Below are 115,343 nucleotides of genomic sequence, written 5' to 3' on the forward strand. Positions count from 1 at the left end.
TGGTGACCGCGGCCGCCTGGCGGCGATGAAGCTCGCCGTCGCCATTGGCGCTGAGATTCTGGATATTGTTCCCGGCGTGGTTTCCACGGAGGTGGACGCGCGCCTCTCCTTCGATACCCGCGCGACAGTGGAATACGCCCGGCAACTCATCCGCCTGTACCAGCAGGCCGGCATCGAGCGCGAGCGGGTATTGATCAAGGTGGCCTCCACCTGGGAAGGCATCGCCGCCGCCAGTGTGCTGGAACGGGAGGGTATTCACTGCAACCTCACCCTGCTGTTCAGCTTCTGCCAGGCGGTGGCCTGCGCCGAGGCCGGCGTCACCCTGATTTCCCCGTTTGTCGGGCGCATTCTTGACTGGCACAAGGCCAACAGCGGCAAAGATTTTACGGCGGCGGACGACCCCGGTGTGGCCTCGGTGCGCAGCATCTACCAGTACTACAAGTCCCGTGGATACAACACAGTGGTCATGGGTGCCAGCTTCCGCAATACCGGTGAGATCGAGGCCTTGGCGGGCTGTGACCGTCTCACTATCAGCCCCCAGCTGTTACAGAGCCTGGAGGAGGACAACGGCACCCTGGCCAGTGGCCTGCCCGACCAGGTCGCTTCAGAGGAGCGTCCCCGGCAGGCCCTCACAGAGGCGGAATTCCGCTACCAGCTGAACGCGGATGCCATGGCCACCGAGAAACTGGCCGAAGGTATCCGCAACTTTGTCCACGATCAGGAAAAACTGGAACAGCTGCTCCTGCAACAGGCGAAGGAGCCGGAGACGACTGATGCTGCGACAAATTCGTAAATTGTTCGAGCAAATTGGCGATAGCGAGGACATTGAAAAGCGCGACGCCAGTGACCTGCGCATGATCAGCGCTGCCTTGCTGGCAGAAGTCGCGACCGTGGACCACAAGCTGGACGAGCGGGAGCGGGAAACCCTGGTCTCGGTGCTGCAGCAGCACTACCGGCTCGAAGCCAGTGAAGCCAGGGAGCTGGTGGAGGAGGCACTAGGCCACCGGGAGGATGCCACATCGCTCTACGAGTTCACCCAGACAGTGAACAGCGAGTTCGACGAGCAGAACAAGTACTTGCTGGTGCGGCAGATGTGGCAGGTGGCGCTGGCGGACGGCACCATCGAGCCCTTCGAAGAGCACCTGATCCGGCGGGTAGCGGACCTCATCTACCTGCCCCACGGGCTCTTCACCCGCGCCCGGGCAGAAGCACGGGAGCTGGGTAAGCTCAAATAGACAGGGCTAGGGCTAATGGTGAGGAGTGAGGCCGTAAGCCGGGGCGACAGGTCCGCCGCCCGTGGCTTCAGTGCATTCGGGTAGAGGGGCTGTCCAGGGGATCACACTCCCGCTCCAGCGTGTGCACCAGGTCGCGGAAGGTCTCGGCATTGTGCTCGTTCATGCTCATCAGTACCCGGTGCGCCTCCAGCACCTTCTCCCGGGCTGCGCACTCATCCGGCGTCTTGCACTTGAGAGGTTGCGGCTCTGCGGCGTAATCCCGGTGCTCGTCACTGACCTCGATCAGGGCGTCAAAGCCCATGGCATCGAGAAGGTGGCTGATACCCTCATCAGTGGTCAGAACCAGCGGCTTTTCACAGCCCCGCTCCAGGGCGCGAATAGCGATCTTGGCCATAAGCCCCAGGGTGGTGCTGTCGACACCTTTCGCCCCGTGCAGGTCGAAAACGACATCGTTGAAGTCATCGTGCTTAAACATACTGTCGATAAAGTTATCGAAAGATGTGCACAGGTTGAGCCGCACATCACCAACCAGCTTGATGACGTAGATACCCTCGTGGGCGCCAACCATTATTTGCCCGGACTGCATAACAACCTCTGGCACCTCCGCCGTGCCGCACCTGGCGATCACTACAGAAGTGGCGAAAGTTCACGTTGGGTCAGTGCGGCATCGCCGGAAGGACTGGCCGATTCCACACTTTTGATTACAAATCGGGCGGAGCTTACTCCTGCCGCCTGAGCGTGACAAGCTTTTGCCGGACCAGTTATAGACCAATCAGTCAGCAATGCTCAACTCTGCCGCAGGGTGAGAATGGTGACATCGTCTGGCAGGGGGTCGGAGGTGTCCACATGCAGCGCCGAACACAGGCTGTCCAGGTCCCCGCGACTCGTATCGATGGCGTTCAGCAGCTGCTGCTCCCGCTCCAGCAGATCACCGCTGAAAAGCTCCAGCACCCCGTCAGAGCAGGCCACCAGGCTCCAGTTACTGGGCAGCGCGGCCTCCAGAACCTGCCAGTTACCCTGTTCAAACAGGCCCAGCGGACGGCCCTTGCCCGGCAACCACTCGGCCCCCTGGCTGGTCACCAGTGCCGGCGTGGGAATCTGCCCTGCCACCGCGTAGTGCAACTTGCGGGCGCGACTGTCGATCGCCCCCACGAACATGGTGGCGTGCTTGTCGAGACGGGTGGCCAACAGCTCACGGTTGATGGTCTGCAGGATTTCCAGCAAGTCGTCATGCAGTGCATCCAGGTGGGTGAAGAGCGGCTTTTCCCGCAGCAGGTGCATGATGCTGTGCTTGATCAGCGCCGTGACCAGTGCCGAGGAGACACCATGCCCGGATACGTCGACAAGATAGAAAGCGATAAAGCGCTCGCCGAAGAGGCCGTAGTCGATGAAGTCGCCGCTGAGAAAGAGTGACGGTACCAGCCGGTAGGCGGCTTCGATGCCGGCGGGATACTGATAAGGCGTCCTCGGCAGCAGGTGCTGCTGCAGAAGCCGGCCCGCCTCCTGATCGCGCTGCAACACCTCGACATTGTCGCGCAGTTCGCGATTGCGCCGCTCCAGTTTTTCGCGGTACTCGCGATTCTCCTGCGCCAGCGTCTCCGCTTCCGTGATGCGGGAAATGGCGTGCTCGATCACCGTCTCGTCTTCGATCGGTTTGAGCAGGTAATCACTGGCTCCCAGGCGAAGTGCCTGCACCACATCGCTGACTTCGCTGTTGGATGCCAATACGACGACGGGAGTCTCCGGGGAGGACTTCTTGATTTTGCGCAGCACTTCCAGCCCACCCATATCGGGCAGGTGTAAATCGGTGACCACCAGCTGAAATAACCCGGGGGCAAACTGGCCAATCCCCTCCACACCGCTTTGCGCCAGCGTGACGGTAAACCCGAGTCGTGCCAGGGCCCGCCGCACGAAATCGCGGGAGGGCTGGTCTGCCTCGATCAGTAGCAGTGACTGGCGCTCGCCCATGGGGTCAGCCCAATTTGGTCATTTTTGTATTTTCAGAAGGCAAACGGGTCAGCTTCGCTGTCTACCTCTGCCTCGTCACCTGCGTCCTCGCTCTCCGCCTCTTCCTCCGCGGCGAAATCATCATCGCTATCGGTAGAAGAAGCACCATCGTTAATGAGGAACTCGCGACGCTGCAGATAGGCATCTCGCAACAGGACGTAGCGGTCCCCCTGCAGCAGGGACTCTGTTTTGAGATAGCTAGCGCGGGTCTGCACCAAGTCTCCGAACCGGAAAGCAAACTGGGTGGGATCGTGATCGATAAGGACCATGGGATTGGTGTAGAAATCCACCCAACCCCCGGGCACGTCCCTGACGGTATATGGCCCCAGGAAAGGAAGGACTACATAAGGGCCCGCGGGCACACCCCAGACCGCCAGTGTCTGGCCGAAATCTTCACCGTCATTGGGATCGAGCCCCCAGTGCTGGGCAACATCGAAAAGACCCACCACTCCCACTGTACTGTTGATCAGGAAGCGACCGGCGTCGTTACCGGCCTGCCCCCATTTCCACTGCAGGGCACTATTGAGGGAGTTGGTGATTTCCAGCAGGTTGCCGTAGAAATTGCTCACTCCGTGCTGCATGAACACAGGAGTCACTTCGCGATAGGTCACCGCCAGCGGTTTCAGGAACCAGCGGTCGGCGGTATCGTTGAAGCGGAATATGGCGCGATTTACATCCTCCCAGGGATCCTGGCTGGCAGTGTCCTGCTCGCCACCAAATTCTGCCGCGGGGTCGAAGCCGTACTCCTCCTCAAGGGAGCCACCGGCGTCACCGGATGCCGCGCTCGCCGTCTCGCCCTCTTCGCCGGACGCTGCTTCTGTCTCCCCGGCGCCAGCTTCTGCGGCGCCGCCCTCTCCGTCTGACGTCGTCGATTGCTCATCTACCGGAAGGTTCTCGGGCGGAACTTCCGCAAAGGGGTCGTCCTGCCCCAGAGCGGCCAAAGGCAGCACCAGCAGTATCGATAGCGTCAGCGAGGGCAAACTCAATGTGCGTCCCAGCAAAACCCTGCTCCTGTGACAAATCGTGAAAGTGGAAAGATTTTACCGCCCGAGCGAAGCGGGAGCCACCCTTGGCAGCATAGCAGTCGGCCTGTTTTTCCGGTTATAACGGCCGATTTTTTCGATATTGGCCGCGCCCGGTTCAGCGCAGTCCAGCAACGATACCGGCGCTGAGGAGTTTTTCCAGGAGGTCGCGCCCAAATTGCACCAATACCTCCGGATTCGGGTGCTTCATCTCCCGGGCGAGGCTTTGCAGCAGCTCCAGCCCGGACGACTCCTCGGCCTGCGCCAACTGCAGCAACCTGGCGGTGACCGCATTGGCTTCCATAAAGCCGACCTCCTGTTGCCGGTCACGGTACACAAGGAGGAAAGTGGGCGTCTCGGGCGGTGCTTCGGGCCGATAGCCGGGACCTACCAGATGCACCGGATAGCGGTAACTGAGACTCCAGACCAGCGGCGACACCACCGGAACGCGCGCCAGCACATCCCCGTCCTGATCCAACCCTGCCGGTATTTCCGCATCACTCACATCGAGAGCCAGCTCCACCCATTCATAGTGCGCCAATTCAAGCAGGAACGGGGGATCGCAGGGCTGAGGCTGATGCTCGTTCTGCAGGTAGCCGAGGAATTCCTCACTGATCTGCAGGAAATACGGACTTTGCGAGGCATGATGGTGCACAAAATCCCGCACCATTTTGTGCCAGTCGTCATCACCGTACAGTTTTCTCAGTACCGGGAAGCCGCTGGCAATAAAGGATTCGATATTGTTGTAAATCAGGTCGCGATAGATGCCGAGACGCCGGTCTTCAATGTCCGGGGGAGGTGAGTGCTCCCTCGGTGCACGCAGGTGGGCCGCAAAATCCCGCTGCACGCGCTGAAAGTCAGCACCCTTTTTACCCGGGGACCTTTTGTCACCCGTGCCCTGATCAGCGGCCCCGCGCATAGGCAACCTCCGGCTCGGCGAGGGTCTGCATTGCACGGATGTACTCTACCTCCTCCAGCAGTTTTGGCAGCGGCGGGATATTGAAGTCACGCTCGAGCAGGGTGGGCAGGGAGCCATGCAGCTTGTAGGCCTCCTCGAGCAGCTCCCACACGGGATCGATCACAGGCGCACCGTGGGTATCGACCTTGAGATCGTCCGCCTCATCGTAATGACCGGCGACGTGCACATAGGCAATGCGCTCTCCCGGAAGCCCGCGGAGAAACTCCACCGGGTCATAGAGATGGTTAATGCTGTTGACGTAAATATTGTTGACATCCAACAGCAGGTCGCAATCTGCTTCCGTAAGTACCGCATTGATAAATTCGATTTCCGTCATCTCGCGGCCAGGCGCAGCGTAATAGGAAACGTTTTCCATGGCGATACGCTGACCCAGCGCATCCTGAACGCGGCGGATACGCTCTGCAACGTAATCCACTGCCTCCTCGGTAAAAGGAATTGGCAGAAGGTCATACAGATGCCCGTGGTCCGAGCAGTAACTCAGGTGCTCGCTGTAACAACGTATTCCGTGCTCGCGCATGAAGCTCTTTACCGACTGAACCAGATCCATGTCCAGCGGTGATGGAGAGCCAATGGAAAGGGAGAGACCATGAATCACAAAGGGGAAGCGCTCAGTCTGCGCTCGTAGCCAGCGTCCAAAACGACCACCCACCCCGATCCAGTTCTCCGGCGCCACCTCCAGAAAATCGATGCCTTCCGGTGATATTTCCTCGCCCATCATTGACCGGCGTAGACCAAGGCCTGCGCCGCTCACGGGGAAAGTTTTCTGCTCGTGGCTTTTCATGGTGGAATACTCGGAGCTATCTGTGCACTATTTGTTGTGCGCTATTTGCTCGATATGCGTCAGGACATCTTACGACAGAGGCCTCAAACAGCACTCCTTGCCGAAAATTGTCTTTAATCAGATGTCCCAGTTTGAACAAGTGAGAGTTAAACCGGGGGCGAGTCGCGCCCCCGGTCAGGTCAATGCGACGCTCTTATCCGCCACATTTACCCTCACCACACTTACCTTCTTTTTTCTTACCTTCTTCGCCGCACTTACCTTCGCCGCATTTACCTTCTTTTTTCTTGCCTTCTTCGCCGCATTTACCTTCGCCGCACTTACCCTCTTTCTTCTTGTCATCGGACTCATGGTCACTCAGCATGGCAAGGTTGTAGCCAGAGGACAGATCTTCCGCTGCAAAGGGGTTAGCATCGCTGGCAATACCGGCAGATACGTTCAAGGATGCAGATGCCAGGAAGGCGGCACCGACAGCCGCTGCAAGCGGTAAATTCTTCTTAGTCATAACAATTCTCCTTTTGGATACCTTAAATTCTAAACGACACCGTGGCGGAATTTTCAACCACCTTCCCGGCAGTATAATGCGCCTGGTTCTCCACCAGTTACGCACTGAGACCCGCAACGTATCAGTAAAGTTGCCTGAAACCCGGCACTACGTGAAGCGTTTCTCAGTTGAATAGTCGTATTTGCGCGGTGGTTGTTACAGTCACTGTGTATTTTCCCGATATTCCCCGCTCCTGGGGCAACCCCAAAGAGAACGGCTTTCCCCACCCTCGGCACCCGCGCATGAAAACAGGCCAACAATGGGTACAGAGAAGCACATTCGGGTTTCCCAGAGGGCCCTCCCTGGCCCGGCACGCTCCGCGGGACCAGGGGCAGGACAGACTGGATCAGGAGGAAAAGCGCAGGCCAGACTGCTCGATCTCCTGCCACTGCTTGCGCAGTCGCTTCAGGGATACGGGCATCAGTGTCTTCAGGGATTGGGCAAACAGGGATATCCGGAACTCTTCCAGCAACCAGCGATACTCGACCAGGGCTGGCTCGGCCATCAATGTGCGATAGTCATGCTGTGCGAGTAGATCGAGCAAAGGCTCCGCGGCCTGGTGGTATTCAGCCTGCAGGCGTCGATCCCGATTGGGGTCCAGCGCCGCTTTTTCCAGCCGCATGGAAACGCCCTTGAGGTAGCGGCCATACTGGCGCAGCCACTCACGAGGAGTATCAAACAGAAAGCCACGGTAGAAGAGACCTGCCAACTGTTGCTGGATATCCCCCACAGCCATGGCGACGGCAAGGTTTTTCTGCTGCTTGATGTTCTTCCGCAGCGGGACCAGATCCCCCAGCGATTTGATCAGCAGCCCGGCAATTTCCTGCGCGACATCCACCAGCTCGGCCTCTCGTGCCAGCGCAGCATGAAATTCCTCCGCGGATCGGGGCCACTGCCCGTCCGGCCAGAAAAGCTCCCGAGCCGCCGCCAGCAGTATATCGTCGGCAACTTCCTCGCGCCGCCCCAGGTCCGCAGCCGAAAGCCCCAGCTCCTTGCCCCGCAATAATTCCTTGCGCAGGTACTTCACTTTATCGGGCAGATGCAACAGTGCCAGCCGGCAGATGCCAGCACGGCTGATGCGTCGGGCATCGGCGGGGTTGTCCAACAGGCGCAGGGCCACGCTTTCACCACAGTCTTCGAGGGCCGGGTAGGCGCGCATCTTGAGCCCGCCCTGGTCCATGGTATGGGTCTCCGGCAACTCGCCGAAGTCCCACTGGGTGATACCCTCCCGCTCAAAGTCGTCACCGGCCGTGGCGATTTCCTGTTGCACCCGATCCCGGTAGCGCTCCTGTAACTGCGACAGGTCCCGCCCCTGATCAAGCAGCTTCCCGGCCTCATCGAGTACCTGGATATTGAAACGATAAAAGTCTTCCAGACCGGCCTCTGCCCCCTCCCAGGCCTCCTCAGGGAGCTCCTGGGCGGTCTGGCGGCGCAGTTCCACTGCCAGCGCCTGCCAGAGAGGCACATTCTCCGGCTTCATCCTTGGCAGGGCGCGATCCACCGCCGCCGGTACCGGAACGAAGTATTTGCGCCACTGCTTGGGCAGCGCCTTCACCAGGGCAATGCACTTGTCCCGCAGAAGCCCCGGCACCAGCCAGGAGAGCCGCGACTCCGGCACCTGGTGCAGCGCGGCGACGGGGACGCGAATGCTCACGCCGTCCTCTACGCTGCCGGGCTCGAAATGATAGGTAAGCGGAAACTCGATGCCGCCGGTCTGCAGGGTATCGGGAAACTGTGCCTCGCCAATATGATCCGCACTCTGCTGCATCAACAGATCCCGCGGGATCATCAGAAACTGGGGGTCGGAGGATTCTGCCTGCTTGCGCCAGTGCTCAAAACCGGCGAGGTTGACGATGTCCTCGGGCAAGCGTTCATCGAAGAAACGGAAAATCACCTCGTCATCGACGACGATATCCCGCCGCCGGGACTTGGCTTCCAGGTCTTCCAGCTCCTCCAGCAGGTCACGATAGTGGCTAAAGAAGCGCCCCTTGCCCCGATAGCGCTGCTCCACCAGCGCCTGGCGGATAAAGACCTCCCGCGCCACTTCTGGATTCAGCTTGCCATAGGGAATGCGCCGTTTCTCAACCAGCACGAGTCCGTACAGCGTCACCTTCTCAAATGCCATCACTCGCCCACCGCGGGCATCATAATGGGGCTCTGAATAGCTGCGCTTGACCAGGTGCTCGGAAACACCCAGCACCCAGTCTGGCTCGATACGGGCGACTGTGTGGGCGAACAGGCGGCTGGTTTCCAGCAGTTGTGAGGCGACCACCCAACGGGGTGGCTTCTTGAACTGACCACTACCGGGAAAGATATGGAAGCGACGATTGCGACAGCCAAGGAATTCCTTGTTCTCGTCACGCACTCCAATATTGCCGAGGAGCCCCGGCAGAATAGCCCGGTGCACAGCCTCGTAAGACGCAGGCTCGCGATTCTCTTTCAGTTTCAGTTCACGGGTCGCCACCCGCAACTGGTGGTGAATATCTCGCCACTCGCGCATACGCAGCCATGACAAATAGTTTTTCTGGCACCACTTGCGCAGCTGGTTCTGACTGAGTTCCTGACGCTGTTCCTCGAAGGCATCCCACAGTTGTACGAAAGAGAGGAAGTCCGATTTCTCATGCTGCCACTGCCGGTGCTTTTCATCTGCGGCCTGGCGCTTTTCTGCCGGGCGCTCGCGCGGATCCTGCACCGCCAGGGCACTGACAACAATCAGCACCTCGCGCAAACTGTCGTTCTCGCCCGCCGCCATCAGCATGCGACCAAGTCGCGGATCCACCGGCAGGCGCGAGAGGGCCCGTCCGAAAGGTGTCACCTTGCCGCCGGCATCAACTGCCTGCAGCTCCTGCAACAATGTGTAGCCGTCATTGATCAGTCTTGGATCGGGCGGATCGACAAAGGGAAAATCGCGGATATCGCCGATGCGCAACTGCAGCATCTGCAGGATCACCGCCGCCAGGTTGGTACGCAGAATCTCCGCATCGGTAAATTCCGGCCGCTGCTCGAAGTCCCGTTCCTCGTACAGGCGCACACAGATACCCGCACTGACCCGCCCACAGCGACCGGCGCGCTGGTTGGCGCTGGCCTGGGAAATGGCCTCCACCGGCAGGCGCTGGATCTTGCTGCGGTAGCTGTAACGGCTGACCCGGGCGGTGCCGGGATCGATCACATAGCGGATACCCGGAACGGTAATCGAAGTTTCCGCCACGTTGGTGGCGAGCACGATGCGCCGGCCTTTATGGCCGTGAAAAACTTTGTTCTGCTCCGCCAGGCTCAGGCGGGCGTACAGCGGCAACACTTCCAGTTGCGGTATCTGCGCGTCCCGCAGTGCCTTGGCACACTCGCGGATTTCCCGCTCACCGCTCATGAAGACCAGGATATCGCCACCGCGCTTGCCGCTGCTTTTTTCCTCGTGGAGTAATTCCTCGACCGTGGCGATTACCTGCTCATTCAGGTCAGCGTCTCTATCCGCGGGGGGACGGTAGTGAATCTCCACCGGATAGGTACGCCCGGACACCTCGATAATCGGCGCATTGTCGAAGTGCCGGGAAAACTTCTCCAGGTCGATGGTGGCGGAAGTGATGATCAGCTTGAGATCGGGGCGTTTCGGCAGAACCGTCTTCAGGTAACCGAGCAGGAAGTCGATATTCAGACTGCGCTCGTGGGCTTCGTCGATGATGAGCGTGTCGTATTTGTTCAGCAGCGGATCCCGCTGGATTTCCGCCAGCAGAATACCGTCGGTCATCAGCTTGACGTGGGTATGCTCGTCGCTGTGATCGGTGAAGCGCACCTGGTACCCCACCGAGTGGCCCAGCGGCTGGTCGAGTTCCTCAGCAATACGATTGGCCACGGTGCGCGCGGCGATCCGCCGCGGCTGCGTATGCCCGATCTGCCCATAAACGCCACGGCCCAGTTCCAGGCAGATCTTGGGCAGCTGCGTGGTCTTACCGGAGCCGGTTTCACCGGCCACCACGACCACCTGGTTGTCGGCGATCAGCTCCGCAATCTCGTCACGGCGCGCTACCACTGGCAGCTCTTCCGGCCAGCTCACCTGCGGCAGCTTTTCCCGCCGGGCACTGGCCAGGGCCTCGGAGGCCTGCAAGTCGCTCTCCAGCTGGGCCAGCATCCGGTCCGCCGGTTTGCCGGACTTCAGGCGCCGTCGCGCATTGCCCAGCCCCTTGCGCAGGCGGTGCCGGTCGCGCCCCATGCAGCGGTCGAGCCGCTGCTCCATTGCGGCGCTGAGGGCGTCCAGTGCGCGGAGGGCTTCTTTCGTGTCGGTGTGACTCATAATCCGGAAACTGACTGCAAACCGGCGATTATACCCGCTGCCAGGCCGGCGACTAAACCGGCGCCGGCACCTGGCGCGCCCCTCATTGGCGCTGTTCTATACTCAAGGCAATCGCGTCCCCCGCCACCGGGCAAGGGGAAACTTTTATTCCCGCCCCGACGCTTGTCAGAGGTACCGACATGCAAGATCTCAAGCCAAGACCGCCAGCCGATGCCGGCGAGATGCTCGGACATCCCAAGGGGCTGTTCCTGCTGTTCGGCACGGAAATGTGGGAGCGGCTCAGCTACTACGGCATGCGTGGGATCTTCGTGTTCTACCTCACCTCCGCCGCCGCGGCGGTGGCATTCGGGTGGGAACAGTTGTCAGACGTGGAGCGCCAGTCAAAGGCGCTGAGTTACCTGGGCTGGTACGCCATGCTCGTGTACCTCACCCCCATCATCGGCGGCTGGGTCGCCGACAATATGTGGGGGCAGCGACGCTGCATCATGTTTGGCGGCGCCCTGATGATGCTGGGCCAGTTCGCCCTGGGCTTCCCCCACAGCTGGCTGCCCGACGGCACCGAGATCTACATGCTGTGGCTGGGCCTGGCGCTGCTGATTCTCGGCAATGGTTTCTTCAAGCCCAACATCTCCACCATGGTGGGCGATCTTTACGACGAAGGGGACAAACGGCGGGATACCGCCTTCACCATCTTCTACATGGGGATCAACCTGGGCTCCATCCTGGGCTATCTGGTGATCGGCTGGATCGGAGAGAAGGTGGACTACCAGCTAGCCTTTTTCGTCGCCGGTCTGGGCATGGCGCTGGGCCTGCTATTGCAGCTTACCCAGGCCAACCGTTACCTGGGTGTTGTCGGCACCCAGCCCTCAGCGAAGCTGGGGCTCAACAAACAGGACGTGGCCGACAAGCACAAACCGCTCACGCCGGAAGAGCGCGATCGCATTAAAGTGATCCTGATCCTCGGCCTGTTCACCGTGATTTTCTGGGCCGGCTTCGAGCAGGCAGCGGGCTCCATGAACCTGTTCGCCAAGTACAACACGGACCTGAACGTCGGCGGCTTCGAGATTCCGGCCAGCTGGCTACAGATGGTCAACCCGCTCTTTATCATCATTCTGGCTCCGGTAATGGCCAGTATCTGGGTGGGGCTCGGCGATCGGGAGCCCAACTCGCCGGGGAAATTCAGTATGGGGCTGATCTTCCTCGGGCTCGGTTTCGTGTCCATGGTAGGTGCCGCCCTGCAGATTGGTGATTCGGAGACCGCCAAGGCCAGCCTCTGGTGGCTGGTGCTGGCTTATATTTTCCACACCATCGGTGAATTGTGCCTTTCCCCCATCGGCCTCTCCATGGTGACCAAGCTGTCGCCGCTGCGCTACCTGTCACTGATGATGGGACTGTGGTTCGCGTTTATCGGCATCGCCAATAAAGGCGCGGCGGAAATCGGTAAACTGGTCGGCGAATCCGGCCCGCTGGCCACTTTCGGCGGCGTGGCCATCGCAGCCATCGGAGCGGGCATTATCCTGTTCTTCATCCGCGAAAAGCTGGTGGATTGGATGCACGGCGCCGAGGAATGGCACACCGAAGTCGGCCCCACCACTCAGGAAGAGATCGGCATCACTGCCGATCACGAGGGCGCACCGCGGAAACATTTCAGCGGCAACAACTGATCATCGCCAAATGAAAAAAAGGCCGGCTGCCCGAAAGCAGCCGGCCTTTTTTATTTATGGGAGGGATACTCAGCGGCCTTTCACCAATCGGGCAATGGCCCGATCAAGCCCCTCGAGGGTCATGGGATACATCTGCCCTTCCACCAGCTGGCGAGTAATACCGATACTGGCCGTGTACTGCCAGTACTCCTCGGCCACCGGGTTCAACCACACCAGATCCGGATAGGTATCCTTGACCCGCTCCATCCAGGCCGCACCGGGCTCCTCATTCATGTGCTCCACACTGCCGTAGCGATGGGTAATTTCGTAGGGCGCCATGGAAGCGTCACCAACAAAAATGACCTTGTAGTCCTTGCCGTAGGTACGCAGGACCTCCAGCAAGGGCGTGGTCTCACTGTAACGGCGCTGGTTATCCCGCCACAGGTGCTCGTAAACAAAGTTGTGGAAGTAGTAATACTCCAGGTGCTTGAACTCGGAGCGGCAGGCAGAGAACAACTCTTCACACACTTTCACGTAGGGGTCCATGGAGCCTCCCACGTCGAAAAAGATCAGCACCTTGATGGCATTGTGGCGCTCGGGGACCATTTTGATATCCAGCAGCCCCGCATTGCGGGCTGTCGAGGAAATGGTGTCATCCAGGTCCAGCTCTTCGGCGGCACCAGTGCGGGCAAATTTCCGCAGTTTGCGCAAAGCCACCTGAATATTGCGGGTGCCCAGCGTAATACTGTCATCCAGGTTCTTGAACTGGCGCTTTTCCCATACCTTGACCGCGGAGCGATTGCGGCTGCTGCCACCGACACGAATACCCTCAGGGTTGTAACCGCTATTGCCGAACGGACTCGTGCCGCCCGTGCCAACCCAGCGATTGCCGCCGCTGTGCTTTTTCTTCTGTTCTTCAAGCCGTTTCTGGAATTCCTCCAGCAGCTTTTCCAGGCCGCCCAGGCTCTCGATCTTGGCTTTTTCCTCCTCACTCAGCTGCTTGAGAAATTCCGCACGCAGCCAGTCTTCCGGAATCATCTGCTCGAGCAGGTCGTCGAGGGTTTCCAGATTCTTGAAATAGGCGCTGAAGGCGCGGTCGAACTTGTCGAAATGCTTCTCGTCCTTGACCAGGCAGGTGCGGGCCAGGAAGTAGAATTCCTCCAGATCTGCAAACACCAGCCGCTGCTGCAGCGCCTCCAGCAGTGACAGCAACTCGGTCGTGGACACCGGCAATTTGTAGCGACGAAGGTTGAGGAAAAAACCAATCAGCATATTTACCTTTCAGTATCGGGCGAAGGCGTTGATAGCGAGTGGGCATCCGTGCGGCCTTTCGCGGGAGGGACCCCGCGAAAGAGCCTACAGGGATGTATTCACGGCGTGCCGCGGGGATGCCCACTCGCTAGCGGCGCCGCCAGGGCACTCGACTGACTAGCGGTTCTCCCGCCGCGCCATAAATGCCAGGCGCTCAAGCATGTGCACATCCTGCTCGTTCTTGAGCAGTGCGCCATACAATGGCGGGATCGCACTGGTCCTGTCGCGGTTTTTCAGCACCTCTTCCGGAATATCGTCCGCCAGTAACAGTTTGAGCCAGTCGATCAGTTCAGAAGTGGAAGGCTTCTTTTTCAGGCCCTGGACTTCGCGTAACTGGAAGAAGATATCCATCGCCTCCGCCACCAGCTGCCCTTTGATGCCCGGGTAGTGCACGTCGACAATTTTGTGCATCGTTTCCCGGTCGGGGAAGCTGATGTAATGGAAGAAACAGCGACGCAGGAACGCATCGGGCAGTTCTTTTTCGTTGTTGGAGGTAATGATCACGATCGGGCGATGTTTCGCCTTCACCGTCTCGCCGGTCTCGTATACGAAGAACTCCATACGGTCCAGCTCCACCAACAGGTCGTTGGGGAACTCGATGTCCGCCTTGTCGATCTCGTCGATCAGCAGCACGACCCGCTCATCAGCATCGAAGGCTTCCCAGAGCTTGCCCTTCTTGATGTAGTTGCGGATATCGTGGACCCGATCCACCCCCAGCTGGGAGTCCCGCAGGCGGGAAACTGCATCATACTCGTAGAGGCCCTGCTGGGCCTTGGTGGAGGATTTGATATGCCATTGAATCAGCCTGGCTCCGAGGCTCTTCGCCACCTCTTCGGCCAACAGGGTCTTGCCGGTGCCGGGCTCCCCCTTGATCAGCAGTGGGCGCTGCAGGGTCACGGCCGCGTTGACCGCCATTTGCAGGTCCTCGGTGGCCACATAGCTTTCGGTGCCGGTAAATTTCATCGTCACTCCAGTCTTTAATACAGGCAGATGCGCCGATGGTAAAAGATTGCGCATCGGCTGCCAAAGACGGAATCGGTCAAAGGGAGTGACAGGTCTGGGCCAGGGTGGCCACCTCAGAGGGGAACGCCTGTGAACTCAGGCAACTTCGGCGCTGCGGCGGTGGACCACCTGGCGCCCCTTGTCAGTGATGTACCAGCGGATACCCAGGTGACTATGGATCTTGCCCACCATCTCCAGCACCAGCAGGCTGTTGAGCGCCCGCGCCACCGAATTGGTCTCCATTCCACCCTCGTGGACCATCCCGTGCAGGGAGCGGAACACACAGTCACCACTGTTCAATAGCTGCAGCACGTGCAGCGCATTCTCATCGAGCTTGCGGATCTGGTTGAAGTCCAGAGTCGGTCCCTGCTCCGGATCCCCCTCGATCTCATGCTCCAGCAGCGGCATCATCTCCAGCTGCATGGCCCGTAACTCCTGCTCAAGGCTCTCAACCCTGGCCCGAGCAATACTGGCATCCCGCAACTGCCGGCGTGCCGCGTTGAACACAAACATACGGGAAGCAATGGCTGCGAGCAGGCAATAACCAGTGAAAATCAGCAGTTGGGAGGGATTACCCTGAATCTCGATCAGCAGATCGCTCTGGGTGAACTTCAGGAAGATGGGCACCATCAGCGCGCCGCACAGACCCATGATCAGGCAACGCGCCAGGCCGGCGGGGTCCTCTTCGGTGAACAACATCTGATAGTAGTTCACGAGGCCGCCGAGAATCCCGGTAACCAGCATCACAGCGGCAAGTATAAGCAGATGGTCGAGCATCCGTAGTCCTCTGTCAGACACAATCCGTGCGCCTGCCGACTCTAATTATCTAATCGGATTGAAGCCGCGCCAGGGCGCAGGCCAGCCCTATAGATATAGCAGCTGCCAACACGCACCGTGGCGGCGAAAGTGGGATCGGGCGCCTAGTTCTGCGACCGGAACCGAAGACGCACAGAACGTGAACAGAGGAGAGTTAACCGGTCAGGTTACGGCTCATTGAAATAGGGGTCCTGCTCCAGCTCGCGCTGTTTTTGGCGCCGGCGACCAATCAACAGGGAGACCAATCCCCAAACCGAGACCAGAGCCAGAGCCCCCACAGAGGCAAATACCAGATTGGCTGTCACCTCCGGAGCGGCCCCCTCCTCGAACAGCGTCTGGTAGACGAACAGTGGCAAGACCGGCATCGCGGGCGCGTCGGGCACCCCCCCCGTGCGGACCGGCACCAGTAACGCAGCAGCGACCATCAGGAGAATTGCTCGCCGCAGCCAGCTCCAGCCCCAGTTGCGCATAAACCACCAGCCTGCTGCCAGCAGCACCAGGGTGCCACCGCCGTAAATCATCCAGGCCAAACGATATTCTTCTGCCATAGGTTTATGCTCTGATTCCTTTTTTCTACTTCTCACCTGCGGCGGTTGCCGCAGCAATTTTACGGCTCCGGCTCAATCACCGACCCAGGTCACGATGTGTTCTTCAAAATCGTCCGGGTGCACGTACTCCTCACTGACCACAGCACCGCGCACCGAAATACCGGCTTCGTGCACCGACTCACGACGCCCGGAAACCAGGGGATGCCAGTCCGCCAGGGGCCGCCCCTCGGCAAGGGTCCGGTAGGCACAGGTTGCCGGCAGCCAGCCAAATGCGGGCACATCCTGAGCACGAAGCTGAATGCAGTCGGGCACCAGCTTTTTGCGCTCGGGGTAGTGGCTGCACTGACACGAGTGGGTATCCAGCAGGCGGCAGGCCACGTTGGTGGTGTACACCTCCCCGCTCTCCTCTTCTTCGAGGCGATGGAGACAACAACGGCCACAACCATCGCAGAGAGATTCCCATTCGGACTCACTCATTTCGTCGAGGGACTTGGCCTGCCAGAAAGGCACTTCGTTCAAAGTGATAACCCTAGCGCTGCAGCTTGCTGTTCTGAGCGGCAATTGCGCTCATCTCGCTATCAACCACGGGCGGCATCTGCAGGTAAAAGCCCCGCTCGCCGATCTCATCCAGCACTTTTGCCGCATCAGCACGGCCCAGTTTCTTCTCCGGGGTCAGGAGCATGGTCATGACATGCTTTGGCTCTCCAAACAATTCGAGGAGCTTCTCCGGCACCCTTTCCAGGCCCTCGCGCTTGTTGACGTAAAGATACATCTCATCCTCGCGGGGGCTGCGATAGATATCACAAACCGTTTTCAAACTACTTACTCTCCGGTTCTTCCTGGGGCACGCCCAGGCTTTGCATCAGGACACCGCCGATCAATTCACCCCGCCAGCCACGTAAACGCCCCTCCAGGGTTGGGCGCTCGGCCTGCACCAGGGCCTCCAGCTCCTTTTTGCGCACGAGAATTTCCGCTGGCAGGCCCTCACGCTCGGCGATCTCGCTTACCCGCTTGCGCAGCTCTTTCAGGCATTCACCCTGCCGCCGGTTTAGCGGTTGCGGCAAAGCCGGCGGCGCATCTGGGCGCTCGCAGGCGCGATTGATAATTTTCAGCAGCGTATCACCATGTTCGCGCAGGGTGCGCCCCTCCAACCCCGGCTGTGCCATGGCAGCAGGATGATCCGGCAACTGCTGTGCCAGGTTCAGGCATACGCCCTCTTTCAACAAGTGGTTGCGCGGTACATCCCGCAAACGCGCCTCACGCTCGCGCCAGGCACAGAGATCCTGCAACACTGCCAGCTGCTTGCCGCGCAGCCGCCAGGCACCTTTCACCTTCTGGTAATAGAGCTCAGGTGGCTGGGGATTGCGGGCGGCAGCGACCAGCTGAGAACAGTCCTCTCGCAACCATTCTGAGCGCCCACTTTCTCTCAGCCGCTTCAGCAGGATGGCGTAGATGTGTGGCAACCACGCCACATCGAGCGCTGCATAAGTTTTCTGCGCCTCACTCAGGGGACGCTGCAACCAGTCGGAGCGCGTCTCACTCTTCGGCAATTCGATATTGAGCAGGGTGTTAACAGTTGCCGCGTAACCCAGCCCGGCGCCCAGCCCGGTCATGGCCGCGGCAATCTGGGTATCAAAGATGGGTTCCGGTATCGCACCGAGCAGGCGATCCAGGGTTTCCAGATCCTCGCTGCAACTGTGCATGATCTTGGTCACGCCGGTGTCCAGGATCAACTCGCGAAGCGGTTCGAGATTCTCAATCGCCAGGTTATCGATCAGGTAACAGTGCTCGCCATCCCCCACCTGCACCAGTGCGGGTTGCGGGTAGAAAGTGCGGCTGCGCATAAACTCGGTGTCGAGAGCCACCGCCTTCTGTTCCCGCCACTTGCGGCACAGCATGGCCAGTTCTTCGCTGCTATCCACCCAGCGCGGTGTCGTGTCCACATTCAACATCAGGACTCCCGACCACCGGAAAAGAACGCCGTACGACTGTTGAAGGCATGTGCCAGGGTACCGCCGTCGATATATTCCAGCTCACCACCGATCGGCACACCGTGGGCAATACGGCTGACAGATACACCGTGGGCGCGCGCCCGCTCGGCAATAAACTGGGCCGTGGCCTCGCCTTCTACTGTGGGGTTGGTGGCGATAATCAATTCCTGCAGGGGCTCGTCAACCAGCCGGCGCTCCAGGAGGTCCATACCCAGATCGCCGGGGCCAATGCCATCAATCGGGGAAAGATGCCCGTGCAGGACAAAGTAGCGCCCGTGGTAGTTGCCGGCCTGCTCGATGGCCAGCACATCCGCTGGCGTCTCAACCACACACAGAGACCTGCCATCGCGGCGACTGTTGTCGCAGAGCGCGCAGATTTCCTGCTCGGTCAATGTGCGGCACTGGCTGCAGCGCCCCACCCGCTCGATGGATTGCTCCAGGGTTCGCGCCAGCTGGCCCGCCGCGTCCCGGTCTTTTTCCAGCAGGTACATCGCCATGCGCTGGGCCGACTTTGGCCCGACACCGGGGAGACAGCGCAACGCGCTAATCAATTCTTCAATCAGGGGACTGAACATTCAAACTATTGCCTGGTAGGGGAGAGCGGAGTCAAAACGGAAACTTGAAGCCTTCCGGCAGGTTCATCCCTCCGGCGAGACCGCCCATCTGCTCTTTCTGAAGTTCCTGGGACTTTTCCTCTGCACGGCGCACGGCATCGTTCACTGCGGCTGCCAGCAGGTCCTCCAGCATTTCTTTATCTTCGGATAGCAGGCTCGGGTCGATGTCCACCCCGATTACATCGTGGCGGCCATTCATGGTCACCTTGACCATACCGGCACCGGCCTCGCCGCAGACACGCAGGTCGACCAGCTGCTGCTGCATCTTCTGCATTTTTTCCTGCATCTCGGCCTGCATTTTCTGGGCCTGCTGCATCAAATCGCCCAAACCTTTCATGGTAAACCTCTCTTTCTGAATTCTCTCGCCCGCCCCTTAGGGGCGCGGCGGTCTCAATCGGTCTCGGCCAGGTACTCTTCGGATTCCGGCACCAGTTCGGCCCCCAGCTCTTCCTGAAGCTCCCGCACCAGCGGGTCTCTGGAAAGTGCGTCCCGGGCGGCGACGGCGCGCGCCTCGCGAGTTGCTGCCACCAGCCGCGCCGGCGTCCCGCCGTGCACCTGGCCCACCTGGATATGGACCGTGACCGGCTGCTGGAAAAAGTCGCTCAGCACGTCGGCGAGGCGGCGCTGATGCACCTCGTCATAAAGACTGCTGTAGGACTCGTCCAGGGTAAAGGACAGTATATTGTCCTGCCGCCCCACCAATTCCAGGTGAAAACCAATGGAGTGCAGAATACCGGTGACGCCCAGCTGGCCGTAGAGTGCCGGCCAACTGCCCGCCGTCAGGGATTCCAGGCGGGCGCTGGGAATGCTCTTGCCCTGAGGCTGCGCCTCGCGCGCCGGCTGTGGCGCGGGCTCCGGGGCGGGAGGAGCGGACTCCACTGCAGCCACCTGTTCCCGCAGCAGGGCTCGCAAGGCCGCTCGCTCGTCGGCGGCGGGTTCAGGCACTGCTGCGCCCGCTGACGGACTCGGTGGACTCGGCTCCTCCGAGGCTGATTCGATGCCTGCTGCCGCCACCGGCTGCGGTGCCACCGCTACTGATGAAGCGGACTCGCCAGCCGCTGACGTCCCGTGCCGATCGGCGGCTCCTGGTGCTGCAGCCTGCTGGCGATCATCCGCACCTTCCACATCCCAGGGGGGCGCGGTATCTGGGGAGGCGGCCTGAGCGGGAGTTTCCTGGTAACCGGCAGGCGCCATATCTGCTGGCGGAGCCGACTCCGGCGAGCCCTGCCCCCCTGCCGATTCAGGGCCGCCAGGCTGCGGCGAATCCGGGGTGACAGGAGGAATCGCGGCTGATTCGGCATTAGTCACAGAAGGGGCGCTGGCGGCCGGGTGCCCTGTGGGCGCTGCGGGTTCTTTATCAAGCGCCGCGGGCTCACTGTTAACTGGGGGTTGTGCGCTATCCACGGGCGCTGCCGATAGTCCCTGTTCAGACACAGGCGCTCCAGGCGCTGCCGGGGCTTCGGCGGGCGGCGTTGCACTGGCAACCGGGCCGGCATCAGCCGGCTGCGCCTCCCCCAGGGGCTTTTTTGCAGTCTGCTCCGCAGACGGCTGCTCGCCGGGCGGGGTCGCCGATGCAGGCGCCGGCAGTTCGGAAGTCGGAACGTCAGCCACACCCTGGGGACGGAACGCGAGCATGCGCAGCAGCGCCATCTCGAACCCGCTGCGGGGGTCTGGCGCCAGTGGCAGGTCGCGACGGGCGTGCAGGGCCATCTGGTAGTAGAGCTGCACATTTTCCGGCGCGAGCTGGCCGGCAAAATGACTTAGCCGCTCGCCATCGCCGAGGGTATTGTCCACAGACTGCGGCAGTACCTGGGCCACGGCGATGCGATGCAGGTTGTTGGCCAGCTCAGCCAGGGCGGCACTGTAATCCGGGGCCTGCTCGGCCAGCTCGGTGACGGCTGCGAAAAGCGCTGTTGCACTCTCTTCCGCCAGCGCCTGCAGGAGTTTCCACACCAGCCCGGTATCGATGCTGCCGAGCATCGACCGGACCTCGGCCTCGGCAATCTTGCCCCCACCAAAGGCGATGGCCTGATCGGTGAGGCTCATGGCATCGCGCATACTGCCGTCGGCAGCACGCCCCAGGTGCCAGAGTGCGCCCTCCTCGAAGGGCACCATTTCCTGCTCCAGCACAAAACGCAGGTGCTCCACCACGCGCTCCGGGCTCATGTTCTTGAGATTGAACTGCAGGCAGCGGGACAGCACGGTCACCGGCAGTTTCTGCGGATCCGTGGTGGCAAGCAGGAACTTGACGTGGGGCGGCGGCTCTTCCAGTGTCTTCAACAGCGCATTGAAGGAGCTGTTGGAGAGCATGTGCACCTCATCGATCAGGTACACCTTGTAGCGGCCACGGGTCGGCGCGTACTGGACGTTTTCCAGCAGCTCACGGGTATCTTCCACCTTGGTCCGTGAGGCCGCGTCCACCTCAATCAGGTCCACGAACCGGCCATCGGCGATCTCTGTGCAGGCCGCACATTGGCCACAGGGCTCGGAACTGACGCCGGTCTCGCAATTGAGGCACTTGGCCAGGATGCGCGCGATGGTGGTCTTGCCCACACCGCGGGTACCGGCAAAGAGATAGGCATGGTGGAGGCGGCCGTTGTCGAGGGCGTTGATCAGCGCCTGAAGCACATGCTCCTGGCCCACCATCTCCCGAAACAACCGCGGCCGCCACTTGCGTGCCAGTACTTGATAACTCATCCGTTCTCCAGCGCCGGGGCGCCAACTGGTGACTTTGACTAAGCGGCGGCCATTATACCGGCATCGGCGCGCCAGCACAGGATGAGAGGTAAAACGCCACCAATCGCCCTCGTCCACCCAATACCCGCTGTGATATAACTGTGCGCCACGCCTCAAAAACAACAACCTCAGAACCGGCGTGACGCAGTACAAGGAATCCCACTGACTGATGAATAGAGCTCGGAAAACGCTTCTGGAAAAGCTGTTTGCCGAACACGGGCAGGCGCTGGTGCGGTTTGTTGCGCGCATCGTCCGCAACACCGAAGACGCTGAGGACATTGCCCAGCACGCCTACCTGCGCCTACAGAAGCTGAGCGACGAGAAAGAGCTCGACAACCCCCGGGCCTACCTCTATCAGATCGCCAACAACCTCGCCGTCGACCAGCTGCGCCGGGGCAAGCTCCACACCGAGTACGTGAGCCAGCAGATGCCCGCAGAGGGTGAAACCGTCGGCGACGACCACGCGGACCACCAGTCGCCCGAACGCGTGCTGGCAGCTCGCCAGCAGCTGCAGTCCATCTACGAAGCCATGGACAGCCTGCCCCTGAAGTGCCGCCAGGCCTTTCTCCTGCACCGGACACGAGGTCTCTCCTACACGGAGATCGCCACGGAAATGAATACATCCGTCAGCAGCGTGGAGAAGTACATTCTCCAGGCCCTGAAGGTCTGCCGTCGGCGCGCCGGCAATAACTAGGCGTTTTTGGTAATACCGGGCTCCCATAGTGATAGGTCGAAGCACAGGATTCTCACCCGCGAGCACCCTAAAACGCCACTTTGCGCAGCAGCGCACAGGCGTTGTGCACACCAGTGCCGAAATATTCACAAAAACACTTGAGGGACGGCGATTCTCAGTCGTCTCATCTCAAAGCCCGGTCACTTGAAGGCAAAAACCGAGGCAAACTAAAAATTAAAAGCTAAACTTTGCTCCGCGCTATGAGAAAAATTGCGCTAGAAGCACCAAAAGCGCGAAAAAACGCGCCAAAGAGCACCAGTTTAGTAAAATGCACCATTTCGGGTCACGCAAGGACACCCTACTTCGTCCCCGTGAACCGGTACCTGCCAGGTACCAAAGAGATTTAGAACAGGATTATCAGCGGTGAACACAGCGAGCGTACAAGAAGTACAAAGTGAGGAGCGAATGGACCAGGCCTGCGCCTGGATCGCGCGCCTGCGCTCAGACAGCGTCACCGCTGCAGATCGCCGGGATTTTGCCCAGTGGATGCAGGCCTCAGACCGGAACCGCGAGGCCTTCGATGCCATGGCGGAATTGTGGGGCGACCTGGGTGCGTTACGGCATATGCCAATCGACACCCTGTTCCCGGAGAGCCGGCCAAGCCCGGCCGCAGTCAACCGCCGGAAAACATCCGCAAGCGCCCAGACCGAGTCCCCTCGCTGGGATCTCAGCCGCTGGCTGATGGGCAGCGGTGTTGTGGCTGCCTGCCTGGTGGTGACAGTGTGGATCGGCAATCAGTGGCTGAGCGGAAAGGGCGCAGAGGAGCAGCTCTATGCCACGGCTGTGGGCGAGACCCGCATCGTGACCCTTGCGGATGGGTCCCGCGTTCAACTGAACACCAACTCCGAGCTTCAGGTCACGTACAGCCGTGAAGAGCGCCACACCGAGCTGCTGCGGGGCGAGGCCTTCTTCGACGTCACACGGCAGACCTCGCGACCATTCACCGTTGCCGCCGGTAAGGCCAAGATTCGCGTTCTGGGTACCGAGTTCAACGTAGAGCGCAACAAGGACAACACCCGGGTCTCTGTCACCGGCGGAACCGTGGCAGTGAGCGAGGCATCCACTGCACCGGGCCTGCGCCCCGAGAGCGTCAAGCTGGTGAAGAACCAGAAAGTCAGTGTCTCTGGCAGCGGTCTGGGCGATGTCGCCTCGACTTCTGCCGACGAGGCCCTGGACTGGACCCGCGGTGTGCTGGTCTTTGAAGACACCCCGCTATCTGAGGCCCTCGAGGAGCTGAACCGCTACCTGTCCGTGCCCGCAGAAGCCGCCCCCTCTGTAGCTGAGCGCCGGCTATCGGGCACCTTTGAAATCTCCGACCCCGACAACACCCTCAAAGCGATCACTACTGCCCTCAATCTCATTGCTGACCACAGCGACCCTAACCTGACTCTCTTGTCTCCCGACCGCAACTAAGATATAAACCCGCTGGGGCGATCGTTTATTAATCAGCCACAAGCTGATTACGCCCGTATAAAACGAAAACGACTCCTCCGACGGCGCCCATCCGGCACCGCCGGAGCAACGCGAAGCGGGCGGATCTTTGAACTCTCGGGCCTCACTTTCCCTGGCGATTCTGATGGCATTCTCCTCCGGAGCGAATGCCTCCTGCCCGGAAGAAGGCATCAGCCTGCCGGCGAGCAGCCTGTCCCGGGCCCTGATTGCCGTAGGTCGCCAGTGCAAGATATCGGTGCTGGTCCACGCCCCCGCTGCCGACAGCTACCTGATTTCCGGTCAAACCCTGTCTCCGCAGGATGGTAAATTCGAACCGCTTCTGACCCAGCTACTGGAGAACTCGCCCTTTACCTTCGAGCGGATCGGCCCCGCCGCGGTGGCAGTCGTCAAGCGGCCGCAAGAAGCCCGGCAAACCGGAGAAGTATCCCGGCCCGCGGGGCGCCCTGAAGAAGTCACGGTCACCGGGCGCAGCCTGACGGGTAGTCACCTGCGCCACCTCCAGCTGGACAGCTACGCCCCCATCGATGTCCTTGCGCAGCCGGAACTCGAGATCACCGGCGCCCAGACCGTCGCGCAGCTATTGAAGTTTCTGCCTGCGGTTTCAGGCAACTCCACCAGCACGGCCGTCAGTAATGGCGGTGACGGGACCGCTACCGTCACCCTGCGGGGGCTCCCCGCGAGTAACACCCTGGTGCTGATCAATGGCCGCCGCATCGTTAACAACGGCTTTGGCGGTGAGGCTGCGGATCTCAACACCATCCCCCTCTCCTCGGTGGACCGGATCGAGATCCTCAAAGACGGCGCCTCTGCTGTTTACGGGTCCGATGCCATCGCTGGCGTGGTCAATATCATCCTGCGCCAGGACTTTGAGGGGTTGTCCCTGAATAGCTATGCCGGCCGGGCCGAGCAGGGGGATCAGGAAACCGAATCTCACAACCTCACCTGGGGCCGCGGTGGAGATCGCGGCCACATCATGGTCAGCCTTGCCCACTACAGCCAGGGCGCACTGATGAGCCGCGACCGGGAACTCTCCGCAACAGCCGACAACCGGGCACGCGGCGGCACCGACCTGCGCTCCTCGGCGATTCCCGCCGGCTACATAGGGCTGGGTGATGGGACCGTGGTCACCAATGCTGATGGTGGCGGCTACCGCAACTGGACGTCGGAAGACCGGTACGACTACAGCGAATTCACCACCGCTGTCGTGCCCTCCTCGCGGGACTCAATCTACTTGTCCGGCAATTATGATTTCGGCGATGCGTCCACCGGCTTCCTGGAAGCCATGGGCGTTCGTACAACCGCCAAGACCCAGCTGGCGCCAACACCCGTTTTTACCCGCTTCGACAATGGCGATCTGACGGTCTCGGCGGACAATATTTACAACCCCTTCGGCGCCCCGGTCGAAGACGTGCGCAAGCGCGTTTTGGAGCTGGCACCGCGCCGCCAGTTCAATGAAACAGAGACCTGGCGTTTTAATTCCGGATTGAAGGGACGCTGGGACGACTGGCAGTGGGCACTCACTGTCGGCCTCCACCACACCCGCGCCGACGAGAAACTCGCCAACCTCATTGATCCCAACCGCCTGGCCATTGGATTGAAAGGGCCAGACGTGTGTATCGCCGAGTCTGGCTGCGTCGCGGTCGATCTTCTGGGTCCGTCCGGCAGCATCGATGCCCCGCAACTCGATTTCATTCGCGGTGAAAGCCGGGTCAAAGGCAGCACCCGCATGGCCTCGCTGACCTATGTGGCCGACGGGATTCTCGGAAGCTATAGCGAGGGGGATATCCTCGCCGCTGCCGGCGTGGAGTTCAGGCGCGAACGCATCAATTTCACGTCCAACGATGCGCAGGGCCTCTCATTCATCGGAGGTAGCGCCTCCGGCTCCGCCGAAGGCAGACGCATGATTGGCGAGGCCTTTGCAGAAATCTCCGTGCCGCTCGCCGAGGACGCGGTCTGGCTCGATGGCGCCGTGCGCTACTCAGACTACAGCGACTTCGGTACCACAGCGAACCCGAAGTTAGCGCTGCGCTGGCGCCCCACCCCGTCCCTGATGCTGCGTGCCAGCTATGCCACCGGCTTCAAGGCCCCAACCCTGGTCGACATGAACCAGAGCGGATACCAGAGCCAGGAGTTCCTGTTCGATCCCTGCTCACGAAGCGACGCGGCCGCCCTGCCGGGCTGCCTCGGTCAATCTGACCCCGCGCGCTTCCAGTACCTCACCGAGTTTGGTGGTAACCCGGAGCTCGAACCCGAAACCTCGGACAACCGATCGCTGGGTGCCGTGTGGACGCCAACGTTCGCCAAAGGCTTCAGTACCACCCTGGATATTTACGATATCCGCCAGAACGATGTCATCGATACGAGCCCCCAGTACCTGATCAACAGGAATGCATTCGAGGGCCTTTATACCGAGCGCGTGCTGAGGGATGAGCGGGGTGACATTACCCGGATTCTTGCGACCCGACTCAACATCGGTGCCAGGGAAGTACGGGGGCTTGACCTCTCACTGAGATACGAGCGCGATTCGGAAGAACGCGGCCGCTTCCGCTGGGCATTTAATGCCAGCCATATGGATCGCTATCTCAACCAGGCCGCACCGGGATCCCCCTTTGAAGACCTCGCAGGGATTTTTATTGACCCGGCCAGTGGTGGGGCCGGCTCTCTCCCCAAGTGGAAAGCCAATACCGGCGTCTATTGGGACAAAGGCCAATGGGAAGGCGCCTACACTATCCATTACGTCGGACCACTCAGCGAAACGTTTACCCGCAATGCCACGCTGGTAGAGAGGGAGATTGACAGCTGGTTCAGCCACGACATGCAGTTGGCCTATCGCTCTCCACTGGGAATACGACTGGCCGTGGGCGTCGACAACCTGATGGACCAGGAACCGCCTTTCGCAGCCACTGCGTTCAATGACAATTACGACGGCCGCACCTATGAACTCAGCGGCCGTTACTGGTACACGACTTTCGCCTACAACCTCTAGCGGCAACCTCCCGCTGTTCGCCCGGTTCCCCTCCTGACATAAAAAGATTCGAAGTTCTCCGCCAACGGCGCGCCAATGTTCGACGATTTCCTTGCCTGAACAAAAAATGTTCTAGTGTTTTAGCAAGCCTCTGTTGATAGTAGTTTGCAGTTGTCAAGGAGGGCACTGCCGTATTCGGCGTTTAGAACCGGTATCAGGAGAGGTATACCATGGACAGATCCCGTCTAGCCCGGGCAATTAAGGGCGCTATTGCAGCCGCAGCCGTTTCCACAAGCATTGCCACTTCACCGTCCTTTGCTCAGCAGGTGGAAGAAGTCGTCGTCACTGGTTCACGTATCCAGCGAGTCACGGACGCCAATAGTGCAACCCCGATCAGCGTATTTGACGCCGCCGCACTGGAAGCCTCGGGTCAAACCACACTGGAAGACTTCCTGCAGGAAATACCATCCATGACGGGTGGCCAGCTCGGCTCCACCGTGAACAACGGTAACCCGGGCCTTGCGACCGTGTCGCTTCGTGGTCTTGGCTCTTCCCGAACGCTGGTTCTGCTGAATGGGCGCCGGCTCAGTTCATCGGGACCAAGCACGGGCGTGGTCGACCTGAACACTATCCCTACGACCGCCATCGAACGAGTGGAAATCCTCCGCGACGGTGCATCCACCATTTACGGCTCTGATGCCATCGCCGGTGTGGTGAATATCATCACCAAAAAGAATTTTGAGGGCGCCGAGGTCTTCCTCGACGCAGGCACCTCACAGGAGAATGACGGCCAGGAATATCTAGCCGCGTGGACCTTCGGCGCCGTCACCGACGATGACGACGGCCATGTCATGTTCAACGTGCAGTACACCAAGCGCGAGGACATCTTCCAGGGCGACCGCAAGTGGTCCGACTGCCCCTTGTTTGAAACCGGTGGCGCCGTTTTCTGTGGTGGCAGTAGCTACACAGTGCCGCCGCGGTTCTTTACCGATACCTTCACGGACGGACCTATCCTCGATCCGAACACCGGTGAGATCCGGGCATTCAATCCCGCAGGTGACGCCTTCAACTACGCGGAAGTCAGCTACCTCGTAACGCCACAGGAAGTCGTGACTTTCTATGGTTTCGGGGAGAAGGATCTCTGGGACTGGGAGAACCTCACGACGTTCGGTGCATTTGGTGAGATCCTGTTTGCCAACCGGCAGTCCGACCAGCTGCTGGCCCCGGAAGGCACCTTTTTCCAGCCAACCGCTCCAGCAACCAACCCCGGTAACCCCACTGGAGAAGATGCAATCATTCTCCGGCGCCTCGTAGAGACCGGCGGACGCTCGTTCAATCAGGACCTCAACACCTGGCGTGCCGTTGTTGGCATCGATGGCGAATGGTGTAACGAGTGGACCTGGGACATTTCCTACAACTATGCGCGCTGGGTAGACTCCCAGATCGACTTTGGCCGCTCCAACCCGAGCCGTTTCACGACGATGTTGGATCCGGACCTCTGTGCCGCTGACCCCGCCTGTGCGGCAGCAGCTCTTGAGGACGGCACAACCGCCTGGAATGCCTTTGCACCGGGTACTTTCACCCAGCCCTGGCAGGATTATGCGTTGGTACCCAACTCTCCGGTAGAGAAATCTACGCTCACCAGCATTCAGGCAAACGTCGTGGGCGACTTTGGTGATTTCACCATGTCCACTGCCAGCGAGCCTTTCGCCTGGGCCGCAGGCTATGAAAAGCGCCGCGAGCGCACCTCCACGGTGGTAGATGGAGCCGCACTCCTGGGCCAGATCTATTTCGTCAGTGGCGTAAACTGGGGCGGCTCTTACGATGTGGACGAGTTCTACGGCGAGGTCCGCATGCCATTCATCGATGGCCGCGACTGGGCTGACATACTCGCTGCGGAGGTCTCATTCCGCTACTCCGACTATGACCGGACGGGCAGCGACACCACCTGGGCGGGTGTCATCGACTATGCGCCCATCGAACAGCTGCGCTTCCGCGCCACCTATTCCGAGGGCTTCCGCGCACCGGGCCTGGATGACCTGTTCCTGCCACCAACCCAGTCTGCAGAGACCTACACCGACCCCTGTGTGAACTGGGGTAGCAGCAGCAACCCGGTCCTGCGAGCCAACTGTGCCGCGGATGGCCTGGCCCCGGACTTTGAACTGGGTAACTCCCAGGCCACTGGCCTGTTCGGCGGTAACGAGGAACTGAAAAATGAGACCTCTGAAAGCTGGACCCTGGGCATCGTCTGGACGCCGTTCTTTGTCGAGGACCTGAGCTTTACCATCGACTACTTCGATATCACTGTCGATGATGCCATCGGTACTTTCAATACCAACACCATCGTCAGCAACTGTTATACCAGTGAAGGCTTCAGCTCACCCTCCTGTGACCTGATCACTGGTGCGGATGCTGTCGGCCTGACTCCGCTGCCCACCAGTCCACGGCGGGACCAGAGCGGCACCATTGCCGGTCAGCTGTTGAATGGCCAGAACATCTCCACCTTTGAGACCAATGGTGTAGACCTGGGCGCTGACTACAGCATGGATCTCGGCACCGGCATCTTCACCTTCAGCGGTACCGCTACCTACCTGAATGAGTGGAACTTCCAGGCCAGTGAGTTCGAGCCGGAGGTGGATCTGGCCGGTTTCTACGGCGTGGACCCGGTCACCACCCGCATCGCAGCCTTCCCGGAGTGGAAGCTCTACACCAGCTTCGACTACGAGTACGACTGCTGGGCCACCACCGTTGTCGTGCGGATGGAGGGTGACGTGGATGACATTGCTCCCCGCGATCCCGACCTCTCTACCTTTGTCGACAACAAGTGGTACACAGACTTCAACTTCCGCTACTTCCGCTGGGATGACATCACTATCTCAGGTGGTATCCGCAATGTGTTCAATCAGCAGCCGCCGTATGTCACCAACTACGATGACATGAACACCCTGCCGCTGAACTACGACACCACCGGTCGCTACTATTACGGCCGCGTGCAGTTCAAATTTTAACCACTTCGCCGCTCCCCGCCCGGGGAGCGGCTTTTCCCCTGTCCTTATCAATTTTCACACCTGAAACACCCAACCGGGCGCAAAACTGGTTAATTTTTAGCCATTTTGATGCCTGCCTAACCTGCCAAAACAAATTTTAAGAAAAATCTGAGATTCTTTTGAGGGTTCCTGACTTTCGTCCGTCTCTTGTCTTGTTGGGAGGGAAGTGGCCGCTTGGGGGTAGCCACTTCCAATCACTGCCCGAAGGGGCAACACACTATAAATCCAACGATTTAGAGAGGATTTACAATGAAAAAGAACCTCCTGTCCGTAGCTGTTAAGGGCGCCATCAGCCTGACCGCAGCCGCAGTAATGGTTCCCGCCATGCCGGCCTTCGCACAAGAAGATGCCCAGCTGGTAGAAGAAGTAGTCGTTACGGGTTCTCGTATCAAACGCACTAACTTCGACGAAGCTGCTCAGGTAGTGAGCATGGACCGTCAGGACATCGAAGCCCTGGGCAACCTGATGATCTCTGACACCCTGCGCTCCACTCCGTTGAACAGCCTCGGCTCCTTCAACGAGCGCTCCGGCAGCTCCGCCCAGTCCAACGCCACCGTTAACCTGCGCGGCCTGGGCTCCTCCCGCAGCCTGGTCATGATCAATGGCCGTCGCCTGCCGGGTTCCCCGAACCTGGGCGCGGCTTCCGTCAACCTGAACATGATCCCGATGACCGCCGTTGAGCGCATCGACATCCTGGCTGACGGCGCCTCCGCGGTATACGGTTCCGACGCCGTTGCCGGCGTTGTGAACATCATGATGCGCGAAAACTTCGAGGGCCTGGAGTTCACCGCCCGTCGTGGTGACCGCTCTGAAGACGACGGCATCGAAGAATCTTTCGGCTTCGTCACCGGCATCACCGGTGAGCGCGGCAACATCACCTTCTCCGCCGAGTACAACCGTCGCGACCCGGTATTCGATGCCGATCGCGAATACACCGCTGCCTGGATCCGCGACAATGGTGACGGCCGTCTGGACGCCTACCTGGATACCGATGGCTGGTCCTACTACGGCAAGACCATTGAAATCTACGATCCGAACACCGGGTACTACGACATTCAAGCCGCCAACGGCTGTGGCAGCGAAGGTCCGTTCATGGAAACCGGCGCTGCTGCCTTTGGCCTGGCCGATGGCACCCTGTGTACCTTCCCGTACGCCAACATCTCCGCCAACAAGGCCGAGCTGAAGCGTGCCAACACTTTCCTGACGGCCAACTACGACATCACCGACGAAGTCGAGTTCTTCGCTAACGCGCTGTTCTCCAAGGTAGACTCCTTCGGTCGTTACGCGCCGCCGGCTGCTCCCTGGAGCGACATGCCGCGTGATTACGCCGACGTGCCTTTTGACGTCGACGGACTGATCGCTGACGGCACCGTAACCGAAGACGTAGAAGTTAACGGTTACTACCGCTGGACCAATATCGGCCCGCGTAACAACTACGTAAGCGACACTCAGTACGACCTGACAGTAGGCTTCCGCGGCGACCTGGCTAATGGCGTCAGCTATGAGACCTACGCCCAGAAAGGTCGCTACGAGTCCAAGGAATTTGGTAAGTACTACCTGTCCTACCCGGGTCTGGACCTGGTACTGGAAAGTGGTATCGATCCGTTCTCCGCGGAAGGTGCAGCCGCCATGCGTGCCACTACTTCCCAAGACAACTTCACCGCCATGTCCAAAGTCTATGGCCACCTGCAGTTCAACGCCGGCGACTTCTTCGGCGCAGGTGAAACCATCGTCCTGACTGGTGCCGAGGCTTACTCCATCGAGTACGCTAACCAGTATGACGCCGCTTCTGAAGCCGGCCTGGTGGGCGGTAGCTCCGGTAACTCCTCCTCTGGCGATCGCGACGTCGCTGCGGTATTCGCTGAAGCCGTAGTTCCGGTCACTGACCAGATCGAGATGAACGCTGCCGTTCGTTACGACAACTACAGCGACTTCGGTAACAATGTGGCGCCGACTCTGTCCGCCACCTACAACGTAACCGACACCCTGAGCCTGCGTGCCCGCGCCGGTAAGGGCTTCCGCGCGCCGGCTCTGAGCGAGCTGTACGGCCCGTCCGCCTTCTCTGCTGAAGATGCGACTGACCCGCGCACCGGCCTGTCTCGTCAGTGGGACACCTACTACTCCACCAACGAAGACCTGGATGCGGAAACCTCCACCTCCCTGTCCATCGGCGGTAACTGGGAGTTCGTAGACGGCTGGAACCTGGACGTCGGCTACTGGAATGTGGAAGTGGAAGACGTGATCCTGCAGCCTAGCGCTCAGAGCATCTTCTACGCCCTGGCCTCCGGTGTAACCCTGGATCCGTCTACCGGTGTCTACACTACCGGCTCCGGTGCCCAGACCGAGTTCTTCTCCCAGAGCACCAACGCCGGCCTGCTGGATGTGAGCGGTGTGGACGTGAAGCTCGACGGCAGCTTCGAGACTGCATTCGGTCTGTTCTCCGTGGGCGGCCTGGTGAGCCACCAGCTGGCCTACGAGTCAGACGCTTACTACCAGGGTCCGGTACAGGACACCTCCACCTTCAACCTGACTCCCAACATGCGCGCCCAGGCCGTCTTCGGCTGGAGCATGGGCATGCACGGAGTTGACCTGACTGTGGACTACGTTGGTCCGCACGATGAGTTCACCAACGTGACCGATTCCGGCACGCTGGAGAAGAGCGGCGAGGACCTGGACTCCTGGACCACCTTGAACCTGGCTTACCGCCTGAGCACCGACTCCTTCGGTTCTCTCAAGGTAGGTGCTCGTAACCTGACCAACGAAGCACCGGTTCTGGACAAAGATGGTAAATTCGCGCGTGGTCACTACGACCTGTACGATCCCACCGGTCGCATGGTTTACGCCGAGTACACCATGAGCTTCTAAGGAAGCGACTTTATTCTTAAGTCTCTTAAGAAGGAAAGGGCCAACTTTGTTGGCCCTTTTTTATTTCCGAGAGGATTTGACATGGCTCAAGATTATTGGGACACATTTTGGAAACAGGGCTTCATCACCACCTTTGGTAATACGATGCCCAATAATTACCAGGGCCCATTGAGGGAGCTCTGGGAAACGATATTTTCCCGCGTCAGCAATGGTGGAAGAGTTCTGGATATTGCCACCGGTAGCGGCGCCCTGGCGTGCATTGCCGCTGAAATCTCCGACCGAAGTGGCCTCGACCTGGATATTCTCGCAGCTGACTTTGCCAAGATCCCCGAGGAGATCAATGCACCGGAAGAAATCAGCAGGCTCAGAAAAAAGATCAATTTCTTCAGCAATATGCCATGTGAAAAACTGGACTTCCCAGGGAATCACTTTGATCTCATCACATCACAGTTCGGCATCGAATATAGCGACTGGAGCCAATCACTCCTTGAGGTATTAAGAACCCTCAAGAGCTCCGGATCCGCTGATTTTTTCTGCCACCGGGAACAGGCAAAGACTTACCAACAATCAGAGTCAGAAATTAAAATTTACAAATCAGCATTAGAAAATTATAAGATTTTCAATGCCGCGGCGATTTTTACCAAGACATTCGTGGAGCATGGTCAAGCCAGCCGAACTGACTCTCTTGCACTTAACAAAACAATCAATGACTTCAGGAGTGAATTTCAAGGCCGGGAATTGGCCAACATGCTGGTTGCAGATATCGCAAGCCAGCTAAAGAAGTTGCGAACGAAGGAGGCTGACCAAGTGGCAGGGATACTGATAGAGCGCGAGGCAGAGTATTCAGCGGCCCAAGCCAGACTCGAGGATATGCTCTCCGCAGCGCTATCGGACTCTGATTTACAGAGCATCATTGATCTCGCCAAGCGTATCGGCTTCAAAGATGTGAGCAGCCGAGACCTGTATCAGCAAGGGGAGCTGATTGGCGCGCATATTCACATGACTAAGTAGGGGACAAAATCACTTCGCCACAGCGGAGCTTTGCAAGGCGGAGGGCAGTGCCCACCGCAATCTGATGCCCCGCCACAAGACTCTCTGGTCAAACATCACAGCGAGGGCTTGCCTGATCTCCCTCAAATACTTGTTGCAGCTGCGTAGGATCGGTGGATGGCAGCCTCTGGGACGCCGTAGAAGCTTATCCAATGGCGCTGCAGCAGGTGAGATCGCTAGGGGGGGAGTCTTTTTCAAGTTTTTAGAGGAAGGACCCTAAAGAAAACACCCTAGCTTTATATTCAAAGCCTCCCACCGCCCCAAACCAACCTCCCGCTCCTCTTTCGACCTAAGCATTAGGTAGCGTCAAAACAGTGCAAACTGTCAATACTGCATTAGCGACCCACCCAGACTTTTGTGGAAATTTACTTGATTTTTGTTTTGAGGCGACCTTTCCGACGCTCGTTATACCTTTGTTGGGAGGGAAGTGGCCGCTTGGGGGTAGCCGCTTCCAATCATCGCCCACAAGGGCAACACACTATAAATCCAACGATCAAGAGAGGATTTACAATGAAAAAGAACCTCCTGTCTGCAGCAGTAAAAGGGGCCCTGGGCCTGACCGCCGCTGCAATCATGGTTCCCGCAATGCCGGCTTTTGCCCAAGAAGATGCGGAAATGGTGGAAGAGGTTATCGTTACCGGTTCTCGCATTAAGCGTGCCGACCTCGAAAGCTCCAGCCCGGTTACCGTTCTGACCTCAGAAGAGATGCAGGCCACCGGTATCACCGATGTTGGTGACCTGCTGCAGCGCCTGCCTGCCATGTCTGGCTCCCCGATCGGCACCACCACCAATAATGGTGGTAACGGCTCCGTTCAGGTTGACCTGCGCGGCCTGGGCCCGATCCGTACCCTGACCCTGGTTAATGGCAAGCGCACCGTTGACGGTGGCGACTACCAGACCATCCCGGCAGTGATGATCGACCGTGTTGAAATCCTGAAAGACGGTGCTTCTGCCGCATACGGCGCCGACGCCGTCGCTGGTGTTGTAAACATCATCACCAAGAAAAACTTCGAAGGCGTCAAGCTGGAAGTCCAGAACTCTGACTCCTTCGAGTCTGACGCCGGTGCCCAGGACAGCATCAGCTTTATTGCTGGCAAGTCCTTCGACGGTGGCAATGTCACCTTCGGTGCTGAGTACGTTCAGCAGGAAGAAATCTACCAGTCCGATACTCCCTGGGACTTCTTCCAGAACTCTTACTACATCTACCCGGATGGCCAGACCTTCGAACAGGGCGGTCCTACTGCTGGTTTTCCGGTTGGCTCCTCCCGTATTCCGGAGGGTCGCCTGACCTCTGGTGAACTGGTGCAGCGTACTAACAGTGACGGCGCCCCGCTGTTCATCGACGCCGACGGTGACCTGGTAACCACCAACACTGGCACTCCTGCATTCCGTAACCCGGTCTTCATGAACCCGGGCGACGGCCTGACTGCCTACGATGGTCGTACCTACAACTATGCTCCGGTTAACTACATCCAGACTCCTTACGAGCGGGTGAACCTGTTCTCCGAAGCCAACTTCGACATCACCGAGAACACCCAGTTCTACTCTGAGTTCCGCGCCAACCTGCGTACTTCTGCTCAGGAACTGGCTCCGCAGCCCTACAACTCTCCGACTGATCCGGGCTACAACGGTTCTTATATCCCGACTGACCCGCTGACTGGCGAGCCGCTGCGTGAAGTGAATGTCGGCACCGCTGATGAGCCGGATTGGGTTTACACTGCCGATCAGGGCCTCGGCCAGGTAGTTGATCCGATCTTCTTCAGCGGCATCTCCCAGGACAACTTCTACAACAGCCTCGGCTTCCCGGTACTGGATGCCCGTCGTCGTATCGTTGAGAGCACTCGCCGCTTTGAGCAGGAAGTCTCTCAGTTCCAGGCGATCGCCGGTCTGACTGGCAGCATCGAGGATTGGGACTGGGATATGTCCTACAACAAGGGCTACCGTCAGCGCAGCGACCAGGACTTCGGCCAGTTCTACGGCCCGAACCTGCGTAACGCCATGGGCCCGTCTGCGGACCTGGACGGTGATGGCACCCCTGAGTGTTACACCGACATCAACGATCCGAGCACCCTCATCTCTGGCTGTGTGCCCATCGACCTGTTCAGCGGCGCCGGTGGTATCACTGATGAAATGCTCGCCTACGTTGGTACTACTGCGGTAGACACCATCACCATCGAGCAGGATCAGTTCAACTCCTCCATCACTGGCGACATCGTCCAGCTGCCTGCAGGCCCGCTGAGTGCTGCATTTGGCTACGAGTACCGTCGCGAGCACCTGGTATACGCTCCGGATTCCGCCAAAGTTGCTGGTGAAATCACTGGTAACACCGGCGCTGGCACCGAGGGTGGCTACACCAGCAACTCCGTTTTCGCGGAATTCCTGGTACCGGCTTTCGACAATGGCACTCAGAGCGTTGATATGTCTCTGGGCCTGCGCTGGGACGACTACAGCACCTTTGGTGATGACACCGTCTACCAGCTGGGCCTGGAAGCACAAATCGTTGATGGCGTGAGGTTCCGCGCTACTCAGGGTGAAGTGTTCCGTGCTCCGAGCATCGGCGAACTGTACGCTGGCCAGGTTGACTCCTTCCCGCAGTACAGCGACCCCTGTGCCGCTAACAACGTCGCAAACTCCCCGTTCTGTGATCGTACTGCTCCGCAGCTCGATACTCAGGTACTGGCAAAGGTTGGCGGTAACCCGAACCTGGAAGCTGAAACCGGTGACACTCTCACTGCTGGCTTCGTGATCACCCCAGAACTGCCTGTGGGCGACCTGTCCGTTACCTTGGACTACTGGAAGACCGAGATGGACAACCTGATCTCCTCACTTGGAGCTCAGTACATCCTCGACGACTGTTACCAGAGCGGCAACTCTGCTGCCTGTGCCCTGGTAACCCGTCGTGCGGACTACAGTGTCGCCCAGGTACTGGACGGTGGCCTCAACGTTGCTTCCCTGACTGCTGAAGGTGTAGATACAGAAGTACGTTACGGCTTCGACAGTGACTTTGGCCGCTTCGAAACCTCCGTTCTGTGGGTACACCAGCTGGAAAACAGCCGCACCGCCTTCGAAGGCGCTGAAGCTGAAGACCAGGTTGGCACCATGTCCGGCAACGGCAACACCTACGCTCAGGACAAGCTGAACTACTCCGTAAACTGGTACTGGAACGACCTGAGCGTTTCCTATCTGGGTGAATACATTGGTGAAATCGAGGCTCCGGCCAGCTTCATCGATTACACTCAGAAGGTTGACGCCCAGCTCTACCACGACCTGGCCGCTGCTTACACCTTCCCGACCCAGACTCGGGTCTCCCTGGGTGTAACCAACCTGACCAACGAAGAGCCTCCGTACATCGACTTCGGCTTCAATGCAAGCACCGATCCGTCGACTTACCGCCTCTTCGGTCGCTCCTACTACCTGCGCGTATCTCAGGAATTCTAATTCCTGAAATACAAGAGGTAGTAACATCCTAACGGATGGAAAACCCACACCTCGGTGTGGGTTTTTTTATGACTCAAGGCTTCAAATCCAACTGCTGTAAGACTATGAGAAAGAACAACCGAACTCGTAGCGGTCTAACGTCCGACACCGAATCTCCCACAAACCCCTGGGATACTTACTGGAAAGGTACGCGTCAATCCTCAACCTATAAGGAGGGAGAGACCGAGAGCCACGTCCTTACTCGGCAATGGAGAGAAGGCTTCGAAGGGCTTGAATACCAAGCTGTGAGGATGCTGGACATTGCATCGGGCTATGGCATTGTGGCGCAGATGGCGACAAGTGCCTTTGGTGATCGTCCGCATGAAATAACCTGTATTGATATCTCGGAAGCAGCCCTTGACGCGATAAAAGGCAAGATACCCTCCGTCAAGACCCAGGCTTGTGACGCATCCAAGCTGCCTTTTGAGGATTCTTCTTTTAACCTGATTACCAGCCAGTTTGGTATTGAATATGCCGGTGAGAAAGCTTTTCTTGAGGCATGCCGAGTACTGGAGCCAGAAGGCACACTGATGGTAATAGCCCATCTCGCTGGAGGCGGCATTCATAAAGAGTGCGAGGCAAACTACGCCGCAATTAAGCAATTCAGGGAAAGTCAATTTATCGATCGTTCGCTTGACCTGCTTGAAACAAAAATGAAACGCGGATCGCCCCAGGAAGATATCGATCTAGCCTTTGAGTGTGCAAAACCCTCGATAAAGACTACTGCCGACCTTATTAAAAAGTACGGCCGGGGAATTGCAGGTGGCACTCTGGATAAAATCTTTACTGACGTAGCTCGAATTTCCAGAAACTCACAGAACTATGACCCTAAAGAAGTGCTTGGCTGGCTCGACCTCATGAGGATTGAACTGGAGGCGTACTCAGGGCGTATGGAGTCGATGTGTCGTGCAGCCATTGACGACTGTCAGGCAGCAAAACTGGAGTCTGCGCTCTCGGGCAGCGGCATTCAGCTGAAAAGATTTGTAAAACTACCATTCGCCGATTCTGGAGAGAATTGCGCCTGGCTAATCCTGGGGAAGAAAGTTGCCTGAACTGAACAGGGTCAAAAACAGGATCGAACAGCTCCTGCAGAGGCAGGATTGGCAAGAAATCTTGAAAATATTCAAGAGAGAAAAACTATCCCCGGGTCTAGACGAGGAGCTGGACTATTATTTTGCGCTGGCAAATTTCTTTCTAGGCAGGCTACTCATTGCCGAACCGATACTTCAAGACCTTTCAGCTAAATACCCTGAAAGGTATGAGGCCGCACTATTCCTGGCTCGTTGCAAGTTATTAAAACGAAGGAGTGACCAGGCATTTGCGATCGCCGCCAAAGCACCAAAACCTGAGAAAGATTTCTACTTTCTGGATATGGCAGGAACCATTTTTAGTCATACTGGACGACCAGATATGGCACTCCCCTACCTGGAGTCTGCGGCGTCTCTAGCAGCGGCGCCAACAGGAGCGCTTAGCAATCTTGCAATCTGCAATCTGCACCTAGGAAACATTGACCGCGCCAAGAACTACTTTAGAAAGATAATTGAAATCGAGCCTCATAACCAAAGAGCCCACTGGCAGCTTGCAAAAATACAGAAGGCTAGCGATTTTTCACATATCGAGACAATGAAAGAAAACATCAGGCAAAGGAATTTAGAGCCACATAATACTGTGTTCTATCAATTTGCAATTGCAAAGCAGCTAGAGGACCTGAAATACTGGGATGAGTCCTTTGCCTATTACCAGGCCGCCTCATCCATTGTCAGGCAACGCCTAAATTATCGTATCGACATAGATGAGAGAATTATCGACGACATCATTGCCACCTCAGAAAGATCAATCAATTCGGGGGCAATACTGACCAAGCATGATAACAAATCGGGGGAGGGCTGTATTTTTATTACCGGCTTACCCCGCTCGGGTACTTCATTGCTCGACCAGATTCTCTCCTCACACACTCAGATATCCAGCGCAGGCGAACTGCAGACTATTGAAGCAGCCTTGAAGGAGCATTACAGCACACCTCACCTGACGGGTTTTCAGATTGGAAAAGCTGTAGCAACAGAAGGCATCGACCTTCACAAAACATATTTAGACCGTACGCGTTACTTGCGCTCCAACAAGCCCTGGATGATAGACAAGCTCCCGCATAACTACTTGTATCTTGGCGTGATCGCGCAGCAGCTCCCTGAGGCGAAACTCGTTCATATCACGAGATCTCCTGTAGACAGCTGCTTTGCCATGTTCAAACAGTTATTTGCCTCGCAGTATCAGTTTTCGTATTCCCTCATGGATCTAGCAGGTTACTATGCTGCATACTCGAAATTAATGAATTTCTGGAGAAGCACCCTTGGAAACAGGTTGATAGAAGTCAAGTATGAAGAACTAGTTTCCAACCCGGAGCGGGAAATTGGCAAGCTTCTCGCTAGACTTGGCTTTGATTTTGAAGAATCATGCCTTTCACCACATAAGGCCCGTCGTCCGGTTATGACAGCCAGCTCACATCAGGTTCGCGAGGCCATCAACACCAATTCTGTTGGCAAGTACCAAAATTTTATTGATCATTTAGCCCCTCTTATAGACGACCTAGAACGCCGTGGAATCCCCACTCAGATTTGACCGGAACCCTATGACAACTACGACCCTTGAAAACCTCCTTTATTCACCAAATTACTTGTTACAAAAAATAGACATCACTAAAGATGTCTATATTTTTCAACATGTCTCAGCCAAGTCTTACAAGAATTCAGCCTTTCTGGATATGCGTATTAAGGACGGCCTGAATGAGTACTTTGAGGTGCCCAGAAGCTCCCTGGACAAAATCCTTGACTCAGGCGCCTATAGGAGGAAAACGCCCAAGTATATTTTTCACCCATCTTTTACAGGCTCTACATTCGCATCGCGCGCGTTGCATAGCCCAGGGGTGAGCCTCGGTATTCGCGAACCATGGATTTTACGGGAAGTCGCCGATATCAAACGCCAGCTTATTTTTAGTAACAACTTTTCGGAATCTGACTGGCGTCCATTTATCCGGCGCATCGCCGCTCTCGTTGGCAAAAGCTATCTACAGGACGAAGTTCCCGTCATCAAGCCCTCCAATGTATCCAATAATCTGATTGGAGACTTGCTCTCGCTGGATGATGATACAAGGGGCGTTTATCTCTATACCGACCTTGATACCTATATTTGCGCCAACATCAATAAACCGCAGGAAACCAAAGGGACGATTCCGACGCTGGCGACAGTTTTCGGCAGGGACTTGAACCGAGAGCCATGGATGACATCAACGCACTTTTACGAGCTCTCCCATATCAAAACCGTCGTAGCACTCTGGCATATCCAGCACCAGCAGCTTCTCCGTCTTCTGAGAGATTTCGGTGACAAACTCCTGCCGGTCTATTCAGAGGACCTTTTCTCGCACCCAGAATCCACTTTGATGCGAATCGATAGCTTCCTGTCTCTCGGCATTCCGGAAGATAAGATTAACTCAATCCGGCTTTCACCCGTCTACCAGAGTGATTCCAAGAACGCCCAGAGAGCCTATAACCCCGCTCTCCGATCCGAGCGTTATCAGGCCATTCTCGAGGAGCATCGCGCAGAAATCGCTGAAGCGAAGGAGTGGTTCGATCAGCTGTCTGGAGAAAAGGGGGCAGAACAGACCATCATTAGTGCATTAAAGGCCCTTCCTAGCTGATTTTGACCTGGTGTGCATCCAATCAGCTATCAGGAGGCGTCTAAGAGACATTACCCCCAAGTAATAATGTTCACCCTCTTGATCGCTGATAGGTTACAACATCGTGACGAATACATCCCCAAAACGACTTGCCTTCATTTGGACTCTACTCACCGTATTTTTTTCAGTCGCAGCTAGTGCGGAACGATCCAGCATAAGCTATCGAGATCTGACACTCTCACCAGACGGGAGAAAAATGTCGGTGATTTCCCAATCTGAGGGCCGTGATACGCTCGTCATCCTCGACAGGGCAAGCTTCAAGCCGGCCCACATGGAGTCTTTCCCCGCTGAAATTCGTGTTCTGAGCCATTTCTGGGCGACTTCGGAAAGGCTTGTTATTGAAATTGAGCGCAGCGGAGGGCAAACCACGCGCCCGCAGACCTATACTGAACTCTTCGGTGTCAACGCAGACGGCTCACGCTCGACCCTGCTCTTCGGTATCAACGCTGGAGAACGCCAGACTGGCAGCCATGTGAAGCGGCGAAAGTTTATGCGGGCAAATGTGGAGGTGGTCAGTTTACTACCGGAGGAAGAAGACTCAATTCTGATTGCCTATGAGCCCTGGGGTAGCGAGGGTATCTGGGATAAACGTGAGAAGATCCTCACGACCCTCAACATCTATACCGGTCGCACAAGCAATTTCACCATAGAGGCGCCAGGTCTCTCCTCTCAAGTGATTACTACACCACAAGGCCAGCTAAAGTTTGCGTCAGGGTTTAGTAGTGGCGGAAAAAAGCTACGCCACATTCGGAGTGAACGTAATTGGGTTCCTCTGGCCAGCAAATCAAGCAGCTCCCTTCTGGCCCTATCGGCAACATCTGACAAGCTTTATGCTCTCAAGCAGGCAAAAAGCCAAGCAGCGCCGGACAGACTGGTGGCAGTCGCCCTGAATGGCCAGGACGAAACGACACTGTACACAGCAAAAGAACGTGCGATTAAGGAAGCCCTCATTCCTGTTGATGGGGGAGCCCCTTTTGCATTGGTCTTGGAGGGCACACCGGAAGCTTATGTCTTTCTCGCCGGTGACAGCAAGGAAAAGCAGGTGTTCAAAACGCTGCTCACTGAGTTCTCCGGCTACGATTTCGAGGTCTTGAGCTCAGACAACCAACAAGAGAGCTGGACGCTCCAGGTCAACGTCAGCGACAGCGATCAGCGCTTCTATCTTTATGATCAAAAGGCGCAGGAGCTCCAGCTCATCCTGGCTAATCAATAAGCTATCCCCCTGCTCCAGCTCCCGGGGGTGCTGAATCGCACCCCCAGCACCAACAGAACGTCGGCTGTTTGTCCAAACTACAGGCTGCTACTCTTGCTCTTGACACCCAATGGTCACGCAGCATCTGGACGTTAAATGGATCTTCTGACAGCCTTTCTGACCCTACTCTTTGTCATGGACCCCCTTGGTAACATTCCGGTGTTTCTGGCGGCACTGAAGAATGTCCCCCAGCGACGGCAACTCTACGTGATCATGCGCGAACTGATCTTCGCGCTGATCGTGCTCCTGGTATTCCTGTATGGCGGCAGATTCCTGCTTGCTTGGCTTGGCCTCTCCCAGGAAGCTATTCGGATCGCCGGTGCCATCATTCTGTTCCTGATTGCCATTCGCATGGTCTTTCCGATCCCGGGCGGCATCATGGGCGAACGGCTTGAGGGGGAGCCGTTTTTCGTACCACTGGCGGTACCACTGGTGGCAGGCCCATCCACCATGGCCATCCTCATGCTGATGACTAATAGTGAGGGGGAGCGCCTGATGGACTGGACACTGGCCCTGCTTGGCGCCTGGGGCGTTTCTGCGGTGATCCTGCTGATGTCTGCACCATTAGCCCGCTTGCTCGGTAACCGTGGGTTGATCGCTGTTGAGCGACTAATGGGAATGGTGCTGGTAATGCTGTCCGTTCAGCTTTTCCTCGACGGCGTCAAGGAGAGCCTGGCCTGAGCCGACCCGCGCAGCCAATTACAAGCTTGCGCCCGAGAACACGTCATCGCACAAGCTGGGAGTGCGGCTTTGGCCGTCTTCACGCTCCCAAGCTGGCAGCTTCTTTCCGCTGCCGCCTTTCATACTGAAGGCGGCAAGCAATCTTCCTGCACTCGCAAAGCGCTCATTTTTTAGCCTTTTCGACGATCCGCATCCAGTGTCAACAAAAAGAAAAATCATCCCCAGATAGCGCCTTTTTTCATAAAGCTGTCATAACAATATGTTTTTAGAAATGACACGCCGCATCTTAAGCGCACACTTTATACGCATCACGCCCATAAATCACACAACTTCCGCAAGAGTCATGAGCTTCACGTGTGTCACGTTAGTTCACTAATCATTTTTGATGAACTAAAGTCACGTCGCGCTAAAAATGACGCATAAAGATAAACGCATTATTAGTACCCCCAAAGTACATAAGAAGGATGCAATATGAATAAGACCAAGCTGAGCGTAGCCATCGCCGCTCTCGGTACCATCGCCTCTACTGGCGTGGTGGCCCAGGACGCTGTACCCGGTCCGGCCGTTGAAGAAGTGATCGTGACCGGTTCCCGAATTGCACGGGATCCGCTGTCCACCACTGGCCCCATCACCATCGTTGACTCTGAGGCGATCCAGCGTTCCGGCGTTGGCACCATCGACGAGCTGCTGAACGACCTGCCCTCCATGGGCACAACCGGCATCAACTCCAACGATAACAACGGTGGCCAGGGCCTGTCCTTTGTCGACCTGCGCAACCTCGGCTCCGCCCGCACCCTGGTGCTGGTTAACGGTCGTCGTTTTGTTTCCTCTGCCTCCGGCGTCAGCTCTGCTGTGGATATGAACAATATCCCGGTAGATATGATCGACCGTATTGAGGTTCTGACTGACGGCGCTTCCGCCGTTTACGGTTCCGATGCTGTCGCCGGTGTTATCAACGTGGTGATGAAGGATTCCTTTGAGGGTCTGCGCGTCAACGCCCGTACCGGTGCTACCACCGAAGGTGGTGGTGAGAACGGTGAAGTGTCGTTCACCTTCGGCAATGAAGGCGCCCGCGGCAACTTCATCGGTAACCTGACCCACAGCGTTCGCGACGAAATCACCTACAACGATCGCGAATGGGCTGGCCTGTTCAGCTCCATGGCGCCGAACGGCAACATCCTCACCAACTATGGCAACTTTTCCGTTGCCGAAGACGGTGTCACCCTGAACCCCTATTCATCCTACGACATCGGCCAGTTCATGTGGCTGTCCGGCTCCATGGAGCGCACCAGCGTCAATCTGTCCGGCACCTACTCCCTGACCGACGCAGTCGAGGCATTTGGTGAGTTCAGCTACACCAACAAGACCACCAACCAGCAGCTGGCTGCTCAGCCGATGTACTCCGGTAATGGCTTCGCCCTGAACCCAGAGCAGCACCTGCCGGCAGGGATTCAGAGCGAACTGCAGGCCAAGTGGCAGGAAGCCTACGATGCGTGGGTTGCCGCAGGCAGCGATCCGGAAGATTCCGTCAATCCGTTCCCTGGCGAGAGCTGGGTAGACGGCTTCAGCGACTTCCGTATCCGCCCGGTTGACGGCGGCACCCGTGACTACGAGCAGACCACCGATACCTTCCGTATCGCCGGTGGCCTGCGTGGCGACCTGGCCAATGGCTGGAGCTGGGACACCTTCGCGAGCTACGGCCGTAACGAAGGTGAGAACTCCACCTCCAACTCCTACAACAAGACCCGCCTGGACGAGATCTTCAGTGGTGAAGCCGGCCTGGACTACCAGTTCGCTGGTGGCATGAGCCCGGAAATCATCGAATACTTCAAGTACGATGACCTGGAAGACAACGAGTACGAGCTGGTGAACCTGGGTGCGTCCCTGTCCGGTGATATCGAGTCGGTACAGTTCCAGGGCGGCGCACTGGGCTTCGCAACCGGTATCGAATACCGCGAGGAATCCGGCGAGTTCAACCCGAGCCCGGAAACCCAGAGCGGCGAGACGTTCGGTAACCAGCAGGATGCTACCGGCGGCGAGTACGATGTGGCCGAGGTCTTTGCAGAATTCAACCTGCCGATCCTCGAAGGCGCCAAGTTTGCCGAGGAGCTGTCTGCTGACGTAGCGGTACGCTATTCCGACTTCAGCACCTTTGGTGGCCAGAGCACCGGCAAGCTGGGCCTGGTTTACGCCCCGATCGAAGACCTGCGTTTCCGCACCAGCCTGTCTACCGCGTTCCGCGCCCCGGGCGTGTATGAGCTGTTCAGCGGTTCCGCCCAGAGCTACGAGTTCCTGATCGATCCCTGCGATACCAGTGCGAGCAACGCCCAGGGCCAGGGCGCCAACTGTGACATGGTCGGCCCGGGCTTCGCTCAGGCCGGCAACCAGGTGCCAACCAATATCGGCGGCAACGAGGACCTGCAGCCGGAAGAAGCCAAGACCTTCACCGCTGGTGTGGTGTGGACCCCGGCATTCGTTGAGGACCTGTCCATCACCCTGGATTATTTCGACATCCAGGTAGAAGACGCCATCACCTCTCCGGATCTGCAGCGCATCCTCGACGACTGTTTCCGTGACGGCGTTGCCAGCGCGTGTCAGTTCGTGACCCGCGGTGCCGGTGACCAGATCGTGAAACTGGAAGGCGCGAAGATGAACATCGGTCAGATCGATACCCGCGGTATCGATCTGGATGTGACCAAAAATTTCTACTTCGACGCTGGCCAGCTGGCGCTGCGCGCCCAGGCCACCCACCTGCTGGAGTACATGGAGTACAACGAGCAGTCCGGTACTGAGTCTGACTACGTCAACTACGTGGGCACCACCGGTGGCCTGTACGTAGACTGGCGTGGTCTGGCCAGCGCCATGTGGTACGGCAACGACTGGGAAGCCGGTGCTGAGGTACAGTACCTGAGCGATGGCGAAAGCGCCTACAAGCCGGTCGACGCCATGACCTACCTGAACCTGAAGGCAGGCTGGGACGTGAGCGATGCCATGCGCCTCTCCGCCGGTATCGACAATGTTGCAGACGAAGAGCCGGAAGATACTTCCGGTTACGGCGACTGGAACAGCAGCTACGACTTCAAGGGCCGTTACGCCTGGGCTGGGTTCTCTTACCAGTTCTAGGCAACGGTGCTTCACTCGAAGCTGACCAAGAGGGGGCGCCATTGGCGCCCCCTTTTTTGTGCCGGAATTTATCTCGGCCAGCGAATCCGCTAACTTGTGTACATGAGCCCCTCTAGCTCGGAGTACTTCATGTCACGAGGACGCCCTGAGACCCGCACGCACTACAGCTTCTCCGGTGGATGTCGCCCATTGTGGCTGCTGCTCCTGTTTCTGGTCATTTCCCCCGCCAGGGCGGAGCTGGTCTGGCACTGGGAGGATTCATTCACAGCGCAGGAACAGGCCAAGCTCAAACGCTGGATCAGCACGACCACGGAGGCCGTAGAGCAACATGTGGCAGCATTCCCTTTTGACGTGCATATATTTTTCTACCGCCGGGACAGCGCCCGCGAGCCCGTACCCTGGGCCAATACCCGTCGGAGCCGTGTTCAGGGTGTCAATTTCCATGTGGACCCCGATTATCCGCTCCAGGCCTTTCTGGATGACTGGACCGCTCCCCACGAACTCAGCCACCTGCTAATCCCCTATCTTGGCCGGAAGCACGCCTGGTATGCCGAGGGTTTTGCGAGTTTCATGCAATTCCAGGTCATGCAGGAAATGGGCATTCTGACCCCGGAGCAGGCGCAGGCCCGGTACCGGGTCCGTGTGGAGCGCGCTGCAAAACGCTACCGTTACGACAATCAGCCCTTTGCTGCAGCTGCACTGAAACTGCGCGCTAACTCAGAATACCCCACCATGTACTGGGGCGGTGCAGTGTATTTCCTGAATGTGGACAGTCAGCTCAGGGAAAAAGGCAGTTCAATGCGTGCAGTGTTAAAAAAGTACGTGCGCTGCTGCAGGTTACGAAATCACGGCATCGAACAAATGACTCAGGAGCTGGATCGCCTGTCTGGAACGGAGCTCTTCTCGAAAACTCTGGCAGAGAACCAACTCAAAACAGGTTTCCCCGATCATCACCAACTACTGAAACAAATGCCCCGGCGCTAGTGTGCCGCCAGGCTTTCCTCTTTCAGAAACTGTAATTTGCGTAGGTAAGCTGCACGCGCTCCATCCGTCTTGGTGAGGGCAAAGGCAGTTCGCAAGCTGTCTTTCGAACTGTCGGTATCGCCAAGGCGCAGGTTGGTCAGCCCCATCAAAAAGTGAAAGCGGTGGTCGTCCTGGTACTGCCGCAGCGCCTTTTTCAGCTGCTTTTTGGCATCCTCGTACTGCCCTACCTCATAGGCTTCACGAGCCTGCTGGTAGAGATAATAAGGATTGCGCGCCCGGTGATAGCGGGCACGGGCAGCGTAGGTTTCTGCCAGCTGGGTCCGCCCCCCGGCCCGATAGAGGCGCTCCAGATTGCTGATGGCAACAAGGTGGCCACTATTGAGCGCGAGGGCCTGGCGATAGCTGGACTCGGCCTCGGCACGATGACCTGCACGGCTGTACAGCGCACCAAGGTTGGCCCACAGGTCAGCGGAGCCCGGTTTCAGGTCAAGCGCCTTGCGCAGGTGTAAAAAGGCGTTCTCCATTTGCCCCACCTGCATCAGCTCCACACCACGATTGCTGTAAAACTGCGCAAACGCCTCCCGGTCATCCAGTCGCCGCTGGTCGTAGAGCGGGTCATAGGCTTCCATATTGAAGTCCACCACCCGCCTGCCACGACGGCTCTCGGAGACCATATTGATATGGCGGTAGACCACAAAGGTCTGGTCATCGTCACTGTCCCAGACAGGCGGCACGTCCACCTCATTGAAATAGGCATCCGCCCCAAGTTCCCTGGCCATAGCCACCATCATCAGCGTGAAAGCAAGGCAGTTGCCCCGCTGCTGGTGGAAAGTCTGGGCAGCCGTGAGTGTGGCATCTGCCTCGTAGTTCACGTGCAGCGACCGCTCATCGAAGGCGCGGATCAACGCGGCGAGCCTGGCATGCGGACTCCTGCCCGGGGCAACTCCCGCGAGGAGCTCGCGGATCTCGGGGGTCAGGGACAGCAGGTCCATATCAGGCAGAGCCGCCGGGTCAACAGGCTCGCCAAGCAGAGCGCTTCCGGACAGCGGGGCGGACACATCCAGAGGCGCTTCAGACGTGGGCAATGTAGTGGTGCAGGCGCTGAGCAGCAACGCTGCCAGCACCAGGGTAACCGGGGCTTTCATCGTTATATTCCCCTGTGAACACATGGTGTTACAGGATTTACCACTAAATTTTGCCGCTGTGAACCCGAATGCGACAAATCACCCCGTTTCATTTGTAACGATTCGCCTGCCTATCGAGCAGCTGGTACACTCCGGGGTCTTGTTGTGGCAGCTGCCAGCCCAGCCAGCAGCTTCCGCAGTCTCGTTAGCCAGGTGTGAAAGAGCGACCGATAAGAGTCACCTGCACCGGGTTCTAAAAGGCTCGACCAAAGCTATAACAACTGGAATACAGGTTATGTCGTCGAATACATATCAGAACAGTGAAGGCTTCTTTGGCCACCCCAAGGGGCTCTCCACCCTCTTCTTCACCGAAATGTGGGAGCGGATGAGCTACTACGGCATGCGCGCCCTGCTCGTGCTGTTCATGACCGCCAGCCTGCAGCAGGAGGGCCTGGCCTTCACTGTTGCCGCAGCCACTGCCATCTACGGCCTCTACACCGGTGCGGTGTATTTCCTCGGCTTGCCCGGCGGCTGGATTGCTGACCGCCTGCTCGGTGGCCAGCGTACCGTCTGGTATGGCGGCATCATCATTATGTGTGGCCATATCGTGCTGGCCATTCCCAGCGACAGCACCTTCTTTATCGGCCTGATTCTGGTGGCCACCGGTACCGGCCTGCTGAAGCCAAACATCAGTGCGCTGGTGGGACACCTCTATCAGCCCGATGACGTGCGCCGTGATAGTGGCTACGCCCTCTACTATATGGGCATCAATATCGGCTCCGTGCTCGGCTACATGATCTGTGGCTACTTCGGTGAGAAGATCGGCTGGCACTGGGGCTTCGGCGCCGCGGCCGTGGGCATGGCAATCGGCCTGATCCAGTACCGCAAGACCATTGGCAACCTGGGCGACGCCAGCCTCAAGCCGGAACACCCGATGACTGCCGAGGGCGCCAAGAAGGCCTGGGGCACTATCTGGGCAGTGGTCGCCGCGGTAGTGGTTATCACCAGCCTGACCATGACGGGCGCCATCACCATCAATCCGGTCGTGGTCGCGCAGTACGTAGCTGTTGCCTTTACCCTGATCTTCTTCGCCTATTACGCGTACATCTACTTCGCTGGCAACCTCAGTGGTTCCGAGAAGAAGAAGATGTGGGCACTGTTCCTGGTGTGTGTGGCCTCGGCCTGCTTCTGGTCTGGTTTCGAGCAAGCCGGTTCCTCCCTGAACCTGTTCGGTCGTGACTACACCGACCGTATGATCGGCGCCTTCGAGATCCCCGCTTCCTGGTTCCAGAACGTCAATCCGATGTTCATCATCATCCTGTCGCCCTTCTTCGCGGCGCTGTGGATCAATCTCGGCAAGCGCATGATCACGCCGTCTTACGGCATGAAGTGCGCCATCGGTCTGATCATCATGGCCAGTGGCTTCATCGTCATGTTCTTCGCTGCCCAGTACGCCGCAGAAGGCCTGAAAGTAGCCCCTTACTGGCTGGTAACCACTTACTTCCTGCACACTGTCGGCGAACTGTGCCTGAGCCCGGTAGCCCTGAGTGCCGTGAGCAAGCTGTCACCGCGCCGCTTTGCCGGCCAGATGATGGGTGTATTCGTACTCACCTACTCCATCGGCAACATCATTGCCGGCCTGCTGGCAGGCAACTTCGATCCGAACAACGTATCCGAACTGCCGAAACTGTACCTGCAGATCGCGATCTTCAGCATCGGTATCGGCGCGGTCATCGCCCTGATCAGCCTCAAGTCCAAGGCCTGGGAAACCCACGGTGACGGTGAAGAGAAAGAACCGGTAGAGCCTGCCGAGGCACCCGCCAAGGCAATCTGAAGCACCGGATAGCAGAACGTCACAGGACGTAATGCAATAAGGCCGCTGGAAACAGCGGCCTTTTTTTATGCCCCGACCCCGGGCAATCATCGCTGGCCATGGCTGTGCAGCCTGAAGAGAAACGGCCCTTACCGAAGAGGGAAGCCAGGCGGAGGATGATCGGGAGCAGCGCGGGTAGTGCTCTTCAGGATGGTTCAAGCCAGCAAGTGGAAATTCAGCCAGATAAAACGCAGGCCGATGACACAGAGCAGTCCTGCAAAGCAGTTTTTCAGCATCTGCGGCGAGAGACGATGGGCCAGCAGTGCTCCGAGACGGGCGAAGAAAGCGCTGGCCAGCACGATACCGAGGAAGGCCGGCCAGTAGATATAACCAGAACTCCAGGGTGGCAATAGGGGTTCGCCCCAACCCTGGATTGCAAAGCTGATGGCGCCGGCAACGGCGATCGGCAGGCCGCAGGCTGCCGAGGTAGCTACAGCCCGCTGCATCTGCACTTTGCAGCGACTCAGGAAAGGCACGGTCAGGGAACCCCCACCAATGCCAAAAATGGCTGATGCCCAGCCAATCAACCCACCGGCGGCCGCCAGTACCGGCTTTGCAGGCAGATGCTCACCATTCTCGCCCAGCTTTGCGCGACGGAAACCATCGAGCCACATCTTGAGCGCGATGGCGAGCGCGAAAACACCAATAAGCAACTGCAGCCAGGCACCTGGCAGTAAGTGGGCAGTCACACCACCGAGCCAGGAACCGAGCAGGATGCCCGGCGTCATGGCGACAAAGATGGACCAGTCCACTGCGCCCTTGAGGTGATGGGTTCGGATTGAACTGATCGAGGTGATGACAATGGTGGCGAGGGAGGTGGCCACTGCCATATGGGTGAGGATCTCAGGGGCAATACCCAGGGCGGTGAAAACCAGCACCAGCGCGGGCACGATGATCAGGCCGCCCCCCACACCAAATAGGCCGGCAATGGTGCCGGCTGCTGCGCCGACGAACAGGTAGATAAGAAGCGTCTCCATCGCTCTCCCCAGCGGTAACTATCCAGACTCACTCGGTCACAGGTTGCGCACTCGCATACGCTGGCTGTCCGTAACCTGCCAGTCGGGAGCCCGGACTGAATGGATTCCCGCCGGCGCGGTGTCAGGTCAACAGACAGACCGAAAACAGCCGGCAGTGATGCCCTCTCTTCTACTTCTCGACTTGCAGCCAGTCAAACCCCTGCTGCTGGCAGGCAAAGATGCAGTTCCCCACCTCTTCTGCAACGCCGCCCAGCGCACGCTGAGCCAGCTCGAGGGTGTTGTTCTTTTCACTGATATGGGCGACAACCAGGTGCTGCAGCTGCTCGAAACCAACCCTCTGCAGAAAGCCGGCCGCCTGCTGGTTGCTGAGGTGGCCATAGGCACCGCCGACCCGTCGCTTCAGTGACGGCGGATAGGGTCCCTGGGCCAGCATCTGCGGGTCGTGGTTGGCCTCCAGGACCAGGGCATCGCAGTCGCCAAAGTGCGTTTCCACATGGGGCGTAACGGTGCCCAGGTCAGTCAGCAGCCCGAGGCTGGCGCCGCGGCTCCGAAAAACGAATTGCGCTGCCTCGCGCGCATCATGGGGCACGGCTACCGGTGTGACCTGGATATCCGCTACAGCGAAGGGCTGATGGCCCTCAATCAGGTGCACACGGGGTAGCTTGCCGATATCCCGCGCACGCAGGGTGCCGGGCGTCAGGAAAACGGGTAGGCCGTACTTGCGCGCCAGCGGCGCCACGCCGGAGAGGTGGTCGCTGTGCTCGTGGGTTACGAGGATGGCCGACAGGTCGGCAGGAGACAAACCGAGCCGCGCCATGCGCCGCTCGGTTTCCTTGATGGTAAAACCGCAGTCCACCAACAGGCAGTGGTCGCCGCTGCGAACCAGTGTTCCGTTGCCTTTACTGCCGCTACCCAGTGACGCGAACCTGAGCGTCATCAGATCAGGTTCTGACGGATGGCCATCAACAGTTCTGAGGCTTTGGCCCGCTTCAGGGGCTGGCCGGTGGTATCGCGGACACGCACTTCCACCAGATCAGGGGTGCTGCGGACCACGACCAGGTAGCCTGGGATCTCCGCCGCCGGACCGCTGCCGATACCCTGCACATTCTGGAACAGGGCCGGCTCAGCACCTTGGTCGACGCGGATATTGGCAACTACCTGCTGCATGGTCACCTGCTCCGCTTCCTGGGCAAGGCTGTCACCCTCATCGCTGCCCCAGGAGAACCAGCCACCATCGTCCTCTTCGTCAGAGAGTTCGCGGTCCTCGTCGTAGGTCACATAGAGAATACCCGTATCGACGTCCTCTTCGTGCAACCGATAAGCGCCGGAGTTAACGGCGTGAGCCACGGTGGCCCAGGCACGATCCTTGCTCAGTGCCAGGGTGATAAAGGGCTCGCGACCGGCGGGCTCTTTCAGCTGAACCTTGACCGAACCACCACCAATGGCCTGGGCCACCAGCGACGCCGCCGCGCCGGTTGCGTCTGCCGCCAGCGCTGTGGACATTTCATCGATCATCCAGCCCTCACGCTCGGGGCTGCTGGACATCTCTGGCCAGCTCACCGCAGCGCTGGCCGGGGTTTCCGCCGGAGCAGAGAGGTGGCGAACGTGCACCTCAGTGGTATCCGGCTGTACGCCGGACTCCACCCGCAAGCGGTACTTGTCTTTGGTTTCCGGGGAATCCTTAAACTGCAGCCAGGTAGTCTCCATGATGCCGGCGGTGGCATCGGAGCGCTCCAGCTGCAGACCGGAGGTGCGCAGGAAATAGTGCAGCTGCGGCCAGACCTCTTCTGGCGGCTGTGAAACCAGCACCCAGCGGCGATTGCCCAGCTTCTGGATCTTCACCCGCTCCAGGCCTGCGTTCACCGCCAGCGCCTGCGGGCGAGGCACTTCGAATGCACCGCGCTCCAGCTCTGCGCTGCCCACCTGGGGAATCTCGTACAGCTCCTCCTGATTCTTGGCTTCGACGCCTTCGGGCAACTGCAGCGGCGGCAGGCTGTTGGCCATCTGGTAATCGTCGCCGCGATCGCGGAAATAGCCGTTGTCACCGAACACGCCGCAGCCGCTCAATGTGAGGCCGGCGATGCAGAGGGCGGCTCCAGCAGTCAGTCTTGTCATTATTGCGTTCCTAAATCGAATTCTTATATGCGGCACTGTCGCTGGTGGACGACAGGACTCAGAGTACACCGGCAGTGCGCAGTGCCTCGCGAACAGTAGCGTGATGTTCCGGGGACAGGCTGGTCAGCGGCAGGCGGATGCCACCGTCGATATGCCCCATTTCCCGCAACGCCCACTTTACCGGTATCGGGTTGGACTCCACAAACAGCACTTTGTGCAGAATCTGGATCCGCTGATCGATCGCCCGGGCAGTTTCCGCGTCACCGCGCAGCGCCGCTGCACACATCTGTGCCATTGCGGCCGGAGCGACGTTGGCAGTCACACTGACGTTGCCATGACCACCCGCCAGCATCAGCTCCAGGGCCGTGGCATCGTCGCCGGAGTAGATAGCAAAGTTTTCCGGCAGCGTCTCGATCAGTTCCCGCGCCCGCTCCAGATCGCCGGTGGCCTCCTTGATACCGACAATGTTGCTGATGGCGGCCAGACGACGCACCGTCTCTGGCTGCATATCGACCGCAGTGCGGCCCGGCACGTTGTACAGAATCTGCGGGATGGCGACCGCTTTGGCCACTGTCTTGTAATGCTGGAAGAGACCTTCCTGGGTCGGCTTGTTGTAATAGGGGGTTACCAGCAGGCAGGCATCCGCACCACACCTGGCCGCGGTTTCGGTCAGTTCGATGGCCTCGGTCGTAGAGTTGGCGCCGGTCCCGGCGATCACCGGGATACGCCCTGCCACCTGATCGACCACGCGACGAATGACCTCGAGGTGCTCGTTCACATCCAGGGTGGCAGATTCGCCGGTGGTGCCCACTGCCACGATGGCGTTGGTACCCTGTTCGATATGCCACTCCACCAGGTTGTGCAGGCTGTCCCAATCCAGGCCGCCATCTGCGTACATTGGGGTAGCCAGAGCCACCAAACTGCCGGAAAACATCCTAACTCCTTACTGTTGGACCCGCTTGCGGTGCTTCACCGCAAGCCAGTGCCGCCGAAAAATAGACCGGTATGTTACTGAGCACCGGGGGCAGATGCCAGAGCGCCCGGAGAGCTGTCTCTCGAATCGCTAACCCGCGACCTTCCTGCGCTTTTTCTTACGCTTGCGCACGCCGTCGTATATGCCCGGCTCCCCCGGAGGGCGGGTTTTGAAGCGCCGGTGAACCCACATGTACTGCTCCGGGTTCTCGCGCATGCGCGCTTCGACAAACTGATTGACCAGCACAGCGTCCTTCAGTTCGTCTCCGGAGGGAATTTCCTCGATGGGTGGGTAAATCTTGACCCGGTAGCCGGCGCCCTCCTCCAGCCGGGTTACGATATAGGGCACCACCTGTGCACGACCCACACGGGCAAAGCGTGAGGTGCCGGTGACCGTTGCCGCAGGCTGACCGAACAACGGGGCAAACACCCCCTGCTTGATGCCGTAGTCCTGATCCGGCGCATACCAGACCGCACGGCCCCGCTTCAGCGCCCGCAGCATGCCGCGTACATCCTTGCGCTGGAATACCTCCGAGTCCGCACCGTGGCGCTCCCGGCCCTTGCGCTGCATATAGTCATAGACCGGGTTCTTGTGCGGCCGGTACATCCCGTCCACCGGGTGGCTCAGGGACATGAATTGGGCGCCGATCTCCAGAGTGGTGAAATGCATCGCCAGCATCACCACACCCTGCCCGCGCTCCGCCGGCCCCTGCAGGTGTTCCAGCCCCTCGATGGTGAAGCGCTTTCGCAACCAGCGACTGGAGCGGAACCAGGCCATGCCGGTTTCCATCAGGGCGATACCATTGGACTCAAAATTACGCCGTAGGAGAGCACTGCGTTCCGATTCGCTCTTTTCGGGGAAACACAGGGCCAGATTGCGTTCGGCGATGGTCCGGCGGCTGGGAGCCAGGCGCAGCATCAGCCGCCCCAGCAACCGGCCAATACCCAGCTGCCAGCGGTAGGGCAGCTGAGCCACCAGGTACCAGAGACCGAAAAGGAGCCATGTCGGCCAGTAGCGCGGATGCAGTAATGCCGCGCGGAAATGCGGTTTTTCCATATGCCAGGGGGATCGATTGCCGCCAGAGAGTGAGAAAGCGGCGCATTATAGCGGATAAATCCCTGCCAATGCGCCGCCCAGGCGGACCTGCCCCATCCTGATGATGTGGGCTGCGCAATCGCAACTGTTACCAAGCGGCCAGGGCAAGGTTCCCGCCAGGCTGCCCGACGACATGAACCGCTGCGAGCCGCCTCAGCCCGGCGGAAGGTTCGCGCCGCTGGTACTCTGCAACCGTGGGCGCCACATGCTCACCCCGGAGGCCTCACGCAGGATGTCCTTGTTGTTGGTATCAAGCTTGCTCCGGCATCAGCCCCGGCGGCCAGTGACAACGGAGCGAACTGGCAACTTTAATGGCGCAGCAGCGTATCCAGCTCGTCGACCACTTCGCACCAGTCCGAATCATCCTGGATCGCTTCTTTCAGAAACTCGCGCTGCCCGTCGGACCAGAAAGGTGCCTGGGCGAGCTTCTGGTCGCCGGCCAGGTGATGGCGGGCAATAAACTCGTCAATCGCAGCATCCTCGGAAGCGAGACCAAGCTGCGCAAACAGGTCATTCAGGTTGTGATGTGTCGAAGTATCCATGGCGGCTCCAGCTGAAAGTGGCATAGGGTTGTTCTGCCTCCTATCGGTCAATTATAGAGGGCACTGCCGGCCTCACGGTGACGAAAGGCGATCACGCCTCGCCGGGATGGCTCGCCAGCCCTCCCCTATCCAAGACCTTTGGGCTGCCGCCGGAGAATTCAACCGCGTCTGGGCGCTCGCCGGCGGCAACACGCCCCACCACCTAACCCGCTCCGGTTCAGGGGGCAGGATTCGGGTTCTCGCCGTGGATTGCTTCGATCCGCTCCAAAACAGCCTGATCCAGCACGATGGAAATGCTGTCGATATCGCTGCGTAACTGCTCCATCGTTGTCGCGCCGATGATATTGGCGGTCACAAACGGCTGCTGATTGACGAAGGCCAGTGCCATCTGCGCCGGATCGAGACCGGCCTCACCAGCCAGCCGCACGTATTCAGCCATCGCCGCCTCCGCCCTTGGCCCGGTGTAACGCTGGAAGCGCTCGAACAGGGTCAGGCGCGCACCGGCAGGTTTTTGCCCGCCGAGGTATTTGCCAGACAGGGCCCCGAATGCCAGTGGTGAATACGCCAGCAGGCCACACTGCTCGCGGATTGCCATTTCGGCACAGCCCACCTCGAAGGTCCGATTCAACAGGTTGTAGGGATTCTGAATACTGGCGATGCGCGGTTTTCCCTGGGCTGCGGACAGCTTCAGGTATTCCATCATGCCCCAGGGAGTCTCATTGGAAACGCCAATGTGACGCACCTTACCGGCCTTGACCAGTTCCTCCAGCGCATCGACGGTTTCCGCGATAGCGATACCGTCATCGCTGCCATGCTCGTAACCGAGGCGACCGAAGAAGTTGGTCTGCCGCTCTGGCCAGTGCACCTGGTAAAGATCGATGTAATCCGTGCGCAGCCGCTGTAGGGATTCGTCGCAGGCGGCAAAAATCTGCTCGCGATTCAGGCGGGGGCCGCCGCGAACATGACCGACGCCGGAATTGGCATCACCTCGGCCGGTCACTTTGGTGGCGAGAATCAGCTGATCCCGGTTTCCCCGCGCCGCGAGCCAGTTACCGATGTACTCCTCAGTGCGCCCCTGGGTTTCCGCACGCGGCGGCACCGGATACATCTCAGCGCAGTCGATAAAGTTCACACCCCGATCCAGCGCATAGTCCAGTTGCTCGAAAGCCTCCGCTTCCGTGTTCTGTTCGCCGTAGGTCATGGTGCCCAGGCAAATCACGCTGACATCCAGACCGGTGGTGCCAAGCTTGCGGTATTCCATGGAAAGCTCCTGTCACTCGAATATGCCTTGCATTATGCAGGATGCAGATCGGGGATTGCAGGATCAGTGGGTTGCGTGAGCAACGGCAGGGGAGATTGGGGAGAGATTGGGGAGAGTTTGGAGAGTAATCTGCGGAAAAATACTGGAGCGGCGGGCGCCGCTCCAGTGATCGACAGTTATTCGAAGTCTGCCTTTACCACGGGGCTTGTGTCCGCCTCGTAGTCGATACCATCAACGCCGAAACCGAACAGCTTCAGGAAGTCGGCCTGGTAACCCTTGTAATCGGTCAGTTCGAACAGGTTTTCCTCGGTGACTTCCGGCCACAGCTTTTCAATCTTGGCCTGGGTCTCGGGACGCAGTTCCTTGTCGTCCACCCGATAGCGGTTGTCGTTGTCCAGGCGCGGGCTGTCGGTATACAGGCCTTCCGTGTACAGGCGGTAGAGCTGCTCGATACAGCCCTCATGGGTACCCTCTTCTTTCATCACCTTGTAAACAAGAGAGATGTACAGGGGCATCACCGGAATGGCGGAACTGGACTGGGTGACCAGTGCCTTCAGTACGGCGACGTGCGCGTCCGCCTTGCCGCTTGCGGTAATTTCCTTGGCCGCGCGGTCCAGGTCCTCTTTTGCCTTGCCGATGGTGGCGTGGCCGTAGATAGGCCAGGTCAGCTGCTCACCGATATAGGTGTAGGCCACAGTCTTGCAGTCATCGGTGAGCACGCCGGCTTCGCCGAGCGCATCCAGCCACAGCTCCCAGTCCTCGCCGCCCATTACCTTCACGGTGGCCGCGATCTCTTCCTCGTTGGCGGGCTCGAGGGTGATGTCAGAGATTTCCAGCTTGTCGGTATTGAGGTTGCGGGCAGTGTAGGACTTGCCGATCGGCTTCAGCACGGAGGAGTGCAGCTCGCCGGTTTTTGGGTCCTTGCGACGCGGGGAAGCGAGGCTGTAGACAACCAGATCCACCTTGCCCATGTCCTGCTTGATCATTTCGATGGCCTGGGCCTTCACCTCATCGGAGAAAGCATCGCCATTGATGCTCTTGGCATACAGCCCGGCCTTGTGCGCCTCCTCTTCGAACGCTGCGGCATTGTAATAACCTGCAGAGGCAGTGCGCTTTTCCGTGGGCGGCTTTTCAAAAAACACCCCCAGGGTGTTGGCGCCACTGCCAAAGGCGGCGGCGATGCGGGAAGCCAGGCCGTAGCCAGTGGAAGCACCCACCACCAACACGTTTTTGGGGCCACCCTCGATCGGCGACTGCGCCTTGATGTAGTCGATCTGCTCACGCACGTTGGCGGCACAGCCCTGCGGGTGGGCATTGGTACAGATAAAGCCTCGCACTTTTGGCTGAATAATCATGCCGAATTCTCTCCCTTCGTCGTTGGGGATACTGGGCAGCGCGCAAGCCAGGGCTCACGCGCACACCGCGATTGTTCGGGGCCGCGACCCGACCACCTGCGTGGTCGGCCGGTCACAGCAGGGTGCCCATTCTACGGGGGATTACCGGTCAGTCCAGAGGCATAGGTGACCCGGGCAAATCTGCCTGTCCAGAATATCCGGGGCCTCGGCCAAAGCGGCCAAGGAGGTTGGCAGACAGGTGCCCCGACGCAGGGCGCGGGGCCCGGTGCTGGTGCGAAAGCCAGCCGCGACCGGGAAGCCACTGCCGCGCAGCGCCCGATACGCGGTCGACCGGCAGCTGGCACGGATAGTGCAACTCCCTGAGTGAGTGAAATCAACGCCGGTGCCTTGTGGCACAGGCCCGGGCCGCGACGGATAGCGGCCCCTTTCACTCCCCACTCATTTACGCAAGAGGCAGAGAGGTACCCATGAAATACTATTCACGTCATTTCGTAAAACCCGCGGACCTGAATCCGGCTCAGCGGCTGTTCGGGGGTCAACTGCTGGCCTGGATCGACGAGGAGGCAGCCATTTTTGCCGGCTGCCAGATGGGTACCCCAATGGTCGTTACCAAGTTGATGTCGGAAATCGACTTCGTTAGCTCCGCCTTCTGCGGCGACGTTGTGGAATTTGGCTTCGAGGTAGTCGATATCGGCCGCACATCCCTCACCATTCACTGTGAGGTCCGCAACAAGCAGACCCGCGAGCGGATTTTGCAGGTGGAGCGCATTGTCTTTGTAGCCCTGGATCTCGAGGGTCGGCCAACGCCGCACAAAAAAGCGGGCATGACGCTGGACCAGGCTCGGGAGGCTACAGTCGCGGACCGCGAACAGCGGCTGGCTGGCTGAACTCACCGGACTCTGACGAGGCGGAAGTAACGTTCGGCGCCCGGTAAAGGGTGCCGAACAGCCAGTCCCCTAGTGGATAGGTGATATTGAAGTTGTATTTGCCCATCAGCCTCGGATTGTGATGCGCGGTGTGCAAGCGGCGCAAACGCGACATGCCGGGCAGGCGCCCGATGATGGAGTTCTCCCGGGTGTGGTACGCATAGTGCAGCAGCTCGTAATTGAGAAAATAACCAAACACCGTCGCCCCGTAGAGCCAGCCCACATTACTGCCCAGCAGCCAGGCAATCAGCAGCCCTGTCGGCAGAACGGTCACCAGAAGAAAGAAGATCACCAGCACAGGCGGGAACAGGACCGCGTGGAAGTCCCGGCTGCCCTCAAATGCCATGGCATCGTGACGAAAAAAACGGTGATGGCGCAGAGTGTGGCGTTGGTACACGCCGGATAAAAGGCGGCGACGCCAGCCGCGGGGAGCCCGATGCATGGGGCCACGATGCCCCCAATACTCCATCAGGTTGATATAGATAAATGCCAGCGGCACCGTCAGCCACTGATACCAGGCAGGGTTGCTCAGCTGGAGCAGGCAAAAGGTGATCAGTACCAGGCTGACTGTAACGGTAAAAGCCAGATGCAGCCAACCGCTGTAACGGGGACCGATGTAGTGCTGGCGATAGCGCCGGCGGAATGCGCCCGGCGCCGGGGTTTCTTTTGGAGTACTGGGACCAGTCTGCGTCATGATTGCCTCGAGCGAGTGTTCCGAGGCAGCCTCCGCCGACGCAGTGCGTCAGCGCAACAGCAACAAAGGCTGCGAGGTTTTCAATAACATCTTTGCGGTAATACTGCCCATGAGCAGGTCCCGCAGCCGATTGTGACTGAAGGCACCCATTACGGTGAGGTCGATGGCATGCTCGCGCTGGTAATCGATAAGCGCCTCCACGGTCTTGCCGGAGAGGCGGTTGGCGGTCACGCTCAGACCCGCAGTTTCCAACGTTGCACTTGCCTCGGCCAGCAGTGTTTCCGCCTTCTCGGCATCACCCACGAACACCAGGTGACAGCTGACATCGCGAAACGCCGGGCTGTCCGCCACCATACGCAGCGCCTTGCGCGCGGCCTCACTGCCATCGTAGGCCAGCATCATCCGCTCCGGGCGAGCGAACTCCTGATTGACCACCAGAATCGGCTTGTGCAGCGAGCGCACCACGGTTTCCAGCTGCGAGCCCAGTCCCTGCTGGTCCTCGCCGTGCTCCTCGCCGCGAATACCCAGCACCAGGACCCGAATACGATCCTCCAGCTCAACCAGGGACTCCGGCAGACTGTCGTGACGCTGACAGGTCTCAACCTGCTCGATGCCCGCTTGAACCACCCGTTCACGAGCCGCCTGCAGCATCAGTTTGCCCTGCTGCACCAGCAGCTGAGAACGCTGCTGCTCGAGGGCCGTTAGTTCCTCCAGCAACTCCTCCTGGCTGCCAAAGCCGATACTGCCGCTCAGGTCCGCCACCGCGGGCACATTGCTGCGCTCGATATTGTGCAGCAGCTTCAGCGGCGCACCGGTGCGCCCGGCAATCCAGGCCGCATAATCACACACGGCACCGGTAAAACGGGAGCCGTCGACACAGGTCAGCACGACTGGCTCGCCACCGTTCACAGTGAAAGCCTTATTGTTATTGTCCTTGTCGCTCATCAATGTCCTCCGAGGACTCTCTCAATCTCTTCCGGCTTGTCGTGTACACCAAAACGGTCGACGATGGTCTCACTGGCCTCATTAAGGCCCACCAGCTCCACCTCGGCGCCCTCGCGGCGAAATTTCACCACCGACTTGTCCAGGGCATACACCGCAGACACATCCCAGAAGTGGGCGCGGCTGAGGTCGATGACCACCTTATCCACCACTTCCTTGAAATCAAATGCATCAACGAACTTGTCGGCGGAGTTGAAAAACACCTGCCCTACAACACGGTAAGTGCGGCAGCTGTTCTCTTCATCCAGTTCCGACGCCACATACATAAAGTGGCCGACCTTGTTGGCGAAGAACAGGGACGCCAGCAGGACGCCGACCAATACACCATAGGCCAGGTTGTGTGTCCACACTACCACAACCACTGTGGCCAGCATGACGATGTTGGTGGAGAGCGGGTGGTGCTTCAGGTTGCGCACGGAATCCCAGTTAAAGGTACCGATGGAAACCATGATCATCACCGCCACCAGTGCGGCCATGGGAATTACTGCCACCCAGTCGCTGAGGAACACCACCAGTGTGAGCAGGCCCACACCGGCCACCAGCGTGGACAAACGACCCCGGCCACCGGATTTCACATTGATCACCGACTGGCCGATCATCGCACAGCCCGCCATGCCGCCCATGCTGCCGGCGGCGAGGTTGGCGATGCCCTGGCCCTTGCACTCGCGGTTCTTGTCGCTGGTGGTATCGGTCAGGTCGTCGACGATAGTGGCCGTCATCAGGGATTCCAGCAGGCCCACCACTGCCAGTGCGGCGGAGTAGGGGAAGATAATCTGCAGGGTCTCGAAATTCAGCGGCACATCGGGCCACAGGAAAATCGGCAGCGTATCCGGCAGGTCACCCATGTCACCCACGGTGCGGATATCAATGCCCATGGTCACCGCCACCGCGGTCAACGCCAGAATACAGACCAGCGGCGAGGGAATGATCTTGCCCACCACCGGGATGTAAGGGAACAGGTAGATAATACCCAGACCCGCCGCCGTCATGGCGTAGACCTGCCAACCGGCGCCGATCAGTTCCGGCATCTGCGCCATAAAGATCAGGATCGCCAGCGCATTCACAAATCCCGTCACCACTGCCCGGGAGACAAAACTCATCAGACTGCCGAGCTTCAGGTAACCGGCGATGATCTGCAGCACCCCGGTCAGCAGCGTCGCCGCCAACAGGTACTCCAGGCCGTGTTCCTTCACCAGCGTCACCATCAGCAGCGCCATGGCCCCCGTGGCCGCGGAAATCATACCGGGGCGGCCGCCCACAAAGGCAATCACCACCGCAATACAGAAAGAGGCGTAGAGGCCGACGCGGGGGTCGACACCGGCAATGATGGAGAAGGCAATGGCCTCGGGGATCAGCGCCAGGGCGACCACCAGGCCCGCCAGCACATCGCGGCGGATATTGCCGAACCAGTCGGCTTTCGTCGAAGACAGCAGCATATCGAAGGGAGTCCCGTGCGGGTGAACAACAATTGATCAAAAAAAGGGCGCGCACTCTAACACGAGGCCCGATCTCCATAAAGAGACAAGCCCCTGTCCGCACCGCGGACAACCGGACAGCGGACACTGACAGCGGACACCCCGCCCCGGACGGCAACTGTCAAAATTCTAAAAAAATCATTCAAATTCAGGCAGTTACTGCATAAAGCAAAGCTGGCACAGCCCTTGCTAAACCCTCTTTCAGAGCAGCCCGTCGCACAGTCTGACAGGGCCTGCATCCGAACCGGGTGGCTGCCGCGTCACACAAGAGCGGGTTACCCGGATGGGTCGAGTTCAATGATGGAACGGAAACAAGAATGATCAGAGATACCTCCGGGCAGGATGTCGTCTTGAAATCAACTCCGGCGTGGAAGAGACCACGCAACCTCCAGCTGGGCGCCGCGGCCATCGCCGTTGCGACCTTCCTCGCCTGGGGCGCCAGCAGCTGGTGGCGTACCAGCAGCGTTGACGGGACCGTGTCACTGTCACAGGTCAACATCGCCCAGGTAGAGCGTGGAGACCTGATCCGGGACCTGGTGGTGCAGGGCCGCGTAGTCGCCGCCAACAGCCCCACCCTTTTCAGCCCGGCCCAGGGCATCGTCAAGTTTGCCGTTAAAGCCGGGGATACCGTGCAGGCGGGACAGCTACTGGCGGAAGTGGACAGCCCGGAGCTGGACAGCGAACTCGCCCAACAGCGGGCATTGCTCACCAAGCTGGATGTGGAACTGCAGCGGCAGAAAATCCAGGCCAAGCGCCAGCAGCTGGAAAACCGCCAGCGGGCGGACCTGGCCAAGGTCACCCTGATCGCGGCCCAGCGGGAACGCAAGCGCGCCGAGCTGTCCATGGAAAAGCAGATCATCTCCCAACTCGACTTTGAGAAGGCTTCCGATGACCTGGCCCGCGCCCAGCTCGAATACGACCAGGCCGAGCAGAACGCCGCGCTGGAACAGGAGGCCCTGGCCTTTGAGACCCAGACCCTGGAACTGCAGCTCTCCCAACAGAAACTTCAGGTGGAAGAGCTTGAACGCAAGGTCAAGGAGCTCCGCATCACCTCTCCGGTAGACGGCACTGTTGGCAGCCTCGCGGTAACACAGCGCAGCGCCGTGGCCCGCAATGCACCGCTGATCACTGTCGTCGACCTCTCCAGCTTTGAGCTCGAAGCCGCCGTGCCGGAAAACTACGCCGACGACCTGGGGCTCGCCATGGCGGTTGAAATCAACCTGGGCGGGCGCAAGCTGCCCGGCGAAATCACCGCCATCTCCCCCGAGGTGATCGACAACCAGGTACAGGCGCGGGTGCGCTTTACCGATCAGCAACCAGAAAACCTGCGCCAGAACCTGCGCCTGACCGCCCGCATCCTGCTGGAAAACCGAAGCGACGTAATCCTGGTCCGCCGCGGCGGATTCCTGGACCAGAGCGGCGGACGCTACGCCTGGAAACTCAACGGCGAAGGCGAGGCCGTGCGGGTGCCAATCCAGATCGGCGCCCTGGGTCTGAACCAGGTAGAGATCGTCTCCGGCCTGCAGGAAGGCGACCAGATCATTATCTCCGCCGACGAGGTACTGGAGCGGGCGCAACTGGTTGCGTTGAAAGACTGATTCGCAAAACAGGGCCAGCCAGGTGCGAGCAAACCCTCCCCGTCTGAAGCCCTTCAAGAAACACAATCGACGTTGACCGGAAAGCTGCATCAGCGGGGCCTGCTTGCGGGACCTTCTGCGGCCAGGGACGGCCGCAGAGAGCGTACAGGGAGGTATCCACAGCGTGTCCCGCAAGCAGGCCCCGCTGGTGCAGCTGCCAAGACAGTTGAAGCAGAAACAGACATTACAGGCATCCCGCGCGCTCAATGAGACGCTGGGGCAGCATCAAATTATTGAATTACTGACACAAAATTCGGAACCAACTTGAGAGAAAAGGGAAACCACCATGCTGAAAATGCACAACATTCGTAAGAGTTATCGCACCGATACCATCGAAACCCACGCGCTGCGCGATTTCAGCCTGGAGGTGGACGAAGGCGAGTTTGTTTCCGTCACCGGCCCCAGCGGCTCCGGCAAGACCACCTTCCTCAATATCGCCGGCCTGCTGGAAACCCCGACAGGGGGCGAATACCGGCTGGATGGTGAGGACGTGAGCAATCTCAACGACCGCCAGCGCTCGCGCCTGCGCAATGAAAAGATCGGCTTTATTTTCCAGGGCTTCAACCTGATCCCTGACCTGAACCTGTTCGACAACATCGACGTACCGCTGCGCTATCGCGGCTTCAATGCCAAAGAGCGTAAGAAACGTATCGAAAAAGTCCTCGACCAGGTGGGTCTGTCGGCCCGCGCCAAGCACCTGCCAGCACAGCTTTCCGGCGGTCAGCAACAGCGTGTCGCCATCGCCCGCGCCCTGGCTGGCGAGCCCCGTTTCCTGCTCGCGGATGAGCCCACCGGTAACCTGGACTCCCTGATGGCCCGCCAGGTCATGGAGTTGCTGGAATTCATCAATGAATGGGGCACCACCATCGTCATGGTCACCCACGACCCGGACCTGGCCCGCCGCGCGCATCGCAATATCCAGATTGTCGATGGCCAGGTCTCCGACCTGCACCGGGCCACGGCACCTGCCACAGCGGAAATTGCTTAAGGGAGTCAACCCATGATCGGATACTACATCTCCCTGGCGCTCCGCAGCCTGCGCAGTACGCCCATCTTGAGTGCTCTGATGGTGGCCGCCATCGCCGTGGGCGTCGGCGCAGCTATGACGACATTGACCCTCAACTACATGATGTCCCGCAATGCACTGGCTGAAAAAAACGAAGTGCTATATGCCGTGCAGCTTGACAGCTGGTCTGCCACGAACGGCGTGGACAACTCCAGCGAAATGCCCTGGCAGGTGACCTACCAGGATGCCGTCCGCCTGCTGCGTTCGGATATTCCCTCGAACCAGGTAGCCATGCATCGCTGGGGCGGGCCTATCACCCTGGAAAATTCAGAAATACGCCCGTTTATTGCCGACGCCCGCGTTACCAGCCGGGACTTCTTCGCCCTGTTTGATGTGCCGTTTATCTACGGCGGCACCTGGACTGCTGAGGCCGACAACAACCCGGTGCAGCAGATCGTACTGTCGGAAAAGACCAATGACAGGCTGTTCGGGGGTGAAAACAGTGTGGGCCGCAGCGTCAACTTCAACGGCGCGGCGTTTACGGTGGTTGGTGTCACCGAGCACTGGCAGCCCAGCCCCAAGGTCCACGACCTGAACAATGGTCACTTTAATGACTCTGCCGAAATTTTCCTGCCGTTTGGACTGCATCGCCAGTTTGAGATTTATCCCTGGGGCAACACCAATGGCTGGAAATCGGAGGAAATCAACAGCTACGAGGATCGCCTCAACAGTGACATGGTGTGGCTCCAGTACTGGGTCCAGCTGGACAGTGCCGAGCAGGTGGAACGCTACGGGGATTTCCTGACGGGCTATATCCGTGAGCAGAAAGCCCAGGGCCGCTTCCCCCGACCGCTGAAGTTTGGCCTCAGCCACCCCTCCGAATGGCTGACCCTGAATGAGGTCGTGGATGGCGATGATCGTATGCTGAGCTGGCTGTCACTGGCCTTCCTGCTCGTGTGCCTGGTCAATGCCGTGGCTTTACTGTTGGCAAAGTTCCTGCGCAAGGCTCCAGAGGCAGGCGTGCGTCGGGCACTGGGCGCGAGCCGGCAATCCGTATTCAGCCAGCACCTGGTGGAGAGCGGTTGTGTGGGTCTTGCCGGTGGCCTGGTGGGTATTCTGCTGACCCTTGCCGGGCTGGGCCTGATTCGCCAGCTACAGATGGGCTACATGGACCGTGTCGCTGCGATGGACTGGGCCATGATGCTGGCGGCCATCGGCCTTGCGGTTCTGTCCAGCCTGCTTGCCGGTCTGTACCCGGCCTGGCGAATCAGCCGTACCAACCCTTCCATCTACCTGAAGACCCAGTAAGGCCCAAGCGGTCAGAGAGGAAAGTACCATGCTGGAACTGAGACCCATTTTATCGGCGCTCTGGCGCCACAAAGTTTCCGCCCTGCTGATTGCCCTGCAATTGGGGCTGACCCTGGCCATTGTCAGCAACGCGCTGGTGGTGATCGATGAGCGCAGCGAGCGCATCTCCCGCCCGACGGGCCTCGCTGTAGAGGACATCAACAGCTTCAGTTTCCTGGCCATCCCGGAGGACTATGACAAGTTCGAGGCCTTCCGGCTGGACCTGGATATGATCCGTTCACTGCCCGGTGTCGCCAGCGCCACCATCAGCAACCATGTCCCCCTTTCCGGCAGCGGCTCCGCCAGCGGCTTTTACACGGAACCAAACAAGGAGACCGGGGGTATTAGTGCCAACTACTACACCGTGGATGAGCACTTTATTGATGCACTGGGCATGAAACTGACGGCCGGCCGCGGCTTTTCCCCGGAAGAGGTCATGCAGGTCGGTGCCACCAGCAGCGAGCGCCCGACAGTGGCTGTCGTCACGCAGAAGTTTGCCGATGAGGTATTCCCCGAAGGCAACGCCCTCGGCAAAGCGTTTTTCCTCGGTGGCGACGATCATCCCATCGAAGTTGTCGGCATCGTCGAGCGCAACCTGGGCCCCTGGCCAAACTCCTCCGTTGCCGGACGCGGCGTCTTCTACCCGGCAATCATGGATCAGTGGTTCTATTACATCGTGCGCGCCGAGCCCGGACAGCGTGATGCTGTGTTGAAGCTGGTGGAGGAGAAACTGGCCGAACGTGATCCCAACCGTGTGATCAACGCCGACACAATGGAGGAACAGAAAGCTCAGCAGTACGCCAGTGACAACACCATGATCAAGGTACTGGCCAGCGTCGTCATTCTGCTTACCTTTATCGTGGCTCTGGGTATTGTCGGTCTGACCGTATTCTGGATCACCCAGCGGCAGAAGCAGATTGGAGTGCGGCGTGCCCTCGGCGCGACCCGCAGCGCCATCAGCCGCTACTTCCTGCTGGAAAACCTGATCATCGCCGTGACCGGCATCGCGCTGGGTGCGGCAGCAGCGCAGGTCTTCAATGGTTTTCTCGCCAGCGAGTTCAACCAGCCGGCATTGCCACCAATCGTGACCATCTCGTGTGCGCTCTTCCTGCTCGGGGTGAGCCTCGCTGCAGCCCTGGTACCGGCGCTGCGGGCAGCCAATATTTCGCCTGCCACTGCCACACGTAGCGTGTAGAATGAGGCTGCTCTCATAAAAAAAGAGACCAGAAACGGGCGCTTGCGCCCGTTTCCCATTTGAGGCCACCACCATCAGCATGGACAAAGTCTTAATCATCGACGACAACCAGGGCATCATCACCGCCCTGGAAATGCTGTTATCCCTGCACCGAATCGACACCGCCAGCGCTCTCACCCCGCAGGCCGGCCTGCAGCTTTTGCGTGAGCAGCCGGACATCGGCCTGGTGATCCAGGATATGAACTTCACCGCCGACACCACCTCCGGCGAAGAGGGGCGCGAGCTGTTCTACGCGATCCGGGAAATCAATCCTGATCTGCCGGTGATCCTGCTCACGGCCTGGACACAGCTGGAGATGGCGGTGGAACTGGTCAAGGCCGGGGCCGCGGATTACGTGGGCAAGCCCTGGGATGACAACAAGCTCGTCGCCACCGTCAAGAACCTGCTGGAACTCAATGACCTGCAGCAGCGACAGCGCCACAGCCAGCAACAGGCACTCGCGGCGCGGGAGCGCCTGCATCAGAATTTCGATTTGCAGGGCATTGTTTATCGCAGCGATGCCATGCAGAAGCTGCTGGAGATGGCCACCCAGGTCGCCCGCTCTGATGTACCGGTGCTGATTATCGGCCCCAACGGCGCAGGCAAGGAAAAGATCGCCGATATTCTGCAGGCCAACTCGCTCATACACGAGGGCCCCTACATCAAGGTCAATGTGGGAGCCCTGCCCGAGGAACTGATGGAAGCGGAGCTGTTCGGTGCGGAGCCCGGCGCCTATACAGGGGCCGGCAACCGGGCGCGACAGGGGCGCTTCGAGGCGGCGGATGGCGGTACGCTGTTTCTGGACGAAATCGGTGAGCTCTCCGCCAGTGGTCAGGTGAAACTGCTACGGGTGCTGCAAACCGGTGAGTTCCAGCGCCTCGGCAGCAGTGAGACCCGCCACGTGCAGGTCAGGGTCATCAGTGCGACCAATGCCGATCTGCCCGCGCTGATCGAGAGCGGGCGTTTCCGACAGGACCTCTTCTACCGCCTCAATGTCATCGAACTGCGGCTGCCTCCGCTGTGCGAGCGTCCCGAAGATATTCTGCCCCTCGCCCGGAGTTTTCTCGGAGAAGATAAACAGCTGGCTCCCGATGCGCAGCAGGCACTGGTTCAGTACAGCTGGCCCGGCAATGTCCGGGAACTGCAAAACAGCATGCAGCGCGCTGCAGTGCTAAGCCGCTCGGCAACCATCGATGCGCAGACCCTGGCACTGCCCGCACAGGAAAAGAGCAGCCGGGCAGAAATCAGTTTCGAGCCCAGTCGCGAATTGCTGGAACAAACCCTCGCCAATTGTGACGGCATCATTGCCCAGGCCGCCCGGGAGCTTGGACTGAGCCGCCAGGCGCTTTATCGACGCCTGGAGAAATACGGTATTCCCTACTGATGTGGCAACGTCTGACGCTAGAAGCCCGAATAACTGCAGTGGCCCTCGTTGCAGTGCTGGCAGGTACCAGCCTGCCCTTTTTACTGATTGAACTGGGGGCGGATACCCGGCTCGCCTGGTCCGGGGGACTGCTGCTCGCGCTCCCCGTCCTGCTGTTGTTACTGCGCCGGGTCACCGGTCCTGCGCAACTGGGGCTGAAAACCCTCGAGGGTGGCCTGCTGAATTTCCGCGACGGGGACTTTTCTGTTTCCCTTGTCCTGGACCAGAGCGACGAGTTCAGCCGTCTTGCCAAACTGTATAACGAGGTAGCAGAAATCCTTCGCCGTGAGCGGGCCCATATTCACCAGCGCGAGCTTTTACTCGACACTGTCATTCAGAGTTCTCCGCAGGCCCTGCTTCTCGTCGACCAGTCCGACCATGTGATCTATGCCAACAGCAGTGCTCGCCAGCTGCTGCACAAGGGAAGGCCGATCCAGGGACTGACTCTCACGCAATTGCTGCCCCACTGCCCTGGGGAACTGGCCAGTGCAATCCAGAGCCGGGAAGAAGGCCTGTTCAGTTTTACCGACAGTGATGGCAGCCACACCATGCACGTGGGTAAAAGCGTATTCGTGTTGAATGCACAGAAACACCACCTGATCCTGATTCGCGATATGACCCGGGAATTGACCCGTGCGGAAGTCCAGGTATGGAAAAAGGTCATCCGCCTGATCAGCCACGAGTTAAACAATTCCCTCGCCCCAATTTCTTCCATGGCTCACAGCGGCATGATGCTGGCCCAGCGGTTGGATGAAGAGACCGGTAGTTCCGATGCCAAGTCCCTGGCGCGGGTGTTCGACACGATAGCGGAGCGCTGCCAGCACCTGACCGAGTTCACCCAGGGCTATGCCCGCTTCGCCAAGTTGCCGCCGCCGAGTTGCGAGGAAGTGCCCTGGCAGAAGTTACTGGATCGCATCAGCCCGCTACAGACATTTTCCCTCAGCGGGACTTTGCCTGAGCGGCCCGGCTACTTCGACCCGGTGCAACTTGAACAGGCTCTGCTGAACCTGCTCAAGAATGCCAGCGAATCCGGCAGCACGGCAGAAGATATTGAAGTGGAACTCCGCTCCGATCGCAGCGGCCAGAAAATTGTGGTTCGCGACCGCGGCCATGGTATGAGTGAAAAAGTGTTGCAGCAGGCGCTGCTGCCCTTTTTCTCCACCAAGCCACAGGGGGTCGGCCTGGGACTGGCCCTCTGCCGCGAGATCGTCGAGGCCCACGGCGGGCGCCTGCAGTTGCGCAATCGCGATCGGGGCGGCCTCGAGGTAGAGCTCTGGCTGCCGCAAAAAGGTCACTGAAAATAGCAACGGCATCGCCCGTTATGCCCCGCCATGCAGTGCACAATCTGGCCGGGCAACCCCCTCCAATAAAATCGCATTTGAGAATGCCTTGCATTGCGTTTTTCAGGCAACTGTAATGCAGGGAAAAAACGAAAATCGGCTACTAGACTTTCGCTAACGGTCTACTCAAGCCGGCAGACCCCGTGTGCCGGTTTACCGTTGTGAAAATCATCGTCTCACTTAGGAGCCGAATCATGAGCGATTCAAAATCCGGTATCGAGCGGCGCAAGTTCCTGCGCCTGATGGGATGTTCGGCAGTGCTGATCCCAGCGGTCATGCTGCCCGACCAGCCAGCCCGCGCACAGGGCAAGGCCAGCAAAGAAGCGGTACAGTATCAGGACACACCGAAAGACGGCCAGAAGTGTGTGGACTGCCAATTCTGGACCGACCCCAATGGCTGCCAGGTGGTGGAGGGTGAAATCAGCCCGGACGGCTGGTGCAGCCTGTACGTGAAGAAAGCTTCCTGAGCCCCCGCATCACCAGCAGCGGGCACCGCCCAGTGTCCGCTGCCCCGGCGGTGTAAATCCGCTCTCCCGGAAATCATCCCACCCAGCCGTCAGTCGCTCTTGCCATGATCACGGGGCTTTCGTCCACGCACAGCCCGGCGGGGGCACAATCGGCATGCCCTCTGACACGATCTATTTCGTGAAGAAAATTGTGGCAAGCGCCGACCGCAATGGGTCGGCGCAAGAGGGGGCCGGGACAGAAGCCCGTTTACTTGCTGTCCACCGGATAAACCATCTGGCAGCGGAGGTTGCTGGCATGCATCCAGCAATCGCTGCCCTCGGGGCACTCTGCGCCGGGCTCGATTTCAACGGTGCCCTCTGGGCAGTGACTGAGCGATGCGGTAGCTGCGGAGCACCACGCTCCGGACATCAGTTGGTAGCAGCCACTGCCGTCAAAGCCACATTGTTCCGGGTAGGAAACCAGCATGTCCCCGGTCAGGCACTCCCGCGGGAAAGCGGGTACGAGTTCCAGCGGCAGGGTGCTGTCGGGGAAGCCCGGATATACGGGGTGTCCACTCAGGTCGCCCCAATAGCCATTGAAACTGGTTCCCGCACACCCACAAAGGATTGCGCTTGCTGCGGCCAATCCGAGTAGTTTATTTCTCATAGACGATGCACCGCTTGCCGCCGGCTTCAAAGCACTGGGCCGTGGAGGGACAGATGGAACCTGGGGCCAGCTCTTCCGCATCCCCCGGACAACCGTCGTAGCTGGGCCTCTGCTCCGCGTGGACCGGAGTGCGCGGAACCGGCTGGGTATAGGGGTACACTACATCGCTGCGGGGGTCATGCGTCCCGCAAGCAGAGAGCATGGTTGCCGCCGCCAACGCCAAAAAAATACTCATTGTCTTACGCATAGGAATCGCCTTGTCTTTGCTCTGGGTAAGCCGGGGTGGCCCGTGGGCTATGGCTCATATGGCTCAATAGACACGCATTACCGGAAAGAACCAGCAGGCAGAACCCATACTCCCCATATCGGCGTCGACATCACAATGACGACTGGATGCTGGCGGGAGTTTAGAGTTGGGCTGGAAATTCCCGACCTCGACAAAGTCCGCCGAAGTGGCATGTTCATCGGGATCAAAGAAGAACGGGTCGTAGCCTTCCGGCGCTTCGGCCGGCAGGAAAACACACCCTTGCAGCCCCAATGCCAGAAATACTGGTAATGCGAACATCCCTATGCGCTTCATTTCCGAATACCTCTCGCTTTCGAAGTTGCGCGACTGGTCCGTACTCTCTGAGTTTAGCTGGCGTGGGAATCGGCTCGCGGCCTGCGACACTAGATCAGCGCACAATTCAACGAGTATGTGAATTCAGGCGCAAACCGGATTGCCGGGACGCCAAGAGAAGCGAACCGGGAGGCGCATGGCAGGGGAAATTGGAAACAGGTTGATTGGACAACACTGTGCGCGGAAAGGGCATGCGATGCGAGGAAAGCAGCCCTGCCTGCGGTTACACCACAGGCAGGGCAGGTTGGCGCAAACCTGATGAAGGCTGCGCCCGAGGGGGTTACAGCAACAGCTTGCGGACGTCACCCAGCACGCTGACCAGGTAGGTCATGAAGCGGCCGGCATCGCCGCCGTTCACCGCGCGGTGATCGTAGGACAGCGCCAGCGGCAACATCTGCCGCGGCACAAATTCCTTACCGTTCCATACTGGCTGCACGCTCAGCTTGGAAACGCCGAGAATACCTACTTCCGGCGCGTTGACGATCGGCGTAAAGCCGGTGCCGCCGATGGAGCCGAGGCTGGAAATAGTGAAGCAGGCGCCCTGCATATCGCGTGGCTTGAGCTTGCCTTCACGTGCCGCCACCGCCATGGCCGTGGCCTCTTCCGCCAGCTCGTACAGTCCCTTCTTATCCACATCGCGGATAACCGGAACCATCAGGCCCTTGGGCGTATCCACTGCCATACCAATGTGCACATAGTCCTTGCGGACAATATGTTCGCCGTCGTTATGCAGCGACACATTGAAGCTCGGCTCTGCGCGCAGTGCTGCGGCCGCGGCCTTCAACAGGAAGGGAACCGGCGTGAGTTTCACCCCGCGCTTTTCCGCCTCGGCCTTCATGGACTTGCGGAATTCCTCCAGCTCGGTGATATCCGCGTCGTCGAACTGGGTGACGTGCGGGACGTTCAGCCAGTTGCGCGCCATGTTGGCAGCGGTGAGCTTGTGGATCTTGCTCATCGGCTCGGTGGTCACCGGGCCGAACTGGCTGAAATCGATCTCCGGCATCTTGGCAATACCGGTGGTGCCGACACCCACAGCGCCGCTCTCGGCTTTCTTCACCTGCTCTTTGACATAAGCGTGCAGGTCATCCTTGGTCACCCGGTTGCGCGGTCCGCTGGGTTTGACCTTGCTCAGGGTCACCCCCAGTTCGCGGGCCAGTTTGCGCACGGCGGGGCCGGCGTAGACTTCAGCAGAGACCGTCAGGTCCCGCTCCAGCGCATGGTCCTTTTGCGGGGCCGCGGGCGGCTCTTCACCAGCCTTCTGCACCGATTCTTTGGGCTCGGCCTTTTTCGGGGCCTCGGTGGCGGGTTTCTTCTCCGACTTGGGCGCCTCGGCCTTCTTGGCACCACCGCCGCCGCTGGTCTTGACCACACCCAGCTTGTCGCCGGTGGAGACCTTGTCGCCTTCCTTGACGTCGATGGAGACCACGGTTCCGGCGAATGGAGCCGGTACATCCATGGAAGCCTTGTCGCCTTCCACGACGATCAGAGAGTCGCCCTCGGCCACTTCATCGCCAGGCTGGACGCTGATTTCGATCACATCCACCGCGTCGGCACCGCCGAGATCTGGCACCGTGACGCCCTCTTCTTTTTCCTCGCCACCGGCGGACTCTTCTTCATCGCCGCTCTCTTCGGAGGCCGTGGCTTCCTCCTCCTCGGGGGCTTCCTCCTGTGCCGGCTCGGACTTTTCCTCCCCTGCGGACGAGTCCTCGCCTGCGGCCTCGGTTTCGATCTCGGCGATTACATCGCCCTCCGAAACCTGGTCGCCCTCCGAGACGGAAATACTGAGGATCTTGCCGGCCATGGGCGCCGGTACATCCATGGAAGCCTTGTCGCCCTCCACCACAATCAGAGAATCCTCTGCGGCAACGGTATCCCCCACCGCCACAGTGATCTCGATGACATCTACCTGATCGGCCCCGCCGAGATCAGGCACTTTAATGACTTCTTTTGCCATGCTACTTGCCTTCTTCCTATTCAGCGGGCCTTACACGAGGCGCGGGTTTACTTTGTCCGGATCGATATTCAGCTTCTTGATGGCGTCAGCCACTTCACTTGCCTCGATCACACCCTGCTTCGCCAGGCCCGTCAGTGCGGCGATAGCGACGTAGTTGCGATTGACTTCGAAGAAGCGACGCAGCTGCTCGCGGCTGTCACTGCGGCCGAAACCGTCGGTACCCAAAGCGATGACATCGCCACTGATAAACTCGCGCAGCGGCTCTACATACGAGCGGATGTAGTCGGTAGAGATCACCACCGGTGTCTCGTTGCCTTCAAACTGCTCACTGATCCACGCTTTGCGCGGCTCCTCAGTGGGATGCAGCATATTCCAGCGTGCCACGTCCTGGCCTTCGCGCGCCGCTTCGGTGGCGGAAGTCAGGTTCCACACGTCCGAAGTGACACCAAACTGGTCCGCCAGGATGTCCGCCGCTGCCAGCACTTCGCGCAGGATGGAGCCGGCACCCACCAGCTGGACATGCTTCTTCGCCGCCTTGCCTTTGCCCTTCTTGCGGGAGTCGTTATCCAGCTTGTAGATACCGCGGATGATGCCTTCCTCGACACCCTGCGGCATTTCCGGCTGCAGGTAGTTCTCGTTCTCGATGGTGACGTAGTAGAAGAGGTTCTGCTGTTCTTCGTACATCTCCTTGAGACCCTGGCGCAGGATCACTGCCAGGTCGTAGCCGTAGGCCGGGTCATAGCTCTTGCAGTTGGGGATGGTGGCAGACAACACGTGGCTGTGGCCATCCTGGTGCTGCAGGCCTTCGCCATTCAGTGTGGTGCGGCCGGCGGTGGCACCGATCAGGAAGCCCCGCGCCTGCATGTCGCCCGCCGCCCAGGCCAGGTCGCCGATGCGCTGGAAGCCGAACATGGAGTAGTAGATATAGAAAGGCACCATCGGCACGCCGTGGTTGCTGTAGGCGGTTGCCAGCGCCATCCAGGCGGACATGGCTCCGGCTTCGTTGATGCCCTCTTCGAGCACCTGGCCTTTCTTGTCTTCCTTGTAATACATGATCTGGCCGTGGTCGACCGGGGTGTATTTCTGCCCCTGGGAGGAGTAGATACCCAGCTGGCGGAACAAGCCTTCCATACCAAAGGTACGGGCTTCGTCCGGCACGATGGGCGCCACGTTCTTGCCCATCTTCTTGTCTTTCACCAGCACCGACAGTGCGCGCACAAACGCCATGGTGGTGGAGATTTCGCGGTCACCGGAGCCTTTGGTCAGAGCATTGAAGGCGTCCAGTTCCGGAATTTCCAGCTTCGCCACCTCACTGGTGCGGGACGGTACCGGACCGCCCAGCGCCTTGCGGCGCTCGGCCATGTATTTCATTTCCGGGCTATCGGGCGCCGGACGGTAGTACGGCACTTCCTCGATTTCCTTGTCGGTAATCGGGATGGCAAAGCGGTCGCGGAAGCGCTTCAGCGCCTCGACGTCCATCTTCTTGACGTTGTGGGTATCCATTGCCGCTTCACCGGCAGCGCCCAGGCCGTAGCCTTTTACGGTCTGCGCCAGGATGACGGTGGGCTTGCCCTTACTCGCCATGGCCTCGGCGTAAGCCGCGTAAACCTTGTAGGGGTCGTGACCGCCGCGGTTGAGCTTCATGATCTCGTCGTCGGACATGTCCTTGACCATCTCGAGCAGCTCCGGGTATTTGCCGAAGAAGTGCTCGCGGGTATAGGCGCCGCCATTGGCCTTGAAGTTCTGCATCTCGCCATCGACAACTTCGTCCATGACTTTCTGCAGCAGGCCTTTGTCGTCTTTCTCCAGCAGCGGATCCCACAGGCGGCCCCACAGGACCTTGATCACGTTCCAGCCGGCACCGCGGAAGACGCCTTCCAGTTCCTGCACAATCTTGCCGTTGCCGCGCACCGGGCCGTCTAGGCGCTGCAGGTTACAGTTGACCACGAACACCAGGTTTTCCAGGTTCTCGCGGCCGGCCATGGAAATGGCGCCGAGGGTTTCCGGCTCGTCACACTCACCATCGCCCAGGAATGCCCACACCTTGCGGTCACCGCGCGGAGAAAGGCCGCGGGCGGACAGGTAGCGCATGATGTGCGCCTGGTAGATCGCCTGAATCGGGCCCAGGCCCATCGACACGGTGGGGAACTGCCAGTATTCCGGCATCAGCCACGGATGCGGGTAGGAGGACAGGCCGTTGCCATTCACTTCACGGCGGAAATTGTCCAGCTGTTCTTCATCGAAGCGGCCTTCGAGGTAGGAACGCGCGTAGATACCCGGCGCGCTGTGCCCCTGGAAGAAGATCAGGTCGCCCCGCTCCTCGCCCTCGTTGCCGCGGAAGAAGTAGTTGAAACCGACGTCGTACAGGGTGGCGGCGGAAGAGAAGCTCGCAATGTGGCCACCGAGGCTGTCGCTGTTGGAGTTGGCACGCACGACCATGGCCAGCGCATTCCAGCGGATCAGGGAGCGGATGCGACGCTCCATGAACAGATCACCCGGCATACGCTTTTCCGCCTGGGGCGGAATGGTATTGCGATAGGGCGTGGTGATGGCCCTGGGCAGCTCGACGCCGATATTGGTGGCGCGATCAGTGAGCTGCTTGAGCAGGAATGCAGCGCGCTCCTTGCCGCTGAAGCGAATCACCGCCTGCAGCGCGTCGAGCCATTCCTGCGTTTCCTGATTGTCAGTTTCTTCGTGCATTAAATGCTCCTCGGCGATTTAGCGACGTCGAGTCGTTGATTTCAATTCAATTTTTGGCAAATGGGGCAAAGTACAGCGCGAGCAGAAACTTGCTCCCTTTTTTGGTATTTCCCGCCAATTTACCGCCCGGCTTGGCGTAAATGCGGCATGTGCAGTGATGCACTGCCGCAGGGGCGATCGGGGAAGGAGTTGGCTATCTGCCGCCGGTAATTCTGCTGTTACTGCGAGTCCGGGTGCGGCGACGATCAAAGGAGATCAAAGTGGCCGCCCGGTCGCTCAGGGACCAAAGCGGGGGCGATTGTAGTATTACTACACGCCTTTTTCCAGATAGGACATTTAGTAACAATTAAAACCATTTTCGCAAACAAATATAGGCCAATCGCTACAAAAAACGGAGGATTTTGCGGGAAAATAGCGAAATCAAATTACATAATTGAGTCTGGAAATTGGGTTCTGGTCACAGCCTGATGGCCAGTTCACCGGGGAGAGGTTCCGCATAGACCAGGTAGCGCAGCGGGCCGCCCGCATCCACTGCCTTGAAGGGGTAACAGGTCACCAGCAGCAGGCCCGGCCCCGCCATAATCGGCAACTGCTCACGATCGCTATCCACCACCCGCGCACCCACTACGCGAAAGCTGCGCCAGCGCCCGCTACTGTCCTGCAGGGCAATGGGTGTACCGGGCTTGAGCTGCGCCAGGCTGCCAAAATGTGTATCCCGGTGGGCGGCGATCACGGTGGTGCGGGGCTCGCCCCCCTGCCCCGGAAGCCACGAACCCTCCACAAGGCCGGGGCCGAACGCCAGCGCCTGGCCACTGCTGCCGGACAATACCGTCAGCGCTTTTTCACCGGGTAGTCGCAGCCTCGCCACCGGCCAGGTATCCGCCCATGGCCAGGGTTTGGCGCGGACGCCGGTTCGAATCCGCTCCTCCCAGGCATTGCTGACCAGGTATTGCGCCAGGTGCGCCTTCACCAGCAGCCAGCCTGCACCACCCAGCTGCCACAGCCCCGCCGCCAGCAACACGGCGGAGAACCCGGTGCGCCACCTCATTGCACTTGCCCCAGCTGGCGCTCCTGCCACGAGCGGGCACGGCGCACATCCGGCACCAACCGGCGCAGACACCGACGCAAGGCGTGAGTCGCACGGCCCCAGCGCAACAGGCCGGCCAGCCCCAACAGCCCTGCGGCCGCCAGCAATTGTGCCGAGAGCCCGGCGGCCGTGCGCGGATAAGTCTGGCGCTGGAGCACCTGTCCGCGGGCCACCGCATTGGGAAGCGGGCTTTTGGAGAGCCCCTGCCCCTGTGGTCGCACCACCCGCTCCTCCACCGCAACAAAACTGGTGTAAGGGCTCGCCAACTGGTGTTCCAGCGCCAGCCGTAATATCTGCCCGCGCAACGCCTGCCCCGGATCGCTCTGCTCGCCGAACTGCAGCTGCTGATCCCGCAGGGACGCAATCTTCGTGCGCGCCCAGACACTGCCAATGCCCGTATCTGTTGCCGAACCGCCCTTCCCCAGTGCCAGCTTTTGCACAAACTGCACACCCGCCAGTCGCCCGCGCAGCTGTATTTCCCCATCCAGATCACCCTCGACTCTCGCCACCAGCTGCAATGGTTCACCGTCATACAGGTCCGGAATGCGCCTGGGATAGGCCTCAACTTTCAATCCTTTCGGCCATTGCAGCTCCAGTTCCGTGGCTAGCGGGTTTTCCAGCTTGGCAAAGAGCGCCTGCATACGTTCCTGTACCTCGCCAAGGTCGCCGATGGTGACCGAGGCACCGCGACCAAACTGCGCCGCCTTGCGCATAAAATGGCGATTGGGTGCTGAACCAATACCGACGGTAAACAGCCGCGCATCCCCCAGCAATCGGGTCATCAGCTCAAACAGCGCGCGCTCATTGCCGAACGCACCGTCGGTGATAAAGACCACCTGATGCACCAGCTCATCGACCCCGGGCATCTGCTGACTCAGCGCCAAACGCAATGCCGCTGCCATCTCTGTCCCCCCGCTGGCCTGCAAGCCCACCAGCTGGGTCCGGACGCGCTGGATATTCGCAGGGTCGGCTGCAACCGGGCGCGGAAAAAACGCACGCGCGCGGCTATTGAATTCAATTACGTTGAAACGGTCGCTGGGCTGCAGGCGAGAGAGGGCCAGCTGCAGGCTCTCCCTGGCCTGACGGATGGAGTTGCCCCCCATGGAACCGGAAGTATCAATCACATAGACCACTTCCCGCGGAAGCTGCCGCGTTGCTCTCCTGCTTTCAGGCGGGATCAATAGCAGCTGCAGGTAGGTACCGGGGCTTTCGCCACCCTCAACTGCAGCAACCTGCTCGGTGAACAGTGCTGCTCGGGGCATGCTGGCGGGGCGCGGACGCCATCGCAAAATGAAATCACGGTCCATGGCTGCATCACCTTTTCGCAACTTGATCGAGTAGCGCCCATCTGCCCGCTTGTTGAGATCAAGATCGTGGTAGGGACTGCTGATTTCCGCCAGTGGCAGCCCACCCTCGAGCTCTACCGCGATGGTGATCCGATGGCTGCCGATCGCGCTCAACTCCGCCGCCGGCTGCATGGGGGGTGTGATCTTGTGCGCGTCGGCAACCTGGTCGGTAGGCAGTGCCCAGCCACTGCTGTCAGGCATCAGCTCGGCGCCGGCCTCTTCCTTCCGTCCCGCGGATGGTGTTGCCTTTCCGGGCAGCTTTATTTCCCCCGGAATGTAACGGGGGGTCAGCGTGGTGGGCAGGTGCAGGCCGAAGGTACCGCTCTCGTAATTGACCGACTGCCGATAACGAATCTGTACCCGCACTGTTTCGCCGGGAGCGATATTGGCCACCTTGCTGGTGAACAGGTTGGGGCGCTGCTGCTCCAGCAGGGCGGCGCGTTTGCCGGCATCAAGGGCTGCCTTGTAGATTTTTGCCGCCTTCGCCCGCTCGCGCACCTTGCCGACAATACAGCGCTCCCCAATCTGGATTTCCAGCCCGGTTACTGCGGCCTGCTCCGGCAGAGGCAGTACGTAGATCGCCTCCTGCCAATCATCGCTTTGATTGGCAAACTCCTGCTGCAGCTGCACCTTTGCCAGCAAACCCCGCACGCCTATGCGCGCCCGGCTGGCCAGGTGTAACGCCGGTGTGTAGGCGCCCTGCCCCACACCGGTGAAAAGCAGGTCTCCACTCTCCGTGTTATTTAAGTCCACGGCCTGCTCCGCGCGAACGCCCATGGCTGCCGTGAAAACCACCAGTGCCGCGGCGAACAGCAGCCACCAGCGGCCGCGGCGACTGCTGCGATAGCGGCGCCGGTAATATTCGTTGGTGGGCAGCAGTACGTATTCGCGGGGAATCCGCTGGCCGGAAAAGAGCGCCCTGTTCACATTTGCCTCCAGTATCAATTTCAACTAGGGCCATTAAACGGGAGCAATCAGGCAGCGGCCGGGTGGAACGAGGGCAGAATGCGGGGCAACTATGGCGAATTATGGCGGCGGGCGATGGGCATCAGGCGGAAACAAAAAACCGGCGAAAACGCCGGTTTCCTGGTTTTCCAGAAAATCAATCTATCAAACCGTATTCCCTTCGCAGCACGTCGATCAGTTCCGCCTTGGGATTGTCGGAAATCTCCAGCTTGTGGCCGATGATCTTCTCTGCGATCGCGATATAGGTGTCGGAAAGGTCCATCAGCATGGAAGCCGGCAGTTCATTGTCGCGGGCCAGTGCCTCACGCTCATCCATGCGGTCCTTGTTGAGCAGGATATCCGGGTCCGGGAAGTGGTTGAGCAGCGCCTGGCGGAAGCCCTCCTTTGACTTCTCCACCACAGTGCCCTCGCGATACTGCGCGCCATCCCAGATACGGGAAGAGTCCGGGGTGCCCACCTCATCCATATAGATCAGCTTTTCTTCGCCGCTGGCATCGGTGACATAGCCGAATTCGAACTTGGTGTCGACGAAGATCTGGTCCAGCTTGGCCAGCTCATCAGAAATCAGGTCGAAGCCCTCTTTCAGCAGCTTTTCATACAGGTCGATATCGTCCCTGCTGCGGAAATTGAACGCCGCAAAGTGATTTTCGAGGTCCGCCCGAGTGATGTTGACGTCATCCGCCTCCGGCACACCCGGAATTCCCCTGAGGATACCCTTGGTGGAAGGCGTGATCAGGAGCTCCGGCAGCTTCTGATCCTTTGCCAGGCCATCGGGAAGCTGGATGCCGCAGAACTCGCGCTCGCCCTTGCTGTAGGCACGCCACATGGAACCGGTGATGTACTGCCGGGCAATGGCCTCGACCATCACCGGCCGTGCTTTCTGCACGATCCACACCAGCGGGTGCGGGATATCCAGAATATGGCTATCGGCCAGGCCGTTCTCTTTGAACAGCTTGAACCAGTGGTTGGCGATGCTGTTCAGTGCGGCGCCTTTGCCGGGTACGCCCCGCAGCCCGCCCTCACCCCGCCAGATGCAGTCGAAGGCGGAAATCCGGTCGGAAATCACCATCACCGCCAGCGGCGCGTCCTCGGCTACCGGGTATCCCTTCTCCTGGATCAGGCGGCGACTATCGGCCTCGGTCAGCCAGTAGACGGAGCGGACCTTGCCGCTGTGGATCGGCTTGTCAGTGCGAATCGGCAAGTCGTTGTTAACCGCCAGCACTTTATCAGCAAGGCTCATGGATCTGTTCCTGTCAGATTCGGTTGTTCAGATGTTCAGACTTAAAGCAGCGTGGGATACGGATACACCCTGCCCCGCCGCCGGGAAATTCAGGCGCGGGATTCTAGCAGGGGCTCTCGGGGAAAGCGTAGTCCTGCCCCGAGGCAATCAGTCGGTGTCCAGCGGAGAGGCCATTCCCTGCTCGATGGCGTCGCGGGCCTGCCACTCGGCCTGGTGTTCACTGGTCGGCCAGGCATTCATGATCGCCTTGAGCAGGGTGGCCAGGGGGATGGCAAAAAAGACTCCCCAGAAGCCCCAGATTCCCCCGAAGACCAGCACCGCCATGATGATCGCAACCGGGTGCAGGTTGACCGCCTCGGAAAACAGCAGTGGCACCAGCACATTACCGTCCAGCAACTGAATAAAACCGTAGGCCAGCATCAGGTACAGGAACTCGCTGCTCCAACCCCACTGGAACAGGCCGATTGCGGCGACCGGAATCGTCACCACAGCGGCGCCGATATAGGGAATCAGCACACTGAGACCCACTGCGACAGCCAGCAACAGGGCGTAATTGACACCCAGCATCAGGAACACGGCATAGCTCACTACCGCCACGATGGCGATCTCGATCACCTTGCCGCGAACATAGTTGGCGATCTGATCATTCATCTCATACCAGATCTGGCGCAGCATGGGCCGGTGGTGCGGCAGAAAAGAGGTACACCAGCTGATCAGTTTGTCCGTGTCCTTGAGGAAGAAGAACACCAGGATCGGCACCACCACCGCATAGATGAGTAATGCGGCCAGGATGGGAAGGTTTGTCAGGGAAAAGGTCAGCAGGGTCTGGCCCACGGTGCCCAGCTCGCTGCCCAGGGTGTCGAAAATCTCCTGTATCTGGGCCGCCGAAATCAGCCGCGGAAAACGCTCGGGCAGCAGCAACAGCAGATTCTGCCCCTGCTCCACCATATTGGGCAGTTCTGCAAACAGCCGCACCAGCTGGCGCCAGATCAGTGGCAGGACCACCAGCAGCAGAGCGACGGTCGTGCCCACCAGCACCAGGCAGGCAATGGTCACCGCGAGCCAATGGGGCATTTTCCACGACACCAGCCGCTGCACCATCCCCTGCAGCAGGAAGGCGATAATCAGCGCCGCCAGCACCGGTGCCAGCACCTGGCCGAGGGTGGCCAGTACCAACAGTGCCACCAGCAGGAGGATGGACAGCAGCACCACCTCTTCCTGGCTGAAATACCGGTTGACCCAGTGTTTGACGATATCGAGCATAACTTCCGCGTTCTCGTCCGTTGTTATTCGCTGGCTCGCAGCCAGTAGCAGTAATGGTCCTGGCGCTGTTCGGCCCGCAGCAGCTGGGTACCGCTGAGCTGCGCAAAACTGTGGAAATCCCGCCAGGAGCCCGAATCTGTCGCCAGCACCTCCACTACAGTGCCCGCTGCCTGCTGCCGCAGGGCTCGGCGCATCAGCAGTAGTGGCTGTGGGCAGGGCAGCCGCCGGGCATCCACAGTCACGTCTGCACGCAAACCCGCTGCTGGTATGTCGGCCGTGGCCGGCCCTGAACTATTGGTCATAATCTCTCCAGTGCGGCGGATTATAGCGCGACTGCCCCCTGAAAATCGCTGCCACCGTCGCACACGGGCAAGCCGCCAGCCAGCCTTTCTGAGAACCTTTTCCCGCGGCACTGGTCAAAACCTCGACAGTCTCCCGAGGTTGCGTATAGTGTTGTTGGACCAGCCTCTGAACCTTGACCGAGCAGTACACGCAATGCGCCACAGCCCCGAACACACCCGCCAGAAGTCCTTCCGACGCTCACTGCGACGTTTTGTTCAATCGACTCTGGCCTCCGTTGGCCTCGGCCTTATGGTCGGGGCAGCGCCGCTCGTCGCCGTGGCTGATGAAAATGAGATCCGCCTGCCGGAGCTGGGTGACTCCAGCAGCGGACTGGTTTCCCGGGCCCGCGAGAAGGAACTGGGGCAGATGTGGCTGCGCATGTTCCGCAGCCAGGTGCGCACGTCCAACGACGCCCTGCTGCAACAGTATGTGGAAGACTCCCTGAAGGAGCTCGCGCAGCATGCCCCCCTGGAGGACAAGTCCCTCGACGTGGTTGTGGTCAAAAACGACACCATGAACGCCTTTGCCGTCCCCGGCGGCGTGGTCGGCGTTCATACCGGCCTGTTCCTGTTTGCCGAAAACGAAGATCAGTTCGCCTCGGTGCTGGCGCACGAACTCGCTCACCTGAGCCAGCGCCACTACGCCCGCACTTTGGAAGCCCAGCGCAACAGCGCCCTGCCCACCCTGGCCGGTATGCTCGGCGCGCTGGTGCTGGCGGCCACCGCCGGCGGTGACGCCGGCATTGCCGCGATGACCGCCACACAGGCAGCGGCACTGGACAACCAGCTGCGCTTCTCACGCCAGAACGAGCAGGAAGCGGACCGTGTCGGTATCGAAACCCTCGCCAAGGCCGGCAAGGATCCCGAGGCTGCCGGTGAAATGTTTGAACAGATGCTGAAGGCGACCCGCTATTACCGCAGGCCGCCGGAATTCCTCCTCACCCACCCGGTGACCGAGAAGCGGATCGCGGACGCGAAACTGCGGGCCAGCCGTATGCCTGACGTGAAGAATTCCGACAGCCGTGAATACCACCTGATGCGGGCACGAATCCGTGTGGCCGCCGAGCCCACACCCCAGCAGGCAGTCAAGCGCTTCCAGGCGGAACTGCGCGGGATCAACGACAACGAAGATGCCGCCCGCTATGGCCTCGCACTGGCGCAGGTCGGGGCCGGCAAGCCGGACTCTGCACTGGATACCCTGCAGCCCCTGCTGGACCGGGAGCCCAATAAGGCCGCTTTCGTACTGGCGCGGGCTGACATCGACCTGGCTCGCCAGGATTACAGCAGCGCCACCCGGCGCCTGGATGCCGCCCTCAAGCGCAACCCGGGGGATCACGCCCTGACCATGGGCCTGGCCAATGCCCACTTCAAGGCGGGCAATTATCTGGCCGCCGAGCGCATTCTCGAAAGGCACAGCCGGGTGCGCCGCAAGGACCCGACGGTCTGGTACCTGCTGGCAGAGACCCACGGCCTGGCCGGCGATATCGTCGGGGTCCACGAGGCGCGTGCCGAGTACTACATCCTCAACGGCGTTTTCGACAAGGCCGCTCAACACCTCCGCCACGGCGTGCGCCTGGCGCAGAACGACTACCAGACCCACGCCATTCTCCAGCAGCGCCTGAAGGATGTGCTCAAGATGCAGCAGGACGCCAAGGACCTGTAAGCCGACGTTCAGCCCGGCGCTGAAACGAAAACGGCCGGCAAAATGCCGGCCGTTTTTTTGCGTGTGCTGGGTGCTCAGTCCAGCGGCTTGCGGAAGTCCAGCATCCGCTGCAGAGGCTTCATGGCCCGCTTGCCCAGCTCGGGGTCCACCAGAATCTCGTTGTCACCCCGCTCGAGGACCCCGCAGAGGTTTTCCAGCGAGTTCATCGCCATCCACGGGCAGTTGGCACAGCTGCGGCACGTCGCCCCGGCGCCGGCAGTGGGCGCCACAATCAGTTCCTTGTCCGGACACAGCTGCTGCATCTTGTAGAAGATGCCCTGGTCGGTGGCGACAATAAAGCGCTTCTCCGGGCGGGTTTTGGCGGCATTGATGATCTGCGATGTCGAGCCGACCACGTCCGCCAGCTCCACGACTGCCGCCGGGGATTCCGGGTGCACCAGCACCACCGCGTCCGGGTAGAGGGCCTTCAGGTCCGCTACACCCTTGGCCTTGAATTCCTCATGCACGATACAGGAGCCGTTCCAGAGCAACACATCGGCGCCGGTCTCCCTCTGGACATAGCTTCCCAGGTGCTTGTCCGGTGCCCAGAGAATCTTTTCTCCCTCGGCATCCAGGTAATCCACAACATCCAGGGCAATACTGGAGGTCACAACCCAGTCGGCCCGTGCTTTCACTGCCGCCGAGGTATTGGCATATACCACCACGGTACGGTCCGGATGTGCATCGCAGAAAGCGGAGAACTCTTCTGGCGGGCAGCCCAAATCCAGGGAACAGGTGGCCTCGAGCGTGGGCATCAGCACACGCTTGTTCGGGGTCAGGATCTTGGCGGTCTCCCCCATGAACTTCACACCGGCGACGATCAGCGTATCGGCCTGGTGCTCGGCGCCAAAGCGCGCCATCTCGAGGGAATCCGATACGCAGCCACCGGTTTCCTCTGCCAGCGCCTGGATTAACGGGTCGGTGTAATAGTGCGCCACCAGCACCGCATTCTGCTCCACCAGCAGCTGCTTGATGCGATCTCGCCAGTGCTGCAGCTCTTCCTCACTGTACTGGTGCGTCTCGGGCTCCGCCAGGTGGGACTGCACCAGCGTACGGGGATCGAGGGACTCTGCGGAGATCAGCTTCTGACTCATGGCTACCTGTGAAAAGCAGAAAAACGCGCATTATAGCGCGGTCGGTGGCTCGGCACTTTCCAGTCACCAATCACTATCTTAGTGTGACGGTGGACCGTCCAGGGAATCGGCCCCGGCGCAGGAAATCCAGCCGGGAGCCGGCAAAAAAAAAGGGCCGCTTTCGGCGGCCCTCTCTGAAGATGGTGGGTCGTGCTGGATTCGAACCAGCGACCAATTGGTTAAAAGCCAACTGCTCTACCAACTGAGCTAACGACCCGAAAGCGGTGCGTATCTTACTGATCTGTGACAGAAAAACAATTTGATTCTGCCGGCTGCCTGGCCAGGCTCGCTGACCGGGCAACAAAAAGGGCCACCCTCTGGCGGCCCCTCGAAAATATGGTGGGTCGTGCTGGATTCGAACCAGCGACCAATTGGTTAAAAGCCAACTGCTCTACCAACTGAGCTAACGACCCTTTAATTCCTCAGCAACCCTCGTCGGGAGTGCCTCAATGTGAGGAGCTGCGTATCTTACGGATCTATTTCCGAAAAACAATACCTGACAGCAAAAAAATCCCTGAATTTTGAAGGGCTTACGCCCCTGATCCATACCAGCTTCAGCGGCTGGCGTAGACCGTCGGGTCTGCGAGGCCCGCCTCGGCGAAGCCGGCTGCCCGCAGCCGGCAGCTGTCGCAACGGCCACAGGCCGCGCCACTCTCATCAGCCTGGTAACAGGACACAGTTAAACTGTAGTCCACTCCCAGCTCGGTTCCCCGGCGAACGATATCCGCCTTGCTCATTTCCATCAGCGGAGCGCGGATGTGCAGCCGCTGCCCCTCCACCCCGGCCCGGGTGGCCAGGTTGGCCATACGCTCGAAGGCTTCAATATACTCCGGGCGGCAGTCCGGGTAGCCGGAGTAATCCACCGCATTGACGCCGACGAAGATATCCTGCGCCCCCAACACCTCTGCCCAGCCCAGGGCAATGGAAAGGAATACCGTATTCCGCGCGGGTACGTAAGTCACCGGGATTCCGCCCGGCTCATCCTCCGGCACGGCGATATCGTCATCGGTCAGGGCGGATCCGCCGATAGAGCGCAGGTCGAGGCGCACCACCTTGTGTTCCAGCGCTCCGCCGGCCCTGGACACGCGCTCTGCCGCAGCCAGCTCCGAGCGGTGGCGCTGACCGTAGTCAAAACCCAGGGCGTAGCACTCGAACCCCTGCTCCCGGGCCATGGCCAGCACCGTGGCGGAATCCAGTCCCCCGGAGAGAAGCACCACCGCTTTCTTCGCTGTCATTGCGTACTCCTGTTCCCGATCGGCGCGGCCGGTCAAACCCCCGGCACGTCGCCCCATAACAATTTGTGCATCTGCAGCTGCATGCGCACTGAAAGGCCGTCCGCCAGTATCCACTCGGCCAACTGGCGTGGCTGCAGCTGTTCATAACTGGGGGAGAACAGCACCTCTCCCACTCGCTCAGTGAGCTTGTATTGATCCACGGTAAACCGGGCCCAGTCATAGTCACCGCGATCGCAGATGACGAACTTCACCTGGTCCCGTGCCTCCAGGGCGGCAATGTTTTCCATGCGATTGCGGTGCTGCTCGCCGGAGGCGGGGGTCTTCAGGTCCACCACACGGGAAACTCTTGCATCCACGTCCTCAACCGGCATGGCGCCACTGGTCTCCAGCGAGACTTGATAGCCGGCATCACAGAGAGCCGTCATCAGCGGCAGGCAGTTCGGCTGCGCGAGTGGCTCACCACCGGTGACACAGACGTGGCGGGCCGGGTAACTGCGCACCTTGTCCAGAATGGCCGCGAGGGTCATTCGCTCGCCGCCGTAGAACGCGTACTCGGAATCACAGTAAGTGCAGCGCAGCGGGCACCCCGTCAGGCGCACGAATACCGTGGGCAGACCGGAATCCCGGGCCTCCCCCTGCAGGGAATAGAAAATCTCGCTGATGCGGAGGGACTCCGCGGTCAAATCAGTCATGCTCACCACAAATAAAAACGCCCGGACGGGGCAAACCGTCCGGGCGCGGGATCATAGAGCTTTCGTGCTCAAAAAACCAGCGGTGGCCGCGGGCTAGAAGTTCTCCTCGAGATACTTCTTGGCCAAGCCGGAGGCGCGGGCGTCACTGGCGGCAACCTGCTGCAGCAGGTCGCGGGCACGGGAGTCCTCACCCAGCTGGTGATAGACGGTGCCCAGCTTATAGCGACCATCCCACACCTTGGTGGAATTGGGGTAACCATCCAGCAAGGCCACAAACCATTGGCGCGCCTCCTCCAGATTGCCCTGCACCAGCGCAATCTCACCCAGCCAGTAATTGGCATTGGGCGCATACTGGCCGTTGGGGAAGTCATTCAGCAGGCGTTTGAACTCCTTGCTGGCCCCGTCGTAATCGCCGTTGCGGGCAAGGCCGAAGCTGGCCTGATAGCGCTCCCGCTCATCGGCACTGGCCGCCGGGGCGGCGCTTCCAGTGGACGGCGCGGCAGAACCGGTGCCGCCATTGTTGGCATCTGCGCCCTCGGCATCTCCACCATTGGCAGGGGCACCACTCGGGGCCTCACCGCTCAGGCGCGAGATGCGCCGGTCGAGATCCATGTAGTCGTCGGTGCGCTGCTGCTTGAGGCGCTTCACCTCATGCCGCAACTCCTCGACGGCACCACGCAGCTCCAGTACCTCCTGCTGCAATACCTGCATCTGGTAGTAGGCATCCGCCTGGGCATTGCCCTGCTGGCGGGACGGCTGCGAGCCGGCGCGGGCGAGCTGCGTCTCCGCCATGGAGGACTCGGAATAGGGAGCCTGTGGATATGCGGGCGCCGACTGGGTACTGCTCTGACCGGAGTTTCCACCGGAGAGGTCCACAATCGGCGCCTGCGAGAATACTGGCGATGCCGCAGCCAGGACGGCTGCGGCGATCGCGACTTTTCCTAGGGATAAAGTCATCGGCAAAAATGCACTTACTTAACGATTACGACGCGACGGTTCTGGGCACGTGCGCTCTCGTTGGAGCCCGGAACGGCCGGACGCTCTTCACCGTAGCTGATTACTTCCAGGGTGCCGGCGTCTACGCCCTGCAGTACCAGGAAGTCGCGAACGGCGTTGGCACGACGCTCACCCAGAGCCAGGTTGTACTCACGGGTACCCAGCTCGTCAGCGTGGCCTTCCAGGCGAACGCTGGTGCCAGTGCCGCGCAGACGGTCAGCGTGCTGGATCAGCAGGTCACGGGTGTCGCTGCGGAGCAGGGACTTGTCAAAGTCGAAGTAAACGACGTTGTCCAGGGGAACAGCAGTTTCCTGGGCCGGGGCTTCAACTACCGGCTCCTGGGTCTGCTCAACCATCTGCTGCTGGGCAGTGTCGTCGGTATCGGTGCTGGAACAACCAGCCAGTACTACCATTGCGCAAGCCAGACCGAGGCCGGTTTTTACTGATTTAAACATAAGCAACTCCGCTATTTGTGTTATCGAGAAATCCTGAAAAGGTTTTTTTGTATATCGCTCTTAGACTACATTGCCCGCGACCCACCACAGATCAGTGGGACGAGCACCCCAAATCAATCAAAGTAAGGCGACCAGGCCGGCTCACGTACATCGCCCCGCTGGGATGGAAGGTTGTACTTCACCCCGGCATCCAGCGATACCGCTGCCAGTATGCCCCTGTCCCCCCGCTTGGTGGCGTACATCAGCATGGCACCGTTAGGTGCAATGCTGGGGGATTCGTCCAGAGTTGTCTCCGTTAGGAGGCGCATCTGACCGGTCCTGATGTCCATCGTAGCAATCGTGAACACCCCCCTGCTCCGGTGAACCATGACCAGCGTCTTCCCGTCGGGCGACACACGCGATCTCGCGTTGTAGTCGCCGTCGAAGGTTAAGCGGTCAACTTGACCGGTGGCAAGGGTCAATTGGTAAATTTGTGGCTTACCTCCCCTATCGGAGGTGAAAACCAACGATTTACCGTCCGGCATCCAGTTCGGCTCCGTGTCGATGGCAAAGTGCCGGGTCATCCGTGTGAAGCGCCCCGTGTTGAGATCCAGCACGTAGATCTCCGGATTGCCGTCCTTGGAGAGCACCATGGCCATTTTGGTTCCATCCGGCGACCAGGTCGGCGAACTATTGATTCCCTTGAAGTTCGTCAGCTGCTGACGGGCTCCAGTGCGCAGGTTCTCGCGGAAAATGGCCGGTCGACCAGTCTCGAAGGAGACATAAGCCACTTCCTGCCCATCCGGCGACCAGTTCGGTGACATCACCGGCTGGCTGAATCGCCGAATCGACCGCGAGCGCGCACCATCGATATCTGCCCGCATCAGCTCGTAAACGGGACGACCGCCGCTCGCACTCTCGCGCACGTAGATCATCTCCGTATCGAAGGCACCGCGAATACCGGTGATCGCTTCGAAAACCTCATCCGCCGCCCGGTGGGCAACGTCCCGCAACTGGTCGCGGCCACCACTCACCTGCTTGGTGAACATCTTGCTCTGCCCAAAGACATTGGTCAGGTCAAACGTCAGCAGGTAACCGTTGGCCTGGGGCTCGATGCGCCCGGTGACCACGTACTCGGTACCCAGGATCCGCCAATCCCGGAAGATCACCTCGTCCGGCGACTTGGGGAAAGACAGCATGTCTTCCTTGGGCACCGGTGCGAACAGGCCGCTGCGGCGCAGGTCGGCGGAAATGATGTCCGAGACATCCTCCGACAGGATACCGCCGCCAGACCAGCTGAACGGCGCCACCGCGATTGGCGTCGGATCCGGGTTCCCCCGCGTGATCTCCACCACCATCTGAGCCTGGGCCGAGAGGACCAGCACGCAGTTGACGGAGATCACAGACAATAGAATCTTGAGTTTGTTCATCATTGGCGCAGGCCTTCAACTCTGAATATCAATTGTGTGTTTCGTACTTCTCGCTCAAAGGTGGTCGGCTCCTCGCGGGCCAACTCTGCCACTTCGGGAAACACCTCCACTTTTCGCACGGCGTTCAGCACCGAGCGGTCCAGGGCGGCGTTGCCACTACTCTTGGTAATGTTAGAGGCCACAACACGTCCGGTCGGGACAAAGCTGATACTCACTTCGGTGACCATGCCATTGCGGGCGCTGGGAGGCTGGCTCCAGACCGATTCAATGCGCTGCTGGATGGCCTGGGCCACAGACATCACCGCCTGTGTGCTCTCGCGGGCATCGAGCAGCTCCTCCTCTTCTTCAAGGGCCTCCTCGAAAGCGCTCTGGCGCTCCCTTTCCATCTGCTCCTTGCGCTCCTGCTCCTTGCGTTCTTTCTCTTTGCGGGCCTTCTCTTCGGCCGCCTTGCGCTTGCGTTCGGCCTCGGCCTTCCTGCGCTTTTCCGCTTCCTGCTTCTTCTTGCGCTCCAGCGCCGCGCGCCGCTCGCGCTCGGCTTTCGCCTCGCGCTGGCGCTGCTGCTCCTGCTGCTGGCGCTGCTTGATCAGGTCCACCTTCGGCGGCGCCGCCTTTTTCTTGACCGCCGCGTCCATGGTGACCAGCTTCGCCTGCACGAAATTGGGCATCATTTTCCGCGGTGGCTCCTGCGTGGCCTCCCAGCCGAAAGTCAGCACAGCGATCAGCAGCGCGTGAAGTGCCACGCTGATAATGACCGGCAATGCATACGAACTGGCATTATTCATAATGGACTGGCGCCACCCTATTGCTGCGGCGGTTCAGTCACGAGGCCGACACTGGGGGCGCCGGCCTGCTGCAACTGCGTCATGGCACCCACGATCAGCCCGTATTTGGCTTCGGTGTCGCCCCACACCAGCACCGGTGTCTTGGGCTTCTGCCGCAAGACCTTGGCCACCGTCTCGCGGATTTCCTCCATCGGCTTGGCCACCTGCTCGTCCTCGCCCAGGTTCAGGTAGTAGGTCCCGTCGGCACGCACAGAAACGATCAGGGGTTCATCGTCGGTGTCCTCCATCGGCGAGGACGGGGCATCGGGCAGGTCCACCTTCACACCCTGCATCAGCAGTGGCGCGGTCACCATGAACACGATCAGCAGCACCAGCATCACGTCAATGTAGGGGACAACGTTGATCTCCGAGACCAGTTTGCGCTTGCCGCCCTTGCGAAAAACACTCATGACAATCGTCCGGTGGTATTAGCTGGAATGCACCTTGCGGTGCAGGATGGAGGAGAACTCCTCGGCAAATGTCTCGTAGCTGGACAGCAGCGTCTCGGCCTTGGCCGAGTAGCGGTTGTAGGCCATCACCGCCGGAATCGCCGCGAACAGGCCCATGGCAGTGGCCACCAGGGCCTCACTGATGCCGGGAGCCACAGTGGCAATAGTGGCCTGGTGCATGGTGGCCAGGCTGCGGAAGGAGTTCATGATCCCCCAGACGGTGCCGAACAGGCCGATGTAGGGGCTCACGGAGCCGACACTGGCCAGGAACGGCAGGTTCATTTCCACTTTTTCCTGCTCGCGAGACATGGCCACACGCATGGCCCGCTCGGTGCCCTCCATAACCGCCTCGGGGCTGCTGCGCCCCTGCTGGCGCAGGCGGGTAAACTCGGTGAAACCGGCGCGGAACAGGGACTCGACCCCGTCAACCTTGCCCTTCTCGGCCCGGGCATTACCCTCCCTGAAAAGCTGATTCAGGTCCGCACCGGACCAGAAACGCCGCTCGAAGCTGTTCAGACCGCGCTTGGCCCGGGACAGGTACAGCCCGCGCTGGATGATCATGACCCAGGAGATCACCGAGGCCAGGAGCAGGGTCAACATCACCAGCTGCACCAGCAGACTGGCGTTCTGGATCAGCCCCCACAGGGAAAGTTGTTCACCGGCGTTCATTGTTGGATTGCTGCCTTTAATGCTGAATAGATGGATTCTGGTAGCGCGCAGGGTTTGCGGCTGTCATCCGCGACGCAGGCGACTTTGACCACACCCTGACAAATAATTTCATTGCCGCGGAAAATTTTTTGTTCGAAGGTCACCGCGGCACGGCCCAGTTTGCCAATCGCCGCCGAGGCCCTCAAGGCGTCATCCAGCAGCGCCGAGCGCCGGTACTGGATTTCTGCCGAGTGCACCACCAGGAGCAGGCCCTGGTGCGGCATGGCGGGCTTATCATAGCCGAGGGCACGCATGAATTCTGTGCGCGCGCGCTCCATATACTTCAAATAATTGACGTAGTAGACGATTCCGCCCGCGTCCGTATCCTCGATGTAGACGCGGATGGGAATGCTGAAAGGCTCTGTCACCCCGTTTCCTTATTGTTATTGGCTTCTTGACTGCATTGGGCGCCCCGGGGCGCCGCGTTACTTCTTCGGCTTCGGCTCTGGCAGGCCAAAATGCTCGTAGGCAAGCGCCGTGACCACACGTCCGCGCGGCGTCCGCGCCAGATAGCCCTGCTGGATCAGGTAGGGTTCCAGCACATCCTCGATGGTGTCCCGCTCTTCACTGATGGCCGCCGCCAGGCTGTCCACCCCCACCGGACCACCGCCGAACTTCTCGATCATGGCCAACAGCATCCGCCGGTCCAACTGGTCGAAGCCGCGGCCATCCACGTTCAGCATGTTGAGGGCCGCGTCGGCAATGCCGGCATCGACGCTGCCGTTGCCCTTCACATCGGCAAAATCCCGCACCCGGCGCAACAGGCGGTTGGCGATCCGCGGCGTGCCACGGGCGCGGCGGGCCACTTCCCGGGCCCCTCCGTCGTCCATCTCCACCCCCATCAGGCCGGCGGAGCGGCGCACGATGCTGGTCAGATCCTCGACGCTGTAGAACTCCAGACGCTGCACGATACCGAAACGATCCCGCAAGGGCGAGGTCAGCAGCCCGGCGCGGGTGGTGGCGCCCACCAGCGTGAACGGCGGCAGGTCCAGCTTGATCGAGCGGGCCGCGGGGCCCTCACCGATCATGATATCCAGCTGGTAATCCTCCATCGCCGGGTACAGCACCTCCTCCACATGGGGGCTGAGGCGGTGAATCTCGTCGATGAACAGCACATCCCCGGGCTCCAGGTTGGTCATCAGCGCCGCCAGGTCGCCGGCCTTCTCCAGCACCGGCCCGGAAGTGGTCTTGATGGCCGAGCCCATCTCCGCGGCAATGATATTGGCCAGTGTGGTCTTACCCAGGCCGGGAGGGCCGAATACCAGCGTGTGATCCAAGGCCTCGTCACGGAGCCTGGCGGCCTGGATAAAGATTTCCATCTGCTCGCGCACCACCGGCTGGCCCACATAGTCGGCCAGGGTCTTGGGGCGCACGGCGCGGTCGTACTGCTCTTCCTGCCCGCTGGGGCCAATGGGCTCCGGGGCGATGAGGCGGTCGGCTTCTATCACTGCGGGACTCTCCCAATGGAGATGCGGCTGTTAATGGTGGCGAGCATCATGCGGGCACCATGCCCTTCAGCGCCAGGCGAATCAGGGTGGCGCTGTCGGCCTCCGGCTGCTCCTTGCTGGCCCGGGCCACCATCTTGCTGGCTTCGGTGGGTTTGTAGCCCAGCGCCGCCAGGGCGCTCTCTGCCTCGCCCACGTGGTCCACCTTCGGTGCCCCCGCCGCCATCAGCGGAATATCGTTGGCATCATTCAGTTCCGGGGCCAGCTTGTCGCGCAGCTCGATGATCAGGCGCTCGGCAGTCTTCTTGCCCACGCCCGGCACCTTGACCAGCGCGCCCACATTGTCCTCGGCGACACAGCGGGCCAGCGCCTTGCCGTCCAGGCCGGAGAGGATGGCCAGCGCCATCTTGGGCCCCACACCATTGACCTTGATCAGCGTGCGGAACAGCTGTCGATCGGACTCGCGCAGGAAACCGAACAGCTGTTGCGCGGTTTCGGAGACTGACAGGTGGGTATAAAGCTGCACTTCCTGCCCCAGGGGCGGCAGTTCGAACACGGTGGTCATCGGCGCGAGGACTTCGTACCCCACCCCCTGGACATCCACCAGCAGTTGCGGCGGCTGGATTGCGGCAAGGCTGCCGCGCAATCTTCCGATCATTGGATTCTGTTCCCCCTCAGGAAATCGTCAGGCGGCCGCGGCGGAAGCGGCTGTGTGCGCTGCCGGCGGTCTGCACCAGGGTCTGCATGGTGTGCATGTGACACAGCGCCACCGCCAGGGCGTCGGCGGCATCCTCCTGCGGTGCCGCCGGCAGGCGCAGCAGCGTCTTCACCATGTGCTGCACCTGTAACTTGTCCGCAGCACCGCTACCCACCACCGCCTGCTTGACCTTGCGCGCCTCGTACTCGGACACCGGCAGCCCCGCATGGGTGCCGGCCACAATCGCGGCACCGCGGGCCTGGCCCAGCTTCAGTGCCGAACCGGCACTCTTGGACATAAACACATTCTCGATCGCCATCTGCTCCGGCTCATACTGCTGGGCAATCTGGCTGATGGCGTCAAAGATGAGCTTCAGGCGTTCTGGCAGCGGCGTATCCGGAATACGCACCACACCACTGGCCACGTAGACGGCACCACCCCGCTGGATATCGATCAATCCGTAACCGGTTTTGCGCGAGCCGGGGTCGATACCCAGTATCCGGGTCAAGGGCTGCTCCCTGTATGTTTATATAGTGGTGGAAGTGTCCCAAGGCGGGCGGGAAGCGTCAAGGGACGGCACGATGCCGCCCCGGCGGGTCTTACTGCTCTTTCTCTTTTACGTACAGGACCAGGCTGTGGCCGGTGAGTTCGTAACCGTGCTCCTCGGCAATCTGGTGCTGTAGCTTTTCGATCTGCTCGTTGTGGAATTCGATCACTTTGCCGGTATCCGTACACACCATGTGGTCGTGGTGGTCGCCCCGGTCCAGCTCAAATACCGAGTGGCCGCCATCGAAGTTGTGACGGATCACCAGGCCTGCACTCTCGAACTGGGTCAGCACCCGGTAAACGGTGGCCAGGCCCACATCCTCGCCTGCCTCCAGGAGCAACTTGTACACATCTTCCGCACTCAGGTGCTGCTCACTGGCGTTCTCCAGCAATTGCAGAATCTTTACCCGCGGCAGGGTGACCTTGAGGCCTGCCTTGCGCAGCTCCTGGTTTTCATTTGGCATGGATCTGGTTTCCCGACTGAATTCTGGTTGCTACTTTCTATGGTTCGACGCGCCGTCGCTGGCTCCCCGGCATCGCAAGGAAGCGCCTGCCATCTCTGTCAGCGCGCCTGCTCTTCGGTTATTATCCACGCCCAGTGGACACAGCGGAACCCCGGTGACGGTACCAGCGCCCCGACAGGTCGCGCGGCCGGAACTTTCGCCCCCTGGCCGGCTCTTATTCTCCGAGCTGCCGACCTGCACCGGGCACTGCCGCTGCAAAGACAAAAGATAACGGAGCACTGAATGCCCTCTTTCGTGAAATTTCTTGCCATCGCCGGCCTTAGTGCCGTCCTCAGCGCCTGCAGCCTGTTTGAGTTCCCCGGCGTGCACCGCATCGAGGTGCAGCAGGGCAATATCGTCACCCAGGAAATGGTGGATCAGCTGAAGCCGGGCATGACCCGCCGCCAGGTGCGTTTCGTGCTGGGCACACCGCTGATCGAGGACACCTTCAAGCCGAATCGCTGGGATTACGTAAACCGTGTGCGCGACCCGGAAGGCGAGGTCACCCAGAAGCGCTTCACCGTATATTTCAATGGCGACATCCTGATCGCCACCAGTGGCGACCTGCAGCCGGCCGGCTGGCCCTGATCCGGCCCTAGCCTTTCTGCTGCTGCGCCTGCCGGCGCGCCTTTTCCGCCCGCTGCTTGCGCGCCTCTTTCGGGTCGGCAATCAGCGGTCGGTACACCTCCACCCGATCCCCGGGCTGGAGAACATACTGCTCTGCACCCGCCAGCCCCTTGGTGCCCAGTGACTGGCCGAATATTCCGAGCTTGGCCGTGTCCGGATCCACCTCGTCATACTCCTCCGGAATCCCGGAGCGAACCAGCGCTTCTTTCGCAGTGGTGCCCGGCTCCACCAGCAGCTTGATGAGCCGCTGCTCATGGGGCAGCGCGTAGACCACTTCTACAGCGATTGTCTTGATGTCAGTCATAGGGATTTTCCGTATACCTCGTCCGCCCGCGCACTCATGGCCCCCACCATCTGGTTGGCCAGCTCACTGAAAAGCTTGCCCACTGCCGCCGCCACCAGGCGATTGCGAATCGCAAACGACAGGGAGAACTGCACCTTGCAGGCATCCTCCCCCAGCGGCTTGAACTCCCAGTGGCCGGCAAATTCCGAAAAGGGACCGTCCACCAGCTCAAGCTCCATCGACGTTGGACGCTGCAACCGGTTGCGGGTGACAAAGCTCTGCCGGATGCCGGCCCGGGACAGGTCCAGCCGCGCCTCCAGCGTGTGCTCGTCACTGTGTAAAATTTCGGCGTTGCGGCAACCTGGCAGGAACTGCGGATACTTTTCCACATCGTTTACCAGGTCAAACATCTGCTCTGCGCTGTGCATCACCAGCGCGCTGCGCTCTATTTGCGTCATGTTTTCTAATTATTCCAACATCAAGGCCAGTTGCGGCCGACAACCGCAGTTCGCGCGCAATTTTGCCAGCCAGCGCTACTCAAGCAAGGCAAATCCTGCAACAATCGCGACATTAATACCGCTCGGTCGCGCCGATCCTGAGGTACGCGCGGCACTCACGACCAGGCACACACAAGAATAACAGGCAAGCGAGAGTACTATGTCCGCAGCGAGAGAACACTTTGGGTCGCGGCTGGGTTTCATCCTGGCCGCGGCGGGGTCAGCCGTGGGAATCGGCAACTTGGTGGCATTTCCAGTCGCCGCCACCAAGAGCGGCGGCGGCGCCTTCCTGCTGATCTACGCACTGTTCGTCGTCTTTATCTGCCTGCCCGTCATGATGGCGGAACTCGCCCTGGGCCGTCGCACCGACAAGGATCCGGTCGGCGCCTACCGGGAGCTTTCCGGCGGCTCGAAGCTGTGGCAGATCCCCGGCTGGCTGGCCCTGATTACGCCGTTTATGATCGCTGTGTTCTATCTGGTGGTCACCGTCTGGGTGCTCGGCTACCTGGTGGCAACCCTGACCGGCAATCTGGACATGCTCGCCACCGAGGCCTATTTCGGGCAGTTCATCAACTCCCCCACCGTTTTTGCCTACCTGGTGGTGCTGATGCTGATCATCAATGGCATCCTGGCGCTGGGGGTCAAGGACGGTATCGAGCGGGCGGCGAAAACCCTCATGCCGATGCTGTTTGTGATGCTGGTGGGCCTGGTGATCTTCGTTCTCACCCAGGAAAATGCCATGCTGGGTGTACAGTACTACCTGATCCCGGACTTCTCCAAGCTGACGCCGGATGTGCTGAGCAAGGCCATGGCCCAGGCCTTCTTCTCCCTGTCGCTGGGCATGGGCATCCTGATCACCTACGGTTCCTATATGAAGGCCCACCAGTCGGTACCCGGGTCCGCCAAGGTGGTCGCACTGACGGATACCATGGTGGCCTTCACCGCCGGCCTGCTGATCCTGCCGACCATCTTCCACTTCAACCCGCAGATTGACCCCACCGAGCTGAGCGACAGCTCCGCCGGCATGATCTTCCTGTTCCTGCCGAAGATCTTCTACGCCCTGCAGGACAACGTCGGCTATGTCGGCGCCAGCGCCTTCGCCGCGGTGTTCTTTTTCCTGGTGCTGGTCGCGGCAATCACTTCCCTGGTCTCCATCATTGAAGTACCAGTGGCCACCCTGCGCGACGAGCGCGGCATGGACCGGCGCAAGGCCATCTACACCGTGGGCGCCGTGCAGGTGGTACTGGCCATCTTCTGCGCCGTGTCTTTCGGCATGGTGCAGTGGTTCACCGAGTTCGTCACCCTGGCCGGCGCCAACAAGTCCTTCTTCGACCTGGTGGAAATCATCTTCTACGACACCATCCTGCCGCTGAACGGGCTGCTGGTGTGCCTGTTCGTGATCTACCGCTGGAAGAAATCCAACTTCGACAAAGAGCTGCAGGACGGTGATCCCAGCTTTGCCGGCTCGTTCTCACAGCGCTATATCAACTTTGCCCTGGGTACTTTCATCCCGGTCATCTTGCTGCTGATTTTCATCAACACCGTGGCCCTGAAGTTCTTCGGCATCAGCTTCTTCTAGCGGCAACCTGGACCGGCAGGGCCCTCGCTGTGATAGGCCGGGGCCCTCTGTTATGATCCGCCAGTTCGACTCACCGTAAAGAAGTACCTATGGCCAAAAAGAAAAAGGCACCGTCTTCCAACACCATTGCCCTCAACAAGAAGGCTCGCCATGACTACTCCATCGAGGAGAAGTTCGAGGCGGGGGTTGAGCTGCAGGGCTGGGAAGTGAAGAGTTGCCGCGAGGGCAAGGCGCAGCTGACCGACAGCTATGTGCTGATGAAGGACGGCCAGGCCTGGCTGCTGGGTGCCCGCATCCAGCCACTGCCCAGCGCCTCGACCCACTTTGTCACCGAGCCCGACCGCACCCGCCGGCTGCTGCTGCACAAGAAGCAATTGGCGAAGCTGAAGGCTGCAGTGGACCAGAAAGGCTACGCGCTGGTGGCCACCGCCCTCTACTGGAAAAAACACCTGATCAAGTGCGAGATTGCCCTGGGTAAGGGTAAGGCCCAGCACGACAAGCGCGACACCGAGCGGGAGCGCGACTGGAACCGGCAGAAGCAGCGCCTGATGCGCACTGACCACCGCTAAACCAGTCACGCCCGCTAAAGAAGAATAATGACAGGATTGACTATGAGCGCACCGCGAGGACAGTTCAGTTCCAATATCGGCTTTTTGATGGCCGCGGCGGGTTCCGCCGTCGGCCTCGGTAATATCTGGGGCTTCCCCACCAAGGCAGCAGCGAGCGGCGGTGCCGCCTTCGTGATGGTTTACCTGATCCTCGCCTTCCTGCTGGCCTACCCGGCACTGATGGCGGAACTCACCATCGGCCGTTACGCCCGCAGCAATATGGTCCACGCCCTGCGCACCATCGCCAAGGGGCCTGTGAGCCGCTTCCTCGGCGGCCTGACCGGCTTCGGCGGCATCGCCGTCGCCTCACTGATCCTCAGCTTCTATGCCATTGTCGCCGGCTGGATGGTCGCGCACCTGGCAGAGCCCTTTGCCAGCCTGTTCGGTGCCACCGATGCGGCCCAGTGGCTGACCGGCGACAGCACCGCCCGCAACCTGACCTTCACCGCCATCTTCAGTGGCATGACCATGGTCATCATCGCCGCCGGCGTGGAGAAAGGCATCGAGCGCTGGTCCACCCTGCTGATGCCGTCGCTGCTGATCCTGATGCTGCTGCTGATTCTCTACGTGCTGTCCCAGCCCGGCGCCATGACCGGCCTAGAGGTCTACCTGATGCCGGACCTGAGCCTGATCGACCCGGAGCTGATGCTGTCCGCCATGGGCCAGGCCTTCTTCTCCCTGTCACTGGGTGTGGGCACCATGCTGATCTATGGCTCCTACCTGAGCCAGCAGGAGAGCCTGCCGCGCCTCGGCGCCCTGGTGACCCTGATCGATGTGGGTATTGCCTTCACCGCCGGCCTGCTGATCCTGCCGGCCATGTACGTGGCCCAGGAAGCCGGCACCCAGATCTTCTCCGCCAGTGGCGAGCTGATTGCCGGCCCCGGCCTGATCCTGCAGGTGCTGCCGGCACTGTTCAATGAGATGGGCAGTGCGGGCCTGTTCGTGGCCATGGCCTTCTTCGCCCTGATGGTCATCGCCTCCCTCACTTCCTCCATCTCCATGCTGGAAGTGCCGGTGGCGTTTGCCATCGAGAGCCTCAAGGTACCCCGCAAAGCCGCGACCTCCATGATGGGCCTGGTCATCTTTGCCATCAGCACCGTGATCATCCTCAACTTCGATGCCCTGTTCGGCCTCGTGATCAGCATCAGCACCGAATGGGGCCAGCCCCTGCTCGGTGTGGCACTGTGTATCTTCGCCGGCTGGATCTGGCGGCGGGACCAGCTGCTGATGGAACTCAAAGAAGGTCACGAGCACATAGAGAGCACCCTGTTCTGGAAAATCTGGCCCTGGTACGTACGCATCGTCTGCCCACTCCTGATTCTGGCCGCCTTTGCGCAGTCAGTATTCTGAGTGACCGGACAGACAAAACAGGCCACACGGGCCGTATTGTTACGGCCCCGTTTCAGGTATAATTGACTTACCACACAGGGTTTCTACCGGGGATGACTTGGATTCGACGCCGGTGACGAAACCATGGGTGCATGCCGTGATGGCAGCCAATCACGTAAACCCAAAGCTGCAATTTATTAGTTGCCAACGACGACAACTACGGTGCCCAACTCGCTGCGTAAGCAGCCTGTGAAGCACTACTAAGGGTTCGCCCCTTAGCGGCCTTCAGCAAGGTGCCAGTACCGCGCTGTAGGCTGTCATACAGAACTGGATCGCCGTGAACCGCGCCTGTCGGGGATCGGTTAAAACTTTTACAGGCTCGCCAATTACGTCCTGCCCGTTGGGCTGTATGCGGCCAAATCAATAAACGGAACTAAGCATGTAGAGCTCATGGCAGAGTGCTGACGGACGCGGGTTCGACTCCCGCCATCTCCACCAAACAATCGTCTCAGACGACCCCAGAAAGCCCCGCAAACCTAGAGTTTTCGGGGCTTTTTCTTGTCTTTCTCCCCCCAGTTGATCTAGCTTAATCTGACGAAATCCACCATCAGGTGGACGGGTTTATGGACGGGTTGAGCCTATTGCCGCCTTCCAACCCGTCCAAATTAGCTGGAACCCCCGCCATGCCGCTGTCAGACACCAAGATACGGGCCCTCAAGCCCAGAGACAGGAAATATATCGAGGTCGACGAGAAAGGGCTGGCGATTGAAGTCACTCCCACCGGGGCCAAGCGCTGGGTCTTTCGGTTCCGCCTCCATGGCAAGCGTCCGGAGATGGCCCTTGGGCTCTACCCTGACGTGAGCCTCAAGCGGGCCCGAGAACTGCGCGACGAAGCCCGCCAGCATGTCGCCGGCGGGATAGATCCCCGCGATGTGCGACGCGCCAGCAAGGAATCCGCACTGGAGGCCAGCAGGAACAGCTTTGCCGCTGTCAGTCAGGAGTGGTTCGCCGCCAGGGTGGCCCACCTGTCCAAATCATCAAAGGACCGGGCGCAACTGGCCCTGAGTCGTGATCTCATCCCCTACTTGGGCAAGCGACCCATTGCCGAAATCACCCCACCCGAAGTCCTGCGCTGCCTCCGCCGGATCGAGAGCCGGGGCACCGTGGAAACCGCCCACCGGGTAAAACGGGTAGCCAGCCAGGTATTCCGCTTTGGTGTGGCCACGGGCAAGGCCGACCGGGACCCAACAACCAACCTGAGCGGCGCCCTCACCCCCACCAAGAAAAAGCACCTTGCAGCTATCACAGAGCCACTAGAAGTTGGTCGTCTGATGGTTGCCATTGACGGATATCAGGGGACCCCCGTGGTCAGAACCGCTCTAATGCTGTCCCCGCTCCTGTTCTGCCGTCCCGGGGAGCTGCGCAAGCTGGAGTGGGCAGAGATCAACTGGGAGGCACGCCAGATAGAAATACCGGCCGAGAAAATGAAGATGGGGCACCCCCACATTATCCCGCTGGCAGAACAGGCCATAACCCTACTGAAGGACCTTGAACCCCTCACCGGACGAGGCAAGTATGTTTTCCCTTCAGCCCGAGGCCAGAGTCGCCCCCTTTCTGACAACGGGGTCCGGACAGCCCTGCGCTCACTGGGTTATGACAATGACACCATGACCGCCCACGGCTTCCGCGCGATGGCCCGCACTCTTCTTGACGAGGTCTTAAACTTCCGAGTGGACTATATCGAGCATCAACTAGCCCACGAAGTGAAAGACACCCTTGGACGGGCCTACAACCGTACGAAGCACCTACACCAGCGGCGGACCATGATGCAGGAATGGGCGAACTATCTGGACAACCTTCGAAGCCAAAGCCAAGCCGCTTGCCTGAGGAATTTATATGAAGTTCACCCACATGAACCGCACAGCTCTCCGTCCCCAAAGAGACCGCGCCCCACGGAAACCAATTAAGATCACTGAGGGCTTGACGAGACTTGTGCTGAAGCTGTATAAAAACGTCATGCTGGTCACAGTACTGCCAGCAGACAAGAAACCCGCCCCTTGGCGGGTTTTTTTATGCCTGAAATCCGTACCCATTTCAGGGATACCTCATTGGTCCCGGTCATGGGGCTGACTCCACATTAACCGTGTAGACCACTTATGAACCGGCCTCATGCCGGTTTTTTTGTGCCCAAAAAACGGAAACCACATGAAAAAAGACATCAGATATCAAGCAGGTCGAGAGGGGGCCCACCCCCAAGGGCTGAAACAGCCACCATACATTCTTGACCCATCTGTCCTGTATCGAGCGACTGGTTGCGCAAAAATCTTCGGCATCGGGGTATCGACGTGGTGGCGTTGGGTTGCAGATGGGCGAGCTCAGAGGCCAATCAAGCTCGGACCGCGGACATCAGTATGGCAGGGTTCGTATCTCCTCGAGCTTCAACAACAGCTAATCGCAGAATCTGAGGAGGCATGAAGATGCAAGCGCAAGTAAGACACGTAACACGTCTTCAAGCCAAGAGTATTAGCAGTGCGATATACATAGTCAGTCGCTATCTAACAGTCCTTTTCACCACAAAGCGGCAAATGCATGCGATTGCATGCCTACTGGTTAGAGGTCATGACGGCCATGAACTAAGAGAGATCCTGGACACCAAGAGACCCGGAGCCGTCATTGCTCAGCTACGAAAACGGGGATTGAAAATCCCCTCTACATCCACATTCACCTACGGAAAACATGGCTGGCTTTGGCGTAAAGTCTATAAATTTAGTAGCGAAGATCGCCAAACACTAGCGGAGCTAGTTCACCTCAGCAAGAAAAAGCAGGGGGGCAAAAACTAATGAATCCCTGCACTCTAGTTGAGTCAGTATTCCCGGGAAGAGAAATCTGTATTGTCCCCGATGAGCGGCTACATTCCCCCCATGGCGAGATTATGACTCGTAACGGATCGGGCTATGCGGTGAGTCGCTGTGGCATGATTCTCGCAATCCTAGTGAATGGTGATGTTGAATATCATTATCCCGACGATGTAGATGCTATTAGCTTAAAATCATTTCAACTTGTCGTCGACACTGCAATTGCCAACCTCCCCGCAGAAAAAGCCGGCACATATAACACGGAAGATCGGGAGCCGAAAGGCTTGCAGTTTGAGGCAAAACCCACGTTCCCGGTGGATGCTCTGGGTGAAATACTTGGAGGCGCAGCCGCAGAGATTGCGGCTGCGGTACAGGTCCCTGTTGAACTGGCAGCCCAGTCTGTCCTTGGCGTCGCCTCATTTGCAGCACAACGTGTCACCAATATCCGCCATCCTGTCCTGCAGACAGAGATTCCCCTCTCTCTCTTCTTGCTCTCTGTGGCCCAGAGTGGTGATCGGAAGTCGGCCTGTGACAAGCAGGCTGCGCGGGCCGTCAAGGAGCATTCACGGGCATTATTTGAAGTCTACCAGCAGGAACATCAGGAATACCTGAGACGCAAAGCCGAGGGCGGCGCTGAGCTAATCGCGCCCAGGGAAGCAAATCTCATTATTCGCGAACCCACCCTGGAAGGACTGCAGAAATCTTTTGAAAACGGTCAACCCTCACAAGCTATTTTCAATGACGAAGCCGGCAGCTTCTTCGGTGGTCACGCCATGAAGCCTGAGAACGCTGCCAAGACTATCTGTGGGCTATCGGAGTTCTGGGATGGGCAAGATATTGTGCGCACCCGCGCCTCAGACCGCATACTCTTGACTAACCGCCGGCTTGCGGTGCACCTGTTAACACAACCGGTGATTGCCGAGACCCTACTCAAAGATCCTCTACTACAACAACAAGGCATCTTTGCCCGATTCCTGGTCTGTCACATCGACTCCATTGCCGGCAGCCGATTTATTGATCGGAACCTCCCTCCGGTGCCACATACAGCCAGAGACAGACTCCACAAAGAGGTTCACAGGCTACTCAACTCGCAGTGGGAGGCTGATTTTACCGGTGGTGTTGTGCTGCCATGCATGGAACTTGAGCCACATGCGGTCGAGGCCTGGGATCTGCTCTACAACGAGTCAGAGAAGGAGCAAGCTCCCGGTGGGGCATTTGAGATCATTGGCCCATTTGTGTCAAAAGTGGCCGAACAGGCCTTGCGAATCGCGACGATTCTGGCCGTCTTCGAGGACAGCCCAGCGGTGTCTGTGGACGCTATGTTACGGGCAACCCGGCTGGCTAACTTTTACCTTAATACCACATTACGACTTGCACAGGAGCAGGAGGCAGAACCACTGGAACTCCGTGCACAGCAATTCATCGAGTGGTTGGCTATGAAGCGCGGTGGTCGGGCGACTATCGAGGAAATTGATAAATACTCCCCACGACCACTGAAACTACGTAGAGATCGAAGACACATTCGTAACGTCATGCAGATTTACTGTGAATCAAAACTCCTGAGACAAGTCGGCACTGACGGACGAGGACAGCCGAATCAATGGGAGGTCTTCGATGCCGCAACTTAATATCACCTCGATGGCGGAGGCCTTCTTTGCTCCTGAAAAGTCCAATGCTGCCCCCATGGCTCCCCGGCTTTCTGGCTCTATATCAGATTCTATACAGGGTGGTGTGGCTCTTCAGCCGGCTCCAAAGCGGCTTCGCCAGCACGAGGCTATTAATAGTAGCCAAACTCAGAGAAGCCATGAAGAAGCCAACGTTGGAGCCACACAAGCCACGGCCGAATCCGGGGTAGAGCCAAAAAGCCAACAGAGCCGGGAGCCAAGAGCTGCAATCACCCCGAACCGCCTGCAGATCAGGGAGCATCTGGAGGCACTCGGGGCCGAGCCTCTCCCTGAAGATATTCAGTTTTATCAGTCAGTATTACCAATCAGGACACACGCCCACAATGCTCTTCTCAGAGCGCTAGGTGCTGTTTGGATGGCAGTGATGGCGCTCGAGGAAGTGGATCATAAAAAACAGAATCGCGGGCGCCATGCCGCCAATTGCTGGCTACGAAATATACTAGGGATCTCAAAATGAAGAAATTAACCCACAAGCAGACACTCTTTGTTGAAGAGTATTTGATAGATCTGAATGCGACTCAAGCTGCAATCCGAGCCGGCTATAGCAGCACTACCGCTCGGCAAATTGCAGCTGAAAACCTGTCAAAACCTGACATCGCAGAGGCCATTAATCACGGGATCGCCAAGAGACTGCAAAGAACCCGAACTAGCGCTGACGGCGTGCTGCAAAGACTCGTCGAAATCGACCAACTAGATATCAAGGACCTGTTCGATGAAGCAGGAAGAATCAAGCCGATTCACCAATGGCCAGACGCGTGGAGCAGGAGCATTAGCTCGTTTGAGCTGAAAATGCCCAGTGAAGATGACCCTCATACCGCATCATTAAAAATTAGGTTGCCTGACAAGCTTAAGAATCTGGAACTAATCGGCCGACACAGCCAGGTGGGGGCATTTCGCGAAAAATCAGACTCTACAGTGGCCGGGATAGAGGATTTAATCGATGAGTTAACCAGCTAGGAAATCTGAAGCTGCTGGGCAGCAGCCTCATGAAACAGAGTCTCTATCGATTTTGATCGACATCACATAATAACGCTCTCGACACGATCGCCGTTACTTGCCCTCGGCTTCTTCAAGGACGATTGGGTCAACAGGGCCATCGTAATCAATGATGCCCCGGGCAAGGCGCAGCCAATAGCGGTCTCCCACCTTATCGGCTCTTTCAGCGTGGAAGGGAACATGTTTCAAGCGGTACTTGAGACGACCCGCATCGCGGATATGGATATCGCTGTAGCCCCGGAGTGCTTTTGGCTTTTTCACTGATCTTTCTCTTTAACCGATTTTAATACTTAGAAGTTATCCATCCAGTCTGCATTTGTCAGCCTCAGCCACAGGTTCAGGCGCTTTAGGTCCGACAGGCTACCCGCTTTTGCCATACCGAGCAGCGGACTGCCGACAATCACTACCAGTGCCTGCGCCCTCGAAATGGCGACATTGAGCCGGTGTTTGTCTAGCAGGAAGTCCATACCCCGAGGAGAATCGGCGGCATCACTGGCGCACATACTGAGGAACACCACCGGGGCCTCCTGCCCCTGAAATTTGTCGACACTGCCGACCCTGGCTTTTGGGCCGAGCGCTTGCTGTAACTTTTTGACCTGGTGGTTATACGGGGCGACGAAAAGGATATCCTCCAGGGTCAACTCCCGAAGGCCACCCGCCTTATCGTGATAGATCCGGCCGATCAGCTCTTTGGCACTCTCCTTGATGGCCGTAACCTCCTCGTCGCTGGCTTGAGTATTGCCCTCATGCGCGACCGGCAAGAAGACGACCCCGGCCTCACAATCCAGCGCCCCCCTGTAGCCATCGGGCACCTCAACCACCTGCATGGCATTATCGGAAGCCGCATGCAGCCGCCCGCCATAAAAGGCCTCTGATACCACCTGATTGACTGCCGGGTGCATCCTGTAGGTTGTGTCAAGGAACACGCCCATGGTGTCGTCAATGGCCGCCTGCTCACCTAACAAGTAGTCAAGCACCGACAAGCCAGACAACCCGGGGTGGCTGCCCTGGATCGGCTGGCCGAGTTGCATTTGGTCTCCCAGCAACACCAGGTTCTTGGCAGCGCCGCTGATGGCAACGAGGTTGGCCAGACTGACCTGTCCAGCCTCATCCACGAACAGATAATCAAAGCGACCCTGCAACTCCTCGCGGGAGAACCCCCACGCGGTGGTACCAATCACCGCCCCGGGCTCAACCACCGACTCAAGTTTGGAATTGGTCATCACCGCGATCCCCAGCTCTGCCAGGCGGGGGTCGTTGTCCTTGGTGCAGGTAAAGGATGCCTCTATTCCCTGTTTGCAGCATTGGTCCGCGGTGCCAATCAGCAGGTTGTTGATCGCCTTGTGACTATTGGAGCAGATGCCCACGGCCTTGCCCTCCCGCACCAGCTCCGCGATGAGGTGCTTGCCGGTATAGGTCTTGCCCGCACCGGGTGGTCCCTGGATAGTCAGATAGCTGTCCTGCAGACCACAGACTGCATGAATGACCTGATGAAGAGGCGTCGTTGCCGCTCCGTCATCCACGATCGGCGTGCCGGGTACGATCCCCTTGATCCGTGGCGTCGCTCGTGCGAGAAAGTCACCAATTGCACACGCCCCCCAATCTCCCCGCTCATACGCCGCGACTTGCCGGTCCAGGGCCAATTCAATCAGGCCCGGATTGACGTATTCATCTGGAATGAGCGTGATCAACGTGGGCGGCTCCCGCATACTGGAGACGACGATCCGGCCTGCCTGCAGATCACTTTCCAATTTCTCGTAGCCCACCCGCATGGTCTTGCCATTTTCGTTCTCTTCCCCGGCAATGTAGAACGTCGAGCCCGCCCCCTTGAACTCCTGACTCGGGTCAAACTGATATTCATAGGCCCGCTTGCGGGCATTGGGGGTCGGCTTGAATGGTGGGCGCTGCGTGCGGACACACTGGGCAAGGCAATTGATGTCATCCGCCAGATCTTCGTCGGACAGCCCGAGACGGTCGAAAAGTCTCCAGAATACCGGCTTGGCCTCACGGCGATGAAACTCCAGCAGCCAGGCCAGGGTCTCCGTGACAACCGACTGAGGGACTGACGAAGTTCCCTCTCCCTGCTGTGCGGCGCTCTCTGCTCTTTCCCGCCGCTCCTGTGTGCGCTGCTGCTCTGCCAGTACCAACAAACGCTCTCTACACAGTATGCGCTCCGTTGCCTCTTGGCTCGGCTCCACATCCCTAGGCTCGGCAAGGCCAATGTAAGGAATATCATGTTGGCGCTGCTGCTGCCGCAGCCAGTCCACGAGCTCCTGGGTCGAATTGCAGTCATCGATGTTGTAGTCGCGGATACTGTTGAGAATCGCGGAAGTCTGCCAAGTGTCACCATCGCGCTGTTGGCGCCACTGCTCATACACTACGACAGAGTCACCGCCTGTACCGACCTCGGTCTCACGTTGTCCTCGATAGAGATGCTCGACACTTTTTATGGAATAGTTGCGTTCTCCCAGGCGCAGGCCATGGCGTACGATTTTATAGAGATCGACAAAGACTTCGTTGCGCAGCAACTGATCGACCTCATGCTCACAAACGCCATAACGCCCCATCAGGCGACGGCAGGCTGCTACTTCATAATTGGCGTAATGGTAGATATGCATACTCGGGTCCTGCTGCCAGCGCCCATAGACCCAGAGAATAAACGCCTCAAAGGCTCGCTTTTCCTGCGCAGCGTCATGGGCCCAGAAGTCCTTGAAGCAGCGACCCCCGTTTTCATCAAAGTAAGTCGCGCCCCACAGGTACTCAAGACCGCCCTCTTCCAGGGGGAAGCCCTCGATATCGAAGAATACATCCAGCGGCGATTCTGGCGGCAGTAAAGCGAGCCCCAGTTGCTGCCCCGCCTGTGGCACCAGGATTTCGAATTTAGGTTCTTCACAGCCTGCACTGGCGCGCTGTATCTGCGCCTGCGCCTGAAGGCGCGAGAACACAGTATCAGGCATGCCCGGCACCCGGGTGCGCATGGACTCTGCCAGCCCCTCGAGCGTTTCAATACCTGTCGCTTGGAGCTTCTTGACCTGCGCTCGCGTGATATTGGCAACCCGGCTGAGGTGGTCCCGCTCGTCGAGAATGGATTCCGCATACTGGCCCCAGCGGCCCCTGGCGCGCGACTCGGCGGGATCCGGCATTGCGTCGGCCCTGAAGTGCGCCTCGGCTAACAGGAATAGCTGTTTTTGCACCCGGTAGTAGTGGAGGTATTCTTCAAGCGGAAAGCTCTGCAGCTGGCCACGGCCCAAGACAACAGCCACTGACTCCGGTAGGCGTCCCTGCCACTCGGCCAGCATCTCAGCATAGGCACACAACTGGATTAGATGTGACGGTTTCACCGTGCCGGAGAGCTTGGCATCCCATACGGTGTAGTGATAATCGCCAAGTTCAGAGGCTCCGTCGACCCGAATCAGGAAATCCGCATGCCCGTGAAAAGACCCCTTTTTCAGAGTCGCCTGGTAAATCACATCGGCTCCGCGACGCATGGCGGCATGGGTTTCAACCAACTGATCTGCGAGTGAGACATCGCGGGGGATCTCGACGACCTCCTTGCCACTCTCCTTCAGGTTACTGAGTACCTCCGCCTCATGCTCAAGGCCGCGCTGTTCCAACACAGCAAGTAATGGATCCTCACCGTCGGGCTCAATTCCGTGCTCGGGATTTTCGACTGTCAATCGCTCCATCCAGGCCGCAAATGGCGACTCAATGAAGCGACAGAGATCTGACGGCGAATAGAGCAAAGTGTCGACGATTCGATACAATGGAAAATTCTCCGAGCTTTATAAATGACAGGAATATAGAGGTGCGCAGCACAAGTAATTTCCAGCAGGCAAAGAAACGAGCAGCCTGTAAACAGTAATGGCTCACCAGACGACCATGATTCTGCCATAAGAAAAAATCACACTAACTTCCCTTTCGGTTGCTACCTATCCGCTCGAGGATGACTTCAGCCCTACGGACGCTCAAAGGCGTAACGGCACCCTTTAGGTGCTCAAGTAAGGTATTTACAGCTTTTTTGCTCTCGAGGGTTTCTGGTCCTAATTGGATTATATCCAGCAGCAGTGTCAGCAACATTTTCTCCTCAGATTCCGCGTCACGAATTTTTGTAAAAAGAAAATGAAAGCTAGCACTGGATACATATAGATTCAGTGCCAACTTAAAATCTTTTAAAATGATGATCAGATCTTGTTTTTTCGAAACTTGCGCAAGCCTGGTCACAAAACCTTCAATCGGCAACCTAGACAGCATGTCACGCTTATAAAACGAGTGCTCATCACCCAGCCCCGGTGGTAGCTTTTTCCCCGTTAAATTTTTGGGATTACTCCTTGCCCTGTAGATGTGATCCGTATGGGGCAAAGGTGTGGGGGGACGTTCCGATGCAATTAAGTCAAGTCGGGCCCTTAAATTTGCACAAGTCTGCTCCAAGCTTCTAGTGAGGCTCTCTGAGACCCGATACTTGCTCAAGTCCATGTAGTCGAGACCATAGTCAACACTATCACTAAGCGAAGACAGCCCCCCCCACCCTGCCGCCTGCATTTGCGGCACTTTGCGCAATTCCGGCATGGAGCCGGCTTTTCCCGCCGCCACGCGTTGATCCACTGCCACAAAACTGGTCCACGGTGACAGCAGCTGATATTCCAGCGCGATGGCCAATGCTTCTTCACGGCTTTCGGTGATATCGAGTTTGCGGGCAGCCGCAAACCTCGCCAGCGTCTCAAGGGGGGTGACAGTTGCCGAGTCCTTGGTGTTAGAAACCTTCGAACAGATCTCGGTTTCCACCACCTCAAGCACCCCAGCCGTGCCTTTGAGTTCAACCTGCGCAGAACCAACCGGCTCACTATCGAACCAGTAATAGAGATGGACGGTATCCCCGTCAAAGATTGCCCGAGTCAGCGGCAGAGACTCGCGGGGTGATTGCGGCCACTGCACGTTGACTTCCCCGGCACGGCCAGAGCGGATACGCTCGAAATGCCGGGTAATACGCTCTGCCATGTCCTCATTGGGTGTGACGAATTCCGCACTGCCGCCAGTGGCGGCGGAGAGAGCTTTCAGGAGCCCCTCGGATACTGCACTGCCTACCCCGACGGTAAACACCCGGTGTGGAACGCTGCGGGCTTCTCCCAAGATGGTTTCTTCCGCACACACACTGCCATCGGTAATCAACAACACCTCACCCGGGCCGACTTCAGCAAGGGAGTCGTAAGCCACCCGCAGCGCCGACGCCAGTTCGGTGCCGCCCATATCGGCCTGCAGGGAGCGGCCCAGCCGGCGAATACGGTTTTTCACTGACTTTTCCACGAGCACTTGGCCCGGAAATAGAGCCCGGTGGTGGCTGCCGAACAAGATGACGTTGATGCGGTCTTGCGGGCTCAGTCTCTCGGCAATATTCGACAGGGCGGCACCAGCTTGGCGAATGGAGTCGCCGTTCATTGAGCCCGAACAGTCCACAACAAGGGCCAGATTACGCGGGCTAGAGGTTTCCTGATTCGGAATGGACGGGCGGTAACTCAGCATCGCCACAAAGCCCTCACCGTCGCGACTCATCGTCGCTGAGCAACGCTGGTCACTCCGCAGGCGGAAATTCAGCACCAGATCCCGATCCATGTCTGCGGCGCTATCTTGCAGGCCAATCTGCAGGCCGCCTGCCTCCATGTGGGTAGCAATATCATGGGATGGCGAGCTGACCACAGCGTCGGCAAGCAATCCCGCAACCGACACCGTCAGCTCATACTGGCAGCGGTACGTTGGATCGGCGTCCACTGTCTGATGCGGCGGCAAGCCCAGTGCGGCGGAGGAGCCATATTTGGGGGCGATCGCCGTCGGAAGGCGCAGATCGACGCGATCCCCATTCCAGCACAGCGCCAGTCCATAGCGATAAGTGATGCGAGCCTCCTCGCCTGACTGCAGGTTACCGAGTGAGAGGGAATACAAGCCGGGACGCACCCTCTGCAGCAGAATGGCCGAATCGCCATCGGCTATGGCGTCCTCATAGTGGCTCTCCGCGTCCGCGCTCTCAGCCACCTGGCCGGCGATTTCACGATCCCCGATCTTGGCCTGCACCCCCAACAACACAGCCTCGGTCGGCACCGGGAAGGTGTAGGAGACTTCGATATCCGCTGCCTCGTGGTTGGTATAGTCCTGAGTGATAACCATCTCGGCCAGCAAATGTTGGATCTCAACTGCGATCTCCACTGCCTGCAGGGGCACCGGGCCACCGCTACGGGATACCAGCTTTGGTGACGTCTGCCACTCGGTACTCGGCCACTGTTTCATTTCTCGTCCTCCAGTTTCGACACTGCATCCATGACGTACTCGGTCAACTTCCTGATCTGTGCCGGGGAAAGTCCGGCCTGCGTCGGATTGATCCGCAGCTCCACGCCCTCGGCCAGCAGAGTGTGACTCCATACCTCTACGTCGCCGGGCTTCCGCCTGGGCGGTGGAGGCTCCACGCCGGCATCGCCAGTGAGTAGCTCGGCGATCCGTTCCAGAGACAGGCCGGCGGCCTGCCACTTTCGTATCTCGAGTAACTGCTCCAGGTGCCGCTGCAAGTAATGCGCGCCACGCTTTTCACCCGCGGGGCGGTCCAGCAGCCCGCGCTGGATGTAATAGCGCACTGTGCGTTTGGGGGTATCCGTCAGAGCCGACAGCTCTTCCAGGGTGAATGTGCGAATCTTGCTCATGCTTCATTTATAGCACCTAATTTACGACACCACCAATGTCACATAATGATCGACGGTAATTAGCGCTGCGCTCGACGACGGCCAAGACCGCACCAGCAGGGAGACGGAAAAAATGTCCGGCTACCGGACAAGGAGGGCCGAGGGGGGCTTTCACAATCAGGCTTGTATTGTGCGGTGTTTTCGCGGCGCGCCGCCCTTAACGGCCCCAGACTAGTGTTGATGCCATTGCAGGGCGGCCCGCAGTTCCGCCACCGCCTGGAATGTGGCACAGCCGTCGTCCACCATCCTGTCGGCCTGAGTCAGCAACTCGCGGGCCACGCTGTCAAAGCCAATTTGCCCCGCTACTGCCAGGGCGCGCAGCCGGGCGACCGCACCTGCGCACCCCTGCCGCGACGGACACGCCTGAGCGGCCACTAACGTACGCGCAAAACCGGGGTGTAAGCCCCAATGGCGGGACAGGTAGCGTGTAACAGCTCGCTGACACTGCGTATGCCCCAGCCGCCCGTCACCGGCGATGGACATCAGCATCTCAGCCAGGGTCTCGCCGAGCTCACGGGCCAGCTCCGGCAGCGGAGTGCGGATATAGTGGGGCACCTCGACCACCGCGGCCCTCCTGACCGCCCGCAACATGCGCACGGAGGCGGTGTAGATCGCCACGCACAGCAATGCGACGACGACGGCCAACCCCACAGGCCCTGCCAGCAGCCCGAGTGCAACCCCCAGGCGACCAAATACGCCGAGCGTAAGCCCCCAGAACAGAAACGCCAGCCCATAACCGACGGCACCGACGACCAGAGCCAGCAGTGTGCGCAGGCACCATCGCAGGCGCACAAACAAGGGGTAAGCGGCCATGCCGAGCCCCAGCTGTGCGCGAAAACGGAATGCATCCACGAGCACAGGCTGGTCACCCTGAGCAAAGAAGTCGCGTAGCGATTGATCAACAGGTTCAGGCACCACTGGCAGCGCCCCCTTGCTGCATCGTCGTGAATGGGCGCACAGCAGAAACGATGGTGGCGGCCGCCTCCGGCGCCCGGTTGGTGAGATCCTGCCAGAGCCCGCGGCCGAGACCGAACAGCATCAGCAGTGGGCCGAGAAAATCAGCGAGGATGGCACCGAGGAAAGGCAGGCAGGCCACCACATAAGTCAGCAACGCGCCAGTGAGCAGGCCGAGGCCGGCACCGGGGAAGCGGGCACACAACATCAGCACAATCTCCAGCAAGCGGCGGCCGATACGCAGCAGGCGGCGCCCCACGCGCAGGGTCACCCGGGCCAACCGCGCCAACAGACACTTGACCTCTGCTGGTAGCGGCAGCGCCTCCAGGTGCGACTGCAGCTGCTCTTCACTGGCGTATTCACGCTCCAGATCGACCAGGACCTCTTCCGTGAGTCCATCAATACGGACACGGTAACGCTTGCCGGTTGCCGGCGAAATCACTTCGACGATCATTGCGGCACCTCCATGCCTGCTCCCAGGGACTCGTAGGCGGCGCGCACCGGCTCGGCGCCATAGGAGCGCTCGAGACGGCGCACGATGAAGTGGCCCCGGGCCATCTGCTGGAAATGCTGCATAAACAGCGTATTGACCGTCGCCCCGCCGGCGGCGCCGATCAGTGGCAACGTCTGAGCTGCCAGCTTTTGCGTCACCTGCACACCGAAACGCTGCGCCACCTGCGTCAGCAGGCGCACCAGCGCCGGACCGGAAGCATCCAGCACCCGGTTGGCGCCGACGTGCTGCAGTGCCTCGGTGACCGCTTTGGCCAGCGCCAGGCGCGCAGCGTAATAGCCGGACTCCGCCGCATCGTCTGTCGGGACGGGGCCACCCAGCGCGAACACCTGCAGACAGGCGAGGCGTGTTGCGGGTGCCCGCGGTGATTCCCCCTCACTGCGGGCGATGGCGCCGATGTCACGCAGCATCAGCGTGGTCGACACGGGCAGCTCCACGGACAGGCCAGCGAGGCCAAACGCTCCCCCGACCCCGCCCGAGGTTGCCACCAGCAAACGCCCAGGCAGGGGGGCGGTCGAGATTCCCGGCCGGTCGGCAAGCGTGCCCAGCGCCACTCTGGCAGCCCGGCCCAGCGCCACCTCGCTGGCTTTGATTGCACCAGCCCGAAAACGCCGGGGTAGACGCTGCACCGCACCCTCGATGGGCGCGCCAAGCAGGTGGCTGAGCCGCGCAGTGAGGCCGGGGTTTTCCAGCAGCGCGTGAGCACGGTGCAAGTCTCTCAGTGCAGCGGGGGGCAGGCTCATGGGCAGGGTCCTCATGCGGTTTTCGCCGCGGCATTGGCGCCGGCGGTGTCATGACCGGCAAGATAGCCCCCCCGGTGGAAGCCGTCCCAATTCGCAAGCTTGCAACTGCGGTGCATCGCCGCTCCGGCCAGCACTGGGCGACGCTGACGACCGTGGCTGCGGGGGAAGAGGAGGACGGAGTCGGCAGAGACATCTACCTCCACGTGCCCGCGCGCGCTGTTCGCCGCGGAGACGAACCGAAGGTACAGAAGTGCGTCGAAAT

General features: G+C 59.5%; 97 protein-coding genes, 2 tRNA genes and 1 other RNA gene (1 of these 100 cut by a window edge). 36 read left to right on the forward strand and 64 right to left on the reverse strand.

Features of this window, described 5'->3' with window-relative positions; genetic code table 11:
• Together tal and AWR36_RS05610 are read left to right on the forward strand one after the other, a co-directional pair.
• Window positions 1-793: the 3' portion of a transaldolase gene (tal, locus tag AWR36_RS05605; protein WP_067082311.1), read on the forward strand. 185 nt of this gene lie to the left of the window's left edge; 793 of the gene's 978 nt are visible here — the last part of the coding sequence; the start codon falls outside the window, past its left edge; the stop codon is at window positions 791-793.
• Window positions 774-1,235, forward strand: coding sequence for a tellurite resistance TerB family protein (locus AWR36_RS05610; protein WP_067082314.1), 462 nt, complete (start codon window positions 774-776; stop codon window positions 1,233-1,235). Before tal ends, AWR36_RS05610 begins: the two co-directional genes overlap by 20 nt.
• A gap of 67 nt (window positions 1,236-1,302) precedes the next feature.
• Here AWR36_RS05610 and AWR36_RS05615 read toward each other — a convergent pair whose 3' ends face one another.
• The 7 genes from AWR36_RS05615 to hrpA all read right to left on the reverse strand — a co-directional run bounded on the left by AWR36_RS05615 (window position 1,303) and on the right by hrpA (window position 10,853).
• Complete coding sequence (locus AWR36_RS05615; protein WP_067082317.1) at window positions 1,303-1,821, reverse strand: STAS domain-containing protein; 519 nt, start codon at window positions 1,819-1,821, stop codon at window positions 1,303-1,305.
• A 200-nt stretch (window positions 1,822-2,021) separates the two neighbouring features.
• Window positions 2,022-3,203 (reverse strand): PP2C family protein-serine/threonine phosphatase, encoded by a 1,182-nt coding sequence (locus AWR36_RS05620; protein WP_067082320.1) that lies wholly within the window; start codon window positions 3,201-3,203, stop codon window positions 2,022-2,024.
• Window positions 3,204-3,235: 32 nt separating this feature from the next.
• On the reverse strand, window positions 3,236-4,228 hold the full coding sequence (locus AWR36_RS05625) for an MlaA family lipoprotein (protein WP_231745264.1): 993 nt from the start codon (window positions 4,226-4,228) through the stop codon (window positions 3,236-3,238).
• A 154-nt stretch (window positions 4,229-4,382) separates the two neighbouring features.
• On the reverse strand, window positions 4,383-5,183 hold the full coding sequence (locus tag AWR36_RS05630; protein ID WP_067082326.1) for an HvfC family RiPP maturation protein: 801 nt from the start codon (window positions 5,181-5,183) through the stop codon (window positions 4,383-4,385).
• The gene (locus tag AWR36_RS05635; protein WP_067082329.1) at window positions 5,167-6,024 is read right to left on the reverse strand and encodes an HvfB family MNIO-type RiPP peptide maturase; all 858 of its coding nucleotides are present in this window, start codon (window positions 6,022-6,024) and stop codon (window positions 5,167-5,169) included. The genes AWR36_RS05630 and AWR36_RS05635 overlap by 17 nt, the downstream gene beginning before the upstream one ends.
• 193 nt (window positions 6,025-6,217) lie before the next feature.
• Entirely contained in the window at window positions 6,218-6,526 is a 309-nt protein-coding gene (locus tag AWR36_RS05640) for an HvfA family oxazolone/thioamide-modified RiPP metallophore (RefSeq protein WP_082679427.1), read from the reverse strand.
• Between the two features lie 385 nt (window positions 6,527-6,911).
• Window positions 6,912-10,853: an ATP-dependent RNA helicase HrpA gene (gene hrpA / locus AWR36_RS05645; RefSeq protein WP_067082336.1), complete on the reverse strand. Its 3,942-nt coding sequence runs from the start codon at window positions 10,851-10,853 to the stop codon at window positions 6,912-6,914.
• Between the two features lie 179 nt (window positions 10,854-11,032).
• Here hrpA and AWR36_RS05650 point away from each other — a divergent pair, with 179 nt between their 5' ends.
• Window positions 11,033-12,517, forward strand: coding sequence for a peptide MFS transporter (locus AWR36_RS05650; RefSeq protein WP_067082339.1), 1,485 nt, complete (start codon window positions 11,033-11,035; stop codon window positions 12,515-12,517).
• Between the two features lie 69 nt (window positions 12,518-12,586).
• Here the strand turns inward: AWR36_RS05650 and AWR36_RS05655 are convergent, their stop codons facing one another.
• From AWR36_RS05655 to dnaX, 10 genes are all read right to left on the reverse strand, one after another.
• On the reverse strand, window positions 12,587-13,768 hold the full coding sequence (locus AWR36_RS05655) for a vWA domain-containing protein (protein WP_067082342.1): 1,182 nt from the start codon (window positions 13,766-13,768) through the stop codon (window positions 12,587-12,589).
• A gap of 156 nt (window positions 13,769-13,924) precedes the next feature.
• Window positions 13,925-14,770 (reverse strand): AAA family ATPase, encoded by an 846-nt coding sequence (locus tag AWR36_RS05660; RefSeq protein WP_067082345.1) that lies wholly within the window; start codon window positions 14,768-14,770, stop codon window positions 13,925-13,927.
• Window positions 14,771-14,905: 135 nt separating this feature from the next.
• On the reverse strand, window positions 14,906-15,586 hold the full coding sequence (locus AWR36_RS05665) for a YEATS-associated helix-containing protein (RefSeq protein WP_067082348.1): 681 nt from the start codon (window positions 15,584-15,586) through the stop codon (window positions 14,906-14,908).
• 206 nt (window positions 15,587-15,792) lie between these two features.
• Complete coding sequence (locus AWR36_RS05670) at window positions 15,793-16,173, reverse strand: hypothetical protein (RefSeq protein ID WP_067082351.1); 381 nt, start codon at window positions 16,171-16,173, stop codon at window positions 15,793-15,795.
• Window positions 16,174-16,245: 72 nt separating this feature from the next.
• Window positions 16,246-16,692, reverse strand: a complete 447-nt coding sequence (locus AWR36_RS05675; protein WP_067082354.1) for a YcgN family cysteine cluster protein — start codon at window positions 16,690-16,692, stop codon at window positions 16,246-16,248.
• A gap of 10 nt (window positions 16,693-16,702) precedes the next feature.
• Window positions 16,703-16,990, reverse strand: a complete 288-nt coding sequence (locus tag AWR36_RS05680; RefSeq protein ID WP_067082357.1) for a YcgL domain-containing protein — start codon at window positions 16,988-16,990, stop codon at window positions 16,703-16,705.
• A gap of 1 nt (window position 16,991) precedes the next feature.
• On the reverse strand, window positions 16,992-18,125 hold the full coding sequence (gene rnd, locus AWR36_RS05685; protein WP_067082360.1) for a ribonuclease D: 1,134 nt from the start codon (window positions 18,123-18,125) through the stop codon (window positions 16,992-16,994).
• Complete coding sequence (recR, locus tag AWR36_RS05690) at window positions 18,125-18,739, reverse strand: recombination mediator RecR (RefSeq protein WP_067082363.1); 615 nt, start codon at window positions 18,737-18,739, stop codon at window positions 18,125-18,127. Before recR ends, rnd begins: the two co-directional genes overlap by 1 nt.
• 31 nt (window positions 18,740-18,770) lie before the next feature.
• Window positions 18,771-19,115, reverse strand: coding sequence for a YbaB/EbfC family nucleoid-associated protein (locus tag AWR36_RS05695; protein ID WP_067082366.1), 345 nt, complete (start codon window positions 19,113-19,115; stop codon window positions 18,771-18,773).
• Between the two features lie 53 nt (window positions 19,116-19,168).
• Complete coding sequence (gene dnaX / locus AWR36_RS05700; protein ID WP_067082369.1) at window positions 19,169-21,475, reverse strand: DNA polymerase III subunit gamma/tau; 2,307 nt, start codon at window positions 21,473-21,475, stop codon at window positions 19,169-19,171.
• Window positions 21,476-21,683: 208 nt separating this feature from the next.
• Between dnaX and AWR36_RS05705 the strand changes: the two genes are divergently transcribed.
• From AWR36_RS05705 to AWR36_RS05770, 14 genes are all read left to right on the forward strand, one after another.
• Window positions 21,684-22,208 carry an RNA polymerase sigma factor gene (locus tag AWR36_RS05705; RefSeq protein WP_067082372.1) on the forward strand — a complete coding sequence of 175 codons (525 nt, stop codon included), beginning with the start codon at window positions 21,684-21,686 and terminating at the stop codon, window positions 22,206-22,208.
• Window positions 22,209-22,652: 444 nt separating this feature from the next.
• Window positions 22,653-23,660 carry a FecR family protein gene (locus tag AWR36_RS05710; protein WP_231745265.1) on the forward strand — a complete coding sequence of 336 codons (1,008 nt, stop codon included), beginning with the start codon at window positions 22,653-22,655 and terminating at the stop codon, window positions 23,658-23,660.
• Window positions 23,661-23,823: 163 nt separating this feature from the next.
• Window positions 23,824-26,685, forward strand: coding sequence for a TonB-dependent receptor (locus tag AWR36_RS05715; protein WP_082679428.1), 2,862 nt, complete (start codon window positions 23,824-23,826; stop codon window positions 26,683-26,685).
• A gap of 209 nt (window positions 26,686-26,894) precedes the next feature.
• Window positions 26,895-29,672 (forward strand): TonB-dependent receptor plug domain-containing protein, encoded by a 2,778-nt coding sequence (locus AWR36_RS05720; protein ID WP_067104534.1) that lies wholly within the window; start codon window positions 26,895-26,897, stop codon window positions 29,670-29,672.
• A 288-nt stretch (window positions 29,673-29,960) separates the two neighbouring features.
• Entirely contained in the window at window positions 29,961-32,576 is a 2,616-nt protein-coding gene (locus tag AWR36_RS05725) for a TonB-dependent receptor domain-containing protein (protein ID WP_067082382.1), read from the forward strand.
• An 81-nt stretch (window positions 32,577-32,657) separates the two neighbouring features.
• A complete protein-coding gene (locus AWR36_RS05730) occupies window positions 32,658-33,587 on the forward strand; it encodes a class I SAM-dependent methyltransferase (protein WP_067082385.1) in 930 nt (309 codons plus the stop codon).
• A gap of 549 nt (window positions 33,588-34,136) precedes the next feature.
• Window positions 34,137-37,064 carry a TonB-dependent receptor domain-containing protein gene (locus AWR36_RS05735; RefSeq protein ID WP_067082388.1) on the forward strand — a complete coding sequence of 976 codons (2,928 nt, stop codon included), beginning with the start codon at window positions 34,137-34,139 and terminating at the stop codon, window positions 37,062-37,064.
• Window positions 37,065-37,168: 104 nt separating this feature from the next.
• Complete coding sequence (locus AWR36_RS05740; RefSeq protein WP_255353978.1) at window positions 37,169-38,155, forward strand: class I SAM-dependent methyltransferase; 987 nt, start codon at window positions 37,169-37,171, stop codon at window positions 38,153-38,155.
• A complete protein-coding gene (locus AWR36_RS05745) occupies window positions 38,148-39,719 on the forward strand; it encodes a tetratricopeptide repeat-containing sulfotransferase family protein (protein ID WP_067082394.1) in 1,572 nt (523 codons plus the stop codon). The genes AWR36_RS05740 and AWR36_RS05745 overlap by 8 nt, the downstream gene beginning before the upstream one ends.
• 10 nt (window positions 39,720-39,729) lie before the next feature.
• Window positions 39,730-40,794: a hypothetical protein gene (locus tag AWR36_RS05750; protein ID WP_067082396.1), complete on the forward strand. Its 1,065-nt coding sequence runs from the start codon at window positions 39,730-39,732 to the stop codon at window positions 40,792-40,794.
• Between the two features lie 235 nt (window positions 40,795-41,029).
• The gene (locus tag AWR36_RS05755) at window positions 41,030-42,046 is read left to right on the forward strand and encodes a hypothetical protein (protein WP_067082399.1); all 1,017 of its coding nucleotides are present in this window, start codon (window positions 41,030-41,032) and stop codon (window positions 42,044-42,046) included.
• Between the two features lie 135 nt (window positions 42,047-42,181).
• Window positions 42,182-42,766, forward strand: a complete 585-nt coding sequence (locus tag AWR36_RS05760; RefSeq protein WP_067082402.1) for a MarC family protein — start codon at window positions 42,182-42,184, stop codon at window positions 42,764-42,766.
• A 471-nt stretch (window positions 42,767-43,237) separates the two neighbouring features.
• On the forward strand, window positions 43,238-45,889 hold the full coding sequence (locus AWR36_RS05765) for a TonB-dependent receptor plug domain-containing protein (RefSeq protein ID WP_067082405.1): 2,652 nt from the start codon (window positions 43,238-43,240) through the stop codon (window positions 45,887-45,889).
• Window positions 45,890-46,018: 129 nt separating this feature from the next.
• A complete protein-coding gene (locus AWR36_RS05770) occupies window positions 46,019-46,873 on the forward strand; it encodes a M1 family metallopeptidase (RefSeq protein ID WP_141398477.1) in 855 nt (284 codons plus the stop codon).
• On the opposite strand, the gene AWR36_RS05775 is transcribed toward AWR36_RS05770, so the two are convergent.
• Window positions 46,870-48,018: a tetratricopeptide repeat protein gene (locus tag AWR36_RS05775; RefSeq protein ID WP_067104537.1), complete on the reverse strand. Its 1,149-nt coding sequence runs from the start codon at window positions 48,016-48,018 to the stop codon at window positions 46,870-46,872. The genes AWR36_RS05770 and AWR36_RS05775 overlap by 4 nt on opposite strands.
• 274 nt (window positions 48,019-48,292) lie before the next feature.
• Here AWR36_RS05775 and AWR36_RS05780 point away from each other — a divergent pair, with 274 nt between their 5' ends.
• Window positions 48,293-49,831, forward strand: a complete 1,539-nt coding sequence (locus tag AWR36_RS05780; protein ID WP_067082412.1) for a peptide MFS transporter — start codon at window positions 48,293-48,295, stop codon at window positions 49,829-49,831.
• A 194-nt stretch (window positions 49,832-50,025) separates the two neighbouring features.
• Here the strand turns inward: AWR36_RS05780 and AWR36_RS05785 are convergent, their stop codons facing one another.
• The 8 genes from AWR36_RS05785 to fabV all read right to left on the reverse strand — a co-directional run bounded on the left by AWR36_RS05785 (window position 50,026) and on the right by fabV (window position 58,188).
• Entirely contained in the window at window positions 50,026-50,847 is an 822-nt protein-coding gene (locus AWR36_RS05785) for a sulfite exporter TauE/SafE family protein (protein WP_067082416.1), read from the reverse strand.
• 169 nt (window positions 50,848-51,016) lie between these two features.
• The gene (locus AWR36_RS05790; protein WP_067082419.1) at window positions 51,017-51,784 is read right to left on the reverse strand and encodes an MBL fold metallo-hydrolase; all 768 of its coding nucleotides are present in this window, start codon (window positions 51,782-51,784) and stop codon (window positions 51,017-51,019) included.
• Window positions 51,784-52,962, reverse strand: a complete 1,179-nt coding sequence (gene bamC, locus AWR36_RS05795; RefSeq protein WP_067082421.1) for an outer membrane protein assembly factor BamC — start codon at window positions 52,960-52,962, stop codon at window positions 51,784-51,786. The genes AWR36_RS05790 and bamC overlap by 1 nt, the downstream gene beginning before the upstream one ends.
• Window positions 52,963-53,020: 58 nt before the next feature.
• Entirely contained in the window at window positions 53,021-53,896 is an 876-nt protein-coding gene (dapA, locus tag AWR36_RS05800; protein ID WP_067082425.1) for a 4-hydroxy-tetrahydrodipicolinate synthase, read from the reverse strand.
• Window positions 53,897-54,025: 129 nt separating this feature from the next.
• On the reverse strand, window positions 54,026-54,991 hold the full coding sequence (lpxL, locus tag AWR36_RS05805; RefSeq protein WP_067082428.1) for an LpxL/LpxP family Kdo(2)-lipid IV(A) lauroyl/palmitoleoyl acyltransferase: 966 nt from the start codon (window positions 54,989-54,991) through the stop codon (window positions 54,026-54,028).
• A 347-nt stretch (window positions 54,992-55,338) separates the two neighbouring features.
• Window positions 55,339-55,572 (reverse strand): DUF2789 domain-containing protein, encoded by a 234-nt coding sequence (locus tag AWR36_RS05810; RefSeq protein ID WP_067082430.1) that lies wholly within the window; start codon window positions 55,570-55,572, stop codon window positions 55,339-55,341.
• 217 nt (window positions 55,573-55,789) lie between these two features.
• On the reverse strand, window positions 55,790-56,833 hold the full coding sequence (locus tag AWR36_RS05815) for an NADP(H)-dependent aldo-keto reductase (RefSeq protein ID WP_067082432.1): 1,044 nt from the start codon (window positions 56,831-56,833) through the stop codon (window positions 55,790-55,792).
• A gap of 176 nt (window positions 56,834-57,009) precedes the next feature.
• Complete coding sequence (fabV, locus tag AWR36_RS05820) at window positions 57,010-58,188, reverse strand: enoyl-ACP reductase FabV (RefSeq protein ID WP_067082434.1); 1,179 nt, start codon at window positions 58,186-58,188, stop codon at window positions 57,010-57,012.
• A 467-nt stretch (window positions 58,189-58,655) separates the two neighbouring features.
• Between fabV and AWR36_RS05825 the strand changes: the two genes are divergently transcribed.
• Window positions 58,656-59,075 carry an acyl-CoA thioesterase gene (locus AWR36_RS05825; RefSeq protein WP_067082438.1) on the forward strand — a complete coding sequence of 140 codons (420 nt, stop codon included), beginning with the start codon at window positions 58,656-58,658 and terminating at the stop codon, window positions 59,073-59,075.
• On the opposite strand, the gene AWR36_RS05830 is transcribed toward AWR36_RS05825, so the two are convergent.
• The 3 genes from AWR36_RS05830 to AWR36_RS05840 are packed head-to-tail and all read right to left on the reverse strand — an operon-like array spanning window position 59,038 to window position 62,246.
• Window positions 59,038-59,808, reverse strand: a complete 771-nt coding sequence (locus tag AWR36_RS05830; protein WP_067082443.1) for a sterol desaturase family protein — start codon at window positions 59,806-59,808, stop codon at window positions 59,038-59,040. The genes AWR36_RS05825 and AWR36_RS05830 overlap by 38 nt on opposite strands.
• A gap of 48 nt (window positions 59,809-59,856) precedes the next feature.
• A complete protein-coding gene (locus tag AWR36_RS05835; RefSeq protein WP_067082446.1) occupies window positions 59,857-60,753 on the reverse strand; it encodes a universal stress protein in 897 nt (298 codons plus the stop codon).
• A complete protein-coding gene (locus AWR36_RS05840; RefSeq protein WP_067082447.1) occupies window positions 60,753-62,246 on the reverse strand; it encodes a SulP family inorganic anion transporter in 1,494 nt (497 codons plus the stop codon). Before AWR36_RS05840 ends, AWR36_RS05835 begins: the two co-directional genes overlap by 1 nt.
• A gap of 356 nt (window positions 62,247-62,602) precedes the next feature.
• Between AWR36_RS05840 and AWR36_RS05845 the strand changes: the two genes are divergently transcribed.
• The 7 genes from AWR36_RS05845 to AWR36_RS05875 all read left to right on the forward strand — a co-directional run bounded on the left by AWR36_RS05845 (window position 62,603) and on the right by AWR36_RS05875 (window position 70,739).
• Window positions 62,603-63,883: an efflux RND transporter periplasmic adaptor subunit gene (locus tag AWR36_RS05845; RefSeq protein ID WP_067082450.1), complete on the forward strand. Its 1,281-nt coding sequence runs from the start codon at window positions 62,603-62,605 to the stop codon at window positions 63,881-63,883.
• Window positions 63,884-64,208: 325 nt separating this feature from the next.
• Complete coding sequence (locus AWR36_RS05850) at window positions 64,209-64,910, forward strand: ABC transporter ATP-binding protein (RefSeq protein WP_067082452.1); 702 nt, start codon at window positions 64,209-64,211, stop codon at window positions 64,908-64,910.
• A gap of 12 nt (window positions 64,911-64,922) precedes the next feature.
• A complete protein-coding gene (locus AWR36_RS05855) occupies window positions 64,923-66,236 on the forward strand; it encodes an ABC transporter permease (protein WP_067082455.1) in 1,314 nt (437 codons plus the stop codon).
• Between the two features lie 28 nt (window positions 66,237-66,264).
• Entirely contained in the window at window positions 66,265-67,470 is a 1,206-nt protein-coding gene (locus AWR36_RS05860) for an ABC transporter permease (RefSeq protein WP_067082458.1), read from the forward strand.
• Between the two features lie 79 nt (window positions 67,471-67,549).
• A complete protein-coding gene (locus AWR36_RS05865) occupies window positions 67,550-68,893 on the forward strand; it encodes a sigma-54-dependent transcriptional regulator (protein ID WP_067082462.1) in 1,344 nt (447 codons plus the stop codon).
• A gap of 38 nt (window positions 68,894-68,931) precedes the next feature.
• Complete coding sequence (locus AWR36_RS05870) at window positions 68,932-70,230, forward strand: sensor histidine kinase (protein WP_231745266.1); 1,299 nt, start codon at window positions 68,932-68,934, stop codon at window positions 70,228-70,230.
• A gap of 236 nt (window positions 70,231-70,466) precedes the next feature.
• The gene (locus AWR36_RS05875; protein ID WP_067082467.1) at window positions 70,467-70,739 is read left to right on the forward strand and encodes a high-potential iron-sulfur protein; all 273 of its coding nucleotides are present in this window, start codon (window positions 70,467-70,469) and stop codon (window positions 70,737-70,739) included.
• A 247-nt stretch (window positions 70,740-70,986) separates the two neighbouring features.
• On the opposite strand, the gene AWR36_RS16075 is transcribed toward AWR36_RS05875, so the two are convergent.
• The 10 genes from AWR36_RS16075 to AWR36_RS05925 form a co-directional block, all read right to left on the reverse strand.
• Entirely contained in the window at window positions 70,987-71,385 is a 399-nt protein-coding gene (locus AWR36_RS16075) for a hypothetical protein (RefSeq protein ID WP_141398478.1), read from the reverse strand.
• The gene (locus tag AWR36_RS05885) at window positions 71,375-71,632 is read right to left on the reverse strand and encodes a hypothetical protein (RefSeq protein WP_067082473.1); all 258 of its coding nucleotides are present in this window, start codon (window positions 71,630-71,632) and stop codon (window positions 71,375-71,377) included. The genes AWR36_RS16075 and AWR36_RS05885 overlap by 11 nt, the downstream gene beginning before the upstream one ends.
• 63 nt (window positions 71,633-71,695) lie before the next feature.
• Window positions 71,696-71,965 carry a hypothetical protein gene (locus tag AWR36_RS05890; protein WP_141398479.1) on the reverse strand — a complete coding sequence of 90 codons (270 nt, stop codon included), beginning with the start codon at window positions 71,963-71,965 and terminating at the stop codon, window positions 71,696-71,698.
• Between the two features lie 319 nt (window positions 71,966-72,284).
• Entirely contained in the window at window positions 72,285-73,958 is a 1,674-nt protein-coding gene (gene aceF, locus AWR36_RS05895; RefSeq protein WP_067082478.1) for a dihydrolipoyllysine-residue acetyltransferase, read from the reverse strand.
• Between the two features lie 30 nt (window positions 73,959-73,988).
• On the reverse strand, window positions 73,989-76,658 hold the full coding sequence (aceE, locus tag AWR36_RS05900) for a pyruvate dehydrogenase (acetyl-transferring), homodimeric type (protein WP_067082480.1): 2,670 nt from the start codon (window positions 76,656-76,658) through the stop codon (window positions 73,989-73,991).
• Between the two features lie 457 nt (window positions 76,659-77,115).
• A complete protein-coding gene (locus AWR36_RS05905; RefSeq protein WP_082679429.1) occupies window positions 77,116-77,706 on the reverse strand; it encodes a class GN sortase in 591 nt (196 codons plus the stop codon).
• Complete coding sequence (locus AWR36_RS05910; RefSeq protein WP_067083941.1) at window positions 77,703-80,018, reverse strand: marine proteobacterial sortase target protein; 2,316 nt, start codon at window positions 80,016-80,018, stop codon at window positions 77,703-77,705. Before AWR36_RS05910 ends, AWR36_RS05905 begins: the two co-directional genes overlap by 4 nt.
• Window positions 80,019-80,193: 175 nt before the next feature.
• On the reverse strand, window positions 80,194-81,297 hold the full coding sequence (locus tag AWR36_RS05915) for a phosphoribosylaminoimidazolesuccinocarboxamide synthase (protein ID WP_067082483.1): 1,104 nt from the start codon (window positions 81,295-81,297) through the stop codon (window positions 80,194-80,196).
• Window positions 81,298-81,444: 147 nt separating this feature from the next.
• Window positions 81,445-82,560: an AI-2E family transporter gene (locus tag AWR36_RS05920; protein WP_067082486.1), complete on the reverse strand. Its 1,116-nt coding sequence runs from the start codon at window positions 82,558-82,560 to the stop codon at window positions 81,445-81,447.
• Between the two features lie 23 nt (window positions 82,561-82,583).
• The gene (locus tag AWR36_RS05925) at window positions 82,584-82,862 is read right to left on the reverse strand and encodes a sulfurtransferase TusA family protein (RefSeq protein WP_067082489.1); all 279 of its coding nucleotides are present in this window, start codon (window positions 82,860-82,862) and stop codon (window positions 82,584-82,586) included.
• A 193-nt stretch (window positions 82,863-83,055) separates the two neighbouring features.
• On the opposite strand from AWR36_RS05925, the gene AWR36_RS05930 reads away from it, so the two are divergent.
• Window positions 83,056-84,564, forward strand: a complete 1,509-nt coding sequence (locus AWR36_RS05930) for a M48 family metalloprotease (protein ID WP_067082492.1) — start codon at window positions 83,056-83,058, stop codon at window positions 84,562-84,564.
• 74 nt (window positions 84,565-84,638) lie between these two features.
• Here AWR36_RS05930 and nadA read toward each other — a convergent pair whose 3' ends face one another.
• The 16 genes from nadA to fur all read right to left on the reverse strand — a co-directional run bounded on the left by nadA (window position 84,639) and on the right by fur (window position 95,653).
• On the reverse strand, window positions 84,639-85,697 hold the full coding sequence (gene nadA / locus AWR36_RS05935) for a quinolinate synthase NadA (protein WP_067082495.1): 1,059 nt from the start codon (window positions 85,695-85,697) through the stop codon (window positions 84,639-84,641).
• Between the two features lie 180 nt (window positions 85,698-85,877).
• Window positions 85,878-85,953: transfer RNA gene (locus AWR36_RS05940), tRNA-Lys, on the reverse strand.
• A gap of 120 nt (window positions 85,954-86,073) precedes the next feature.
• Window positions 86,074-86,149 (reverse strand) — tRNA-Lys (locus AWR36_RS05945).
• Between the two features lie 141 nt (window positions 86,150-86,290).
• Complete coding sequence (gene queC / locus AWR36_RS05950; RefSeq protein WP_067083942.1) at window positions 86,291-86,971, reverse strand: 7-cyano-7-deazaguanine synthase QueC; 681 nt, start codon at window positions 86,969-86,971, stop codon at window positions 86,291-86,293.
• 32 nt (window positions 86,972-87,003) lie between these two features.
• Window positions 87,004-87,663, reverse strand: a complete 660-nt coding sequence (gene queE, locus AWR36_RS05955; RefSeq protein ID WP_067082498.1) for a 7-carboxy-7-deazaguanine synthase QueE — start codon at window positions 87,661-87,663, stop codon at window positions 87,004-87,006.
• A 93-nt stretch (window positions 87,664-87,756) separates the two neighbouring features.
• Window positions 87,757-88,455 (reverse strand): YbgF trimerization domain-containing protein, encoded by a 699-nt coding sequence (locus tag AWR36_RS05960; RefSeq protein ID WP_231745267.1) that lies wholly within the window; start codon window positions 88,453-88,455, stop codon window positions 87,757-87,759.
• A 179-nt stretch (window positions 88,456-88,634) separates the two neighbouring features.
• Window positions 88,635-89,114, reverse strand: coding sequence for a peptidoglycan-associated lipoprotein (locus tag AWR36_RS05965; RefSeq protein ID WP_067082503.1), 480 nt, complete (start codon window positions 89,112-89,114; stop codon window positions 88,635-88,637).
• A 113-nt stretch (window positions 89,115-89,227) separates the two neighbouring features.
• Window positions 89,228-90,523, reverse strand: a complete 1,296-nt coding sequence (tolB, locus tag AWR36_RS05970) for a Tol-Pal system beta propeller repeat protein TolB (RefSeq protein ID WP_369814731.1) — start codon at window positions 90,521-90,523, stop codon at window positions 89,228-89,230.
• On the reverse strand, window positions 90,523-91,305 hold the full coding sequence (tolA, locus tag AWR36_RS05975; protein ID WP_067082509.1) for a cell envelope integrity protein TolA: 783 nt from the start codon (window positions 91,303-91,305) through the stop codon (window positions 90,523-90,525). The genes tolB and tolA overlap by 1 nt, the downstream gene beginning before the upstream one ends.
• A 17-nt stretch (window positions 91,306-91,322) precedes the next feature.
• Window positions 91,323-91,754, reverse strand: a complete 432-nt coding sequence (tolR, locus tag AWR36_RS05980) for a protein TolR (protein WP_067082512.1) — start codon at window positions 91,752-91,754, stop codon at window positions 91,323-91,325.
• Window positions 91,755-91,772: 18 nt separating this feature from the next.
• Window positions 91,773-92,462, reverse strand: coding sequence for a protein TolQ (tolQ, locus tag AWR36_RS05985; RefSeq protein ID WP_067082515.1), 690 nt, complete (start codon window positions 92,460-92,462; stop codon window positions 91,773-91,775).
• A complete protein-coding gene (gene ybgC, locus AWR36_RS05990; protein WP_067082519.1) occupies window positions 92,459-92,869 on the reverse strand; it encodes a tol-pal system-associated acyl-CoA thioesterase in 411 nt (136 codons plus the stop codon). The genes tolQ and ybgC overlap by 4 nt, the downstream gene beginning before the upstream one ends.
• Window positions 92,870-92,926: 57 nt before the next feature.
• On the reverse strand, window positions 92,927-93,949 hold the full coding sequence (ruvB, locus tag AWR36_RS05995) for a Holliday junction branch migration DNA helicase RuvB (protein ID WP_067082522.1): 1,023 nt from the start codon (window positions 93,947-93,949) through the stop codon (window positions 92,927-92,929).
• Between the two features lie 46 nt (window positions 93,950-93,995).
• Window positions 93,996-94,604, reverse strand: coding sequence for a Holliday junction branch migration protein RuvA (gene ruvA / locus AWR36_RS06000; protein ID WP_067082525.1), 609 nt, complete (start codon window positions 94,602-94,604; stop codon window positions 93,996-93,998).
• Window positions 94,605-94,620: 16 nt separating this feature from the next.
• Window positions 94,621-95,151, reverse strand: a complete 531-nt coding sequence (gene ruvC / locus AWR36_RS06005; protein ID WP_067082528.1) for a crossover junction endodeoxyribonuclease RuvC — start codon at window positions 95,149-95,151, stop codon at window positions 94,621-94,623.
• Window positions 95,152-95,242: 91 nt separating this feature from the next.
• Window positions 95,243-95,653 carry a ferric iron uptake transcriptional regulator gene (gene fur, locus AWR36_RS06010; RefSeq protein WP_067082530.1) on the reverse strand — a complete coding sequence of 137 codons (411 nt, stop codon included), beginning with the start codon at window positions 95,651-95,653 and terminating at the stop codon, window positions 95,243-95,245.
• Between the two features lie 282 nt (window positions 95,654-95,935).
• Here fur and AWR36_RS06015 point away from each other — a divergent pair, with 282 nt between their 5' ends.
• Window positions 95,936-96,280 (forward strand): outer membrane protein assembly factor BamE, encoded by a 345-nt coding sequence (locus tag AWR36_RS06015; RefSeq protein ID WP_067082533.1) that lies wholly within the window; start codon window positions 95,936-95,938, stop codon window positions 96,278-96,280.
• 7 nt (window positions 96,281-96,287) lie between these two features.
• Here the strand turns inward: AWR36_RS06015 and AWR36_RS06020 are convergent, their stop codons facing one another.
• The gene (locus AWR36_RS06020; RefSeq protein WP_067082537.1) at window positions 96,288-96,623 is read right to left on the reverse strand and encodes an RnfH family protein; all 336 of its coding nucleotides are present in this window, start codon (window positions 96,621-96,623) and stop codon (window positions 96,288-96,290) included.
• The gene (locus AWR36_RS06025) at window positions 96,620-97,060 is read right to left on the reverse strand and encodes a type II toxin-antitoxin system RatA family toxin (RefSeq protein WP_067082540.1); all 441 of its coding nucleotides are present in this window, start codon (window positions 97,058-97,060) and stop codon (window positions 96,620-96,622) included. The genes AWR36_RS06020 and AWR36_RS06025 overlap by 4 nt, the downstream gene beginning before the upstream one ends.
• A 199-nt stretch (window positions 97,061-97,259) precedes the next feature.
• On the opposite strand from AWR36_RS06025, the gene AWR36_RS06030 reads away from it, so the two are divergent.
• The 8 genes from AWR36_RS06030 to AWR36_RS06070 all read left to right on the forward strand — a co-directional run bounded on the left by AWR36_RS06030 (window position 97,260) and on the right by AWR36_RS06070 (window position 106,112).
• Window positions 97,260-98,678 (forward strand): sodium-dependent transporter, encoded by a 1,419-nt coding sequence (locus AWR36_RS06030; RefSeq protein WP_067082542.1) that lies wholly within the window; start codon window positions 97,260-97,262, stop codon window positions 98,676-98,678.
• An 89-nt stretch (window positions 98,679-98,767) separates the two neighbouring features.
• Window positions 98,768-99,247 carry an SsrA-binding protein SmpB gene (gene smpB, locus AWR36_RS06035; protein WP_067082547.1) on the forward strand — a complete coding sequence of 160 codons (480 nt, stop codon included), beginning with the start codon at window positions 98,768-98,770 and terminating at the stop codon, window positions 99,245-99,247.
• A 42-nt stretch (window positions 99,248-99,289) separates the two neighbouring features.
• A complete protein-coding gene (locus tag AWR36_RS06040; RefSeq protein ID WP_067082551.1) occupies window positions 99,290-100,636 on the forward strand; it encodes a sodium-dependent transporter in 1,347 nt (448 codons plus the stop codon).
• An 88-nt stretch (window positions 100,637-100,724) separates the two neighbouring features.
• Window positions 100,725-101,113: a transfer-messenger RNA gene (gene ssrA, locus AWR36_RS06045) on the forward strand.
• Between the two features lie 185 nt (window positions 101,114-101,298).
• A complete protein-coding gene (locus AWR36_RS06050; protein ID WP_082679430.1) occupies window positions 101,299-102,582 on the forward strand; it encodes a tyrosine-type recombinase/integrase in 1,284 nt (427 codons plus the stop codon).
• A 1,007-nt stretch (window positions 102,583-103,589) separates the two neighbouring features.
• On the forward strand, window positions 103,590-105,098 hold the full coding sequence (locus tag AWR36_RS06060) for a YfjI family protein (protein ID WP_067082557.1): 1,509 nt from the start codon (window positions 103,590-103,592) through the stop codon (window positions 105,096-105,098).
• On the forward strand, window positions 105,085-105,612 hold the full coding sequence (locus AWR36_RS06065; RefSeq protein ID WP_067082560.1) for a hypothetical protein: 528 nt from the start codon (window positions 105,085-105,087) through the stop codon (window positions 105,610-105,612). The genes AWR36_RS06060 and AWR36_RS06065 overlap by 14 nt, the downstream gene beginning before the upstream one ends.
• A complete protein-coding gene (locus tag AWR36_RS06070) occupies window positions 105,609-106,112 on the forward strand; it encodes a terminase small subunit (protein WP_067082563.1) in 504 nt (167 codons plus the stop codon). The genes AWR36_RS06065 and AWR36_RS06070 overlap by 4 nt, the downstream gene beginning before the upstream one ends.
• A 93-nt stretch (window positions 106,113-106,205) precedes the next feature.
• Here the strand turns inward: AWR36_RS06070 and AWR36_RS06075 are convergent, their stop codons facing one another.
• The 7 genes from AWR36_RS06075 to AWR36_RS06105 form a co-directional block, all read right to left on the reverse strand.
• Entirely contained in the window at window positions 106,206-106,412 is a 207-nt protein-coding gene (locus tag AWR36_RS06075) for a hypothetical protein (RefSeq protein WP_067082566.1), read from the reverse strand.
• A 29-nt stretch (window positions 106,413-106,441) separates the two neighbouring features.
• A complete protein-coding gene (locus AWR36_RS06080; RefSeq protein ID WP_082679432.1) occupies window positions 106,442-109,837 on the reverse strand; it encodes a TM0106 family RecB-like putative nuclease in 3,396 nt (1,131 codons plus the stop codon).
• Window positions 109,838-110,057: 220 nt separating this feature from the next.
• A complete protein-coding gene (locus AWR36_RS06085) occupies window positions 110,058-112,427 on the reverse strand; it encodes a VIT and vWA domain-containing protein (protein WP_067082573.1) in 2,370 nt (789 codons plus the stop codon).
• Window positions 112,424-112,834, reverse strand: a complete 411-nt coding sequence (locus AWR36_RS06090; protein ID WP_067082576.1) for a MerR family transcriptional regulator — start codon at window positions 112,832-112,834, stop codon at window positions 112,424-112,426. The genes AWR36_RS06085 and AWR36_RS06090 overlap by 4 nt, the downstream gene beginning before the upstream one ends.
• A gap of 210 nt (window positions 112,835-113,044) precedes the next feature.
• On the reverse strand, window positions 113,045-113,788 hold the full coding sequence (locus AWR36_RS06095; RefSeq protein WP_141398480.1) for a hypothetical protein: 744 nt from the start codon (window positions 113,786-113,788) through the stop codon (window positions 113,045-113,047).
• Entirely contained in the window at window positions 113,781-114,281 is a 501-nt protein-coding gene (locus AWR36_RS06100) for a hypothetical protein (RefSeq protein WP_067082582.1), read from the reverse strand. The genes AWR36_RS06095 and AWR36_RS06100 overlap by 8 nt, the downstream gene beginning before the upstream one ends.
• Window positions 114,278-115,081: an EcsC family protein gene (locus AWR36_RS06105; protein ID WP_067082585.1), complete on the reverse strand. Its 804-nt coding sequence runs from the start codon at window positions 115,079-115,081 to the stop codon at window positions 114,278-114,280. Before AWR36_RS06105 ends, AWR36_RS06100 begins: the two co-directional genes overlap by 4 nt.
• Window positions 115,082-115,343 lie beyond the last annotated feature (262 nt).

Origin of the sequence: Microbulbifer flavimaris (assembly GCF_001641755.2) — a bacterium.
GTDB classification, from domain to species: domain Bacteria; phylum Pseudomonadota; class Gammaproteobacteria; order Pseudomonadales; family Cellvibrionaceae; genus Microbulbifer; species Microbulbifer flavimaris.

Coding starts and splice junctions, on each gene's coding strand:
- AWR36_RS05610 (WP_067082314.1), top strand. CDS start 774: ATGCTGCGACAAATTCGTAAATTGTTCGAGCAAATTGGCGATAGCGAG.
- AWR36_RS05615 (WP_067082317.1), bottom strand. CDS start 1,821: ATGCAGTCCGGGCAAATAATGGTTGGCGCCCACGAGGGTATCTACGTC.
- AWR36_RS05620 (WP_067082320.1), bottom strand. CDS start 3,203: ATGGGCGAGCGCCAGTCACTGCTACTGATCGAGGCAGACCAGCCCTCC.
- AWR36_RS05630 (WP_067082326.1), bottom strand. CDS start 5,183: ATGCGCGGGGCCGCTGATCAGGGCACGGGTGACAAAAGGTCCCCGGGT.
- AWR36_RS05635 (WP_067082329.1), bottom strand. CDS start 6,024: ATGAAAAGCCACGAGCAGAAAACTTTCCCCGTGAGCGGCGCAGGCCTT.
- AWR36_RS05640 (WP_082679427.1), bottom strand. CDS start 6,526: ATGACTAAGAAGAATTTACCGCTTGCAGCGGCTGTCGGTGCCGCCTTC.
- hrpA (WP_067082336.1), bottom strand. CDS start 10,853: ATGAGTCACACCGACACGAAAGAAGCCCTCCGCGCACTGGACGCCCTC.
- AWR36_RS05650 (WP_067082339.1), top strand. CDS start 11,033: ATGCAAGATCTCAAGCCAAGACCGCCAGCCGATGCCGGCGAGATGCTC.
- AWR36_RS05655 (WP_067082342.1), bottom strand. CDS start 13,768: ATGCTGATTGGTTTTTTCCTCAACCTTCGTCGCTACAAATTGCCGGTG.
- AWR36_RS05660 (WP_067082345.1), bottom strand. CDS start 14,770: ATGAAATTTACCGGCACCGAAAGCTATGTGGCCACCGAGGACCTGCAA.
- AWR36_RS05665 (WP_067082348.1), bottom strand. CDS start 15,586: ATGCTCGACCATCTGCTTATACTTGCCGCTGTGATGCTGGTTACCGGG.
- AWR36_RS05670 (WP_067082351.1), bottom strand. CDS start 16,173: ATGGCAGAAGAATATCGTTTGGCCTGGATGATTTACGGCGGTGGCACC.
- rnd (WP_067082360.1), bottom strand. CDS start 18,125: ATGTTGAATGTGGACACGACACCGCGCTGGGTGGATAGCAGCGAAGAA.
- recR (WP_067082363.1), bottom strand. CDS start 18,739: ATGTTCAGTCCCCTGATTGAAGAATTGATTAGCGCGTTGCGCTGTCTC.
- AWR36_RS05695 (WP_067082366.1), bottom strand. CDS start 19,115: ATGAAAGGTTTGGGCGATTTGATGCAGCAGGCCCAGAAAATGCAGGCC.
- dnaX (WP_067082369.1), bottom strand. CDS start 21,475: ATGAGTTATCAAGTACTGGCACGCAAGTGGCGGCCGCGGTTGTTTCGG.
- AWR36_RS05705 (WP_067082372.1), top strand. CDS start 21,684: ATGAATAGAGCTCGGAAAACGCTTCTGGAAAAGCTGTTTGCCGAACAC.
- AWR36_RS05710 (WP_231745265.1), top strand. CDS start 22,653: ATGGACCAGGCCTGCGCCTGGATCGCGCGCCTGCGCTCAGACAGCGTC.
- AWR36_RS05715 (WP_082679428.1), top strand. CDS start 23,824: ATGGCATTCTCCTCCGGAGCGAATGCCTCCTGCCCGGAAGAAGGCATC.
- AWR36_RS05720 (WP_067104534.1), top strand. CDS start 26,895: ATGGACAGATCCCGTCTAGCCCGGGCAATTAAGGGCGCTATTGCAGCC.
- AWR36_RS05725 (WP_067082382.1), top strand. CDS start 29,961: ATGAAAAAGAACCTCCTGTCCGTAGCTGTTAAGGGCGCCATCAGCCTG.
- AWR36_RS05730 (WP_067082385.1), top strand. CDS start 32,658: ATGGCTCAAGATTATTGGGACACATTTTGGAAACAGGGCTTCATCACC.
- AWR36_RS05735 (WP_067082388.1), top strand. CDS start 34,137: ATGAAAAAGAACCTCCTGTCTGCAGCAGTAAAAGGGGCCCTGGGCCTG.
- AWR36_RS05740 (WP_255353978.1), top strand. CDS start 37,169: ATGAGAAAGAACAACCGAACTCGTAGCGGTCTAACGTCCGACACCGAA.
- AWR36_RS05750 (WP_067082396.1), top strand. CDS start 39,730: ATGACAACTACGACCCTTGAAAACCTCCTTTATTCACCAAATTACTTG.
- AWR36_RS05755 (WP_067082399.1), top strand. CDS start 41,030: ATGTCGGTGATTTCCCAATCTGAGGGCCGTGATACGCTCGTCATCCTC.
- AWR36_RS05760 (WP_067082402.1), top strand. CDS start 42,182: ATGGATCTTCTGACAGCCTTTCTGACCCTACTCTTTGTCATGGACCCC.
- AWR36_RS05765 (WP_067082405.1), top strand. CDS start 43,238: ATGAATAAGACCAAGCTGAGCGTAGCCATCGCCGCTCTCGGTACCATC.
- AWR36_RS05770 (WP_141398477.1), top strand. CDS start 46,019: ATGTCACGAGGACGCCCTGAGACCCGCACGCACTACAGCTTCTCCGGT.
- AWR36_RS05775 (WP_067104537.1), bottom strand. CDS start 48,018: ATGAAAGCCCCGGTTACCCTGGTGCTGGCAGCGTTGCTGCTCAGCGCC.
- AWR36_RS05780 (WP_067082412.1), top strand. CDS start 48,293: ATGTCGTCGAATACATATCAGAACAGTGAAGGCTTCTTTGGCCACCCC.
- AWR36_RS05785 (WP_067082416.1), bottom strand. CDS start 50,847: ATGGAGACGCTTCTTATCTACCTGTTCGTCGGCGCAGCAGCCGGCACC.
- AWR36_RS05790 (WP_067082419.1), bottom strand. CDS start 51,784: ATGACGCTCAGGTTCGCGTCACTGGGTAGCGGCAGTAAAGGCAACGGA.
- bamC (WP_067082421.1), bottom strand. CDS start 52,962: ATGACAAGACTGACTGCTGGAGCCGCCCTCTGCATCGCCGGCCTCACA.
- dapA (WP_067082425.1), bottom strand. CDS start 53,896: ATGTTTTCCGGCAGTTTGGTGGCTCTGGCTACCCCAATGTACGCAGAT.
- lpxL (WP_067082428.1), bottom strand. CDS start 54,991: ATGGAAAAACCGCATTTCCGCGCGGCATTACTGCATCCGCGCTACTGG.
- AWR36_RS05810 (WP_067082430.1), bottom strand. CDS start 55,572: ATGGATACTTCGACACATCACAACCTGAATGACCTGTTTGCGCAGCTT.
- AWR36_RS05815 (WP_067082432.1), bottom strand. CDS start 56,833: ATGGAATACCGCAAGCTTGGCACCACCGGTCTGGATGTCAGCGTGATT.
- fabV (WP_067082434.1), bottom strand. CDS start 58,188: ATGATTATTCAGCCAAAAGTGCGAGGCTTTATCTGTACCAATGCCCAC.
- AWR36_RS05825 (WP_067082438.1), top strand. CDS start 58,656: ATGAAATACTATTCACGTCATTTCGTAAAACCCGCGGACCTGAATCCG.
- AWR36_RS05830 (WP_067082443.1), bottom strand. CDS start 59,808: ATGACGCAGACTGGTCCCAGTACTCCAAAAGAAACCCCGGCGCCGGGC.
- AWR36_RS05835 (WP_067082446.1), bottom strand. CDS start 60,753: ATGAGCGACAAGGACAATAACAATAAGGCTTTCACTGTGAACGGTGGC.
- AWR36_RS05840 (WP_067082447.1), bottom strand. CDS start 62,246: ATGCTGCTGTCTTCGACGAAAGCCGACTGGTTCGGCAATATCCGCCGC.
- AWR36_RS05845 (WP_067082450.1), top strand. CDS start 62,603: ATGATCAGAGATACCTCCGGGCAGGATGTCGTCTTGAAATCAACTCCG.
- AWR36_RS05850 (WP_067082452.1), top strand. CDS start 64,209: ATGCTGAAAATGCACAACATTCGTAAGAGTTATCGCACCGATACCATC.
- AWR36_RS05855 (WP_067082455.1), top strand. CDS start 64,923: ATGATCGGATACTACATCTCCCTGGCGCTCCGCAGCCTGCGCAGTACG.
- AWR36_RS05860 (WP_067082458.1), top strand. CDS start 66,265: ATGCTGGAACTGAGACCCATTTTATCGGCGCTCTGGCGCCACAAAGTT.
- AWR36_RS05865 (WP_067082462.1), top strand. CDS start 67,550: ATGGACAAAGTCTTAATCATCGACGACAACCAGGGCATCATCACCGCC.
- AWR36_RS05875 (WP_067082467.1), top strand. CDS start 70,467: ATGAGCGATTCAAAATCCGGTATCGAGCGGCGCAAGTTCCTGCGCCTG.
- AWR36_RS16075 (WP_141398478.1), bottom strand. CDS start 71,385: ATGAGAAATAAACTACTCGGATTGGCCGCAGCAAGCGCAATCCTTTGT.
- AWR36_RS05885 (WP_067082473.1), bottom strand. CDS start 71,632: ATGCGTAAGACAATGAGTATTTTTTTGGCGTTGGCGGCGGCAACCATG.
- AWR36_RS05890 (WP_141398479.1), bottom strand. CDS start 71,965: ATGAAGCGCATAGGGATGTTCGCATTACCAGTATTTCTGGCATTGGGG.
- aceF (WP_067082478.1), bottom strand. CDS start 73,958: ATGGCAAAAGAAGTCATTAAAGTGCCTGATCTCGGCGGGGCCGATCAG.
- aceE (WP_067082480.1), bottom strand. CDS start 76,658: ATGCACGAAGAAACTGACAATCAGGAAACGCAGGAATGGCTCGACGCG.
- AWR36_RS05905 (WP_082679429.1), bottom strand. CDS start 77,706: ATGAGGTGGCGCACCGGGTTCTCCGCCGTGTTGCTGGCGGCGGGGCTG.
- AWR36_RS05915 (WP_067082483.1), bottom strand. CDS start 81,297: ATGAGCCTTGCTGATAAAGTGCTGGCGGTTAACAACGACTTGCCGATT.
- AWR36_RS05920 (WP_067082486.1), bottom strand. CDS start 82,560: ATGCTCGATATCGTCAAACACTGGGTCAACCGGTATTTCAGCCAGGAA.
- AWR36_RS05925 (WP_067082489.1), bottom strand. CDS start 82,862: ATGACCAATAGTTCAGGGCCGGCCACGGCCGACATACCAGCAGCGGGT.
- AWR36_RS05930 (WP_067082492.1), top strand. CDS start 83,056: ATGCGCCACAGCCCCGAACACACCCGCCAGAAGTCCTTCCGACGCTCA.
- nadA (WP_067082495.1), bottom strand. CDS start 85,697: ATGAGTCAGAAGCTGATCTCCGCAGAGTCCCTCGATCCCCGTACGCTG.
- queC (WP_067083942.1), bottom strand. CDS start 86,971: ATGACAGCGAAGAAAGCGGTGGTGCTTCTCTCCGGGGGACTGGATTCC.
- queE (WP_067082498.1), bottom strand. CDS start 87,663: ATGACTGATTTGACCGCGGAGTCCCTCCGCATCAGCGAGATTTTCTAT.
- AWR36_RS05960 (WP_231745267.1), bottom strand. CDS start 88,455: ATGGCGGAGACGCAGCTCGCCCGCGCCGGCTCGCAGCCGTCCCGCCAG.
- AWR36_RS05965 (WP_067082503.1), bottom strand. CDS start 89,114: ATGTTTAAATCAGTAAAAACCGGCCTCGGTCTGGCTTGCGCAATGGTA.
- tolB (WP_369814731.1), bottom strand. CDS start 90,523: ATGAACAAACTCAAGATTCTATTGTCTGTGATCTCCGTCAACTGCGTG.
- tolA (WP_067082509.1), bottom strand. CDS start 91,305: ATGAATAATGCCAGTTCGTATGCATTGCCGGTCATTATCAGCGTGGCA.
- tolR (WP_067082512.1), bottom strand. CDS start 91,754: ATGAGTGTTTTTCGCAAGGGCGGCAAGCGCAAACTGGTCTCGGAGATC.
- tolQ (WP_067082515.1), bottom strand. CDS start 92,462: ATGAACGCCGGTGAACAACTTTCCCTGTGGGGGCTGATCCAGAACGCC.
- ruvA (WP_067082525.1), bottom strand. CDS start 94,604: ATGATCGGAAGATTGCGCGGCAGCCTTGCCGCAATCCAGCCGCCGCAA.
- fur (WP_067082530.1), bottom strand. CDS start 95,653: ATGCCAAATGAAAACCAGGAGCTGCGCAAGGCAGGCCTCAAGGTCACC.
- AWR36_RS06015 (WP_067082533.1), top strand. CDS start 95,936: ATGCCCTCTTTCGTGAAATTTCTTGCCATCGCCGGCCTTAGTGCCGTC.
- AWR36_RS06020 (WP_067082537.1), bottom strand. CDS start 96,623: ATGACTGACATCAAGACAATCGCTGTAGAAGTGGTCTACGCGCTGCCC.
- AWR36_RS06025 (WP_067082540.1), bottom strand. CDS start 97,060: ATGACGCAAATAGAGCGCAGCGCGCTGGTGATGCACAGCGCAGAGCAG.
- AWR36_RS06030 (WP_067082542.1), top strand. CDS start 97,260: ATGTCCGCAGCGAGAGAACACTTTGGGTCGCGGCTGGGTTTCATCCTG.
- smpB (WP_067082547.1), top strand. CDS start 98,768: ATGGCCAAAAAGAAAAAGGCACCGTCTTCCAACACCATTGCCCTCAAC.
- AWR36_RS06040 (WP_067082551.1), top strand. CDS start 99,290: ATGAGCGCACCGCGAGGACAGTTCAGTTCCAATATCGGCTTTTTGATG.
- AWR36_RS06050 (WP_082679430.1), top strand. CDS start 101,299: ATGCCGCTGTCAGACACCAAGATACGGGCCCTCAAGCCCAGAGACAGG.
- AWR36_RS06060 (WP_067082557.1), top strand. CDS start 103,590: ATGATTCTCGCAATCCTAGTGAATGGTGATGTTGAATATCATTATCCC.
- AWR36_RS06065 (WP_067082560.1), top strand. CDS start 105,085: ATGCCGCAACTTAATATCACCTCGATGGCGGAGGCCTTCTTTGCTCCT.
- AWR36_RS06070 (WP_067082563.1), top strand. CDS start 105,609: ATGAAGAAATTAACCCACAAGCAGACACTCTTTGTTGAAGAGTATTTG.
- AWR36_RS06080 (WP_082679432.1), bottom strand. CDS start 109,837: ATGGAGCGATTGACAGTCGAAAATCCCGAGCACGGAATTGAGCCCGAC.
- AWR36_RS06085 (WP_067082573.1), bottom strand. CDS start 112,427: ATGAAACAGTGGCCGAGTACCGAGTGGCAGACGTCACCAAAGCTGGTA.
- AWR36_RS06090 (WP_067082576.1), bottom strand. CDS start 112,834: ATGAGCAAGATTCGCACATTCACCCTGGAAGAGCTGTCGGCTCTGACG.
- AWR36_RS06100 (WP_067082582.1), bottom strand. CDS start 114,281: ATGATCGTCGAAGTGATTTCGCCGGCAACCGGCAAGCGTTACCGTGTC.
- AWR36_RS06105 (WP_067082585.1), bottom strand. CDS start 115,081: ATGAGCCTGCCCCCCGCTGCACTGAGAGACTTGCACCGTGCTCACGCG.